This window comes from Janthinobacterium sp. GW823-FHT06H09, assembly GCF_058794735.1.
In genome coordinates this window covers 261038-374210 of sequence record NZ_JBXAHC010000001.1, presented here as the reverse complement: position 1 = coordinate 374210, position 113173 = coordinate 261038, and the positions used below count along the sequence as shown (strand labels likewise).

At 63.3% G+C, this 113173-nt stretch carries 105 protein-coding genes and 5 tRNA genes (2 of these 110 cut by a window edge); 92 read left to right on the top strand and 18 right to left on the bottom strand.

Features of this window, described 5'->3' with window-relative positions; genetic code table 11:
* Positions 1-924, bottom strand: partial view of a malate dehydrogenase gene (locus AC1Q6X_RS01820; RefSeq protein WP_070219190.1) — the 5' portion only. Its footprint begins 66 nt before the window's first position; only the first 924 of its 990 coding nucleotides appear in the window; its start codon is at positions 922-924; its stop codon lies beyond the left edge, outside the window.
* A 305-nt stretch (positions 925-1229) separates the two neighbouring features.
* Here AC1Q6X_RS01820 and AC1Q6X_RS01815 point away from each other — a divergent pair, with 305 nt between their 5' ends.
* The 9 genes from AC1Q6X_RS01815 (at position 1230) to AC1Q6X_RS01775 (ending at position 8772) form a co-directional block, all read left to right on the top strand.
* Positions 1230-2114, top strand: coding sequence for a GntR family transcriptional regulator (locus tag AC1Q6X_RS01815; protein ID WP_492494728.1), 885 nt, complete (start codon positions 1230-1232; stop codon positions 2112-2114).
* A 307-nt stretch (positions 2115-2421) separates the two neighbouring features.
* Positions 2422-2844, top strand: a complete 423-nt coding sequence (gene sdhC / locus AC1Q6X_RS01810; RefSeq protein WP_034752080.1) for a succinate dehydrogenase, cytochrome b556 subunit — start codon at positions 2422-2424, stop codon at positions 2842-2844.
* 2 nt (positions 2845-2846) lie between these two features.
* Positions 2847-3212 carry a succinate dehydrogenase, hydrophobic membrane anchor protein gene (gene sdhD / locus AC1Q6X_RS01805; RefSeq protein WP_034752078.1) on the top strand — a complete coding sequence of 122 codons (366 nt, stop codon included), beginning with the start codon at positions 2847-2849 and terminating at the stop codon, positions 3210-3212.
* 2 nt (positions 3213-3214) lie between these two features.
* Positions 3215-4996 (top strand): succinate dehydrogenase flavoprotein subunit, encoded by a 1782-nt coding sequence (gene sdhA, locus AC1Q6X_RS01800; protein ID WP_070310015.1) that lies wholly within the window; start codon positions 3215-3217, stop codon positions 4994-4996.
* 9 nt (positions 4997-5005) lie between these two features.
* Positions 5006-5716, top strand: a complete 711-nt coding sequence (locus AC1Q6X_RS01795; protein WP_034752075.1) for a succinate dehydrogenase iron-sulfur subunit — start codon at positions 5006-5008, stop codon at positions 5714-5716.
* A 117-nt stretch (positions 5717-5833) separates the two neighbouring features.
* A complete protein-coding gene (locus tag AC1Q6X_RS01790; protein WP_034752073.1) occupies positions 5834-6115 on the top strand; it encodes an FAD assembly factor SdhE in 282 nt (93 codons plus the stop codon).
* Between the two features lie 121 nt (positions 6116-6236).
* Positions 6237-7538, top strand: coding sequence for a citrate synthase (gene gltA / locus AC1Q6X_RS01785; protein WP_034752071.1), 1302 nt, complete (start codon positions 6237-6239; stop codon positions 7536-7538).
* A 124-nt stretch (positions 7539-7662) separates the two neighbouring features.
* Positions 7663-8004, top strand: coding sequence for a winged helix-turn-helix transcriptional regulator (locus AC1Q6X_RS01780; RefSeq protein WP_492494725.1), 342 nt, complete (start codon positions 7663-7665; stop codon positions 8002-8004).
* A 225-nt stretch (positions 8005-8229) separates the two neighbouring features.
* The gene (locus tag AC1Q6X_RS01775; RefSeq protein ID WP_492494723.1) at positions 8230-8772 is read left to right on the top strand and encodes an NAD(P)H-dependent oxidoreductase; all 543 of its coding nucleotides are present in this window, start codon (positions 8230-8232) and stop codon (positions 8770-8772) included.
* A 16-nt stretch (positions 8773-8788) separates the two neighbouring features.
* On the opposite strand, the gene AC1Q6X_RS01770 is transcribed toward AC1Q6X_RS01775, so the two are convergent.
* A complete protein-coding gene (locus AC1Q6X_RS01770) occupies positions 8789-9244 on the bottom strand; it encodes an MBL fold metallo-hydrolase (protein WP_139143551.1) in 456 nt (151 codons plus the stop codon).
* 115 nt (positions 9245-9359) lie between these two features.
* Between AC1Q6X_RS01770 and AC1Q6X_RS01765 the strand changes: the two genes are divergently transcribed.
* The 20 genes from AC1Q6X_RS01765 to AC1Q6X_RS01670 all read left to right on the top strand — a co-directional run bounded on the left by AC1Q6X_RS01765 (position 9360) and on the right by AC1Q6X_RS01670 (position 35408).
* Entirely contained in the window at positions 9360-10334 is a 975-nt protein-coding gene (locus AC1Q6X_RS01765) for a LysR family transcriptional regulator (protein WP_070310019.1), read from the top strand.
* 257 nt (positions 10335-10591) lie between these two features.
* A complete protein-coding gene (locus tag AC1Q6X_RS01760; RefSeq protein WP_046685725.1) occupies positions 10592-13444 on the top strand; it encodes a 2-oxoglutarate dehydrogenase E1 component in 2853 nt (950 codons plus the stop codon).
* Positions 13445-13561: 117 nt separating this feature from the next.
* Positions 13562-14818 carry a 2-oxoglutarate dehydrogenase complex dihydrolipoyllysine-residue succinyltransferase gene (odhB, locus tag AC1Q6X_RS01755; RefSeq protein ID WP_070219196.1) on the top strand — a complete coding sequence of 419 codons (1257 nt, stop codon included), beginning with the start codon at positions 13562-13564 and terminating at the stop codon, positions 14816-14818.
* 94 nt (positions 14819-14912) lie between these two features.
* A complete protein-coding gene (locus AC1Q6X_RS01750; RefSeq protein WP_070219197.1) occupies positions 14913-15296 on the top strand; it encodes a PspC domain-containing protein in 384 nt (127 codons plus the stop codon).
* Positions 15286-16716 (top strand): dihydrolipoyl dehydrogenase, encoded by a 1431-nt coding sequence (lpdA, locus tag AC1Q6X_RS01745; RefSeq protein ID WP_121670126.1) that lies wholly within the window; start codon positions 15286-15288, stop codon positions 16714-16716. The genes AC1Q6X_RS01750 and lpdA overlap by 11 nt, the downstream gene beginning before the upstream one ends.
* A 70-nt stretch (positions 16717-16786) precedes the next feature.
* Positions 16787-17884 carry a cell division protein ZapE gene (zapE, locus tag AC1Q6X_RS01740; RefSeq protein WP_070290592.1) on the top strand — a complete coding sequence of 366 codons (1098 nt, stop codon included), beginning with the start codon at positions 16787-16789 and terminating at the stop codon, positions 17882-17884.
* A 16-nt stretch (positions 17885-17900) separates the two neighbouring features.
* The gene (locus tag AC1Q6X_RS01735; RefSeq protein WP_205602269.1) at positions 17901-18620 is read left to right on the top strand and encodes a hypothetical protein; all 720 of its coding nucleotides are present in this window, start codon (positions 17901-17903) and stop codon (positions 18618-18620) included.
* 133 nt (positions 18621-18753) lie between these two features.
* Positions 18754-18954 carry a YdcH family protein gene (locus AC1Q6X_RS01730; RefSeq protein WP_034752051.1) on the top strand — a complete coding sequence of 67 codons (201 nt, stop codon included), beginning with the start codon at positions 18754-18756 and terminating at the stop codon, positions 18952-18954.
* Positions 18955-18997: 43 nt separating this feature from the next.
* Positions 18998-21052, top strand: coding sequence for a DNA repair helicase YoaA (yoaA, locus tag AC1Q6X_RS01725; protein ID WP_083286947.1), 2055 nt, complete (start codon positions 18998-19000; stop codon positions 21050-21052).
* 269 nt (positions 21053-21321) lie between these two features.
* Positions 21322-21927, top strand: coding sequence for a toll/interleukin-1 receptor domain-containing protein (locus AC1Q6X_RS01720; RefSeq protein WP_070219201.1), 606 nt, complete (start codon positions 21322-21324; stop codon positions 21925-21927).
* Positions 21928-21946: 19 nt separating this feature from the next.
* Positions 21947-24427, top strand: coding sequence for a tetratricopeptide repeat protein (locus tag AC1Q6X_RS01715; RefSeq protein ID WP_071653872.1), 2481 nt, complete (start codon positions 21947-21949; stop codon positions 24425-24427).
* Between the two features lie 94 nt (positions 24428-24521).
* Entirely contained in the window at positions 24522-25259 is a 738-nt protein-coding gene (surE, locus tag AC1Q6X_RS01710) for a 5'/3'-nucleotidase SurE (protein WP_492494717.1), read from the top strand.
* A gap of 9 nt (positions 25260-25268) precedes the next feature.
* Positions 25269-26159 carry a protein-L-isoaspartate(D-aspartate) O-methyltransferase gene (locus AC1Q6X_RS01705; protein ID WP_492494715.1) on the top strand — a complete coding sequence of 297 codons (891 nt, stop codon included), beginning with the start codon at positions 25269-25271 and terminating at the stop codon, positions 26157-26159.
* A 42-nt stretch (positions 26160-26201) separates the two neighbouring features.
* Positions 26202-27119, top strand: a complete 918-nt coding sequence (locus AC1Q6X_RS01700; RefSeq protein ID WP_492494881.1) for a peptidoglycan DD-metalloendopeptidase family protein — start codon at positions 26202-26204, stop codon at positions 27117-27119.
* Positions 27120-27127: 8 nt separating this feature from the next.
* Positions 27128-28159: an RNA polymerase sigma factor RpoS gene (rpoS, locus tag AC1Q6X_RS01695; protein WP_070310025.1), complete on the top strand. Its 1032-nt coding sequence runs from the start codon at positions 27128-27130 to the stop codon at positions 28157-28159.
* 133 nt (positions 28160-28292) lie between these two features.
* A complete protein-coding gene (rlmD, locus tag AC1Q6X_RS01690; protein WP_099380785.1) occupies positions 28293-29636 on the top strand; it encodes a 23S rRNA (uracil(1939)-C(5))-methyltransferase RlmD in 1344 nt (447 codons plus the stop codon).
* A 397-nt stretch (positions 29637-30033) separates the two neighbouring features.
* Positions 30034-31974 carry a glycosyl hydrolase family 18 protein gene (locus AC1Q6X_RS01685; protein WP_492494712.1) on the top strand — a complete coding sequence of 647 codons (1941 nt, stop codon included), beginning with the start codon at positions 30034-30036 and terminating at the stop codon, positions 31972-31974.
* Positions 31975-32054: 80 nt separating this feature from the next.
* Positions 32055-33089 (top strand): cupin-like domain-containing protein, encoded by a 1035-nt coding sequence (locus AC1Q6X_RS01680; RefSeq protein ID WP_492494710.1) that lies wholly within the window; start codon positions 32055-32057, stop codon positions 33087-33089.
* A gap of 284 nt (positions 33090-33373) precedes the next feature.
* Positions 33374-34534 (top strand): cyclopropane fatty acyl phospholipid synthase, encoded by a 1161-nt coding sequence (gene cfa, locus AC1Q6X_RS01675; protein WP_492494879.1) that lies wholly within the window; start codon positions 33374-33376, stop codon positions 34532-34534.
* Between the two features lie 28 nt (positions 34535-34562).
* The gene (locus tag AC1Q6X_RS01670) at positions 34563-35408 is read left to right on the top strand and encodes a LysR family transcriptional regulator (RefSeq protein ID WP_070310026.1); all 846 of its coding nucleotides are present in this window, start codon (positions 34563-34565) and stop codon (positions 35406-35408) included.
* Positions 35409-35524: 116 nt separating this feature from the next.
* Here the strand turns inward: AC1Q6X_RS01670 and AC1Q6X_RS01665 are convergent, their stop codons facing one another.
* On the bottom strand, positions 35525-36211 hold the full coding sequence (locus tag AC1Q6X_RS01665; protein WP_034752039.1) for a Bax inhibitor-1/YccA family protein: 687 nt from the start codon (positions 36209-36211) through the stop codon (positions 35525-35527).
* Positions 36212-36430: 219 nt separating this feature from the next.
* Between AC1Q6X_RS01665 and ndk the strand changes: the two genes are divergently transcribed.
* The 19 genes from ndk to AC1Q6X_RS01570 all read left to right on the top strand — a co-directional run bounded on the left by ndk (position 36431) and on the right by AC1Q6X_RS01570 (position 55115).
* Positions 36431-36847: a nucleoside-diphosphate kinase gene (gene ndk / locus AC1Q6X_RS01660; protein ID WP_070223377.1), complete on the top strand. Its 417-nt coding sequence runs from the start codon at positions 36431-36433 to the stop codon at positions 36845-36847.
* Positions 36848-36971: 124 nt separating this feature from the next.
* Positions 36972-38147, top strand: coding sequence for a dual-specificity RNA methyltransferase RlmN (gene rlmN / locus AC1Q6X_RS01655; RefSeq protein WP_034752035.1), 1176 nt, complete (start codon positions 36972-36974; stop codon positions 38145-38147).
* Positions 38148-38158: 11 nt separating this feature from the next.
* A complete protein-coding gene (pilW, locus tag AC1Q6X_RS01650; RefSeq protein WP_070223384.1) occupies positions 38159-38935 on the top strand; it encodes a type IV pilus biogenesis/stability protein PilW in 777 nt (258 codons plus the stop codon).
* A 67-nt stretch (positions 38936-39002) separates the two neighbouring features.
* A complete protein-coding gene (locus AC1Q6X_RS01645) occupies positions 39003-39929 on the top strand; it encodes a helix-turn-helix domain-containing protein (protein ID WP_306798489.1) in 927 nt (308 codons plus the stop codon).
* Between the two features lie 38 nt (positions 39930-39967).
* Positions 39968-41230, top strand: a complete 1263-nt coding sequence (gene ispG / locus AC1Q6X_RS01640; protein ID WP_070221911.1) for a flavodoxin-dependent (E)-4-hydroxy-3-methylbut-2-enyl-diphosphate synthase — start codon at positions 39968-39970, stop codon at positions 41228-41230.
* Positions 41231-41287: 57 nt separating this feature from the next.
* Positions 41288-42649, top strand: a complete 1362-nt coding sequence (hisS, locus tag AC1Q6X_RS01635) for a histidine--tRNA ligase (protein ID WP_070221912.1) — start codon at positions 41288-41290, stop codon at positions 42647-42649.
* A gap of 54 nt (positions 42650-42703) precedes the next feature.
* Positions 42704-43372, top strand: a complete 669-nt coding sequence (locus tag AC1Q6X_RS01630; protein ID WP_070221913.1) for a YfgM family protein — start codon at positions 42704-42706, stop codon at positions 43370-43372.
* An 88-nt stretch (positions 43373-43460) separates the two neighbouring features.
* On the top strand, positions 43461-44606 hold the full coding sequence (gene bamB, locus AC1Q6X_RS01625; RefSeq protein WP_070221914.1) for an outer membrane protein assembly factor BamB: 1146 nt from the start codon (positions 43461-43463) through the stop codon (positions 44604-44606).
* A gap of 4 nt (positions 44607-44610) precedes the next feature.
* The gene (gene der, locus AC1Q6X_RS01620; protein ID WP_034752028.1) at positions 44611-45957 is read left to right on the top strand and encodes a ribosome biogenesis GTPase Der; all 1347 of its coding nucleotides are present in this window, start codon (positions 44611-44613) and stop codon (positions 45955-45957) included.
* 242 nt (positions 45958-46199) lie between these two features.
* Positions 46200-46436, top strand: coding sequence for an RNA chaperone Hfq (hfq, locus tag AC1Q6X_RS01615; RefSeq protein ID WP_008450615.1), 237 nt, complete (start codon positions 46200-46202; stop codon positions 46434-46436).
* 114 nt (positions 46437-46550) lie between these two features.
* Entirely contained in the window at positions 46551-47774 is a 1224-nt protein-coding gene (gene hflX / locus AC1Q6X_RS01610; RefSeq protein WP_046685708.1) for a GTPase HflX, read from the top strand.
* Between the two features lie 2 nt (positions 47775-47776).
* Positions 47777-49069: an FtsH protease activity modulator HflK gene (gene hflK, locus AC1Q6X_RS01605; protein WP_121670114.1), complete on the top strand. Its 1293-nt coding sequence runs from the start codon at positions 47777-47779 to the stop codon at positions 49067-49069.
* Positions 49069-49956: a protease modulator HflC gene (gene hflC / locus AC1Q6X_RS01600; protein WP_070221917.1), complete on the top strand. Its 888-nt coding sequence runs from the start codon at positions 49069-49071 to the stop codon at positions 49954-49956. The genes hflK and hflC overlap by 1 nt, the downstream gene beginning before the upstream one ends.
* Before the next feature lie 269 nt (positions 49957-50225).
* On the top strand, positions 50226-51386 hold the full coding sequence (locus tag AC1Q6X_RS01595) for an ATP phosphoribosyltransferase regulatory subunit (RefSeq protein WP_070221919.1): 1161 nt from the start codon (positions 50226-50228) through the stop codon (positions 51384-51386).
* Between the two features lie 3 nt (positions 51387-51389).
* A complete protein-coding gene (locus tag AC1Q6X_RS01590; RefSeq protein ID WP_034752021.1) occupies positions 51390-52703 on the top strand; it encodes an adenylosuccinate synthase in 1314 nt (437 codons plus the stop codon).
* Between the two features lie 66 nt (positions 52704-52769).
* Positions 52770-53315: a phosphoribosyltransferase gene (locus tag AC1Q6X_RS01585; protein WP_034752020.1), complete on the top strand. Its 546-nt coding sequence runs from the start codon at positions 52770-52772 to the stop codon at positions 53313-53315.
* Between the two features lie 65 nt (positions 53316-53380).
* Entirely contained in the window at positions 53381-53890 is a 510-nt protein-coding gene (locus AC1Q6X_RS01580; protein ID WP_070221921.1) for a GNAT family N-acetyltransferase, read from the top strand.
* Positions 53887-54813 (top strand): WD40 repeat domain-containing protein, encoded by a 927-nt coding sequence (locus AC1Q6X_RS01575; protein WP_492494703.1) that lies wholly within the window; start codon positions 53887-53889, stop codon positions 54811-54813. Before AC1Q6X_RS01580 ends, AC1Q6X_RS01575 begins: the two co-directional genes overlap by 4 nt.
* Positions 54810-55115, top strand: coding sequence for an NIPSNAP family protein (locus AC1Q6X_RS01570; protein ID WP_034752016.1), 306 nt, complete (start codon positions 54810-54812; stop codon positions 55113-55115). The genes AC1Q6X_RS01575 and AC1Q6X_RS01570 overlap by 4 nt, the downstream gene beginning before the upstream one ends.
* Before the next feature lie 19 nt (positions 55116-55134).
* Here the strand turns inward: AC1Q6X_RS01570 and AC1Q6X_RS01565 are convergent, their stop codons facing one another.
* Both AC1Q6X_RS01565 and AC1Q6X_RS01560 read right to left on the bottom strand, forming a co-directional pair.
* The gene (locus tag AC1Q6X_RS01565; RefSeq protein ID WP_492494701.1) at positions 55135-55794 is read right to left on the bottom strand and encodes a glutathione S-transferase family protein; all 660 of its coding nucleotides are present in this window, start codon (positions 55792-55794) and stop codon (positions 55135-55137) included.
* 131 nt (positions 55795-55925) lie between these two features.
* Positions 55926-56987 (bottom strand): AI-2E family transporter, encoded by a 1062-nt coding sequence (locus AC1Q6X_RS01560; protein ID WP_070292228.1) that lies wholly within the window; start codon positions 56985-56987, stop codon positions 55926-55928.
* Between the two features lie 203 nt (positions 56988-57190).
* Between AC1Q6X_RS01560 and AC1Q6X_RS01555 the strand changes: the two genes are divergently transcribed.
* Positions 57191-57817 (top strand): flavin reductase family protein, encoded by a 627-nt coding sequence (locus AC1Q6X_RS01555; RefSeq protein WP_070221929.1) that lies wholly within the window; start codon positions 57191-57193, stop codon positions 57815-57817.
* A gap of 27 nt (positions 57818-57844) precedes the next feature.
* Here the strand turns inward: AC1Q6X_RS01555 and AC1Q6X_RS01550 are convergent, their stop codons facing one another.
* Complete coding sequence (locus AC1Q6X_RS01550; protein ID WP_492494698.1) at positions 57845-59179, bottom strand: MFS transporter; 1335 nt, start codon at positions 59177-59179, stop codon at positions 57845-57847.
* A 34-nt stretch (positions 59180-59213) separates the two neighbouring features.
* Positions 59214-60017, bottom strand: a complete 804-nt coding sequence (locus tag AC1Q6X_RS01545; protein ID WP_099411639.1) for a substrate-binding domain-containing protein — start codon at positions 60015-60017, stop codon at positions 59214-59216.
* A 252-nt stretch (positions 60018-60269) separates the two neighbouring features.
* On the opposite strand from AC1Q6X_RS01545, the gene AC1Q6X_RS01540 reads away from it, so the two are divergent.
* Positions 60270-61184: a LysR family transcriptional regulator gene (locus tag AC1Q6X_RS01540; RefSeq protein WP_099411638.1), complete on the top strand. Its 915-nt coding sequence runs from the start codon at positions 60270-60272 to the stop codon at positions 61182-61184.
* A gap of 39 nt (positions 61185-61223) precedes the next feature.
* Here the strand turns inward: AC1Q6X_RS01540 and AC1Q6X_RS01535 are convergent, their stop codons facing one another.
* Positions 61224-62036, bottom strand: a complete 813-nt coding sequence (locus tag AC1Q6X_RS01535; protein WP_070310460.1) for a FadR/GntR family transcriptional regulator — start codon at positions 62034-62036, stop codon at positions 61224-61226.
* Positions 62037-62225: 189 nt separating this feature from the next.
* Here AC1Q6X_RS01535 and AC1Q6X_RS01530 point away from each other — a divergent pair, with 189 nt between their 5' ends.
* Genes AC1Q6X_RS01530 through denD form a run of 6 tightly spaced genes read left to right on the top strand, consistent with a single transcriptional unit; the run spans position 62226 to position 68215 of the window.
* Positions 62226-63554: an MFS transporter gene (locus tag AC1Q6X_RS01530; protein WP_409028163.1), complete on the top strand. Its 1329-nt coding sequence runs from the start codon at positions 62226-62228 to the stop codon at positions 63552-63554.
* A gap of 14 nt (positions 63555-63568) precedes the next feature.
* Positions 63569-64468: an L-threonate dehydrogenase gene (gene ltnD / locus AC1Q6X_RS01525; protein ID WP_492494695.1), complete on the top strand. Its 900-nt coding sequence runs from the start codon at positions 63569-63571 to the stop codon at positions 64466-64468.
* 20 nt (positions 64469-64488) lie between these two features.
* Positions 64489-65790, top strand: coding sequence for a 3-oxo-tetronate kinase (otnK, locus tag AC1Q6X_RS01520; RefSeq protein ID WP_492494693.1), 1302 nt, complete (start codon positions 64489-64491; stop codon positions 65788-65790).
* Positions 65787-66431: a 3-oxo-tetronate 4-phosphate decarboxylase gene (gene otnC, locus AC1Q6X_RS01515; RefSeq protein ID WP_492494691.1), complete on the top strand. Its 645-nt coding sequence runs from the start codon at positions 65787-65789 to the stop codon at positions 66429-66431. The genes otnK and otnC overlap by 4 nt, the downstream gene beginning before the upstream one ends.
* 18 nt (positions 66432-66449) lie before the next feature.
* Positions 66450-67241, top strand: coding sequence for a 2-oxo-tetronate isomerase (otnI, locus tag AC1Q6X_RS01510; RefSeq protein WP_492494689.1), 792 nt, complete (start codon positions 66450-66452; stop codon positions 67239-67241).
* Positions 67242-67243: 2 nt separating this feature from the next.
* A complete protein-coding gene (gene denD, locus AC1Q6X_RS01505) occupies positions 67244-68215 on the top strand; it encodes a D-erythronate dehydrogenase (RefSeq protein ID WP_492494687.1) in 972 nt (323 codons plus the stop codon).
* A 135-nt stretch (positions 68216-68350) separates the two neighbouring features.
* Here the strand turns inward: denD and uvrB are convergent, their stop codons facing one another.
* Entirely contained in the window at positions 68351-70438 is a 2088-nt protein-coding gene (gene uvrB / locus AC1Q6X_RS01500; RefSeq protein WP_492494685.1) for an excinuclease ABC subunit UvrB, read from the bottom strand.
* 112 nt (positions 70439-70550) lie between these two features.
* On the opposite strand from uvrB, the gene AC1Q6X_RS01495 reads away from it, so the two are divergent.
* From AC1Q6X_RS01495 to AC1Q6X_RS01475, 5 genes are all read left to right on the top strand, one after another.
* Positions 70551-71765: an amino acid aminotransferase gene (locus AC1Q6X_RS01495; protein WP_492494683.1), complete on the top strand. Its 1215-nt coding sequence runs from the start codon at positions 70551-70553 to the stop codon at positions 71763-71765.
* A 131-nt stretch (positions 71766-71896) separates the two neighbouring features.
* Positions 71897-71972 (top strand) — tRNA-Asn (locus tag AC1Q6X_RS01490).
* Positions 71973-72108: 136 nt separating this feature from the next.
* Positions 72109-72184, top strand: a tRNA-Asn gene (locus AC1Q6X_RS01485).
* A gap of 136 nt (positions 72185-72320) precedes the next feature.
* Positions 72321-72396 (top strand) — tRNA-Asn (locus AC1Q6X_RS01480).
* Positions 72397-72582: 186 nt separating this feature from the next.
* Positions 72583-73329, top strand: coding sequence for an alpha/beta hydrolase (locus AC1Q6X_RS01475; protein ID WP_492494681.1), 747 nt, complete (start codon positions 72583-72585; stop codon positions 73327-73329).
* A gap of 12 nt (positions 73330-73341) precedes the next feature.
* On the opposite strand, the gene AC1Q6X_RS01470 is transcribed toward AC1Q6X_RS01475, so the two are convergent.
* Positions 73342-74286 (bottom strand): alpha/beta fold hydrolase, encoded by a 945-nt coding sequence (locus tag AC1Q6X_RS01470; RefSeq protein WP_492494679.1) that lies wholly within the window; start codon positions 74284-74286, stop codon positions 73342-73344.
* A gap of 197 nt (positions 74287-74483) precedes the next feature.
* Here AC1Q6X_RS01470 and AC1Q6X_RS01465 point away from each other — a divergent pair, with 197 nt between their 5' ends.
* The 8 genes from AC1Q6X_RS01465 to AC1Q6X_RS01430 all read left to right on the top strand — a co-directional run bounded on the left by AC1Q6X_RS01465 (position 74484) and on the right by AC1Q6X_RS01430 (position 81472).
* Positions 74484-74810 (top strand): Dabb family protein, encoded by a 327-nt coding sequence (locus AC1Q6X_RS01465; protein ID WP_070224169.1) that lies wholly within the window; start codon positions 74484-74486, stop codon positions 74808-74810.
* A gap of 73 nt (positions 74811-74883) precedes the next feature.
* Positions 74884-74959: transfer RNA gene (locus AC1Q6X_RS01460), tRNA-Asn, on the top strand.
* A gap of 137 nt (positions 74960-75096) precedes the next feature.
* On the top strand, positions 75097-75399 hold the full coding sequence (locus AC1Q6X_RS01455; protein ID WP_492494677.1) for a hypothetical protein: 303 nt from the start codon (positions 75097-75099) through the stop codon (positions 75397-75399).
* Positions 75400-75747: 348 nt separating this feature from the next.
* Positions 75748-76407 carry a sugar dehydrogenase complex small subunit gene (locus AC1Q6X_RS01450; protein ID WP_099411628.1) on the top strand — a complete coding sequence of 220 codons (660 nt, stop codon included), beginning with the start codon at positions 75748-75750 and terminating at the stop codon, positions 76405-76407.
* Entirely contained in the window at positions 76404-78062 is a 1659-nt protein-coding gene (locus AC1Q6X_RS01445) for a GMC family oxidoreductase (RefSeq protein WP_289910848.1), read from the top strand. The genes AC1Q6X_RS01450 and AC1Q6X_RS01445 overlap by 4 nt, the downstream gene beginning before the upstream one ends.
* The gene (locus AC1Q6X_RS01440) at positions 78059-79537 is read left to right on the top strand and encodes a c-type cytochrome (RefSeq protein WP_492494674.1); all 1479 of its coding nucleotides are present in this window, start codon (positions 78059-78061) and stop codon (positions 79535-79537) included. The genes AC1Q6X_RS01445 and AC1Q6X_RS01440 overlap by 4 nt, the downstream gene beginning before the upstream one ends.
* A gap of 143 nt (positions 79538-79680) precedes the next feature.
* Complete coding sequence (locus AC1Q6X_RS01435; RefSeq protein WP_492494672.1) at positions 79681-80082, top strand: GtrA family protein; 402 nt, start codon at positions 79681-79683, stop codon at positions 80080-80082.
* Positions 80083-80173: 91 nt separating this feature from the next.
* Complete coding sequence (locus AC1Q6X_RS01430) at positions 80174-81472, top strand: NCS2 family permease (RefSeq protein WP_492494670.1); 1299 nt, start codon at positions 80174-80176, stop codon at positions 81470-81472.
* Between the two features lie 70 nt (positions 81473-81542).
* On the opposite strand, the gene AC1Q6X_RS01425 is transcribed toward AC1Q6X_RS01430, so the two are convergent.
* Complete coding sequence (locus AC1Q6X_RS01425) at positions 81543-82250, bottom strand: GntR family transcriptional regulator (RefSeq protein WP_099411626.1); 708 nt, start codon at positions 82248-82250, stop codon at positions 81543-81545.
* Positions 82251-82520: 270 nt separating this feature from the next.
* On the opposite strand from AC1Q6X_RS01425, the gene AC1Q6X_RS01420 reads away from it, so the two are divergent.
* Positions 82521-82596 (top strand) — tRNA-Asn (locus AC1Q6X_RS01420).
* A gap of 151 nt (positions 82597-82747) precedes the next feature.
* Here the strand turns inward: AC1Q6X_RS01420 and AC1Q6X_RS01415 are convergent.
* Positions 82748-83131, bottom strand: coding sequence for a hypothetical protein (locus tag AC1Q6X_RS01415; protein WP_227742012.1), 384 nt, complete (start codon positions 83129-83131; stop codon positions 82748-82750).
* Between the two features lie 340 nt (positions 83132-83471).
* Here AC1Q6X_RS01415 and AC1Q6X_RS01410 point away from each other — a divergent pair, with 340 nt between their 5' ends.
* Positions 83472-84263 carry an alpha/beta fold hydrolase gene (locus AC1Q6X_RS01410; RefSeq protein ID WP_099411624.1) on the top strand — a complete coding sequence of 264 codons (792 nt, stop codon included), beginning with the start codon at positions 83472-83474 and terminating at the stop codon, positions 84261-84263.
* Positions 84260-84637 (top strand): VOC family protein, encoded by a 378-nt coding sequence (locus AC1Q6X_RS01405; protein ID WP_492494667.1) that lies wholly within the window; start codon positions 84260-84262, stop codon positions 84635-84637. The genes AC1Q6X_RS01410 and AC1Q6X_RS01405 overlap by 4 nt, the downstream gene beginning before the upstream one ends.
* A gap of 23 nt (positions 84638-84660) precedes the next feature.
* Here AC1Q6X_RS01405 and AC1Q6X_RS01400 read toward each other — a convergent pair whose 3' ends face one another.
* Complete coding sequence (locus AC1Q6X_RS01400; RefSeq protein WP_492494665.1) at positions 84661-85359, bottom strand: hypothetical protein; 699 nt, start codon at positions 85357-85359, stop codon at positions 84661-84663.
* Positions 85360-85498: 139 nt separating this feature from the next.
* On the opposite strand from AC1Q6X_RS01400, the gene AC1Q6X_RS01395 reads away from it, so the two are divergent.
* The 4 genes from AC1Q6X_RS01395 to AC1Q6X_RS01380 all read left to right on the top strand — a co-directional run bounded on the left by AC1Q6X_RS01395 (position 85499) and on the right by AC1Q6X_RS01380 (position 92149).
* Entirely contained in the window at positions 85499-86338 is an 840-nt protein-coding gene (locus AC1Q6X_RS01395; RefSeq protein WP_492494664.1) for a M15 family metallopeptidase, read from the top strand.
* Between the two features lie 217 nt (positions 86339-86555).
* Entirely contained in the window at positions 86556-90377 is a 3822-nt protein-coding gene (tssM, locus tag AC1Q6X_RS01390) for a type VI secretion system membrane subunit TssM (protein WP_492494663.1), read from the top strand.
* Positions 90374-91354, top strand: coding sequence for a type VI secretion system-associated protein TagF (gene tagF, locus AC1Q6X_RS01385; RefSeq protein WP_492494662.1), 981 nt, complete (start codon positions 90374-90376; stop codon positions 91352-91354). The genes tssM and tagF overlap by 4 nt, the downstream gene beginning before the upstream one ends.
* A 9-nt stretch (positions 91355-91363) precedes the next feature.
* A complete protein-coding gene (locus tag AC1Q6X_RS01380) occupies positions 91364-92149 on the top strand; it encodes an OmpA family protein (protein ID WP_492494661.1) in 786 nt (261 codons plus the stop codon).
* Between the two features lie 14 nt (positions 92150-92163).
* Here the strand turns inward: AC1Q6X_RS01380 and icmH are convergent, their stop codons facing one another.
* The 3 genes from icmH to tssJ are packed head-to-tail and all read right to left on the bottom strand — an operon-like array spanning position 92164 to position 94950.
* The gene (gene icmH / locus AC1Q6X_RS01375) at positions 92164-92949 is read right to left on the bottom strand and encodes a type IVB secretion system protein IcmH/DotU (RefSeq protein ID WP_070224157.1); all 786 of its coding nucleotides are present in this window, start codon (positions 92947-92949) and stop codon (positions 92164-92166) included.
* Positions 92946-94316 (bottom strand): type VI secretion system baseplate subunit TssK, encoded by a 1371-nt coding sequence (tssK, locus tag AC1Q6X_RS01370; protein ID WP_492494660.1) that lies wholly within the window; start codon positions 94314-94316, stop codon positions 92946-92948. The genes icmH and tssK overlap by 4 nt, the downstream gene beginning before the upstream one ends.
* Before the next feature lie 37 nt (positions 94317-94353).
* Positions 94354-94950, bottom strand: coding sequence for a type VI secretion system lipoprotein TssJ (tssJ, locus tag AC1Q6X_RS01365; RefSeq protein ID WP_492494659.1), 597 nt, complete (start codon positions 94948-94950; stop codon positions 94354-94356).
* 272 nt (positions 94951-95222) lie between these two features.
* Between tssJ and AC1Q6X_RS01360 the strand changes: the two genes are divergently transcribed.
* The 12 genes from AC1Q6X_RS01360 (at position 95223) to AC1Q6X_RS01305 (ending at position 108075) form a co-directional block, all read left to right on the top strand.
* Positions 95223-95813 carry a hypothetical protein gene (locus AC1Q6X_RS01360; RefSeq protein WP_492494658.1) on the top strand — a complete coding sequence of 197 codons (591 nt, stop codon included), beginning with the start codon at positions 95223-95225 and terminating at the stop codon, positions 95811-95813.
* A 37-nt stretch (positions 95814-95850) separates the two neighbouring features.
* The gene (gene tssB / locus AC1Q6X_RS01355) at positions 95851-96360 is read left to right on the top strand and encodes a type VI secretion system contractile sheath small subunit (RefSeq protein WP_121670092.1); all 510 of its coding nucleotides are present in this window, start codon (positions 95851-95853) and stop codon (positions 96358-96360) included.
* A gap of 1 nt (position 96361) precedes the next feature.
* Positions 96362-97852 (top strand): type VI secretion system contractile sheath large subunit, encoded by a 1491-nt coding sequence (gene tssC, locus AC1Q6X_RS01350; protein WP_070224152.1) that lies wholly within the window; start codon positions 96362-96364, stop codon positions 97850-97852.
* Between the two features lie 31 nt (positions 97853-97883).
* Positions 97884-98375 carry an Hcp family type VI secretion system effector gene (locus tag AC1Q6X_RS01345; protein WP_034750126.1) on the top strand — a complete coding sequence of 164 codons (492 nt, stop codon included), beginning with the start codon at positions 97884-97886 and terminating at the stop codon, positions 98373-98375.
* A 65-nt stretch (positions 98376-98440) separates the two neighbouring features.
* A complete protein-coding gene (gene tssE / locus AC1Q6X_RS01340) occupies positions 98441-98917 on the top strand; it encodes a type VI secretion system baseplate subunit TssE (RefSeq protein WP_070224151.1) in 477 nt (158 codons plus the stop codon).
* Positions 98914-101556 carry a type VI secretion system ATPase TssH gene (tssH, locus tag AC1Q6X_RS01335; RefSeq protein ID WP_492494656.1) on the top strand — a complete coding sequence of 881 codons (2643 nt, stop codon included), beginning with the start codon at positions 98914-98916 and terminating at the stop codon, positions 101554-101556. The genes tssE and tssH overlap by 4 nt, the downstream gene beginning before the upstream one ends.
* Before the next feature lie 34 nt (positions 101557-101590).
* Positions 101591-102628 (top strand): type VI secretion system protein TssA, encoded by a 1038-nt coding sequence (gene tssA / locus AC1Q6X_RS01330; protein WP_492494654.1) that lies wholly within the window; start codon positions 101591-101593, stop codon positions 102626-102628.
* A gap of 33 nt (positions 102629-102661) precedes the next feature.
* Positions 102662-103462, top strand: a complete 801-nt coding sequence (locus AC1Q6X_RS01325) for a substrate-binding periplasmic protein (RefSeq protein ID WP_492494652.1) — start codon at positions 102662-102664, stop codon at positions 103460-103462.
* 25 nt (positions 103463-103487) lie between these two features.
* Complete coding sequence (locus tag AC1Q6X_RS01320; protein WP_070224147.1) at positions 103488-104000, top strand: lipocalin family protein; 513 nt, start codon at positions 103488-103490, stop codon at positions 103998-104000.
* Between the two features lie 264 nt (positions 104001-104264).
* Positions 104265-106025 (top strand): methyl-accepting chemotaxis protein, encoded by a 1761-nt coding sequence (locus AC1Q6X_RS01315; RefSeq protein ID WP_492494650.1) that lies wholly within the window; start codon positions 104265-104267, stop codon positions 106023-106025.
* A gap of 71 nt (positions 106026-106096) precedes the next feature.
* Entirely contained in the window at positions 106097-106804 is a 708-nt protein-coding gene (locus tag AC1Q6X_RS01310) for a tRNA-uridine aminocarboxypropyltransferase (protein WP_409028182.1), read from the top strand.
* Positions 106805-106884: 80 nt separating this feature from the next.
* Complete coding sequence (locus tag AC1Q6X_RS01305) at positions 106885-108075, top strand: PA0069 family radical SAM protein (RefSeq protein WP_492494647.1); 1191 nt, start codon at positions 106885-106887, stop codon at positions 108073-108075.
* Positions 108076-108238: 163 nt separating this feature from the next.
* Here the strand turns inward: AC1Q6X_RS01305 and AC1Q6X_RS01300 are convergent, their stop codons facing one another.
* Complete coding sequence (locus AC1Q6X_RS01300; protein WP_492494645.1) at positions 108239-108880, bottom strand: gamma-glutamylcyclotransferase; 642 nt, start codon at positions 108878-108880, stop codon at positions 108239-108241.
* A gap of 29 nt (positions 108881-108909) precedes the next feature.
* Positions 108910-109878 (bottom strand): LysR family transcriptional regulator, encoded by a 969-nt coding sequence (locus AC1Q6X_RS01295; protein WP_492494643.1) that lies wholly within the window; start codon positions 109876-109878, stop codon positions 108910-108912.
* Between the two features lie 106 nt (positions 109879-109984).
* On the opposite strand from AC1Q6X_RS01295, the gene AC1Q6X_RS01290 reads away from it, so the two are divergent.
* The 4 genes from AC1Q6X_RS01290 to AC1Q6X_RS01275 all read left to right on the top strand — a co-directional run.
* The gene (locus AC1Q6X_RS01290) at positions 109985-110518 is read left to right on the top strand and encodes a VOC family protein (RefSeq protein WP_070311278.1); all 534 of its coding nucleotides are present in this window, start codon (positions 109985-109987) and stop codon (positions 110516-110518) included.
* A 52-nt stretch (positions 110519-110570) separates the two neighbouring features.
* A complete protein-coding gene (locus AC1Q6X_RS01285) occupies positions 110571-111593 on the top strand; it encodes a fumarylacetoacetate hydrolase family protein (protein ID WP_492494640.1) in 1023 nt (340 codons plus the stop codon).
* A gap of 14 nt (positions 111594-111607) precedes the next feature.
* Positions 111608-112258: a maleylacetoacetate isomerase gene (gene maiA, locus AC1Q6X_RS01280; RefSeq protein WP_492494638.1), complete on the top strand. Its 651-nt coding sequence runs from the start codon at positions 111608-111610 to the stop codon at positions 112256-112258.
* Between the two features lie 140 nt (positions 112259-112398).
* Positions 112399-113173, top strand: the 5' portion of a protein-coding gene (locus AC1Q6X_RS01275; RefSeq protein WP_230505097.1) for a uracil-DNA glycosylase family protein. The gene runs 5 nt beyond the window's last position; 775 of the gene's 780 nt are visible here — the first part of the coding sequence; it begins with the start codon at positions 112399-112401; its stop codon lies off the right edge, out of view.

The following is a 113173-nucleotide window of genomic DNA, read 5'->3' as shown; positions in this document are numbered from 1 at the left end:
CTCTTGCGAGAATGCATCGATTTCCAAACCTTGAACGATCGTGTACTCGCCGTTGTCGGTGGTGACCGGGAAGCCGAACACGGTACCTTCCGGGATGCCATACGAGCCATCCGAAGGAACGCCCATGGTGGTCCACTTGCCGTTCGTGCCCAGCATCCAGTCATGGATGTGGTCGATGGCGGCGTTCGCTGCCGACGCTGCCGACGACAGGCCGCGCGCTTCGATGATGGCCGCGCCGCGCTTGCCGACGGTTGGCAGGAACACGTTGGCGTTCCATTCCTGGTCGTTGATCAGGTCTTTCACAGCCTTGCCGTTGACGGTGGCGAAGCGGTAGTCGGCGTACATCGTTGGCGAGTGGTTGCCCCACACGGTCAGCTTTTCGATGTCTTTCACGGCGGTGCCGGTCTTGGCAGCGACTTGCGACAGCGCGCGGTTGTGGTCCAGGCGCAGCATGGCGGTGAAGTTTTTCGCCGGCAGCGATGGTGCCGATTTCATGGCGATGTAGGCGTTGGTGTTGGCAGGGTTGCCGACCACCAGCACTTTGACATTGCGCGAAGCGACGGCGTCGAGCGCCTTGCCTTGCACCGTGAAGATCTGGGCGTTCGCTTCCAGCAGGTCCTTGCGTTCCATGCCTGGGCCGCGCGGACGCGCGCCAACCAGTACGGCCACGTCGACATCCTTGAAGGCGGTCAGCGGATCGGAGTGGGCGGTCATTTCCGTCAGCAGCGGGAAGGCGCAGTCGTCGATTTCCATCATCACGCCCTTGAGCGCCTTCTGGGCTTTTTCGTCCGGGATTTCAAGCAGTTGCAAGATGACAGGCTGGTCTTTGCCGAGCATGTCGCCATTGGCGATGCGGAACAACAGGGCGTAGCCGATCTGGCCGGCGGCGCCGGTCACTGCAACACGCATTGGGGTTTTAGCCATGATGAATCTCCAAAAATGGGAAAGAAAACGGGCTTGAAGCTGGGCTTACGCTTATCCGGAAAAACTATAATGATACCAAAACCGGCCCGCGCCACCGAATTGCTGGTGTACGCTGCCGTCACGCTCGTGCTGCACGAAGCCAGAGTGGCTGGCCGACAACATAAAACGCGGGCTCACATGTTTTATCGAGGGCAGTTTAGGCCTCCGATCCCTATCTGTCAATCATATCTTATGTCTTATATAAGACAGATAACCGCGTCTGTTTTACTGGACGCGGGCAGTGATTTGTGTTGAAATGTCGGACTATGAATTCCGCCTCGTCCAATCTGACCAACAATGCCACTGCTGCAAGCGGGGCGGTCAGTCCGACCGCGGGCACCCCGGCCACGCCCGTCCCCGCGGTGGCCAGTACGCCAGTCACCGTGACGGCCGCCAGCAATACCAGTGCTTCCGCCGTGCCTGCAGTCACTGCTTCGCCCACCTTCAGTCCCCTGTACCAGCAGATCAAGGCGCTCATCACGCAAAGCCTGCAATCGGGCGAATGGAAACCGGGCGAACTCATTCCCAGCGAGGTCGAGCTGGCCGGCCGCTTCAAGGTCAGCCAGGGCACGGTGCGCAAGGCCATCGATGAACTGGCCGCCGAGAATCTCGTCATGCGCCGCCAGGGCAAGGGCACTTTCGTTTCCACCCACCATGAGGCGCGCGCGCATTTCCGCTTCCTGCGCCTGGTGCCGGACGAAGGCGTGCCGCATTATCCCGAAAGCAAATTCATCGAAGTCAAGCGCGTGCGCGCGCCGGCCGACGTGGCGCGCCTGATGGACTTGAAGTCCGGCGACGCCGTCATCTTCATCAAGCGTGTCCAGTATTTCGACGGCGTGCCGACCATCGTCGAAGAGCTGTGGCTGCCCGGCCTGATCTTCAAGGGCCTGACGGCCGAGCGCCTGGTGGAATACAAGGGGCCCATGTACGGCCTGTTCGAAACGGAATTCGGCACGCGCATGATACGCGCGTCCGAGCAGATCCGTGCCGTGTGCGCCGACGCGGGCGCCGCGCAACTGTTGAATATCGACCTCGGCACGCCCTTGCTCAGTTCCGAGCGCGTGTCGTTTACCTACGGCGACAAGCCGGTCGAGCTGCGCCGGGGCTTGTACCTGACCAGTCGCCACCATTATCAGAATGAACTCAGCTGAAGCTGCGGGGCGCCTGCGGGTGTCCGCACAAGCGGCAAGGCTGAAGTGCATCGCTTGCAAGATGCCTGCCGCAAGGCGGGCAACGGAGACAACGGAAAGCGCAGCGACAACATGGCCCGCCCCCGGCGGGCCGTGTTTTGCCAGCGATTCTGTAATTAAATTACGTGAACTACGGAAAGTAGCGCGGTATTTTGTAGTAAAAAACCATTTTGGTTATATGTAACAATAGATATTGGTATGGGTTGCGAAAATCGGCGAAAATCGCGGCTTCAATATTTAGTTGAAATTCAAAGGGGAGGTTTTTGTTATGTCTGAAGCCGTAAGAGAAGTACCAAAAAAAGAACGGCCGCAATTCCGTAACATTCATGTTACCGAATTGTCGAACTACCGCATGGCTGTCGGCGCCATCGTCTCGATCCTGCATCGCATCAGCGGTTTCATCATTTTCGCCTTGCTGCCATGCATACTGTACATGCTGGAACTGAGCCTGCGTTCCGAAATGTCCTATGCCTACTTCCAGGGCATCGCCTCGCACTGGTTCGTCAAGCTGATCACCCTGGGTCTGGTCTGGGCCTTCCTGCACCACTTCTGCGCCGGTATCCGTCACCTGTTCATGGATGTGCACGTTGCGATCGAAAAAGATTCGGCCCGCAAGACCGCGTCGTCCGTGCTGGTCGTGAGCCTGGTGTTGACGGCTTTGGTCGCTTTGAAACTGTTTGGAGTATTTTAAACATGGCAGACAATAATATCGGACCGAAACGCCTCGTCGTCGGTGCCCATTACGGCTTGCGCGACTGGCTGGCGCAACGCGTCACCGCCATCGTCATGGTGGCTTATGTGGCCATCCTGCTTATTTCTTTCCTGACCGGCAGCAACTTCAGCTATGAAGGCTGGGCCGGTCTGTTCGCACAGCAGTGGTTTAAATTGTTCAGCCTGGTGACCTTCGTCGCCCTGTTCTACCACGCATGGGTCGGCGTACGCGACATCTGGATGGACTACGTGAAAAGCGCTGGCCTCCGTCTGACCCTGCAAATTGCCACCATGCTGTGGTTGATCGCTTGTGCCGGCTGGACGGTACAGATACTCTGGAGTGTGTAATCGTGGCAGCATATAAATCTGCAATCCCTACCCGCCGCTTTGATGCGGTCATCGTTGGCGCCGGCGGTTCCGGCATGCGCGCGTCGTTGCAGCTGGCTGAAGCCGGTCTGAACGTCGCAGTTCTGTCGAAAGTCTTCCCGACCCGCTCGCACACCGTGGCAGCGCAGGGCGGTATCGGCGCGTCGCTCGGCAACATGGCCGAAGACAACTGGTTCTGGCACATGTTCGACACCGTCAAGGGCGGCGACTATCTGGGCGACCAGGATGCCATCGAATTCATGTGCCGCGAAGCACCGAAGGTCGTGTACGAACTGGAACACTTCGGCATGCCATTCGACCGCAACCCTGACGGCACCATCTATCAGCGTCCGTTCGGCGGCCACACGGCCCACTTCGGCGAAAAGCCGGTGCAGCGCGCCTGCGCGGCAGCCGACCGTACCGGCCACGCCCTGTTGCACACGCTGTACCAGCGCAACGTGCGCGCCCGTACGCACTTCTTCGTCGAATGGATGGCGCTCGACCTGATCCGTGACGCCGACGGCGACGTGATCGGTGTTGTTGCGCTGGAAATGGAAACCGGCGAATGCATGATCCTGGAAGCAAAGACGACGGTCATGGCAACGGGCGGCGCAGGCCGCATCTTTGCCGCGTCGACGAATGCGTTCATTAATACCGGTGACGGCATGGGCATGGCGGCACGCGCCGGCCTGCCGCTGCAGGACATGGAATTCTGGCAGTTCCACCCGACCGGCGTGGCCGGCGCGGGCGTATTGATCACCGAAGGCGTGCGCGGCGAAGGCGGCATCCTGATCAATAGCGAAGGCGAACGCTTCATGGAGCGCTATGCGCCGACCCTGAAGGATCTGGCGCCGCGCGACTTCGTCTCGCGTTCGATGGACCAGGAAATCAAGGAAGGCCGCGGCTGCGGTCCGAACAAGGACCACGTGATGCTGGACCTGCGTCATATCGGCGCCGACACCATCGCCAAGCGCCTGCCGTCGATCCTGGAAATCGGCCACAAGTTCGCCAACGTCGACGCCACCAAGGAACCGATTCCTGTCGTGCCGACGATTCACTACCAGATGGGCGGCATCCCGACGAACATCCACGGCCAGGTCGTCACCCCGACCGGCCCGGATAATTCGGCCAAGGTCGTCAACGGCCTGTACGCGATCGGCGAATGCGCCTGCGTCTCCGTGCACGGCGCCAACCGCCTGGGCACGAACTCGCTGCTCGACCTGGTGGTCTTCGGCCGCGCGGCCGGCAACCACATCGTCAACAGCGGCCTGAAAGCCAAGGAAAACAAGCCTTTGCCAGCCGACGCTGCCGATTTTGCCATGGGCCGCCTGGCGCGCCTGGAAAACTCGACCGGCACGGAAACCGTGCAGGGCGTGGCCAACGACATCCGCGCAACGATGCAGAAGTACTGCGGCGTGTTCCGTACCGACGAGATGCTGAACAAGGGCGTCGAAGAAATCATGAAGCTCGACGAGCGCCGCAAGCACGTCTCCTTCAAGGATAAATCGATGGTCTTCAACACGGCCCGCGTGGAAGCGCTGGAGCTGGACAACCTGATCGAAACGGCGAAAGCGACCATCGTTTCGGCAGCGGCCCGCAAGGAATCGCGCGGCGCGCACGCCCAGGACGACCACCCGCAACGCGACGACGAGAACTGGATGAAGCACACTCTGTGGTATTCGGAAGGCAACCGACTGGAATACAAGCCGGTCGTGACCAAGCCGCTGACGGTTGATACCTTCAAACCGAAACCACGTACTTTCTAAGGCTATACCATGGCACGCACTCTTAAATTCAAAATCTACCGCTACGATCCTGACCAGGATGCCAAGCCGTACATGCAAGACCTGACGGTCGAACTGAAAGACACCGACAAGATGCTGCTCGACGCACTGCAGCGCATCAAGGCGGACGTCGATGACTCGCTGGCCCTGCGCCGCTCGTGCCGCGAAGGCGTGTGCGGTTCGGACGCGATGAACATCAACGGCAAGAACGGCCTGGCATGCACCACCAACCTGAACGAACTGTCGGAGCCTATCGTGCTGCGTCCGTTGCCAGGCTTGCCGGTCATCCGCGACCTGATCGTCGACATGACGCAATTTTTCAAGCAGTACGATTCGATCAAGCCTTTCCTGATCAACGATTCGATCCCGCCTGAAAAAGAACGCCTGCAATCGCCGGAACAGCGCGAAGAACTCGATGGCCTGTACGAGTGCATCCTGTGCGCATGCTGCTCCACGTCGTGCCCGTCGTTCTGGTGGAATCCGGACAAGTTCGTCGGTCCTGCCGGCCTGCTGCAAGCCTACCGCTTCATCGCCGATTCGCGCGACGAAGCCACGGGTGCGCGTCTGGACAACCTGGAAGACCCGTACCGCCTGTTCCGCTGCCATTCGATCATGAACTGCGTCGACGTCTGCCCGAAAGGGTTGAACCCGAACAAGGCGATCGGCAAGATCAAGGAATTGATGGTCCGCCGCGCGATCTGATCCTCCTGATCGCGTCCGCCGGGCGCCGTTTGCCGGAAGAGGGTATCCTCTCTTGCCTGCAGGCGGCGCCTGCAAAGCAGCACCGTGCCGCAAGGCACACGTAAAGTGGTAAACCAAATGACAGAATCAATTTTGTCCTCGCATCAGGCCGACCCGGCCAACCGCGCCCGCCTGCGCTGGCGTTCACGCCGTGGCCTGCTGGAAAACGACATTATCCTGACCCGTTTTCTCGATGCGTATGAAACCGAATTGACCGATGAAGAAGTTGACGCGCTGACGCGTTTGCTGGATTTATCGGACAATGCGTTAATGGATCTGGTACTGGCCCGTAAAGAGCCGGAAGGCGAAGTCGATCTGCCGCATGTGCGCGCACTGCTGCAACGACTGCGCATTGCCTAGACGCCTGGGCGATATATTGCAAACGGTGCGAGTGGCGCGCTGTAGCACTGCCGAATGCGGTGCGAATTGCAGCCAGAATTTTTGATTTTAATTTCGACTCACTCCCGAGAAGGAAGAGCCCATGAATATCTCTGACACAAAAGCTACCCTGTCGTTCTCCGATGGCAGCCCATCGCTTGAATTTCCAATCTACAAAGGCACGGTTGGCCCGGACGTCATCGACATCCGCAAACTGTACGCCGGTAGCGGCAAGTTCACCTACGACCCAGGCTTTATGTCGACGGCCGCCTGCAACTCGTCGATCACCTACATCGACGGCGACAAGGGCGAGCTGCTGTACCGTGGTTACCCGATCGAACAGTTGGCCGTCAACGCCGACTTCATGGAATCGTGCTACTTGCTGCTGAACGGCGAACTGCCGAACGCGGCGCAGAAGGCCAAGTTCGTCGACACCGTCACCAAGCACACGATGGTGCACGAACAGATGCAATTCTTCTTCCGCGGCTTCCGCCGCGACGCGCATCCGATGTCGGTCCTGGTGGGCACCGTCGGCGCGCTGGCATCGTTCTACCATGACTCGCTGGACATCAACGACCCGCGTCACCGCGAAGTGTCGGCCATCCGCCTGATCGCCAAGATGCCAACCCTGGTCGCCATGACCTACAAGTACTCGGTCGGCCAGCCGTTCGTGTACCCACGCAACGACCTGTCGTACAGCGCCAACTTCATGCACATGATGTTCGCCAACCCGTGCGAAGAGTACAAGGTCAACGACGTGCTGGTGCGCGCCCTGGACCGCATCCTGATCCTGCATGCGGACCACGAGCAAAACGCATCGACTTCGACCGTCCGTCTGGCCGGTTCGTCGGGCGCCAACCCGTTCGCCTGTATCGCTGCCGGTATCGCCTGCCTGTGGGGCCCTGCCCACGGCGGCGCCAACGAAGCGGCACTGAACATGCTGAAAGAAATCGGCACCGTCGAGAACATCCCTGCCTTCATCGCGCAAGTCAAGGACAAGAACTCGGGCGTCAAGCTGATGGGCTTTGGCCACCGCGTGTACAAGAACTTCGATCCACGCGCCAAGCTGATGCGTGAAACCTGCTACGAAGTGCTGCAAGAACTGGGTCTGCAAGACGATCCGCTGTTCAAGCTGGCGATGGAACTGGAAAAGATTGCGCTGAACGACGAATACTTCGTGTCGCGCAAACTATACCCGAACGTCGACTTCTACTCGGGCATCGTGCAATCGGCGCTGGGCATCCCTGTGTCGCTGTTCACCGGTATCTTCGCTATGGCCCGTACGATCGGCTGGATCGCCCAGTGGAACGAAATGATCGCCGACCCAGAGCAAAAGATCGGCCGTCCGCGCCAGCTGTTCGTCGGTTCGACCACGCGTGAAGTGCTGCCACTGGACAAGCGTTAATCCAGAGCGGTATCGAGCAAACAAAAAAACGGGCTTCGGCCCGTTTTTTTATGCGCGTGTTCGACGCAAGCCGGGGCCGCCGGGCTGTTATGCTCGTACTCTGATCAACAGGAAGCACAACGCGATGAATGAAGAAACCTGCGCCCCCGGCGGCGTGGCCCTCGGCGATACTGCATTTGGCTATACCTTGTCGCTGATCGGCGGGAAATACAAGATGCTGATCCTGTACGCGCTGGCGGAAAACAAGGTGCTGCGGCATAACGAACTCAAGCGCCATCTGGGCGGCATCGCCTTCAAGACCCTCAGCGTCGTGCTGAAGGAGCTGGAAGCGGACGCGCTGATCGTCCGCAAGGAGTATCCGCAAGTGCCGCCCAAGGTGGAATACTCGCTCTCCAGCAAGGGGGGCTCGCTGATCCCTGTGCTGCATACCCTGTGCGAGTGGGGCGAGCGGCGCCAGCCAGTCTGATGCGGATGCACCTGGCAAGGCGCTTTTCCATAGTCTAGTAGCTTACTTTTTGTATGGTATGAGTAGTTAATGTGCGTACTTGTGAAAAGTACCCGGCATGGCTATGCTGTTTCTGCCCTTGGAGGCGTGCGGCCACGTGCTGCACGCCACGGGGCAGGGCATCGGCTTGCCTGCTTTTTTGAAAAGGCGGGGCCGGTGCATCCCTTTCATTTTCAGGAAAGCAGCATGATGAAAACCCTTGTGATCGTCTTCCATCCCTCCATCGCCACGTCGGTGGCCAACAAGCGCTGGCTGCAGGAACTGGCGCGGTATCCGGACCGCTATACCATCCACGACGTGCACCAGGCTTATCCGGATGGAAAGATCGATGTGGCGCGCGAGCAAGCGCTGGTGGAGTCGCACGCCCACGTGGTCTTGCAGTTCCCCGTGTACTGGTTCAACTGTCCGCCCTTGCTCAAGCGGTGGCTCGACGAGGTGCTGGCGTATGGCTGGGCCTATGGCACGGGCGGCGACGCCTTCAGGGGCCGCAAGGTGGCGCTGGCCGTCACGGCAGGCATCCGCGAGGAAGACTTCACGCCGCAAGGCAAGTGGCACGTCACCCTGGCGCAGCTGCTGGCGCCGTTCGATGTCACCCTGGCGTATATCGGCGCCGACAATGGCCGCTTCTTCGCCTTCTATGGCGCGGAAGACGGGCCGAAGGAAACGGGCTATGCCGAGCGGCTGGCGCGCAGCGCGCAAGAGAATGAGCGCTTCCTGGCTGCGTTGTAGAACCGGCCGAGCGGCCTCAGTTCAGCGCTGCTTCGAGCTGGCGCAGCGCGACCTGCCGCCCCTCCAGCTGCAGGCTGCTGCCTTCATAGGGCTGGGGCATGACGATGCAGCGCGGCGCATTGTGCTTGAGGATGCCGCCCCAGTGGGCGACCCTGGCGCCGGCCTGGCGGCGGATCGCCTCGACCGTGGCGCCGCTGGCGAGGATGCGGGCTTGCGGAAAGGCTAGCCGCAGCACGCCCAGACCGAAGTACGCTTGCGGTTCGGCCGCGCTGATATAGATGGTGATCAGGCGCTTGCCGCTGGCGGCGATGGTGTGCGCTAACTGCGCCGCATCGTCGCGCAGGAACTGGGCATTGACGAGGATGGCGTCGGCCACGCCGCTCAGCAGCAGCGAAGTGGACGGTGCGCGGCCCAGTACATCGAGCTGGAAGGTTTCCAAGGTACGGGAGGGAAGGGCGGCGCGTGCAAACATATTATTCTTTCTGCATTAGGTGCTCATGTCGCATATTATCCTTTCGACCAGGCGCGACAAATAGGGTAGATTGCAATACTTAGTTGCATGGATCGGATGAATCAAGGAGTAGCGCATGGACCGTATCACCGCCGCACAAGTATTCGTCGCCATCGCCGAGCGGGGCAGCATGGTGGCCGCCAGCGAGGCGCTCGACATGTCGCGCGCCATGGTGACGCGCTACCTGGCCGAAATGGAAGAGTGGGCGGGGGCGCGCCTGTTGCATCGCACCACGCGCCGCCTGAGCCTGACGGATGCGGGCGACGCCACCCTGGCGCGCTGCCGGCAGATGCTGGAAGTGGCCGGCGCCATGGCCGTCACCTCGCCCGAGGGCATCGACACGCCGCACGGCTTGTTGCGCATCACCTGCTCGCAATCGCTGGCGCAGACGGCGCTCGCTGGCGCAGTGACCGCTTACCTGCGGCGCTACCCGCGCGCCGCCGTCGACCTGCAGATGGAGAACCGCGCCGTCAACCTGGTGGAACAGCGCATCGACCTGGCGATCCGCATCACGAACGCGCTTGAGCCGAACCTGATCGCGCGCCAGCTGGCCAGCTGCGCGTCGGTGGTGTGCGCCGCACCATCGTACCTTGCGGCGCACGGCACGCCGCGCCGGGCGCAAGACCTGGCCTTGCACAACTGCCTGACCTATACGTATTTCGGCAAGAGCCTGTGGCAATTTACGCATGACGGGGAAGCGCTCACTGTCCCCGTCAGCGGCCGTTTGTCGGCGAATGAGTCGCTGGTCCTGCTGGTGGCCACAGTGGCGGGGGCGGGCATCGCCATGCAGCCGCGCTATTCGGCCGCGCCGCTGATCGCCAGCGGACAGCTGGTGGAATTGCTGCCCGCTTACGTGCCGCAGGACATGGGCATCTATGGTGTCTACACTTCGCGCCAGCACATGTCGCCGCTGCTGCGCACCATGCTCGACTTCCTGGTCGAGTGGTTTGCCGGCGATCCCGATTGGCTGGCGGCCATCGCGGCGGGGCCGTTGCCGGGCAGACCAGTCGGGCGCAAGCGGCACGCCGGCAGGTCCGCCGATGTGCCGTAAGCACAACAGTGACAGGCTTGCAAGCCCGGGAAAATCAACAACACAGCTTACATTTGCTTGCCAAATAAAATTCAACTTGCAGTTGTTGCGTTACAATACCGCGTGCTATTCTAAATGACGGTATGCAGAATGCTGGTGCAATAAAAAAGCCCTTCCCCACAACTTGATGTGCAATCCGCTAACCGGTCAGGCCGTGTCGCGGAAGGTTAGATTAACCCGCTAATTCCTCGCGAAACGCGAAGAAAGGTGAGCAATATATGCAGCAATTAACGACCAACTCCTACCTGTTCGGTGGGAATGCTCCGTACGTGGAAGACCTGTACGAGGCGTATCTGAACAATCCAGGCTCGGTACCCGATAACTGGCGTTCCTACTTCGACGCAATGCAGCACGTGCCTGCCGTCGATGGCACCAACAAGCCTGACGTGGCACATGCCTCCGTCGTCGCCTCGTTCGCCGAGCGCGCAAAAGCAGGTCCGATCCGCACAGTGACCGCTTCCTTCGATGCTGAAATGGGCCGCAAGCGCGTCGCCGCCACGCAGTTGATCGCCGCTTACCGCTACCTCGGTTCGCACTGGGCCAATCTGGATCCGCTGCAACGCCAGGAACGTCCGATGATCCCTGAGCTCGAGCCGAGCTTCTACGGTTTCACCGATGCGGACATGGACACCGTGTTCAACATCAGCAATACCTATTTTGGCCCCGAGACCGCCACCCTGCGCGATCTGCTCAACTATCTGCGCGATACCTACACGCGTTCGATCGGCGCCGAATTCATGTACATCTCCGATCCGGCCGAAAAGCGCTGGCTGCAAGAGAAACTGGAATCGATCCGCTCCACCCCGAATTTCACCCCAGAGAAAAAAATCCACATCCTCGACCGCCTGACCGCGGCTGAAGGCCTGGAACGCTATCTGCACACCCGCTACGTGGGCCAGAAGCGCTTCTCCCTGGAAGGCGGCGAAACCTTCATCGCCTCGATGGATGAGACCATCCAGCGCGCCGGCGAAAAAGGCGTGCAGGAAATCGTGATCGGCATGGCCCACCGCGGCCGCCTGAACGTGCTGGTGAACACCCTGGGCAAGGCGCCGCAGGAACTGTTCGAAGAATTCGAAGGCAAGCATGGCGACGACCTGCCAGCCGGCGACGTGAAATACCATCAGGGCTTCTCGTCGGACATCTCCACCGCAGGCGGCCCGGTCCACCTGTCGCTGGCGTTCAATCCGTCGCACCTGGAAATCGTCAACCCTGTGGTCGAAGGTTCCGTCAAGGCCCGCATGGACCGCCGCGGCGACGCGCAGGGCGCGCAAGTGCTGCCTATCCTGGTGCACGGCGATGCCGCTTTCGCCGGCCAGGGCGTGGTCATGGAAACGCTGAATCTGGCGCAAACCCGCGGCTACCATACCGGCGGCACGGTGCATATCGTGATCAACAACCAGATCGGTTTCACCACCTCGGACCCGCGCGATGCCCGCTCGACCCTGTACTGCTCGGACGTCGTCAAGATGATCGAAGCACCGGTCCTGCACATCAACGCCGATGATCCGGAAGCCGTGGTACTGGCGACGCAGATCGCGCTCGACTACCGCATGGAATTCAAGAAGGACATCGTCCTCGACATCATCTGCTACCGCAAGCTTGGCCACAACGAGCAAGATACGCCGGCACTGACGCAGCCGCTTATGTACAAGAAGATCGGCCAGCATCCAGGCACCCGCAAGCTGTACGCGGACAAGCTGGTGGCGCAAGGCGTGATCCCTGCCGATGGCGGCGACAAGATGGTGGCCGCGTTCCGCGACGCCATGGACGCCGGCAAGCACACCGTCGATCCGGTCATCTCGAACTTCAAGAACAAGTACGCCGTCGACTGGCTGCCGTTCCTGAACAAGAAATGGACCGATTCGGCCGACACCGCCGTGCCGATGACGGAACTGAAACGCCTGGCCACCCGCATCACCACCGTGCCGGAAGACTTCAAGGTCCACTCGCTGGTGGAAAAAGTGCTGGGCGACCGCGCCACCATGGGCCGCGGCGAAATGAACCTGGACTGGGGCATGGGCGAACACCTGGCCTACGCATCGCTGGTATCGTCCGGCTACGCCATCCGCCTGACGGGCCAGGATGCCGGCCGCGGCACCTTCGTGCACCGCCACGCCGTGCTGCATGACCAGAACCGCGAACGTTGGGATGCAGGCACCTACATTCCGCTGCAAAACGTGTCGGACAACCAGGCGCCGTTCACCGTCATCGACTCGGTGCTGTCCGAAGAAGCCGTACTGGCCTTCGAATACGGCTACTCGACCGCTGAACCGAACACCCTGACGATCTGGGAAGCCCAGTTCGGCGACTTCGCCAACGGCGCGCAAGTGGTGATCGACCAATTCATCAGCTCCGGCGAAGTGAAGTGGGGCCGCGCTTCGGGCCTGGTCATGATGCTGCCGCACGGTTACGAAGGCCAGGGTCCTGAGCACTCGTCCGCGCGTCCCGAGCGTTTCCTGCAGCTGTGCGCAGACAACAACATGCAAGTGGTGCAGCCGACGACGGCTTCGCAGATCTTCCATTTGCTGCGCCGCCAGATGGTGCGCCAGTTCCGCAAGCCGCTGGTCATCCTGACGCCGAAGTCGCTGCTGCGCAACAAGGATGCCGGTTCGCCGCTGACCGACCTGGCCAAGGGCGGTTTCCAGACCGTCATCGGCGAAGTCGACGACAAAATCGACGCCAAGAAAGTCAAGCGCGTGGTCGCCTGCTCGGGCAAGGTCTACTACGACCTGGTCAACGCACGCAAGACCCGCGGTCAGACCGACACGGCCATCGTGCGCCTGGAACAGCTGTATCCGTTCCCGCACAAGTCGTTCGCTGCTGAACTGAAGAAGTTCCCGAACCTGGTCGAAGTCGTCTGGGCACAGGACGAGCCGCAAAACCAGGGCGCCTGGTTCCAGATCCAGCACAACATCTTCGAAGGCCTGGAATCGGGTCAGCGTCTGGCCTACGCCGGCCGTCCTGCTTCGGCGTCGCCTGCTGTCGGTTACTATGACAAGCACTACGCCCAGCAAAAAGACCTGCTGGAAACGGCATTCTCGAAGCTGAAAGGTTTTATCCTGACCAAGTAAGTGGCTCGATAAGGGGCGCCATGCGAGTGCATGTCGTCTGCTCGCATACATCATGACGGAGCGCCGCCCTTGCTACGCAGGGGCGGCGCCGCAATAACAAAATAAACGGAGTTTTACATGGCACAAATCGAAGTCAAAGTTCCCCAGTTGTCGGAATCGGTTGCGGAAGCGACCCTGCTGGCATGGCACAAGAAAGTCGGCGAAGCAGTTGCGCGCGACGAAAACATGATCGACATCGAAACCGATAAAGTAGTGCTGGAACTGCCGGCGCCGGCCGCTGGCGTGATCGTGCAAATCATCAAGGATAACGGCGCCACCGTCGTTGCCGGCGAAGTCATCGCCATCATCGATACCGACGGCTCGGCCAAGGTCAGCCCGATGGAAGTCTCCGCCGTGCCTGCGCCAGCCCTGGCTGCCGCCGCGCAAGATACCGCCAGCGCTTCGGCGCCAGCTGCTGCGACCAAAGGCGATGTCGCCATGCCTGCCGCCGCCAAGATCCTGTCCGAAAAAGGCCTGTCCGCCGGCGACGTCGCCGGTTCGGGCAAAGACGGCCGCGTGACCAAGGGCGACGCCCTGGCCGCTTCCGCCAAGCCAGCCGTTGCGCCGCTGGCGCCAGCCGCTGCCAAGCCGGCGCTGCAACAAGTTGCCACGCCGTCGGCCGCCAACCTGGGCGACCGCCCTGAAGAGCGCGTGCCGATGAGCCGCCTGCGCGCACGTATCGCCGAGCGCCTGCTGCAATCGCAATCGACGAACGCCATCCTGACCACGTTCAACGAAGTGAACATGCAGCCGGTCATCGACCTGCGCAACAAGTACAAGGACAAGTTCGAGAAAGAGCACGGCGTCAAGCTGGGCTTCATGTCCTTCTTCGTCAAGGCCGCCGTCGCCGCCCTGAAAAAGTACCCGATCATCAACGCTTCCGTTGACGGCAACGATATCGTCTACCACGGCTACTTCGACATCGGTATCGCCGTCGGTTCGCCGCGCGGCCTGGTCGTGCCTATCATCCGCAACGCGGACCAGCTGTCGATCGCCGACATCGAGAAAAAAATCGGTGAATTCGGCGCGAAAGCCAAGGAAGGCAAGCTGACCCTGGACGACCTGACGGGCGGCACGTTCTCGATCTCGAACGGCGGCACCTTCGGCTCCATGCTGTCGACCCCGATCATCAACCCGCCGCAATCGGCCATCCTGGGCGTGCATGCGACCAAGGACCGCGCCGTCGTCGAAAACGGCCAGATCGTGGTGCGTCCGATGAACTACCTGGCCATGTCCTACGACCACCGCATCATCGACGGCCGCGAAGCCGTCCTGGGCCTGGTGGCGATGAAAGAAGCGCTGGAAGATCCTGCACGCCTGCTGCTGGACCTGTAAGCACTGTAGTCCCCCGGCGTAGCCGCCGGGGCAATGTAGCTGATACCCCTTGCCAGAAGACGCAGCTGGCTGATCTCAATGAAAGAGGATTCCTATGAACATCTCTGAAGAAATCAAGCGTCTGCACGAGTTGCACCTGGCGGGCGCCCTGAGCGACGCGGAATTCGCGCAAGCGAAAGCCAAGCTCCTGAGCAATATCAACCTGGACAAGCCGGACAGCACGTCCGGCGCCGGTGCCGCTGCCGGCCCGGCGAACGACCTGGTGCAGGAATTCAACCGCCTGCGCCGTTCGCGCGACGACCGCTGGCTTGGCGGCGTCTGCGGCGGCCTGGGCCGCGCTTCCGGCATGGAAGCGTGGATCTGGCGCCTCGTCTTCGTCCTGTTTACATTGACCTTCGGCTTCGGCGTGGTGATTTACCTTCTATTGTGGATTTTCGTACCAGACGAAGAGATTGGAATAACAAAACATGAGTACTAAACAATTTGACGTAGTTGTCATCGGTGCGGGCCCTGGCGGCTACATCGCCGCCATCCGCGCAGCGCAGCTGGGCTTTTCCGTCGCTTGCGTCGACGAGTGGTCGAACGCCAAGGGCGGCGCCGCTCCTGGCGGTACCTGCACCAACGTCGGCTGCATCCCGTCGAAAGCGCTGCTGCAATCGTCCGAGCATTTCGAACACGCGGGCCACAGCTTCGCCGAGCACGGCATCGACGTCGCCGGCCTGAAGCTGAACCTGGGCCAGATGCTCAAGCGCAAGGACACCGTCGTCAAGCAGAACAACGACGGCATCCTGTACCTGTTCAAGAAGAACAAGATCGCCTTCTTCCACGGCCGCGCCGCTTTCGCTGCCGCCGCCGCTGGCGCGTATGAAATCAGCGTGACGGGCGAAGCCAACGAAACCTTGTCGGCCAAGCACGTGGTCATCGCCACGGGTTCGAACGCGCGCGAACTGCCGGGCGCACCATTCGACGAGAAACTGATCCTGTCGAACACGGGCGCACTGGCCATCGACGCCGTACCCGCCAAGCTGGGCGTCATCGGCGCCGGCGTGATCGGCCTGGAAATGGGCAGCGTCTGGCGCCGCCTGGGTTCCGACGTCACCGTGCTGGAAGGCCTGCCGGTCTTCCTGGGCGCCGTGGACGAGCAGATCGCCAAGGAAGCGTCTAAGCTGTTTACCAAGCAAGGCTTGAAGATCAACCTCGGTTGCAAGATCGGTACGATCACGCCAGGCAAGAAAGACGTCACCGTGGAATTCGTGGACGCCAAGGGCGAAGCGCAAAAAGCCGTGTTCGACAAGCTGATCATCTCGATCGGCCGCACGCCGAACACAAACGGCCTGGGCGCCGACAAGGTCGGCCTGCAGCTGGACGAGCGCGGCTTCATCGCCGTCGACGGCGACTGCAAGACCAACCTGCCGAACGTATGGGCAGTGGGCGACGTCGTGCGCGGCCCGATGCTGGCGCACAAGGCCGAAGAAGAAGGCGTTGCCGTGGCCGAGCGTATCGCCGGCCAGCATGGCCACACCAACTTCAACACGATTCCTTGGGTAATCTACACCTCGCCGGAAATCGCGTGGGTCGGCAAGACCGAGCAAACCCTGAAGGCTGAAGGCATCGCCTACAAGGCCGGCACCTTCCCGTTCATGGCCAACGGCCGTGCGCGTGCGCTGGGCGACACCTCGGGCATGGTGAAATTCCTGGCCGATGCGACCACCGATGAAATCCTCGGCGTGCACATCGTCGGCCCGATGGCGTCCGAACTGATTTCCGAAGCCGTCGTGGCGATGGAATTCAAGGCCTCGGCCGAAGACATCGCGCGCATCTGCCACGCGCACCCATCGCTGTCCGAAGCGACCAAGGAAGCGGCACTGGCGGTTGACAAGCGTACCTTGAACTTCTAATTGTAGTTAGTCCAGCAGGGGCGCTCGCGGATTTTTTCCGCCGGCGCCCTTGTGCGTTAAAGCGAATCCCATGAACGTAGAAGAGTTTTACCAGCACGCGTTGCAGAAGCGTGATTTCAAGGCCGACGCCGCCCAACGGCGCGCGGTCGACCGCCTGCAGCTGTGCTATGACGAGTGGGTGGCCTACAAGGGCCAGCGCTCGAGCACCTTCAAGCGCCTGCTGAATCGTCCCGCCGTGCCGAAGGGCGTGTACATGTGGGGCGGGGTGGGGCGCGGCAAATCGTTCTTGATGGACAGTTTTTACTCGGTCGTGCCCCTGGTGCGCAAGACGCGATTGCACTTCCACGAATTCATGCGCGGCGTGCACCAGCAGCTCGATGAATTGAAAGGCGTGGCCGATCCGCTCGACGAGGTGGCCAAGCGCATCGCCAAGAAATACCGCCTCATCTGTTTCGATGAATTCCACGTCTCGGACATCGCCGACGCGATGATCCTGTACAACCTGCTGTCGGCCCTGTTCGCCAATGGCGTGTCCTTCATCATGACCTCGAATTACGACCCCGACCTGCTGTATCCGGACGGCCTGCACCGCGACCGCATGCTGCCGACCATCGCGCTGCTCAAGGACAAGCTCGACGTGATCAACGTCGACGCCGGCGTCGATTACCGCGGCCGCGCGCTGGAGCAGGTGGAGAGTTACTACACGCCGCTGGGCGCGGACACGGACCGGGCCCTGCGCGACGCCTACACGCGCATCGCCGAGACGGCCGACGAAGATGCGCGCATCCGCATCGAAAGCCGCGAAATCCACTGCCTGCGCCGCGCCGGCGGCATCATCTGGTTCGATTTCGCCACCCTGTGCGGCGGGCCCCGCTCGCAAAATGACTACCTGGAGATCGCCAGCCGCTTCCATACGGTGATATTGTCCGGCATACCGGCCATGTCGGCGGCGCAGTCGTCCGAGGCGCGCCGCTTCACCTGGCTGATCGACGTGTTTTATGACCAGAAGGTCAAGCTGATCATGTCGGCCGAAGTGCCGCCTGATGAGCTGTACACGAACGGCATGCTGGCCAACGAGTTTCACCGCACCGTTTCGCGTATCATCGAGATGCAATCGCGCGAATACATGGAAAAAGAACAGCGCGGCGCGGCCGACGCGATCGTTTGAGGCAGGGATAAGGAACATGATGGCAAATACACTATACAAGCTGGGTGCGGCGCTGGGCCTGGTTCTGGCGTTGTCCGCCTGCGCGCACAAGGGTGCCGCGGCATTGGATGAGGTCGGCGCACCGCAGGTGCCCGCCACCTTGTCCGTGGAAGAGGCGGACGCCAAGCTGAAGCAGTCGGCCAGCGAGCGCGAAGCGGCGGAAAACGAGTTTGCCGCGCGCGAAATCGAGTGCTACAACAAGTTTTTCGTGAATAATTGCCTCGACAAGGCCAAGGAAAAGCGCCGCCTGATCCTCGTGCGCCTGCGCGCCATCGACGCGGAAGCGAATTATTTCAAGCGCGCCGAGTCCGTGCGCCTGCGCGATATCGACCTGGCCAGGACGCAGGAAAGCGCGCGCCTCGATGCCGAGCAGCGGGCCGCGGCCGTGCCCAAGCCCGTGAAAGTGGTCACGCCCGATCCGGCGCCGCCCAAGCCGCAAGGCAAGAGCGTTGCCGAACGCGAGGCTGAGCAAGCGGCGAAAGTGGCGAAACAAGCCGCCGACGATGCGGCCGAGGCGCCGCGCCGCGCCGCCCGCGAAGCAGCCTATGCGAAGAAACAGGCTGACGCCGTGGCGCGTCAGAAACGCGTGGCCCAGCGCCTGGCCGAGCGCCAGGCCGAAGCCGATGCCAAGGCCGCCAAGGCAGCCGCCGCTGCCAGCGCGCCGGCGGCTGCCGTGCCTGTGCCGCCGGTCAAATAACACCGCCGCGCAGGGGCACGCCGGAAATGGCGTGCCCTAACGCGCGCGGCAGGTTAAACTATGCACCATGGCTGCCTGCGCGCGCCGCGCCGGTTTCCCAACACTGTTACCAACACTGCCTGGAACGCAACACATGAGCGATGCACAGCAAATAGAGCGGCGCCTGATTGAACTCAACGTGGAGCACCGCGACCTCGATGCCGTCATCGAGTTGCTGATACTCGATGGCCACCATGATGAGCTGCAGCTGCGCCGCCTGAAAAAGCGCAAATTGCAATTGAAGGATCACATCACCTTGCTGAAAATGCAGTTGGTGCCCGACGTTCCCGCCTGAGGGGCGCCAGTAGCGTCCAGTCCAGCCTTCACCTAAGTATATTTTGACCGATCACAATTTATTGCCAGTAAACCCGGATGGCCAGCCGACCGATCTGCAAGCCAGTCCGCCGGCTGAACCACAGGCGGCGCCTGGCAAGCACGATGCCGACATCGAGCGCCTGTTTGGCGCCGGCGGCCCGCTCGGTCCGGCCGTGGGCAGCTACAAGCCGCGCCGTTCGCAAACGGACATGGCCAAGGCCATCGCCAGCGCCATCGACAGCCAGACGACCCTGATCGCCGAGGCGGGCACGGGTACCGGCAAGACCTTCGCCTACCTGGTACCGGCCCTGATGTGGGGCGGCAAGACTATTGTTTCCACCGGCACCAAGAACTTGCAGGATCAATTGTTCCTGCGCGATATCCCCACCGTGCGCGCCGCGCTGCAGGCGCCCGTCTCCGTCGCCCTGCTGAAGGGCCGCTCGAACTACGTCTGCCATTATCACCTGGAACGCACGCTGCAGAACGGGCGCATGACCTCGCGCGACGACGTGGGCCATCTGCGTGAAATCTCGCGTTTCATCAAGATGACCAGTTCCGGCGACAAGGCCGAGCTGACCAAGGTACCGGAAAACGCCATGATCTGGAACCTGGTGACGTCCACGCGCGACACCTGCATGGGCGCCGAATGCCAGTATTACCAGGATTGCTTCGTCATGAAGGCCCGCAAGGAAGCGCAGCAGGCCGACGTGGTGGTGGTCAACCACCATTTGTTCTTTGCCGACGTGGCCCTGAAGGACACGGGCGTGGCGGAATTGTTGCCATCGGCCAATACCATCATCTTCGATGAGGCGCACCAGCTGCCCGATACGGCAACCTTGTTCTTCGGTAACACGGTATCGACCTCGCAAATCCTGGAACTGTGCCGCGACGTGCTGGCCGAGGGGCTCGCGCACGCGCGCGGCATCGACTGGGCCAAGACCGTCACCGTGGTGGAAAAGGCGGCGCGCGACCTGCGTTTGACGTTTCCGCAGGATATCGTGCGCCTGTCCCTGCCGCAGATCGCCCCGTCGAGCGACTTTTTCCCCGCGCTCGACACCCTCAAAGATGAGCTTGACGGCATGGTGGCCGTGCTGGAAACGCAGGCGGAACGGGCGGAGACGCTGGAGCAGTGCCGTGTGCGCGGCGTCGAACTGGCGCAGCAGCTGAGCGGCTGGAAGTTCGATCCGAAGGCGAAAGTGGCGGCAGGCGAAGAAGCCGTGTTCTGGGTGGAAGCGTTTTCCAGCTCTTTGCAGTTGCACAAAACGCCATTGTCGATCGCGCCGATCTTCAACAACCAGCGCGAAGGCACGCCGCGCAGCTGGATTTTCACGTCGGCCACCCTGGCCGTGAAGAACGATTTCAAGCATTTTTCCGAACAGATGGGCTTGACGGGCGAACCGTCGCATACGTGGCCGAGTCCGTTCGACTATGGCCAGCAAGGCTTGCTGTTCGTGCCGCAAAACCTGCCGCAACCGAACGCGCTGGGCTACACGGACGCCGTCATCGACTGCGCCCTGCCCATCATCGAGGCGGCGGGCGGGCGCACCTTCTTCCTGTGCACTACCTTGCGCGCCGTCAAGCGGGCCGCCGAGCGCCTGGCCGACGAATTCAAGCAGCGGGGCCTGAACTTCCCCCTGTTCGTGCAGGGAGAAAGGGGCCGCACGGAATTGCTCGATCAGTTCCGCGCGGCCGGCAACGGCGTGCTGATCGGTAGCCAGAGCTTCTGGGAAGGCGTCGACGTGCGCGGCGATGCCTTGTCCCTGGTGATCATCGACAAGCTGCCGTTCGCGCCGCCGGACGACCCGGTGCTGGCCGCCCGCATCGAAGTGATGGAAAAGCAGGGCAAGAATGGCTTCATGCACCACTCGCTGCCGGAAGCCATCATCAACCTGAAGCAGGGCGCGGGCCGGCTGATCCGCGACGAGGGCGACCGGGGCGTGCTGATGATTTGCGATCCGCGCCTCATCTCCAAGCCATACGGCAAGCGCATCTGGCAAAGCCTGCCGCCGTTCAAGCGCACGCGCGACACGGCTGAAGTGGTGGAGTTCTTCCGCAACCTGCCCGCCAAGGGCGCCTAGCCTTGCTTGCCGGCGCCATCCGCGCGCCGGCTTATTTCCCTTTGTTATCAAGCGAGTAGCATTTTTCGCGCGCTGCGTGCCTGCGCGCCCGGCATGCCAGAAAGCGGCGCGATCACGCCATTTTCTGGCATTGTGACGCGTGTCCAGGACGCCAGACACATCTTTGTGCCAGCGCAAACAGTCTTGTTGCCGGGCAGTCTACAGTGAGCTCATGCCTTGCAGGATGAGGCGCGGCGATGGCAGGGCCGCACGGGGAACAGGGGGATGCCATGGAGATCCGCTACGGCTGTTTCTTGAGTTATGCACACGGCCAATATGCGTTCATGAACAAGTTCAAGAATGACCTCATCGAGGCGCTGGCGTGCTATCTGGAGCCGCACCTGGACCGCGAGGAAGTCCTGTTCATCGACAGCGAGCAACTGGGCGGCGGCGACGATATCGACCAGCGCGTGGCGCGCGCCATGTGCCAGAGCGTCTGCATGATCGTGCTGTACACGCCGAAATATGAAGCGCATGGCTATACGCGGCGCGAATTTGCCGCCATGCAGCTGATCGAACAGGAGCGCCGCGCCTGGTATGAGCTGCCCAGCCACCTGATCATTCCCATCATCATGACGCGCCATCCGGACGGCTTGCCGCCGCAAATCACGGAGTCGGGTCTGTACGTCGATTTTTCCGGCTATACGCTGGCCAGCGGCGACCTGAAGTCGAATCCGCAATACCTGCCCGATATCGAACGCATCGTGCAGCGCATCGCCACGCATTACCACTTGCTCAAGCGGTCAACACCGCCCGGCCACGATTGCAGCCGTTTCGTGTTGCCCGATATTCCACCGGAATGGCGCGCCATTCCGCCTCCCCACTTTCCACGTTAATCACGTAAAAGGTCCCGTCATGGAATGCCAACGCCTCTCCCTGCCGCCTTTGAGCGCCCCTGGCGAAGTCGTCACCTTCTATTCCTACAAGGGCGGCACCGGCCGCACCATGGCCCTGTCGAACATCGCCGTCCTGCTGGCGCGCCGTGAAAACGCCAGCGTGCCCGTGCTGATGCTGGACTGGGACATGGAAGCGCCGGGCCTGCACCATTATTTCGAGCAGCACGAGGAGCGGCCGGGCGTGCTCGAGTTCTTCGAGGCGTGCCGCCAGCAGATCGAGCGTATCAGCCTGGAAACGGCGGGCGCGCGCGCTGGCGGGCAGGCCGGTGGGCGCGAAGATGGGGGCCGCGAGGATGCGGCGCTGGCCCAGCGCGTGCTCGACGCCATCGACTGGCAGCAGTACGTGGTGCGCGTCGACCAGGGCAGTCCCCTGTACCTGATGCGCGCGGGGCGCTTCGACGCCAGCTACAGCGAGCGCCTGGCGCAGATGCGCTGGGACCAGCTGTTCGACAGCTGCCCGGCCCTGTTCCGCTGCTTTGCCGATACCCTGGCCCAGCATTTCCGCTATGTGCTCGTCGATTCGCGCACGGGGCGCACCGACAGCGCCGGCATCTGCACCACCTTGCTGCCGAAAAAGCTGGTGGTGGTCTTCACGCCGAACCGGCAAAGCCTGGAAGGCGTCGACGCGCTCGTCACGCGGGCCATCGAGTACCGCCGCAGCCATGAAGATGAACAGCGTCCGCTGCTCGTGTACCCCTTGCCGTCGCGCATAGAAATGGGCGACGGGGCGCAGCGTGCCGAGTGGCGCCGCGGCGACGCACACAAGGGCATCGCAGGTTTTCAGCCCATGTTCGAGCGCCTGCTGCGCACGTCCTACGGCTTGCCGCAGATCGCCCTCGACAGCTATTTCGACGAAGTCCAGCTGCAGCAGACGAAAACCTTTGCCTATGGCGAGCAGCTGGCCGTGCGCATTGACCAGGGCGGCGACCGCTTTTCCCTCACGCGCACCTTCGAAGCCTTTTTGCACTGGCTGACGGGCGGCTATTTCCCCTGGCAGTCGAGCCGCGAAATCGCCTTGCTGGGCGCCATCAGCGAAGCGCGCCAGGCCTTGCAGCTGGAACCGGGCCGCGCCGTGGCCCTGCCGCTGGCGCGCGATCTGGCCCGTCTGGGTGAGCTGTACCGCAAGGATGGACGCAGCGCGCAGGCGCTCGACGCCTTTCGCCAGAGCGTCGAGATCCGCGTGCGCCTGCTGGGCGAGGAGCATCCCGACAGCCTGGCGTGCAAGAGCGGCATGGCACGCCTGCTGCGCCAGCTGGGCAAGCTCGATGAAGCTCGCTTCCTGGAAGAAGACGTGCTCGACGTGCGCGAGCGCGTGCTGGGCAGCGAGCATCCCGACACCCTGGCCGCCCGGGCTTGCCTGGCGAAAACCCTGTTGCTGCAGGGCGAGCTGGCGGCGGCGCTGCTGCTGCAGGATACGGTGCTGGCCACCTATGTGCGCCAGCTGGGCGGCGAGCATCCGCTGACCCTGGAAGCGATGGATGGCCGCGCCGCCACCTTGCTGCGCATGGGCAGGCTGGCGCAGGCGCGGCAATTGCTGGGCACGGTGGTGGCGGCGCGCGAGCGCCTGTTTGGCGCCGAGCATGGCGATACCTTGCGCAGCAAGCTGGCCCTGGCGCAGGCGCTGGGACGCGAAGGCGACCTGGAGGGCGCGCGGCGCCTGCTCGCCGCCGTGCTCGGGGTGCAGGAGCGGCGCCTGGGCGGCGACCATGCGGCCACGCTGTCCACGCGCGACTTGCTGGCCGATATCGTGGCCGGGCAGGGCGACTGGGCCGGCGCGCGCCAGCTGCACGAAGACCAGGTGGCCGCGCGCGAGCGCACGCGCGGGCTCGACCATCCGGAGACCCTGATGAGCCAGCGCAAGCTGGCCGAGGCGCTGCTGCGGCGCGGTGAACTCGATGCGGCGCGCAGCGTGCAGGAGCAGGTGCTGGAAGTGCATGCGCGCCTGCTGGGCGAAGACCACCTCGATACCTTGCACAGCAAGAAGCAACTGGCTGGCACCCTCCAGCAGCAGGGCGACAGCGAGGCGGCGCGCCTGCTGGAAGACGCCGTGCTCAGCGGCAGCGACCGGCTCTTGAATGCGCCCGTCACGGGGCATGCGGACAGCGTGCTCGACGGTGCGCGGCATTTGCAGGAAACCATCCTGGCCGGCCGCGCCAACGAACAGGATGCGGCCGAGCCGGATACCCTGGCCAGCATGATCTCGATGTTGCAAGGCATGATCGAACGGGAACAGTATGCGCAGGCGGGCGAACTGGCCGAACATTTGAAGTCCTGCCTGCTGCGCCCGGGCGTGCCGGGCAAGCTGCGCAGGCGCGGCATGGCGCAGCTGAAAAGAATGTACAAGTTGCAAGGCGACCTGAATGCCTTGCTGGCCTTGCAGGAGGATGAGGTGCAGGCGCTGGAAGGGGCGCTGTCGGAAGCGCGCATCGAGCAGCGCTGAGCTTGCGCGCCAGGTTCGCGCGGCGGCACAAAAAATGCTGCCTATCGGCGTGCGGCATGCGCAGTGTGGGCATTGCTTCAGGTAAAATCTCGTTATGAGAATCCTTATCAGTAACGACGACGGTTACCTGGCGCCTGGCTTGGCGGCCCTGGCCGACGCCCTCGCGCCCATTGCCGACATCGTGGTGGTGGCGCCCGACAGCAACCGTTCGGGCGCGTCCAATTCGCTGTCCCTGGACCGGCCTTTGTCCGTGCACAAGGCTGCCAACGGCTTTTATTTTGTCAACGGCACCCCCACCGACTGCGTGCACGTGGCGCTGACGGGCATGCTCATCGAGCGCCCCGACCTGGTGGTCTCGGGCATCAACAACGGCCCCAACATGGGTGACGACACCCTGTATTCGGGCACCGTGGCCGCCGCCACGGAAGGCTATCTGTTCGGCATTCCCGCCATCGCCTTTTCCCAGTCGCAGTTCGGCTGGGCCAACTTGGACGCGGCTGCCCGCGTGGCGCGGGAAATCGTCGAGCGCCAGTTCGGCGCCCTGCAGAAACCGTATTTGCTGAACGTGAATATCCCCGCCATTCCTTACGAGCAATTGCAAGGCATGGCGGCCACGCGCCTGGGCAAGCGCCATTCGGCCGAGCCCGTCATCCGCGCGCTCGACCCGCGTGGCCGTGAAATCTTCTGGATCGGCCCCGCCGGCGCGGCCAAGGAAGGCGGCCCGGGCACGGACTTTTACGCCGTTGAACATGGACAAGTATCGATCACGCCGCTGCAGATCGACCTGACCCATACCACCCAACTCGATGCACTGGCGAAAGGCCTGGCATGACCGCTCACTATGACTGACAAGCCGCGCACCTTCCCCCTTTCCCTCGATTCGCTGGCCGGCAAGCCCGCCAGGCAGGGCGGGGGGCAGTCGCTGGCCCAGTCCAGGATCGCCACGCCGCAGACGGCGACGCAGAATGCGGCGCAAAACGCGGCGCGCGGCGTGGCGCCGCCGTATGGTGCGCACGCGGCCATCGCGCCGTCGCGCGCGCAAGCCATCGCCAATGAGCGGGCGCAGCCGGCCGTGGTGTCGCCGCCGCGGCAAAACCCGCTCGTCTCGGAGGCCGTGCGCCGGGCCATGGTGGCCCGCGTGGCGAAGCAGGGCGTCAAGGACCAGGTGGTGCTCGACGCCCTGCAAGCCGTGCCGCGCCACCTGTTCATGGACGAGGCGCTGGCGTCGCAAGCCTACATCGACGCCTCCTTGCCCATCGGCCACCACCAGACCATCTCGCAGCCGTATATCGTCGCGCGCATGATCGAGGTGATGCGCCAGGGCGGCAGCTTGCAGCGCGTGCTGGAAATCGGCACGGGTTGCGGTTACCAGGCGGCGGTGCTGTCGCTGGTGGCGAAGGAGGTGTATTCGATCGAGCGCATCCGGCCCTTGCACGAGCTGGCGAAGGCCAATCTGCGCCCGCTGCGCGTGTCAAATCTGCGCTTGCAGTACGGAGATGGTATGCTTGGCCTGCCGCAGGCGGCGCCCTTCGACGGGATCATCCTTGCCGCAGCCGGCCTGGAAGTCCCGCAAGCCTTGCTGGAACAGCTGGCGCCCGGCGGGCGTCTGGTTGCGCCGGTGGGGGCTAAATTGCAACACTTACAACTCATTACCCGGGTGGGGAAAATGGAATGGACTAGCCAAACCCTGGAAGATTGCCATTTCGTGCCTTTGCGCCCGGGCACCATATGATCCCCGGATCAGCTAGCAAGCAGGACATATAATTACATGCGAATGATTAAGAAAAGTAACATACTTCTATGTAGCATCACCTTGGCCGCGCTGTTGAGCGGTTGCGGCACGACGGGCGTCCAGGCACCCGTCGTTGAGCGCCATCCATCGAGCAGCAGTGCCGCCGCCAGTGATCCGCGCGACCGCGACCCTGCCTATTACACGGTCAAGCGCGGCGATACCCTGTTGCGCATCGCCCTCGAGCACGGCCAGAATTACCGCGACCTGGTGGCCTGGAACGACTTGAGCAACCCGAACGACATCAAGGTCGACCAGGTGTTGCGCGTGCTGCCGCCGACTGGCGACACAGGCGGCGCGCAGACGTCGGCCGTCGTGATGCCGCCGTCAACGGAAATCAAGCCGGCCGCGCCTGCCGTGCCGAAGAAAACGGGCCCGCGCGGCGAGAAGCGCGCGTATTCCGACGCCACCCTGGCCGAGCTGCGCGCCGATGGCGGCACCGGCGACGCCAAGCCGGCGCCCGCGCCGGCGGCAACTGTCGCCGCCGCACCGGCCGCCGCAGCTGCCGCCCCTGCCGCATCGGCGCCTGGCGACGACAGGATCAGCTGGATGTGGCCTTCCGAAGGCAAGGTCATCGGCACTTTTGACGAAGGCAAGAACAAGGGCGTCGATATCGCCGGCAAGGCGGGCCAGCAAGTGGTGGCCGCCGGCGCGGGAAAAGTCATGTATGCCGGGAGCGGAATCCGTGGTTATGGTAATCTTGTTATCGTGAAGCACAGTAATAGTTTATTGTCGGCATATGCGCATAACCGCAGCATCCTGGTGAAGGAAGGGCAGAACGTCAACAAAGGCCAGGCCATCGCTGAAATGGGCGATTCCGATGCCGACCGCGTGAAGCTGCACTTTGAAATTCGCCAGCAGGGCAAGCCTGTCGACCCTTCGAAATTCCTGCCTAACCGTTAGGTAAAGCAATGACACACGCGCCGCACGATCAGCTGGACGATGACCCGGAACTGCCGGAAGACGGGGCAGACGAAGTCGTGACGGACGATGCCGGCGAGCTCGACGGCATTGACGCCGTCGAGGCGGGCGAGGGCGGCGAGGTGGCCAGCGTCAGCGTGGTGGTCGAAAGTGTCGATGAACTGAAAAAGGTGCTGGCGGCCGAGCTGTCGACCGATACCACGCAGCACTATCTGAACCAGATCGGCACGCGGCCGCTGCTGACGGCGGCGCAAGAAGTGCATTACGCCACCCTGGCCAAGCAGGGCAATTTCGAAGCCCGGCAAACCATGATCGAGCACAACCTGCGCCTCGTTGTGTCGATCGCCAAGCATTACATCAACCGCGGCGTGGTCCTGCTCGACATGATCGAGGAGGGCAACATCGGCCTGATGCGCGCCATCGACAAGTTCGAGCCCGAGCGCGGTTTCCGTTTCTCTACCTACGCCACCTGGTGGATACGCCAGAGCATCGAGCGCGCCATCATGAACCAGGCGCGCACGGTGCGCCTGCCCGTGCACATGGTGCGCGAACTGAATCAAATCTTGCGCGGCAAATATCATCTGGAAGCCCAGCACCACGACGGCAAGGATGCCACCGCGGAAGATATCGCTCACCTCGTGGGCCGTCCCGTGGAAGAGGTGCAGGATATCCTGGCCCTGTCCGAGCACGCCACATCGCTCGACGCGCCGCTCGACAACGATCCGCAGTCGTCCTTGATGGACATGTTGCCCGGCGCCAGCGAAGACAGCCCCGACGCGCGCGCGGAACACCATGAAATGACGGTGCTGGTGCGCGACTGGCTGACCAAGCTGCCCGACAAGCAACGGGTCGTCATCATGCGCCGTTTCGGCCTCGACAACGACGATCCGGCCACACTGGAAACCCTGGCCGAGGAAATGGGCGTGACGCGCGAGCGCGTGCGCCAGATCCAGCAGGAAGCCTTGATTAAGTTGAAGCGCGCCATGGCGGCACGCGGCGTGGTGCGCGACTCGCTGCTCTAGGACGCCCGGTCCCGGTATTTCAGGGGCTGCATCTGCTATCATACGCCCCGCTCGCGGCGCCTGACCTTTCCCCCATTGTTTGCAAGTTCCAGCGCGGCCCTGCGTCCTGGCCCACTCTTACCTATTGATCGCTATGCAAGAAAATATCATCGAAATCAAATCGCTCGACATGGACGCCCGTGGCGTTGGCCATATTGAGAACGAAGACGGCTCGCCGGGCAAGGTCGTGTTTGTCGAAGGCGCGCTGCCGGGCGAGCGCGTCAGCTTTGTGACGTTCAAGAAGAAGAAAAACTGGGAAATGGCCCGCATGACGGCGCTGCACCGCGAATCGTCCATGCGCGTGACGCCCAAGTGCAAGCATTTCGACAATTGCGGCGGCTGCTCGATGCAGCACCTGGAACCGTCGGCGCAGGTGGCGATCAAGCAGCGCGTGCTGGAAGACAACCTGTGGCATATCGGCAAGGTACGTCCGCAAAGCATCATGCGCCCCATGTATGGTCCGACCTGGGGCTACCGCTACCGCGCGCGCCTGTCCGTGCGCCACGTCAAGAAGAAAGATGCCGTGCTGGTGGGCTTCCATGAAAAGAAATCGGCGTTTGTCGCCGACATGGATAGCTGCGAAATCCTGCCGCCGCACATCTCGGCCATGCTGCTGCCGCTGCGCGGCTTGATTGCGTCGCTGTCGATCTTCGACCAGATGCCGCAGATCGAGCTGGCTGTCGGCGAAGACGTGACCGCCATGGTCTTGCGCATCATGGCGCCGCTGACGGCGGACGATGAAACGAAATTGAAGGCCTTTGCCGACGAGTACGGCGTGCAATGGTGGCTGCAGGTGAAGGGCCCGGAAACGGCCGTGCCGTTCTATCCGCTGGACAAGCAATTGCACTACCTGCTGCCGGAATTCGGCGTCAAGATGCCGTTCAAGCCTGTTGATTTTACGCAAGTGAACCACCACATCAACCGCGTGCTGGTGTCGAAAGCCCTGCGTTTGCTGGAAGTGCAGCCGACCGACCGCGTGGCCGACCTGTTCTGCGGCCTGGGCAATTTTACTTTGCCGCTGGCCACGCAAGGCAGCGAAGTGGTCGGTATTGAAGGCAGCACCACCCTGACGGAGCGGGCGCTGGAAAACGCGCTGGCCAACGGCCTGGCGGAAAAAACCTCGTTCTCGACGCGCAACCTGTTCGAAGTGACGACGGACGACCTGATCGCGCTGGGCCGTTTTGATCGCATCCTCGTCGACCCGCCTCGCGACGGCGCCATGGCCCTGTGCCAGGCGCTGGTCGGCCTGTCGCAAGTGCGTCCGGACCTGCTGCCCAAGCGTATCGTGTATGTGTCGTGCAGCCCGTCGACCCTGGCGCGCGACGCCGGCATCCTGGCGCTGGAAGCGGGTTATGTATTGAGCAAGGCGGGCGTGGTGAACATGTTCCCCCACACTTCGCACGTAGAGTCGATGGCGGTATTTGATTTACCTCAATAAGTCTGACTGACGCGGCGGGTGGCCAGGCAGGCACCCGCCGTTGCCCCGTTCAGGGGGCGGCAAGCTGGCGCAATACCACTTGCACGGCATTAAAAAACTGGTCTGTCTTTTCCCGATCCAGCGTCTTTTTTCATCCTCCCTCTGCCGTTTTTTGATTGTCCAGTAGGACAACACGCCGTTCGCATAAGCCGCTGCGCTTTTTGCGCGAAGTGGTATTGCCCACTTCGAGGCCACTTCAAAACCACTTGACCGCCTATTTTTTCAGCAGCATGCTGTTCTTGCAACTGCAGAAAAACAAAATCACAGGGTAGCTTTTTATCGAAGCAGAGTGGTATTTCCGCAAACCTGAACAGGAGACAGCGTGGAAAATTTAATACTCAAAAAAACGATCAGGAACATGATGGTATGTCTGGCCAGCGGTGGCGTGCTGGCGGCTTGCGGCGGTGGCGGCGACGCCAGCGCGCCGGCTGGCTCGCAATTGCTGGCGGCCAGCACGGTGGTCGCCTGCGTGCCGTGGCAAGAGGGCGGCACGTACAACGCGGGCACGGTGGTCACTTACCTGGGCGCCAACTACACGGCCCTGGTGACGCAGACCGACCACGTGGGCTCGGGCTGGAACCCCGTTTCCACGCCTAGCCTGTGGAGCGCCGGCGGCACGTGCGATGGCGGAACTACGCCAACTCCTACGCCGACACCGACTCCCACACCAACCCCGACGCCCACCCCGACGCCGAATCCAACCCCGACACCCACTCCAACGCCGACACCTACGCCAACCGGCGGCACCTGCGCACTGGCGTGGGTGGCCGGCACGGCTTACAGCGCGGGCGCCACCGTCAGCTATGCGGGCACGAATTACCGCGCCAACTACTGGACGCAGGGCGACAACCCGTCGACCAGCAGCGGCGCTGCCGGCACGGGCAAACCATGGACCAGCCTGGAGATCTGCAGCACCACGCCGACTCCAACCCCGACGCCGACACCGACGCCGACTCCAACGCCGACTCCAACGCCAACCCCGACACCTACCCCGACACCTACCCCGACACCGACACCGACGCCAACGCCAACCGGCCGCGAAGTCGGTTCCTATTTCGCCCAATGGGGCGTATATGGCCGCGACTATGAGGTGGCGAACGTGCATACCAGCGGCGTGGCCGACAAGCTGACCTTCATCAACTACGCTTTCGGCAATATCTATCCGAAAAACGGCGGCTACGAATGCGGCATGATCACCAAGACGGAGCCGGGCGCGACGAATCCGAATTCGCCGGACGCGGGCACGGGCGGCGATGCCGAGGCCGACTACATCCGCACGCCGAAGCGCACCGTCGATGGTCAGGCCATTCCGTGGGACGCTCCATTGTCGGGTAACTTCCTGCAGCTGAAAAAGCTGAAGGCGGCGCACCCGAACCTCAAGTTGTTCATTTCCCTGGGCGGCTGGAGCTGGTCGAAGAACTTCTCCGTCGGTTCGGCCACCGATGCGCTGCGCAAGCAGATGGTGCGCTCGTGTATCGATATCTACATCAAGGGCAACCTGCCGGTGCAGGGCGGTCGCGGCGGCGCGGGTGCGGCGGCCAACATCTTTGACGGCATCGACATCGACTGGGAATACCCGGTCGGCGGCGGCCAGCCGTACAACACGGTCAGCCCCAACGACAAGCGCAACTTCACCTTGCTGATGGCGGAATTCCGCAGCCAGCTCGATGCGCTCGGCGCCGCCAACGGCAAGCGCTACCTGTTGACGGCCGCTGTCGGTGCCGGCAAGGACAAGATCGACAACACGGAACCGGCCCTGTACTCGCAGTACATGGACTGGATCAACTTGATGACGTACGACTTCCACGGCGGCTGGGAAAACAGCACCAACTTCAACGCCCAGCTGTTTGCCGACCCTGCCGATCCGTCGACAGGCATGGCGCGCGAATACGTGGGCGACAAGGCGGTGCAGTACATGATTGCCGCCGGCGTGCCGCGCGACAAGCTGCTGCTGGGCATACCGTTCTATGGCCGCGGCTGGACGGGCGTGGCGCCGGGACCGAACGGCGATGGCTTGTACCAGGCGGCCACGGGCACGGCGCCGGGTACGTACGAGTCGGGTATCGAGGACTATAAAATCCTCGTCGCCAAAGCCGGCACGCGCTACTACCATCCCGTGACCAAGCAGCTGTACCTGTACACGGGGGCGGGCGGCCAGTGGTGGAGCTATGATGATCCGACCGTCATCGGCACCAAGGTGAAATACGTGAAGGACCAGGGCTTGCGCGGCGCGTTCTCGTGGGAACTCGATGGCGACGCGAATGGCGTGCTGGCGACCGAGGTGTGGAAGGTACGCTAACCGTGTGCTAGCGTAGCGGGATGCGGCCGGGCGGCATTGCTGCCCGGCCGCTTGTTCATATAAAAAAGAGGAGACGGGTGATGGCGGCAGTATCGGCATTCGGAGTCAAGCAACAGGAACAGGAACTGAGCCGCGAGTGGCGCAGCTGGATTGCGGAAAACCTCATGCTGGGCAGCCATCCGTCGGCGCTGATGCCGGTGCTGCAGCAGGCCGGCATCGCGGAACCGCTGGCGCGCCGCGAAGTGGAGCTGGCGCTGCAGAGTCCCTACCTGGCCGGCGCCGTGCGCCTGTCGAACCGCCTGGCCAAGCGCGACTGGGTGATCGATATCCAGCGCAAGCTGAACCAGCTGCGCCCGCCCGAGATTCCCCGCCGCGAGAGGCTCTCCGCGCAGGAATTCCTCGACGAATACTATTCGACCAACCAGCCCGTCATCATCACGGGCATGATGGATGACTGGCCGGCCATGGCCAAGTGGAGCCCGGCCTACTTCCGCGACCATTTTGCGCAGCGTGAAGTGGAAGTGCAGTTCGGCCGCGAAGCGGATGCCCAGTATGAAATGAACAGCGTGGCGCACAAGCGCAAGATGGCGTTCGGCGAGTACGCGAGCCTGGTCGAGGGCAGCGGCGCGACCAATGATTTCTATATGACGGCGAATAACAATTCGCAGAACCGGCAAGCCTTGCGCGAGCTGTGGGACGATATCGGCCAGCTGCCCGAGTATCTGGAGCAGAGTGGCGGCCCGACGGGTTTTTTATGGTTCGGCCCGGCCGGCACGGTGACGCCGTTCCACCACGACCTGACGAACAACTTCATGGCGCAAGTCAAGGGGCGCAAGCGGCTGCGCATCATGGCCGCCTGCGAGGTCGCGCGCGTGTACAACCAGCGCCACTGTTTTACACCCGTCGACGGACGCGCCATCGACCTGCAGCGCTATCCGCTGATGGCCGACGTGCAGGTGCGCGAATGCGTGCTGGCACCGGGCGAGATCCTGTTTTTGCCCGTCGGCTGCTGGCATTTCGTCGAAGCGCTCGACGTATCGATGACGGTGGCGTTTACCAACTTCAAATGGGATAACGATTTTTACAGCAAGTATCCGCCGAATCACGACTTTTGATCGTCGCGCGGATTGCCGCGAACGCGCAGGGAACAGCCGCCGAACAGGCGGCTTTTTTCATGCTACGGTGTGCTTCTTGTATAAGATATTTCTATAAAATAATTGATTGAAATCATTTTGCAGCAATTATTTTGATATGAATCGCCATGATGTTTCATTATCCAGCTGGTGATGGCGGGCGGATAATTTGATGGCTGGCGCGGCGCCGGGCCTCTGAGCGGGCTTGCCGGTGCGCACCGGCACCGACAACCATCTGGAGGCGGCAGGGCATGAACACGCAGCAAATGACACAGTTACAGCAAGCACCGGCAAGTAGTACTGAACTCCAGCTCGACACGCGGCTGACCCGCGAAGCGGCCGAGCTGCTGGCCCGCGCCGATATCCACTTGAATGGCCGCGCCGCCTGGGACATGCAGCTGCGCAAGCCGGGCGTGCCCGAGCGGGCTTTTGCCAGCGGCAACCTGGGCCTGGGCGAAGCGTACATGGATGGCGACTGGGATGCGCAGCAGCTCGACGAATTCTTTTGCCATCTGCTGCGCGCCAGGGTGGCCGACGATGTGCGCCCCATGCGCCTGGCTTTCCACGCGCTGTATGCGCGCCTGTTCAACCTGCAGACGGAGCGACGCGCGTGGATGGTGGGCAAGGAGCACTATGACCTGGGCAACGCCTTCTATGCGGCCATGCTCGATCCGCGCATGACCTATACCTGCGGCTACTGGAAGGACGCCGGCAACCTGGCCGAGGCGCAGGAAGCCAAGCTCGATCTGGTCTGCCGCAAGCTGCGCCTGGAACCGGGCATGCGCGTGCTCGACATCGGCTGCGGCTGGGGCAGTTTCATGCGTTATGCGGCGGAAAAATACCAGGTGCAGTGTGTGGGCGTGACGATTTCGCAAGAGCAGGTCGCCTACGCGCGCGGCATGCCGGGCGGAGAAAACCTGGACTTCCGCCTGCAGGATTACCGCGACACCGATGAAAAATTCGACCGCATCGTCAGCATCGGCATGTTCGAGCACGTGGGGCACAAGAATCACCGCACCTTCATGGAAGTGGCGCACCGCTGCCTGGAAGACGACGGCCTGTTCCTGCTGCATACGATCGGCAAGAACAAGCGCGATTCCGCGTGCGATCCATGGATCGACAAGTACATCTTCCCGAATGGCGACTTGCCCTCCATCGGCCAGATCGGCGACGCCATCGATGATTTATTTATCGCCGAGGACTTGCACAACTTCGGCGCCGACTATGACAAGACCCTGATGGCCTGGCATGCGAACTTTGAGCAGGCGTGGCCGCAGTTTGCGGCCCAGCTGGGCGAGCGCTTCCACCGCATGTGGTCATATTATTTGCTGTCCTGCGCGGGCGCCTTCCGCGCGCGCGACCTGCAGCTGTGGCAGTGGGTCTTGTCGAAGCAGGGCGTATTGGGTGGCTACGAGCGTGTCAGTTGAGATGCGCGTCAGCTGATATGATGGCTTGATGGATATCAATCAGGCGCGTACCTTCCTCGAAGTGGCTTCCTGCGGCAGCTTCATCATGGCGGCCGAGCGCATGCACGTGACGCAGACGGCCGTCAGCGCCCGCATCCGCACCCTGGAGCAGCAGCTGGGGCGCCAGCTGTTCGTGCGCAACAAGGCGGGCGCGCGCCTGACGCCGGCCGGCGAGCGCTTCATGCGCCATGCGGCCACCATGGTGCAGGTGTGGGAGCGGGCGCGCCACCAGGTGGCCTTGCCGCCGGGGCGCGACGACGCCGTCAGCATCGGCTGCGAACTGAGCCTGTGGCAGCCGCTGCTCGGCGACTGGCTGATACGCATGAGCCGCGATTGTCCCGAAATCGCCCTGCGCGCTGAAGTCGACAGTCCCGCGCGCCTGCTCGACGCCGTGCACGACGGCTCGCTGGACCTCGCCGTGCTGTACAACCCGCCGCAGCGCCCGGGGCTGGCCAGCGAATTGCTGGCCGAGGAAAAGCTGGTGATGGTGACCACGCGCGCCGACGGGCAGATGCAGGCCGATACCTATGTGTACGTCGACTGGGGACCCAGCTTCGCGGCCAACCACCAGGCGGCGTATCCTGAGTTGAGCAGTCCGCCCGTTTCGATCTCCCTGGGCCCGCTGGCCCTCGTGTACCTGCTGGAAGTGGGCGGCGCCAGTTATTTTCGTATCGGCAGCGCGCAGCCGTATCTCGATGGGGGCTTGCTGTACCGCGTGCGCGACGCGCCCGAATTCTCGCATTCCGCCTACGCCGTGTATGCGGCCCAGCGCGACAACCCGACCCTGGACCGCGCCCGCGCCTGCTTGCTCGAGGTGGCGGAGAAGATCAAGTAATTTGAACGGACGTAAAAAAGCCGACCCGCGGGTCGGCTTTTGTTTTCATGTCCTGGCGCATAAAACGTTCAGGGCAAAGCACTGCAACGCCGCCCTGGGCGTTTTTGCGTTAGCGCTTAGTCGCGGCTGCCGCCAGCGAAGCCCAGAAGGGACAACAGGCTGGTGAAGATGTTGTACACGTCCAGGTAGATGCGCAGGGTGGCCGAGATGTAGTTGGTCTCGCCGCCGTTGATGATTTGCTGCACGTCATACAGGATGTAGGCCGAGAAGATGGCGATGGCGACCATGGAGATCACGATCGACAGTGCCGACAGGCCCAGGAAGATGTTCGCCACCGATGCGAGGATCAGCACGATCACGCCGGCGAACAGCCATTTGCCCATGGCCGAGAAATCGCGCTTCGACACCGTGGCAATCGTCGCCATCACGGCCAGGATGGTGGCCGTGCCGCCGAATGCCGTCATGATCAGCATGCCGCCGTTCGAGTAGCCGAGCGTGCGCGTCAGGATAGGCGTGAGCATCAGGCCCATGAAGAAGGTAAAGCCCAGCAGGACGGCGACGCCGAGGCCCGAGTTCTTGGTTTTCTCGATCGCGTACATGAAGCCGAATGCGACGGCCATGAAGATGATGAAGCCCATGCCGCCGGTCAGCATCGGCAAATGCATCTGCACGCCGATGAAGGCGCCCAGCACGGTCGGTATCATGGACAGTGCCAGCAGCCAGTAAGTGTTGCGCAAGACCTGGTGGCGGACTTGCTGCATGCCCCCCGACAGGTCAAAGGTGCGTTGCATGTTCTGATTCATAGTGCCTCCGTGTTGTCAATTCAAATTACTGCTTTACCCAAGGATAGCATGGGGGCCGGAATTTGCCAAAAAAGCAGCTTAAGATTTCATTAAACAGGGACAGGGCGGCAAGATGCCCCTGCCTGTCTGGGTGATATGGGGTGGAGTATGGTAAAATCAAAGGTTGATTGAGTTATCAATTTACCGTTTTAAACCTTACTTTTATTGGAGTTTTCACACATGGCAATCGAACGCACCCTGTCGATCATCAAACCAGACGCAGTTGCAAAAAACGTAATCGGTCAAATCTACACCCGTTTTGAAAACGCTGGCCTGAAAATCGTTGCAGCACGCATGACCCAACTGTCGCGCGAACAAGCTGAAGGCTTCTACGCAGCACACAAAGAGCGCGGCTTCTTCAAGGATCTGGTCGACTTCATGGTTTCCGGTCCAGTCATGATCCAGGCCCTGGAAGGCGAAAACGCCGTTCTGGCCCACCGTGACCTGATGGGCGCGACCGATCCGAAGAAAGCAGAAAAAGGCACGATCCGCGCCGATTTCGCCGATTCGATCGACGCTAACGCCGTACACGGTTCCGACGCTGTCGAAGCTGCTAAAGTGGAAATCGCTTACTTCTTCCCAGAACTGAAGGCTTAATTGCCTTAGATAACGTTATTTCCTGGCGTTATCTGTGAAATAACTTATCACCCCCTGTTCCCGCTGCGCTGTGGTGCTTTGCCCCTGATGCGCGCGGGGACGGATTTTTAGAATAGACAAGATCATGAATACGACGACTCTCACCAACTTGCTGGACCTCGATCCCGCGCAACTCATCGCCTACTGCGCCGAGCTGGGAGAGAAACCGTTTCGTGCGAAACAATTGCAGCGTTGGATACACCAGTTCGGCGCCTCCGACTTCGACGCCATGACGGACCTGGCCAAGTCGCTGCGCGACAAGCTGGCCACGCGCGCCGAAGTGCGCGCCCCGGCCATCATCAGCGACCACACGTCGACGGACGGCACGCGCAAGTGGCTGGTCGACGTGGGCAATGGCAATGCCGTGGAAACCGTGTTCATTCCGGAAGAAAACCGCGGCACCCTGTGCATCTCGACCCAGGCCGGCTGCGCCGTGAACTGCCGTTTCTGCTCGACGGGCAAGCAAGGCTTCAACCGCAACCTGAGCGTCGGCGAAATCATCGGCCAGCTGTGGATGGCGGAATTTGAATTGCGCCGCACCAAGGGCATCGAACCGGGCCCGAAAGGCGAGCGCCAGATCACCAACGTGGTGATGATGGGCATGGGCGAGCCCCTGCTGAACTTTGAGCCGACCGTCACGGCCCTGAAATTGATGCTCGACGATAACGCCTACGGCCTGTCGCGCCGCCGCGTGACCCTGTCGACGTCGGGCGTGGTGCCGATGATGGACAAGCTGTCGCAGGAAGTGCCGGTGGCCCTGGCCGTCTCGCTGCACGCCTCGAACGACGCCTTGCGCGACGGGCTGATTCCACTGAACAAGAAATACCCGCTGAAGGAATTGATGGCGGCGTGCAAGCGCTACCTGGAATTCGCCCCGCGCGATTTCATCACCTTCGAATACTGCATGCTCGACGGCGTCAACGACAGCGACGAGCACGCGCGCGAACTGCTGGCGCTGGTGCAAGACCGCGAGTTCGGCGTGAACTGCAAGTTCAACCTGATTCCCTTCAACCCGTTTCCCGAGTCGGGCCTGTTCCGCTCGAAAAACCCGCGCATCAAGGCGTTTGCCCAGGTGCTGATGGATGGCGGCATCATCACCACCGTGCGCAAGACGCGCGGCGATGATATCGATGCGGCCTGCGGCCAGCTGGCCGGCGAAGTCAAGGACCGCACCCGGGTGCAGGAACGCATGGAAAAGATGACTGAGTATCAACAGAAATTTGGCGCCAATTTCGGCAAGATCGTGGAGATCCGCTCCTGATGAGGGAAGGCATGGCTTACCAACGCTCGCTTGCTGTGGCCGCTGTTTGCCTGGCTGTGCTGCTGGTCGGCTGTGCTTCCACCGCAGACAAGGAGCAAGCTGCATCTGTCGAGCAGCGCGCCGCCTTGCGCTTGCAGCTGGCCAGCGCCTATTATATGCAGGATCAGTTTGTGGTGGCGTTGGCCGAAGCAGAGCAGGCGGTGCAGCTGGTGCCGGACAATGTCCAGGCGCGCGGCATGCGCGCCCTGATTCTTGCTGCCCTGCGCCAACCTGGGGCTGCTGAAAAAGATTTTCTTTACGCATTGCGCCTCGCGCCCCACAATCCCGAGTTGAGCAATAATTATGGCCAGTTTCTGTGCCAGACCGGGCGCGCGGCGCAGTCGCTGGCGTATTTTGATGCCGCATTGCAAGATGCCGCCTATGGCACGCCTGAACTGGCGCTGCATAATGCGGCGGCGTGCAGCCTGGTCATGAAAGATTACCCGCGTGCCGCTGACTACTGGCTCAAGGCGGAGCGCATCGCACCTGGCGCGGCAATCACGTATGCCGGCCTGGTGCGCGTGTATTACCAACAGCAAGACTACCGGCAAGCGGCTCATTACCTTGAGCGGCTCGGTAAAGTAGCGACAATGGAGAGCCAGACGGCCGATGTGCTGTGGCTCGGGATCAAGGTGCAGCATAAGCTCGGGGATGCGGGTGCGGAAGCTGGCCTGGGGGCGCATTTGCGCAACCACCATTCCGGCTCCCCCGAATATGCTGCTTATCAAAATGGGGCGTTTGATGAGTGAGACAGGGATACCAATGAATTCAGAGTGGGCAGAAACGCCTCAGCAGCAGCCCCAGGGCAATCTTGCGTTGGCAGGCGCACAGTTGAAGGCGCAGCGCGAAGCGCTGGGCTGGCCCGTGGAGCAGGTGGCCGACCAGCTCAAGCTGGCGCCGCGCCAGGTGATCGCGCTGGAAGAGGGCGACATGGCGGCCTTGCCTAACGTGGCCGTGGTGCGCGGTTTCGTGCGCGCCTACGCCAAGGTGGTGCGTCTCGACGCGGCGCCGCTGGTGGCCATGATCGAAGTCCATCCGGCGCCGGCGCAAGACCCGGCCGCGCCCGCGCGGCGCGAGATTTCCGCCACGTTCTCGGAATCGCGTTTCCCGTCGATGACGCAGCGTTCGTCGAACCAGACGCCAATCTGGATCGCCGGCGCCGTGGCCGTCGTCGTGGCGGCCGCCTTTGGCGCCTATAAACTCGGCTACGTGCCGGCCAGCCTGCTGTCCGCGCAGGCCGGGAAGGAAACCGCGCATGCGGAAGTGGGCCCGGTGGAAACGACCCTGATCAAGCCGGGCCAGGACTTGACGCCCGTGCAGACGCCGTCCGTGCCCCTGATTTCCGTGCCGCCGCCGCCAGGCAACGATACGCAGACGGGCGCACCTGCCGCTGCCGCCGCTTCGGCGCCGGCCGCCGCCGTGCCGCCAGCCGCCGTGCCAGCTCCGGCGACAGCGGCGACGGCTGCCGTCACGCCGCCCGCCGCTGCCGCTGCCCCTGCCGTGGGCGCGAATGCGCTGGTGCTGAAGGTGGAGCAGGATTCCTGGGTCGAGATCCGCCGTCCCGGCGCTTCTCCGCTGATTTCGCGCATGGTCAAGGCGGGCAGCACGGAAACGTTCGATATCACGGGTCCGGCCACTCTGGTGGTGGGCAAGCCGGGTGTTGTGCAGGCAACCTTGCGCGGCGCCAAGCTGGAGCTGCCGACCGTGGCCGGTGGCACGATCTCGCGTGTCAGCATCAAATAATTGCAGTAATCGTTCAAGCAAACTCAGAAGATAATATTATGGCTACCTCGAAAACAGCGATCGGCTCCGGCCCTTCCGGCCGCCGCGACAGCCGCAAGGTGCTGATCGCGCACGGCCAGCGCCAGATCTGGGTGGGCGGCGACGCCCCCGTGGTGGTGCAGTCGATGACGAACACGGATACGGCCGACGCCATCGGCACGGCGATCCAGATCAAGGAACTGGCGCGTGCCGGGTCGGAACTGGTGCGCCTGACGGTGGACCGTCCCGAAGCGGCCGCGGCCGTGCCCTACATCCGCGAGCAGCTCGACAAGATGGACATCGACGTGCCGCTGGTGGGCGATTTCCACTATAACGGCCATACCCTGCTTAACGACTACCCCGATTGCGCGCGCGCGCTGTCGAAGTACCGCATCAATCCGGGCAATGTGGGCAAGGGCGCCAAGCGCGATACGCAATTCGCGCAAATGATCGAAGCGGCGTGCAAGTACGACAAGCCGGTGCGCATCGGCGTGAACTGGGGCAGCCTGGATCAAGCCTTGCTGGCGCGCATCATGGATGAAAACGCGGGCCGCGCCGAACCGTGGCCGGCGCAAGCCGTCATGTACGAGGCTTTGGTGACGTCGGCGATCGAAAACGCCGTGCGTGCGGAAGAGCTGGGACTGGGCCGCGACAAGATCATTCTGTCGTGCAAAGTCTCGGGCGTGCAGGATTTGATCGCCGTGTACCGCGAACTGGCGCAGCGCTGCGACTATCCGCTGCACCTGGGCTTGACGGAAGCGGGCATGGGCAGCAAGGGCATCGTCGCTTCGACGGCGGCCCTGGCCGTGCTGCTGCAAGAGGGCATCGGCGACACCATCCGCATTTCGCTCACGCCCGAACCGGGCGGCGACCGCACGCGCGAAGTCATCGTCGGCCAGGAAATTTTGCAAACCATGGGCTTGCGCAAGTTCGCGCCCATGGTGATCGCCTGTCCCGGTTGCGGCCGCACGACGTCGACCACCTTCCAGGAGCTGGCCGACAACATCCAGACGTATCTGCGCGAGCAGATGCCGGAGTGGAAGAAATCGTATCCGGGCGTGGAAGCGATGAACGTGGCCGTCATGGGCTGCATCGTCAACGGTCCCGGCGAATCGAAGCATGCGAACATCGGCATCAGCCTGCCCGGCACGGGCGAGTCGCCAGCCGCCCCCGTGTTTGTCGACGGCGAAAAAGTCGTCACCCTGCGCGGCGAACGCATCGTCGAGGAATTCCAGGACATCGTCCTCAATTATGTTAAAAGCCATTACGGCGCAGCAGCGTAGGTCGGATTAGCGCTACGCGCGTAATCCGGCAATCAAGTTAAAGCAAAGAAGAACACTATGTCCGAAAATAAAAAGCTCGATAAAATCACCGCCGTCAAAGGCATGAACGATATCCTGCCCGCCGACGCCCCGCTGTGGGAATTGTTTGAAAACACGGCCCAGTCCGTTCTGCAAAGCTACGGCTTCCAGCAGATCCGCACGCCGATCGTGGAAGAGACGAAATTGTTCGCGCGCGCCATCGGCGCCGTGACCGATATCGTGGAAAAGGAAATGTATTCGTTCACCGATTCGATGAACGGCGACAACCTGACCCTGCGCCCGGAAGGCACGGCCGGCGTGGTGCGCGCCGTCGTCGAGCACAACCTCGTCTACGAAGGTCCGAAACGCCTGTGGTACAAGGGCCAGATGTTCCGTCACGAACGCCCGCAGAAAGGCCGCTACCGCCAGTTCCACCAGTTCGGCGTGGAAGCCATCGGTTTCACGGGCCCGGATATCGACGCCGAGATCATCATGCTGTCGCGCCGCCTGTGGGATGACCTGGGCCTGGAAGGCATCCGCCTGGAACTGAACTCGATCGGCGATGCGGCCGAGCGCCTGCGCCACCGTGCCGACCTGATCGCCTACCTGGAAAGCCACAGCGAGCTGCTCGACGAAGAAGCCAAGCGCCGCCTGCACAGCAATCCGCTGCGCATCCTCGATACCAAGAACCCTGCCATGCAGGACCTGGTCAATGGCGCGCCGAAGCTGCTCGATTACCTGGGCGAAGAATCGCTGGCCCACTTCCACGGCGTGCAGAAGATCTTGAATCACAACAATATTCCGTTCACCATCAACCCACGCCTGGTGCGCGGCCTCGATTACTACAACCGCACGGTGTTCGAGTGGGTCAGCGACAAGCTGGGCGCGCAAGGCACGGTCTGCGCCGGCGGCCGCTATGATGGCATGGTGGAAATGTTTGGCGGCAAATCGACGCCCGCCGTCGGTTTCGGCATGGGCGTCGAACGCCTGGTGCTGCTGATGAAGGATGCGGCCGAGCCGGAAGCGCCGGCCCAGTGCGACGTCTACCTGGTGCACCAGGGCGAGCAGGCAGGCTTGCAAGCGTTCGTGCTGGCCGAGCGGATTCGCGATGCGGGCCTGGACGTTGTGCTACATTGCGCAGCGAGCAACGGCGGCGGCAGCTTCAAGACGCAAATGAAAAAGGCCGATGCCAGCGGCGCGGCGTTTGCCGTGATCCTGGGCGATGATGAAATCGCCAACAATGTCGCGACGGTGAAAGCCATGCGCGAAGCCGATGCGGGCGCGCAGCAGAGCACGGTGCCGTTCGACGATGTCGTCGATTACGTGGTGGACCAGATTATCGGCGACCACGATTGCGGCCACGACCACGGTCCTGGCGGTCACGTGCATCACCACCATTAATTTGCAGCAAGACCGTACTACCCTCGATCAACTACTCATTCAAACTGACGACCCATGGCATACGATCACGAAGAACAAGAACAACTGGCAACCCTCAAGGCCTGGTGGCAGCGCAATGGCAATCTGACCTCCTGGGTCCTGATCGTGGCGCTGGCCGGCTACAGCGGCTGGGCTGGCTGGCAGTACTACCAGCGCACGCAGGCTGCGCAAGCGGGCCAGCTGTACGACGAACTGCAGAACGCCATCGCCGCCAAGGACACGGCCAAGGTGATGCGCGCGACCAGCGACATGCAGTCGCGTTTCAGCGGTACGGCATATGCACAGATGAGCGCCCTGGCCGCGGCCAAGGTGGCGTTCGACGCGAACGACCTGAAAACGGCCAAGACCCAGCTGCAATGGGTGGCCGAGCACGGTACGGAAGAGTACAAGGCCATCGCCAAGCTGCGCCTGGCCGGCGTCCTGCTGGACGAAAAAGCCTATGATGAAGCGCTGAAGGTGCTGGCGACGGCCACCGTGGCGCAATTTGCCGGTGCCGTGGCCGACCGCAAGGGCGACATCCTGGTGGCGCAAAACAAGCTGGCCGATGCCCGCACGGCCTACCTGGCCGCGATAGCCGCGACGGACAAGAACAATCCAGGCCGTCAACTGATCCAGGTCAAACTGGAAGCGATCGGCGGCACGGTACCGGAAGACAAGGCCAAGGCTGACAAGGCCGCCGCCTGACAGGAACACTGATGGTGGTGCGGCCGCGCGGCGTTGTGCGCCGCCTGCCTTGCCCTTACAAGTACAAGAAAAAGGTTGGATAACACTTATGCGTGTCACTGAAAAGCTGGTAGCTGCAAGTCTGTTGGCCCTGATGGCCGGTTGCTCGTCCTGGAACCCGTTCGCCTCGAAAGATCCGAAAGTCGAGCCGGCCAAGCTGGTCGAGTTAAAATCGAGCATTGCCGTGCGCGACGCCTGGAAGTATTCGATCGGCAAGGCCGGCGTGTACGCGTTGACGCCTGCGCTGGCCGGCAGCAGCCTGTACGTGGTCAGCGCCGATGGCGCGCTGGCGCGCCTGGATGCGGCCAGCGGCCGTGAAACGTGGCGCATCAAGGCCGGCAGCGACATCACCTCGGGTGCCGGCAGCGATGGTGCCGTCGTCGCCGTCGGCGCCGCCAAGGGCGCCGTGCTGGCGTTTGACGCCGATGGCAAGCAGCTGTGGAAGGCGCAGGCGTCCAGCGAAGTATTGACGGCGCCCGTTGTGGGGCAGGGCGTGGTCGTGGTGCGCAGCGTGGACAACCGCATCGTCGGCTTCGACGCCAAGACGGGCGAACGCAAATGGACGGTGCAGCGCGCCACGCCGGCATTGACCTTGCGCAATGCGCCGGGCATGGTGCTGGGCGGCGCGAACATCTACGTGGCCCAGCCGGGCGGCAAGCTGCTGGCACTGACGGCAGCGACCGGTGTGGTACGCTGGGAGATCGTCGTCAGCGAACCGCGCGGCGCCACCGAACTGGAGCGCGTCTCCGACATCGCCGGCACGCCGGTGGTGTTCGAAGGCGAAGTGTGCGCCGTCACGTATCAGGGCAAGGCGGGCTGCTTCGACGCCGCCACCGGCGTGCCGCGCTGGACCAAGCCGATCTCGTCCGACGTGGGCGTGGCCGTCGACCAGCGTTTCGTGTTTGTTGCCGATGACCAGGGCGCCGTGGTGGCGTTCAGCCGCGAAGCCGGCCAGAGCGCCTGGAAGAATGAGGCGCTGGCGCGCCGCCGCCTGTCGACGCCGGCCTCCTACGGCCGCAGCGTCGCCGTCGGCGACTATCAAGGTTATATCCACTTCCTGTCACGGGAAGATGGCGCATTAATAGGTCGTGTCAGCACCGACGGTAGCCCGATTGTTTCGGCTCCCGTCGTTGCCGGTTCGAATTTGATTTTTCAAACCCAATCAGGGACAGTGACCGCTCTCGCGGTCGAGTAATACAATGAAGCCGGTAATTGCACTAGTAGGTCGACCCAATGTTGGGAAATCGACTTTATTCAATCGTCTGACCCGCTCGCGCGATGCGCTGGTGGCGGATTTGCCTGGGTTGACGCGCGATCGTCACTATGGCGAAGGCCGTGTCGGCGAACGTCCCTTCCTCGTCATCGATACGGGTGGTTTCGAACCCGTCGCCAAGGAAGGCATCATGCACCAGATGGCACTGCAGACCAAGCAGGCCGTGGCCGAGGCCGACGTGGTGGTGTTCATCGTGGACGGCCGTCAGGGCCTGACCCCGCATGACAAGACCATCGTCGACTTCCTGCGCAAGAGCGGCCGCCCGGTCTTGCTGGTGGTCAACAAAAGCGAAGGCATGCGCTACACGGCCGTCGTGTCCGAATTCTATGAATTGGGCATGGGCGATCCGTATGCGATCTCGTCGGCGCACGGTGACGGCGTCAACGACCTCGTCGAAGTGATGCTGGACCTGGCGTTCGCGCAGCGTCCGGATGAGCCTGAAGAGCTGGAAAAGACCGACCGCGGCATCAAGATCGCCCTCGTCGGCCGTCCGAACGTGGGCAAGTCGACCTTGATCAACACCCTGCTGGGCGAAGAGCGCGTGATCGCCTTCGACATGCCGGGCACGACGCGCGATTCGATCGAAATCCCGTTCGAACGCGATGGCCAGCAATACACCCTGATCGACACGGCCGGTATCCGCCGCCGCGGCAAGGTGTTTGAAGCGATCGAGAAATTCTCGGTGGTGAAAACGCTGCAGTCGATTTCCGAAGCCAACGTGGTCGTGCTGATGCTCGACGCGCAGCAGGATATTTCGGAGCAGGACGCGCATATCGCCGGCTTTATCCTGGAATCGGGCCGCGCGCTGGTCGTGGCCGTGAATAAATGGGATGGCTTGCAATCGCACGAGCGCGATGAAATCAAGATCGATATCGACCGCAAGCTCGATTTCCTGTCGTTCGCGCAGATGCATTTCATTTCGGCGCTGAAGGGCACCAACATCGGCCCACTGATGAAGTCGCTCAACGCCGCGTATGCGGCCGCCATGTGCGACCTGTCGACGCCGAAGCTGACGCGCGCCCTGATCGAGGCCGTGGAGAAGCAGGAGCCGCGCCGCAAGGGTTCGATCCGTCCGAAGCTGCGCTATGCCCACCAGGGCGGCATGAACCCGCCTGTGATCGTTATTCACGGCAATGCGCTCGACGCCGTTGGCGATCCCTACAAGCGTTATCTGGAAAAACATTTCCGCGATACGTTTGCCCTGGTCGGTACGCCGCTGCGCATCGAATTGCGTACGGGTAAAAACCCGTTTGCACGCACGCCAAGCAAGTAATGAGTTAACAGCTGGATTAAGTGCATATTAAGGCGCCGCGGAGATAATGCGGCGCCGACAGCCAATTCAATGGTTATTTGCACGGAAATAATAAAGTGTTAATGCGCCATGCGCGACAGCGATCGCGAAAACAGGTTACAGTAGCTATGACGCATCTTTCTTTCTTTGAAAGGTGTGAGAGCACTTGAAATCAAGCGAGTCGCCTCCAATTCTTACACAACAACATAAACAACGGAGCTGTTATGAGCAACAAAGGGCAACTGTTACAAGACCCATTCCTCAATGCATTACGCAAAGAGCATGTTCCTGTCTCGATCTACCTGGTCAATGGCATTAAATTGCAGGGCCATATCGAATCGTTCGATCAATATGTCGTATTGCTGCGCAATACGGTGACACAGATGGTGTACAAGCATGCCATCTCGACAGTGGTGCCGGCCCGTGCCGTCAATCTCAATATTGAATCTGAAGCGGAGTAAAGCGTTGAGCTTGACGGCCCAGCGCCTTTCACCCTCCATCGCCCCCGTCCGCGCCAGCGGCGCTGATGCGTTTGCATCGGCGTCGGCGTTCGCCGCAACTCATCAGATGCCATCATGCGCGCGGCACTAGTCGGGGTTGACTTCGGTCACAGCGACTTCGCCGCCAGCATGGAGGAACTCATGCTGTTGTCGCGTTCGGCTGGCGCGGACCCGATTTCCACCATCACGGCCAAGCGTTCCAGTCCCGATTCCGCGTATTTCGTCGGCAGCGGCAAGGCCGATGAAATTGGCGACGTCGTCGTCAACGATGGCCTGGAAATCGTCATCTTCAATCACGCCCTCTCGCCCGCCCAGCAGCGCAATCTGGAAAAGCGCCTGAATGTGCGCGTGCTCGACCGTACCAGCCTGATCCTCGACATCTTCGCGCAGCGCGCCAAGAGCCACGAGGGCAAGCTGCAAGTCGAGCTGGCCCAGCTGCAGCATCTGGCCACGCGCCTGATCCGCGGCTGGACCCACCTGGAACGGCAAAAGGGCGGTATCGGCTTGCGCGGTCCCGGCGAGACGCAGCTCGAGACCGACCGCCGGCTGATCGGCGACCGTGTCAAGGCCCTGCGCGCGCGCCTGGAAAAACTGCACAAGCAGCGCGAAACGCAGCGCCGCGCGCGCGGCCGCAATCACACATTCTCGGTGTCCCTCGTCGGCTATACCAATGCCGGCAAGTCGACGCTGTTCAATGCCGTGACCAAGGCCGGCGTGTATGTCGCCGACCAGTTGTTCGCCACCCTCGACACCACCTCGCGCCGGGTTTACCTGGGCCAGGAAGTGGGTAACGTGGTGATCTCCGACACGGTCGGCTTCGTGCGCGAATTGCCGCACCAGCTGGTGGCCGCCTTCCGCGCCACGCTCGAAGAAACCATCCATGCCGATCTGCTGCTGCACGTCGTCGACGCCGCGTCGCCGGTGCGCATGGAGCAGATCGAGCAGGTCAACCTGGTCTTGAAAGAGATCGGCGCCGATCATATTCCGCAAATCCTCGTGTGGAACAAGATCGATGCGGCCGGGCTGGAGCCTTCGGTGGAGCGCGATGAATATGCTACGATCAGTCGCGTGTTCGTCAGTGCGCAGAAGGGCAGCGGGCTCGACCTGCTGCGCGATGCGATCGTCGAAATGGCCAGGAAGGCGCCCCGTTCTGCCCACCTGTATCAGAACGACGAAGCACCGCAGGAAGATCAGTTTGACGGTCAGTACGACCAGCACGATGGCGCCGCCCCGGACCAGGACGAAGAGCCTGGCGAGGACGATAGGATTTCCACCCACTCCCAAGTCGGAACACGATAGTTATGCTTGTCTCCCTACTCAAAAAAACAGGCTTGAAGTTGTCCCTGAACGATCCCCGCTGGGGCAATCGCAAGGACGACGGCAAGAAAGCCCAAGAAGGCAAAAAGCCCGGCGAAGGTCCGCCGGACCTCGATCAGTTGTGGCGCGATTTCAATCAGCGCCTGAACGCCTTTTTCGGACAGAAGAACCGTCCCGACAACGGCGGCAATAACAACGGTGGCGGCAATGGCCCGCGCCCCGACATGAAGGGCGCCGGCATCACCGCCGGCGTCGTTGGCGTGATCGCCGTCTTCATCTGGCTCGCCAGCGGCGCCTTCATCGTGCAAGAGGGCCAGAGCGGCGTGGTGCTGACGTTTGGCCAATACACGCGCACGGCGCCGGCCGGTCTCAACTGGCGCTGGCCGTATCCGTTCCAGACCGATGAAACCGTCAACGTGTCGCAGGTGCGCACGGTGGAAGTGGGTTATCGCACCTCGCTGCGCAACAAGCAGGCCAGCGAGTCGCTGATGCTGACGGATGATGAAAACATCATCGACATCCAGTTCGCGGTGCAGTACACCCTGAAAGATCCCGTGGAATGGCTGTTCAGCCTGCGCGACCAGGAAGACACCTTGCGCCAGGTCGCCGAGACGGCGATCCGCGAAGTGGTCGGCCGCAGCAAGATGGACTTCGTGCTGTATGAAGGCCGCGAAAAAGTGGCTTTTGATACGCAGAAATTGATGCAGCAGATTCTTGAAGATTACAAGGCTGGCGTGTTGATTAACAACGTGACGATGCAGGCCGTGCAGCCGCCGGAGCAGGTGCAAGCCGCCTTCGACGATGCCGTCAAGGCAGGCCAGGACCGTGAACGCCAGAAGAATGAAGGCCAGGCCTACGCCAATGACGTCATTCCTAAAGCCCGCGGCGCAGCATTCCGCCTGGTGCAGGAAGCAGAGGCCTACCGGGCCATGGTGACCGAGAACTCCGAAGGTAACGCGTCGCGCTTCAAGCAGGTGCTGGTCGAGTACCAGAAGGCGCCGGCTGTCACGCGCGACCGCATGTACCTGGAAACGATGCAGCAAGTGTTCAGCAGTGCCAGCAAGGTCATGGTTGACGCCAAGACGGGCAGCAATCTGCTGTATCTGCCGCTCGACAAGTTGATCGCCCAGACGGCTGCCACCGATGCTGCCGCTGCCGCCGCCCGTGCTGCCGCGACACCCGCAGCCAACACCGTTTTGCCACAGGAAGCCATGCCGACAGTAGAAGTCAATCAGCGCCGTGACAGCCGCTCTTCGCGTGAACGGGAGAGCCGCTAATGAACCGTATCGTTGCCGCCCTGATCGCGGGTTTCATCGCGATCATGCTCCTTTCCTCGACCGTGTTCGTGGTCGATCAGCGTAAATACGCCATCGTCTTCGCCCTCGGTGAAGTCAAGGACGAGATCAGCAAGCCAGGCTTGTACTTCAAGCTGCCGCCGCCGTTCCAGAACGTCATCTACCTGGACAAGCGTATCCTGACGCTCGACACGCCGGAACCGGAACGCTTCATCACGGCCGAGAAGAAGAATATCCTCGTCGACGCGTATGTGAAGTGGCGCATCGTCAATCCAAAGACCTATTTCCGCAGCTTCGGCGGCGATGAAAGCCGTGCGCGCAACCGCATGTCGCAAATCGTCAAGGCGGCGCTGAACGATGAAATCACCAAGCGCACGGTGCGCGAAGTGATCTCGGGCGAGCGTGGCAAGGTGATGCAGGCGATCAAGGCCAAGGTGGCGGCCGAGGCCGAGGCCATCGGCGTAGGCATCGTCGACGTGCGCCTGAAGCGCGTCGATTACGTCGAGCAGATCAACAACTCCGTGTACGAGCGCATGAAGTCCGAGCGCGTGCGCGTGGCCAATGAACTGCGTTCGACCGGTTCGGCCGACTCCGAGAAGATCCGCGCCGACGCCGACAAGCAGCGCACGGTGATCCTGGCCGAAGCGTATCGCGAAGCCGAGAAGATCCGCGGCGAGGGCGATGCCAAGGCGTCGCAGGTGTATGCGGAAGCGTTTGGCAAGAATCCGGAGTTCTACAAGTTTTACCGCAGCCTGGAAGCCTACCGCGCCACCTTCAAGGACAAGGGCGACGTGATGGTGGTCGATCCGAGTTCGGAATTCTTCAAGTACTTCAAGGGTAACGGCACGGCCGCTCCGTCCAAGAAGTAAGACAGCATCGCACTGCACCCGGCCGCAAGGACGGGGGCGGCAGCAGCGGGGCCGGCATCGATGCCGGCCCCGTTTTTTTGTGCCCGTCTAGTTGTTGCGGGAAGGCGTAAAATGCGGTGTTTTTAGGGCCGTGCGGCAGCGTTTCGGACAACTTATCCCTAAAGGCCCGTGTTTTCGCGTAAAATATCAGGTTCGGCCTCTTGCCTGGCGCGCCCGCCGCTGCCTCGCATGATGCATTTTTTCAACTTTCTTCCGTATCTCGCTCCCTCATGCCGAATTGGCTTTTGCCCGAAAATATTGCCGATGTTCTGCCGTCGGAAGCGCGCAAGATCGAAGAGCTGCGCCGCCTCATGCTGGATAATTTCCGTCTGTACGGATATGAACTGGTCATGCCGCCGCTGCTCGAGTATCTGGAATCGCTGATGACCGGCGCTGGCAAGGATACCGACCTGCGCACGTTCAAACTGGTCGACCAGCTGTCGGGCCGCATGCTCGGCCTGCGCGCCGACATGACGACGCAAGTGGCGCGCATCGACGCCCACCTGCTCAACCGTGCCACCGTCACCCGCCTGTGCTACGCCGGCAGCGTGCTGCATACCCGTCCGTCGGGCCTGCACGCCACCCGCGAACCGCTGCAGATCGGCGCCGAAATCTATGGCCACGCCGGCCTGGAAGCGGATGCCGAGATCCAGGAACTGGCGCTCGCTTCGCTGGCACTGGCCGGTTTCGACAGCGTGCGCCTGGATCTGTCGCACGTCGGCCTGTTGCGCGCTATCATTGCGCAAGACGCCGCCGCCGGGCGCGACGAAGCTGCGCTGTACGCCTTGCTGCGCGCGAAAGATGCGCCGGGCCTGCGCGCCCTGACTGCCGGTTACGACGCCGTCACGCGCGATGCGCTGCTGGCCTTGCCGAACCTGTACGGCGACATCGACGTGCTGGCGCGTGCGCGCGAAGTGCTGCCGCCGCTGCCGGGCGTGCTCAAGGCGCTGGCCGAACTGGCCGCGCTGGCAGGATCCGCGCTGGGCCGCGCCGAAGTGGCGATCGACCTGGCCGACCTGCGCGGCTACCAATATGAAAGCGGCGCGATGTTTGCGCTGTATGTACCAGGCTTGCCGAACGCGGTTGCGCGCGGCGGCCGTTATGACCACGTCGGCGAAGCGTTCGGCCGGGCACGTCCCGCGACCGGCTTCTCGCTCGATTTGCGCGAACTGGCGCGCCTGTTGCCGACCGCGGAACGGAAGCATTCGATCCGCGCGCCGTGGGGCAGCGCGCCAGAATTGAAGGAAAAAATCGCCGAGTTGCGCAAGGCGGGCGAGGTCGTGATCCAGAGTATGCCGGGTCACAGTAATGAACAAGACGAGTTCGAGTGCGATCGCGTGCTGGTACTTGCCGATAATGGTAGTAGCTGGATTCTTAAAAACTTAGGTTGAGTGATGTCAAAGAAAATTATGGCAAAGAACGTTGTTGTCATCGGCACCCAATGGGGCGATGAAGGTAAAGGCAAGATCGTCGATTGGTTGACCGATCACGCCCAAGGCGTGGTGCGCTTCCAGGGCGGCCACAATGCAGGCCACACGCTGGTCATCGGCGGCGTCAAAACCGCACTGCAGCTGATCCCGTCGGGCATCATGCGTCCAGGCGTCGCCTGCTACATCGGTAACGGCGTGGTCGTTTCCGTGCCGGACGTGCTGCGCGAAATCGACAAGCTCGAAGCGGTCGGCGTCGAAGTTGCCTCGCGCCTGAAAGTGTCGGACGCGGCACCCGTGATCCTGCCTTACCACACCGCGATCGACCTGGCGCGTGAAGCCAAGCGTGGCGATGCGAAGATCGGCACCACCGGCAAGGGCATCGGCCCGGCCTACGAAGACAAAGTGGCGCGCCGCGCGATCCGTATCGCCGACCTGCTCAACGAGAAGCGCTTTGCCGAAAAGCTGGCCGAAAACCTCGATTACCACAACTTCGTGCTGGAAAACTACCTGAAGGCGCCGAAAGTCGATTATCAGAAGACCCTCGACGACGCGCTGGCCTATGTGCCGCGTCTGCGTCCGATGGTCACCGACGTGTCGAGCGCGCTGTACAAGGCGCACAAGGCCGGCGCGAACCTGCTGTTCGAAGGCGCGCAGGGTTCCCTGCTCGACGTTGACCACGGCACCTATCCGTTCGTCACCTCGTCGAACTGCGTGGCCGGCAATGCCGCCGCTGGTTCGGGCGTCGGTCCTGGCATGCTGCACTACATCATGGGCATCACCAAGGCTTACACGACGCGCGTCGGCTCCGGCCCGTTCCCGTCGGAACTGCCAACGGATGCAGGCGTTGGCCACCATCTGGCGCAAGTCGGCCATGAATTCGGCACCGTCACGGGCCGTGCCCGCCGCTGTGGCTGGTTCGACGCCGCCTTGCTGCGCCGCTCCGTGCAGATCAACGGCGTGACGGGCATGTGCCTGACCAAGCTGGACGTGCTCGACGGTATCGAAACGCTGAAACTGTGCACCGGCTACACCATCGACGGCGTGGCCACGGACATCTTCCCATCGGGCGCTGAAGAAGCCGCCCGTTGCGTGCCCGTGTACGAAGAGATGCCGGGCTGGACGGAAAGCACGGTCGGCGCGAAATCGCTGGCGGCCCTGCCTGCAACGGCGCGCGCCTACATCAAGCGCATCGAAGAACTGGTCGGCGTACCGGTGGACATGGTTTCGACCGGTCCGGATCGTGAAGAAACGATCGTGCTGCGCCACCCATTCGAGTAAGCTGCTGGACACAATCCGCCGCAAGGCGGATTTTTTTAATCACGCTAATAATAAGATTTCACTATCATGACTACCCCACAATCGAACGATCAACATCTCTGGGTCAACTGGGAAGAGTACCACCGCCTGATCGAGCGCCTGGCGCTCAAGGTCTACGAATCGGGCTGGAAATTCGACCAGGTATTGTGCCTGGCGCGCGGCGGCGTGCGTCCTGGCGACGTGTTCTCGCGCATTTTTGATTTGCCGCTGGCCATCCTGTCGACCAGCTCCTACCGCGAAGACGCGGGCACGGTGCGCGGCGACCTCGATATTGCCAAGTACATGACCATGACCAAGGGCCCGCTGGCCGGCCGCATCCTGCTGGTCGACGACCTGGCCGATTCGGGCGTCACGCTGGACAAGGTCACGCGTCACCTGAAGGAAAACTTCCCAGACGTGACCGAAGTCAAATCGGCCGTGATCTGGCTCAAGGGCTGCTCCGTCGTGCGTCCCGATTACTTCCTCGACGAACTGCCGCACAATCCGTGGATCCATCAGCCGTTCGAAGACTACGACGGCCTGCGTCCGCACCAGCTGGCGGCGTGGATCAAGAAGGGCGAGGCAGGCAAGTAATTGCGTGCGCGCTTGCAAAAAAAAGACGATCGTGTATCGTCTTTTTTTTCGTCCAAGGAAATGCGATGACCATACTGACGACGGCGCGCCTGCGCCTGGAACCGATCAACGAGAGCCACTACGAGCGCATGCGCACGCTCAACACCGATCCCGAGGTGATGACCTACCTGAACGCGGGCCAGCCCGAGACCGAAGAGGTGACGCGCGCGGCCATCGCGCGCACCATGGGCCGCTGGGTCGAATGGGGCTATTCGTGGTGGGCGCTGATACGCCTCGATGACGGTGAACTGGTGGGCATGGCCTGCCTGCAGCACCTCTCCGGCGACAGGGCCAATCCCCTTGAAATCGGCTGGCGCCTGGCGCGCACGGGCTGGGGGCAGGGCTATGCCAGCGAGGCGGCGGCCGCTATCGTCGCGCATGCGTTCGACGTCGTCGGCGCACCGGAAGTGGTGGCCGTGGCCCATCCCGACAACGCCGCCTCGATCAAGGTCATGACGCGCCTGGGCATGCAATATGTGGGCATGGAACGCCATTACGATATCGACAGCGTCGTCTACCGCCTGGCGCGCCCATGACGGCAGCGCGCAAGCCCCTGAAGCTGGGCTGCAGCTACGGCGTGCGGTTTTCGCCCGATGGCACGCGCCTGGCCGTGCTGGGGCGCGACCTGGTCCTGTGGGACGTGGCGGCACGCCAGAAACTGTGGCGCGGCAAATTCATCGCGCACATGTCGGACCTTGCCTTTTCGCCCGATGGCAGCCGGCTGGCCATCAAGAGCACGACGGGCCAGCTGGCCGTGGTGGAAGCGGCATCGGGGCAACTGCTGCTCAATTTCCAGAACAAGAAGGATGGCGAAGGCGGCGGCCCCGCGTGGTCGCCGTGCGGGCAGTATCTTGCCGACGGCGGCTGGGATGGCCGCCTGCGGGTACGCGACGCGCAGACGGGCGAGCTGCGCTTCACGCAGGAGCATGCGGGCGAGATGCTGCGCGCCATGCACGCCATCGATGGCGGGCGGCGCTTGCTGGTCCTGCACGGCGTCAAATCGGTGGACGAGGGGCAGGTGCAGCCGCCCGACTACTGCAGCGTATGGGACTGGCCCCTGCAGGCGGGCGGCGGGCGCAAGGTGCTGTCGCTGCCAGGACTGAAGTCGTGCGCGCCATCGCCCGACGGAGCGTCCCTGGCTGTGCTGCATCACGCGGGCGGCGAGGAGTTCCTGTCGGTCTATGCGCTGGCCGATGGCCGCCGGCTGGCCACGGTGCCCGTGGAGGCGGGCGGCGGCACGGGAGACGCCTTGCGCTGGCTGCCCGATGGCAGCGCGCTGGGACGCATCGGCAAGGGCAAGCTGCTGTTGTATGGCTGGCCCGGGCTCTGCGTCCTGGCGCAGGAAGAATTTACGTATCCCTGCGCGCTGGACTTTTTGCCCGGCTCGCCATTGTCCGCCATCGGCTCCTGGGAATCCGGCATGCTGATGGAGTTGAACATTCACAAGGAAACCGCATGATCACCTGTTATTTGCGCTACATCATCGACCCGTACAAATTGCGGGAATTCGAAGCCTACGGCAAGCTGTGGATACCGCTGGTCGAGCGCTTCGGCGGCCAGCATCACGGCTACTTCTTGCCGTCGGAAGGGGCCAGCAACGTGGCCCTGGCCATGTTCTCGTTCCCCAGCCTGGCCTTGTACGAGCAGTACCGCAGCGATTCGATGCAGGATGCCGAATGCCAGGCCGCCTTCCGCTATGCCGAGGAGACGCGCTGCATCGTCAGCTACGAGCGCAGTTTTTTCCGCCCCGTGTTTGCCTGAACAGGTTTACTGAACAAGGTCAGTCGCGCTGCGGCGCACCCAGGGGGAAGAGGTGGCGGTACGGACGTGCCTCGTCCACCGCGCGGGCGAACGATGGACGGGCTAGCAAGCGGGTGCGATAGGCGCGCAGCAGGGGCAGCGTGGCGGGAATCGGCTGCGTCCAGTCCGCATAGAACAGCGACGGAGCGGCGGCGCAGTCGGCCAGGGTAAAGTCTTCGCCCGTCGCCCACGTCTTGCCGGCCAGGCGGGTTTCCAGCCAGGCGTAGGCGAGGTCCAGCTTGTTGCCGGCAAACACGCGGCCTTCCTCGGTCTTCGCCGGGTCGCCCGTCAGGGCGGCGCCGACGGCATGCTGCACGGGCGTCATGACGTGCAGGTCGAAATAGCGGTCGAGAAAGCGCACGTCCAGGGCCTGCATGGCGTCGTCCGGCAGCAGGCGCAGCGGGCCGGGATGGGCCAGCTGCAGGTATTCGATGGTGATGCTGGTCTCGGCGACGTTGCGCTCCCCATCCACCAGCAGCGGAAACTTGCGCAGCGGCCAGCGCGCCAGCCACTGCTGCAGGTGCTGCGGCATGTCCGGCGCCAGGCAGCGGAAATCGAACGGTATGGCGTTTTCGTACAGGGCGATGAGCACCTTTTGCGTGTACGAGGAAAAGGGATGGCCGTAGAGGATCAGCGACACGGTGGGATCTCCTGTCAAGGTTGGCAACACGCGCGTGCAGCAACGATAGTGCAATCACCGGATCAATGCAAGCGGTCCGGGCCATGCTGATGTCGGCGCCGTGGCATTGCCCGCTCCCCCAGTGCCAGGCTTTAATCCTCAGCCTGGAATTCGCTGGCCGAGACGAACAGGTCCCACGAGGCGATGAACAGGGCCGCCACCACGGGGCCGATGACGAAGCCGTTCAGGCCAAACAGGGCCATGCCGCCCACGGTCGACAGCAGCACCACGTAGTCGGGCATCTTCGTGTCCTTGCCCACCAGGATAGGGCGCAGCACGTTGTCGACCAGGCCGATGACGAAGACGCCGAAGGCGGCCAGGCCGGCGCCTTGCCAGATGGCGCCCGTGGCCAGGAAGTAGGCTGCCACGGGTGCCCACACGAGGGCGGCGCCGACGGCCGGCAGCAGCGACAGGAAGGCCATCAGCACGGCCCACAGCAGGGGTGCCGGCACGTCGAGGAACCAGAACGCCAGGCCGCCGAGGGCACCCTGGGCGATCGCCACGAGGATGTTGCCTTTCACCGTGGCGCGGATCACCGTGGTGAAATTGGTGAACAGGCGCTGCTTGTACTTGCGGCTCAGCGGCACGGCGTTCTTGATGCGGGCTGACAGGGTCGAGCCATCGCGCATGAGGAAAAACAGCAGGTACAGCATGATGCACAGGCTGGTGAGGAATTCGAAGGTGTACAGGCCCACATTGATGGCTTTGACGGCCACCACCTGGCTTACCTGCGTGGCGCCCTCGGCCAGCTTGTCCTGCAGGCTGGCCAGGCTGGTCAGGTTGAAGCGCTCGAGCAGGTTGATCAGCCATTGCGGCAGCACGGCCATGATTTTATTGAAGAACATGGCGACCGTGATTTCGCCCGAACGCACCATTTCCACGACGCTGGCCGCCTGGTTCACGAGCGATACGGAAATGAGCGACAGCGGCAGGATCACGATGACGATGATCAACAGCAAGGTCAGCAGCGACGCCAGGCCCGCGCGGCCCCGGGTTTTGGCCAGCAGCCAGCGGTACACGGGCGCGAACAGGATCGCCAGGATGACGCCCCAGAAGATGGCGCCCGCATACGGCGCCAATATCCAGCCGAAGCCGATGGTGACGATGCTCAAGAGGAGCAGGAACACTTTCTGGTGCAGCGTGAGGGTAGGCATGGGCGATAGCGCAATGATAAGGGTTGAGTTGCCCCATCATAAGCGAGGCCAAGGGCCGTGCGCCATACAATTGTCGTGCTGCGTGCGCGAGCGCACCCGGCGCGCCGGCGGGCTGGCAACGCGGTGGCGGCAATTCCAGTAAGCTGTCGTTCCAGGCGTTCCATCCCGGGCGCCGTTGACTTCCTTTGACTTCAGGAATCCGCGTGCTTGACCCCATCCATTTTTATGAACCTGCGCAGGGCCACGGCCTGCCGCACGATCCCTTTAACGCCATCGTGGGGCCGCGTCCGATCGGCTGGATCGCCTCGCGCAGCAGTGCGGGCGTGCTCAATCTGGCGCCGTACAGCTTTTTCAACGCCTTCAATTACCATCCGCCGCTGATCGGCTTTTCCAGCATCGGCCGCAAGGATACCTTGCGCAATATCGAACAGACGGGCGAATTCGTGTGGAACCTGGCGACCCGCCCGCTGGCCGAGGCCATGAACGCCAGTTGCGCGCCGGCGCCGCCCGAAGTCGACGAATTCGCGCTGGCCGGCCTGACGCCGGCCGCCTCGCGCATCGTGGACGTGCCGCGCGTGGCCGAAAGCCCCGTGTCCTTCGAATGCCGGCGCACGCAGATCATCGAGCTGCAGGGCGTCAATGGCGACGGTGTCGGCAGCTGGCTGGTGCTGGGGGAAGTGGTGGGCGTGCACATCGCGCGCCATCTGCTGGCCGACGGCGTGTACGACACGGCCGCCGCCGCGCCGATCTTGCGCGGCGGCGGCCCGGCCGATTATTTCGAGATCGGACCGGCCAGCCTGTTCCACATGCGCCGGCCAGCCTGGCCGTAATGCGCCGTCTGGCCAGGCCGTACTGGTTCAATCGGGAACGGGATGGCGCTCCTTGACGATGCCGCGATAGATCAGCCACGTCGCCAGCAGGCTGATGGCGCCGGCGCCCGCCATCCAGTAGCCTGGCGCCGCCTTGTCGCCGGTGCTCTCGATCAGCAGGGTCGACACCAGCGGCGTCAGGCCGCCGAACAGCGCGGTGGCCAGGCTGTAGGCCAGCGAAAAGCCCGTGGTCCGCACGCTGGCCGGGATGATTTCCGTCAGCGCGACGATGGTGGCGCCGTTGTAGCTGCCGTACAGGAAGGACAGCCATAGCTCGACCATCAGCATGTGGTTGAAACTGGGATGGGCGACCAGCCAGGACAGGGACGGGTACGCGGTCAGCACCGTCAGCGCCGCGCACGCGGCCATGATGGGCCAGCGCCCGATGCGGTCGGACAGCGCGCCCATGACGGGCAGCCAGAGGAAGTTCGACAGGCCGATGCACAAGGTGACGAGCAGGCTGTCCTCGGTGCTCAGTTTGAGCACGCTCTTGCCGAAGGTCGGCGTGTAGACGGTGATCAGATAGAACGCCACCGTCGTCAGCACGATCAGCATCGCGCCGCTGACGACCAGCGGCCAGTTGAGGCTGATGGTTTTGAGCATTTGCCGGAACGTCGGATGCGATTTGCGCGTCAGATAGGCCTCGGTCTCCTGCAGCGAACGGCGGATGTAGAACACCACCGGGATGATGGAGCAGCCGATGAAGAACGGGATGCGCCAGCCCCAGTCCGCGATGAATTCCTTGCTCAAGGTTGCGTTGAGATAGTAGCCGAGCGCCGCGGAAAAGATGATGGCGACCTGCTGGCTGGCCGATTGCCAGCTGACGTAATAGCCCTTGTTGCCGGGTGTCGCCATCTCGGACAGGTAGACCGACACGCCGCCCAGCTCCACGCCGGCGGAGAAACCTTGCAGCAAGCGCCCGATCAGCACGAGGAACGGCGCCAGCAAGCCGATGGTGGCATAGCCGGGCACGAAGGCGATCAGCGCCGTGCCGGAAGCCATGATGGCCAGGGTCAGCACCAGTCCCTTGCGCCGGCCGATGCGGTCGATATAGCTGCCGAGGATGATGGCACCCAGCGGCCGCATGAAAAACCCCGCACCGAAGGTGGCGAAGGTCATCATCAGGGCCGCGTATTCGCTGGTGGCGGGGAAGAAGGCCTTGGCAATATACGTCGCATAAAAGCCGAACAGGAAAAAATCGTACATTTCGATGAAGTTCCCGCTCGTCACCCGGATGACGGTGGCGATGCGCGAAGGAGGGCGTGCCTGTGCGCGCGGCGCTGTCGGCTCGGCGAGGGGTGCGGCGGTCGATGGAATGGCCATGGTTTACCTATTGAGGAAAGATGAGTGACGTCGACTAGTGCGTTGCTGTTGCTGGTACCGATGCCGGCTGCAGCCCGGTCGCTTCGATCGCGCCGGCGTTGGCCGGGGCGGCGAGGAAGCGCAGCAAGGCGCGGCCGGCTTCCGGTTCTTTGCCGCCCGGGACCAGCGCCGCCGAAAATTGCGTCATCAACTGCACTTCCGGCGGCAGCAGGCCGACAATGTCGATGCCTTGGACCGGCAGCAGCTCGCTGCGCTGCTGGCAGCCGAAATCGGCCTCGCCATGCGCGATGATTTCGCCGACGGGGGTGGCGGGAATTTTCGCGGCCTTGCCCTGCATCTGCTCCGCGATGTGCAGTGTCTTCATCAGCTGCTTCTCGATGTATTCGCCGCTGGCGCTGTCCGAATAGGCCACCTTGTGCGCCTGCAGGAAAGCGCTGCGCAAGCCCTCGGTGGTGCTGATGTCGGGCTTTGCCGCGCCGTGGCGCACGGCGCAGGCGATCGGCGAATTGGCCAGGACCACCTTGCTGCCGGGGACCAGGCGGCCTTCCTGCATCAGTTTGTCGAGCGCGTCGCCCACCATGATGACGACGTCGATCGGCTCGCCGCGCGCCAGGCGCGCCGGGATCGCATTCCTGGTGGTGCCCATCGACGGACCCCATTCGGACAGCAACTGGTCGCCGCTGGCGCGCTCGTAGGCGGGCGCCAGGTTTTTGTAGGCCTGGGCGAAGCCGCCCGAGCTGACCACGCGGATGTCGGCGGCATGCGCCGCGCCGGCGGCCAGCAGCACCAGCGCCGCGAGCAGCGGGCGCGAGGTTTGCAGCAGAGTATGCCGAGGCATGATGGTTCTCCTGATGTTAAAATTTTTTCATGAGGCCGGGTGTCAAGCCCGTGCCGTGGCGGTTGTTGAGGTGTGTTTCCGTGACGCCGGCAGCGTCGCGCCGCCGGCCGCCGGTAAAAGCGCGAACGTGGAATGGTGTCGCATCATGTCTCCTTTTTCAGTTCAGGCCTTCTTGGCGAGGCTCAGCATTCAGCCCCCATCATCGTTGAAATGGCATAATTTGATAATTGCAATTTTTCCGAGGATTAATGCATGCAGCGCATCAATTACGAGCTTCATGATTTGCAGGCTTTTGTGGCCGTGGCGGAGCGCAACAGCTTTCGCCAGGCTGCGGCGGACCTGTTCCTGTCGCAGCCGGCGCTCAGCCGCCGCATCGAAAAACTCGAGGATGCGCTGGGGGTCAAGCTGTTCGAGCGCACCACACGGCGCGTGCAGCTGACCAATGTGGGGCAGGTGTTCCTGGTAAACGTGCGCGATGCGCTCAACGGCCTGGAAGATGCCGTGCTGGGAGTGGCCGACCTGGCCGCGCACCGCACGGGGACGGTGACATTCGCCTGCGTGCCCTCGGCCGTTTGGCATTTCCTGCCGGACGTGCTCAAGCGCTTCAGCGCGCAGTTTCCGAAAATTCGTGTGCGCGTGCATGACGAAAGCGCGCAGGACGTGCTCAACCTCGTGCTGTCTGGCGAGGCGGATTTCGGCATCAGCTTTACGGGCGCGGAAAATCCGGAGATCCATTTCCAGCCCATCTACGTCGAGACCTACGTGCTGGCGATGCGGGCCGATCACCGGCTGGCCAAGCGCAAGAAGCTGAGCTGGAAGGATACAGTCGACGAACGCTATATCTCGGTGGCCAAGTCGAGCGGCAACCGCAGCGTGCTCGACGCGGCGCTGGCCGGCGTGGAAAAGCATCCGTGGATCTCGTGCGAGATCAACCACGTGTCAGGCATCCTGGCGCTGGTGGAGTCGGGCCTGGGCGTGGCGGCGGTGCCGGGCCTGTCGATTCTGCCGGAGCGGCAAGGCGCGGTGGTCGGCGTGCCGCTCGTCAATCCCGCCGTCAAGCGCACGCTGGGCTTGATCAGCCGGCATCAGCACGCGATGCCGCCCGCGTCTCGCACTCTGTTCGAGATGATGAGCGCGAGCATAGGAAAGCAGGGGCGGCGGGCATGAGCGCTGCAGTGCGGCGCAGGAGAATCGAGGACCCGGACCTTATTTTTGCATGATGGGATCGCGCCCCAGCGTGCGCGCCAGCGCGCCGCCGTCGCCGCGCCAGAATTCGCGGTCGGCCAGGCGCACGCGCTCGGCCGCGTGCTGCATGTGCTCCATGGCCGCCTGGCGCGCCCGCTGCGGGTCGCCGTCGGCGATCGCCTGCACGATCTTTTCATGTTCGCGCCGCACTTCGATGGAAAAGTCCGTGCGCCGCGCTTCATTCGCGCGCGTGACCTTCACGGCCGAGCGGATCGGGTCGGCGAACATGGCGACGAATTTCGGCCAGTAGGGGTTGCCCGTCGCCTCGGCGATGCACAGGTGCAGGCGCACGTCTTCTTCCACGCCGTCGACGCCGGCCGCCACGGCTTCCTCGATGCGGCGCAGCGCGTGTTCGATGTCGGCCAGCTGGCCCGGCGTGCGCCGCACGGCCGCCAGCGCGGCGATTTCCGCTTCCAGTCCCTGGCGCACCTCGATCAGATTCAGCAGCGACTGCACGGACTGCTCCGTCAGCTCGTCGCCCCGTTCGCCCGTCTTCGCGCCATCCTGCGCGCAAACGAACGTGCCGCTGCCCTTGCGCGTGGCGACGATGCCGTCCGCCTGCAGCAGGGCGATGGCTTCGCGCAGCACCGTGCGGCTGACGCCGAAGTGCGTTGCCATCGCTTGCTCGGACGGCAGACGCGTGCCGCCGGCCAGGCCGTCGTTGTGGATTTGCTGGCGCAGCCGTGCCGCCACCCGCGCACCCAGCGTGCCGGTGGTGAAACTGCCCGCGGCGGGCTCCGGCGGGGGAAGGGTAAAGCGGAACGTGCGGTCCATCGGGTGCATCCTTGTGCTAGCGGTTTTTATGCGGGCTTGCCTGCTTGCCATTATATGGAATATACAGCTTGACACACACAAAACACACACATAATATACATCCATACAAATTTTAGACAAGTTGCCAGCCACCTCCGGTGGACCATAAAAACCCGGCACGGTCGATCCCCCAGCGATCAGGAGACAAGCATGGACGTATCACAAGCATTGCCCGGGCAGGCGGCCGGCGTGGCCGCCAGCCAGAAAACCATCGACGACGCCGTCTATCGCAAGGTGACCTGGCGCATCATCCCTTTCCTCATGCTGTGCTACATCGTCGCTTACCTCGACCGTGTGAACGTGGGCTTCGCCAAGCTGCAAATGCTGGCCGACCTGCAGTTTTCCGAAACCGTGTACGGCCTGGGCGCCGGCGTGTTCTTCCTTGGCTACTTCCTGTTCGAAGTGCCCAGCAACGTGATGCTGCACAAGATCGGCGCGCGCGTGTGGATCGCCCGCATCATGATCACCTGGGCCATCATCTCGGGCGCCTTCATGTTCGTCACCACGCCGACCCAGTTCTACGTGATGCGCTTCCTGCTCGGCATCGCCGAGGCGGGCTTCTTCCCCGGCATCATTCTCTATTTGACCTACTGGTATCCGTCCGAGCGCCGCGCGCGCATGGTGTGCACCTTCATGGCCGCCATTCCCGTGGCGGGCCTGATCGGCGGCCCCCTGTCGGGCTGGATCATGGAAACCTTCGCCGGCTGGCACGGCTACGCGGGCTGGCAGTGGATGTTCGTGCTCGAAGCGATACCCGCCGCGCTGATGGGCGTGGCCGTGCTGCTGTACCTCGATAACAGCATCCGCGCCGCGAAGTGGCTGACGGAAGACGAAAAAGTCATCCTCGAGCAGCGCATCGCCACGGAAGCGCAGGGCAAGGTCTCGCATCCGTCGATCCGCGCCATGTTCGCCGACCCGCGCATCTGGGTCATGGCCCTGATTTATTTCTGCTGCGTGATGGGCCAGTATTCGCTGACCTTCTGGCTGCCCAGTCTGATCAAGGCGGCGGGCGTGACGGGCGTGCTCAATATCGGCCTGTTCACGGCGATTCCGTACTCCGTGGCCGTGGCGTCGATGATCCTGCTGGGCCGCAGCTCGGACAAATACCGCGAACGCCGCTGGCACATGGCGATCCCGCTGGTGGTCGGCGCCGCCGCCATCGTCTGCAGCGCGCTGGCCGGCGCCCACAACACGGGCTGGGCCATCTTCTTCCTGACGATCGCCGCCGGCGGTATCCTGGCCGCCTCGCCCATGTTCTGGAGCCTGCCGACGGCTTTCCTCGGCGGCGTCTCGGCCGCCGCGGGCATCGCCGCCATCAATTCGGTGGGCAACCTGGCCGGCTTCGCGGCGCCGTACATGATCGGTTCGATCAAGGATCTGACGCAATCGACCGATATCGCCATCTACCTGCTGGCCGGCATCCTGGTGATCGGCGCGTTCATCATCATGCGCGTGCCGGCCAAGCTGGTGAACAAATAAGACTGGAGTAGCAGATGAACGTAGAAATGAAAAAAGTGGGCGTGATCGGCCTGGGCGCCATGGGCATGGGCATCGCGCAATCGTTGCTGCGCGCGGGCTTTGAAGTGCATGCCTGCGACGTGCGCCCGGAAACCGTGCAAACGCTGGTCGACAAGGGCGCCCATGCGGCGCAATCGCCGGCCGCGCTGGCGGCGCAGGTGCAGGCCTTGCTGATCGTCGTCGTCAATGCGCAGCAGACGGAAGCCGTGCTGTTTGGAGAACACGGTGCGGCCAGCGCCCTGGCGCCGGGCAGCGTCGTCATCGCCTGCGCCACCGCGGCGCCCGAATTTGCCGAAGCGCTCGGTGCTCGCCTGGCGGCCATGGGACTGCGCTTCATCGACGCGCCCATTTCCGGCGGCGCGGCCAAGGCGCAAGCCGGCGAGATGTCGGTGATGGCGGCCGGCGCGCCCGAGGCGTTCGACGCTTGCGCCGGTATTTTCGACGCCATCTGTGCAAAGCTGTACCGCCTGGGCGAGCAGCCGGGGCAGGGCTCGAAAGTCAAGATGATCAACCAGCTGCTGGCCGGCGTGCACATCGCCGCCGCCGCCGAAGCGATGGCGCTGGGTTTGCGCGCCGGCTGCGACGCCGATGCCTTGTACGAAGTCATTTCAAACAGCGCCGGCAGTTCCTGGATGTTCCAGAACCGGGTGCCGCACATTTTGAAGGGCGACTATACGCCGTTATCAAGCGTGAACATTTTCGTGAAAGACCTCGGCATAGTGCTCGATTACGCGAAAAAGAGCGTCTTTCCACTGCCCCTGTCGGCCACGGCGCACCAGATGTTCATGCAGGCGTCGGCCGCTGGCTTTGGCGGCGAGGACGACTCGGCCGTGATTAAAACTTTCCCCGGTATCGATCTGCCGGCGAAAGCGTAACTGAATCAAAAGGAACCATCATGACTGTATTACTGGGATGTATCGCCGACGATTTCACGGGTGGCACCGACCTGGCCGGCATGCTGGTCAAGGCCGGCATGCGCACGGTGCAGCTGATCGGCGTGCCGCAAGGTCCGCCGCCAGCCGACGTCGATGCCGTCGTCATCGCGCTCAAGTCGCGCACGAATGCGCCGGAAGAGGCGGTGGCCGAATCGCTGGTCGCGCTGGCCTGGCTGCAGCAAGCCGGATGCCGCCAGTTCTACTTCAAGTACTGCTCCACGTTCGACTCCACGCCGCGCGGCAATATCGGTCCCGTGGCCGAAGCGCTGATGCGGGCGCTCGACACGGACTTCACGATCGCCTGCCCCGCGTTTCCCGCGAATGGCCGCACCATCTACAAGGGCAACCTCTTCGTCGGTGACGTGCCGCTGGCCGAGTCGGGCATGCGCGACCATCCCCTGACGCCGATGACGGATTCGAATCTGGTGCGCGTGCTGCAGCAGCAGGTGCAGGCCAAGGTGGGCCTGGCCGATTACAGTGTGGTGGAGAAGGGCGCGACCGCCATCTCCCAGCGCTTCACGGACTTGCGCGGCCAGGGCTGCCATTTCGCCGTCGTCGATGCCGTGTCGAACCGCGACCTGGAAGCCATCGGTGCCGCTTGCGCCGACTTGAAACTGATCACGGGCGGTTCCGGCATCGCGTTGGGATTACCGCAGAATTTTCGACAGCGGGGCCAGTTGTCGCCATCGCCTGCGGGCCTGGCGGGGCGCTTGCCGCCGGCCTCCGGATTGCGCGCCGTGATCTCGGGCAGCTGTTCCGTGGCCACGCAGCAGCAGGTGGCGCACCTGCGCGAACTGGCGCCGTCCTTCCACGTCGACCCTTTGTCGCTGGCTGCGGGCGGCGAGGTGGTGGACGTCGTGGTGGCGCAGGCGCTGGCCTGGGCGAATCAACACCTGGCGCAAGGCCCCATTTTGATCTATGCCACGGCCACGCCGGATACGGTACGCGCCGTGCAGGCGCAGCTGGGCGTGGAGCGTGCCGGCGCCCTCGTCGAGGAAGCCCTGGCCGCCATCGCGCAGGGACTGGTGCGCCTCGGCGTGGGCCAGTTGATCGTCGCCGGCGGCGAAACCTCGGGCGCCGTGGTGAAAGCGCTGGGCATTGCCGGCTTGCGCATCGGCCCCGAAATCGACCCCGGCGTGCCCTGGACGCTAGCCTTGCCAGCGCCGGGCGACGAAGGCAGGGCACCGTTGGCGCTGGCCCTCAAGTCCGGCAATTTCGGCACCGTGGATTTCTTCAGCAAGGCCTGGCAGGTGCTGGCATGAGCGCCACGGAATCGCGCCAGCGCGAGCTGATCGTCGACTTCGGCAAGTCGCTGTTCGAAAGGGGCTTGACGGCCGGCAGCAGCGGCAACCTGAGCGTGCGCCTGTCCGACGGCTGGCTGCTCACGCCGACGAATGCCAGCCTGGGCCGGCTCGATCCCGCGCAGCTGTCCAAGCTCGATTGGGATGGCAAGCTGATCAGCGGAGCGCCGCCGTCCAAGGAGGCGTTCCTGCACCGCGCCATGTACGCAGAGCGGAGCAGCGCGGGCGCCATCGTGCACCTGCACTCGACGCATTCGGCTGCCGTGTCGTGCATGTGCGGCTTGAACCATGACGACTGCATCCCGCCGCTCACGCCATACTTTGTGATGAAGGTGGGGCGCTTGCCCCTGGTACCGTATCACCGTCCGGGCGACCCGGCGCTGGCGGGCGCGATCGGCGCCATGGCGCGCAAGCACTCGGCCGTGCTGCTGGCCAATCACGGTCCCGTCGTATCGGGCACCAGCCTGGAAGCGGCCGTGTATGCGGCCGAGGAACTGGAAGAGACGGCCAAGCTGTTCCTGCTGCTGCGCGACGTGCCCACGCGCCCGCTCGACGCGGCGCAGATCGCGGACCTGAAGCACACATTCAAACTCGACATATAAGATTCAAGGAGATACCGCATGCCCCGTTTTGCCGCCAACCTGACCATGATGTTCAATGAAGTGCCTTTCCCGCAGCGCTTTGCCGCCGCGGCGCAAGCGGGTTTCACGGGCGTCGAATTTTTGTTCCCCTACGATCACGCGCCGCAGGAAGTGGCCGGCTGGCTGCGCGAAAACAAGCTGCAGAACGTGCTGTTCAACCTGCCGCCGGGCGACTGGGCGGCCGGTGAGCGGGGCATCGCCTCGCTGCCGGGCCGCGAAGCGGAATTCCGTGCCGGCGTGGCGCGCGCCATCGAATATGCGCTGGCGCTGGGCACGCCGCGCGTGCACATGATGGCGGGCCTGCTGCCCGTGGGCGCCGACGTCAATCTGCACCGCGCCACCTACCTGGCCAACCTGCGGTACGTCGCGAAAGCCGTGGGCGAGCATGGCATCGAGCTCTTGATCGAACCGATCAACGGGCGCGACATGCCCGGCTATTTCCTCGTCACGCAGGCGCAGGGCCATGCGCTGCGCCTGGAGTCGGGCGCGCCCAACGTCAAGGTGCAGATGGATTTTTATCACACGCAGATCGTCGAGGGCGATATCGCCATGACGTTCCAAAACAACTTCGACGGCATCGGCCACGTGCAGATCGCCAGCGTCCCGGCCCGCAATGAACCGGACGATGGCGAAGTCAATTACCCGTATTTATTCAGGCTGCTCGACGAGCTCGACTACGAGGGCTGGATCGGCTGCGAATACCGTCCGCGCGGGCGTACCGAGGATGGCCTGGGCTGGCTCGCTGCATACAACAACAAACAAGGAGCATGAAGATGAAAGTATTGATTACCGGCGGCGCCGGTTTCCTGGGACAGCGCCTGGCGCGCCAGTTGCTGGCGCAAGGCCAGCTGACGGACAGCCACGGCCAGCTGCAAGCGATCAGCGAGCTGGTTTTGGTCGACGTGGTGGCCGCGCATGACTTCCACGATGCGCGCGTCAAGGTCGTCATGGGCGACATCGCCGACGGCGCCTTGATGCGCGCCACCATCGATGCGCAGACCGCGTCGATCTTCCACCTGGCCGCCATCGTCAGCGGCCAGGCGGAAGCCGATTTCGAGCTGGGCATGCGCATCAACCTCGATGCCTCGCGTTTGCTGCTCGATATCTGCCGCGAACTGGGGCACAAGCCTAAAGTGGTCTTCACCAGCTCCGTGGCCGTCTATGGCGGCAAGTTGCCGGACGTGGTGCAGGACACCACCGCGCTGAACCCGCAATCGTCGTACGGCGCGCAAAAGGCCATCGGCGAATTGCTGCTCAATGACTACAGCCGCCGCGGCTTTGTCGATGGCCGCGTGCTGCGTCTGCCCACCATCAGCGTGCGTCCCGGCAAACCGAACAAGGCGGCGTCGTCTTTCGCCAGCGGCATCATCCGCGAACCGTTGAATGGCGAGGCGGCCGTCTGCCCCGTGTCCACCGATTTGCGATTGTGGCTGCTGTCGCCACGCGGCGCCATCGCCTCGCTGATCGCCGGCCACGAACTGGCGGGCGAGATGTTTGGCTCCAGCCGCACGGTGAACTTGCCGGGCTTGAGCGTGAGCGTGGGCGAGATGATCGCCGCGCTGGAACAAGTCGCCGGCGCGGACGTCGTTGCCCGCATCAGCTATGCCCCTGATCCGGTCGTCGAGCGCATCGTCAAGAGCTGGCCCGGCGCCTGGGACACGGCCCGCGCCGAGGCGCTGGGCTTGACGGCCGATGCGGATTTCGCCAGCATCATCCGTGCGTATATCGAGGATGCGAAAGCATGAAGCCGCGTAGGTCGGATTAGCGGCGGCACGCCGCGTAATCCGACAATATTGCTGGCGTTGGTTTAAGTGCTGATGTCGGATTGCGCTGGCCTGTCAGCCAGCTAATCCGACCTGCGCCATGCCAGCGCGTGGGGCTTATTTGCCCATGATCGACGCCACATTGTCGGTGCCGGGCGCGCCGAACAGCTGTTGCTTGAGGATGTGCAGCTGGTCGCGCACTTGCGCCGCCTTTTCGAACTCGAGGTTCTTGGCGTGGTCGACCATCAGTTTTTCCAGGCGCTTGATTTCCTTGCTGACCTGTTTCTCGCTCATGGCCTCGAACTTCGCCGCTTCCTGCGCCACCTGCAGGGTCTCGCGCGCTTCCTGCGGGCTGTAGACGCCGTCGATCATTTCGCGGATCGATTTCTTCACGCCGATCGGGATGATGTTGTTGGCCGTATTGAAGGCGATCTGCTTGGCGCGGCGGCGTTCCGTCTCGTCGATGGCGCGGCGCATGGAGTCCGTGATGCGGTCGCCGTACAAAATCGCCGTGCCGTTCAGGTTACGCGCGGCGCGGCCGATGGTCTGGATCAGGCTGCGTTCAGAGCGCAAAAAGCCTTCCTTGTCCGCGTCGAGGATGGCGACCAGCGATACTTCCGGCAAGTCCAGGCCCTCGCGCAGCAGATTGATCCCCACCAGCACGTCGAAGGTGCCCAGGCGCAGGTCGCGCAGGATCTCCACGCGCTCCACCGTTTCGATATCGCTGTGCAGGTAGCGCACCTTGATGCCATGGTCGCCCAGGTATTCCGTCAATTGCTCGGACATGCGCTTGGTGAGGGTGGTCACCAGCACGCGCTCGTCCTTCTTGATGCGCTCGACGATTTCCGACATCAGGTCGTCCACCTGGCTGCTGGCGGGGCGCACGATGATCTGCGGGTCGACCAGGCCGGTCGGGCGCACGACCTGTTCGACCACCTGGTCAGAATGGGTCTTTTCGTATTCGGCCGGCGTGGCCGAGACGAACACGGTCTGGCGCATCTTCTGTTCGAATTCCTCGAATTTCAAGGGCCGGTTGTCGAGCGCCGACGGCAGGCGGAAACCGTAGTCGACCAGGTTGGTCTTGCGCGAGCGGTCGCCGTTGTACATGGCGCTCAGCTGGCCCGTCAGCACGTGCGACTCGTCGAGGAACATCAATGCGTCGGCCGGCAGGTAGTCGACCAGGGTCGGCGGCGGTTCGCCGGGCAGCGCGCCGCTCAGATGGCGCGAGTAGTTCTCGATGCCCTTGGTGAAACCGATCTCCGCCATCATTTCCAGGTCGAAGCGCGTGCGCTGTTCCAGCCGCTGCTCCTCGATCAGTTTATTTTCCTTGCGGAAGAACTCGAGGCGCTCGCGCAGCTCGTCCTTGATGGTCTCGACGGCGCGCAGCACGGTGGAGCGGGGCGTCACGTAGTGCGAGCCCGGATACACGGTGAAGCGGGGGATCTTTTGCCGTACGCGGCCCGTCAGCGGGTCGAACAGCTGGATCGATTCGATCTCGTCGTCGAACATTTCCAGGCGCACGGCCAGCTCCGCATGCTCGGCGGGGAAGATGTCGATGGTGTCGCCGCGCACGCGGAAGGTGCCGCGGCCGAAATCGACCTCGTTGCGCGTGTACTGCATCTGGATCAGGCGCGCGATGACGTCGCGCTGGGCGACCCTGTCCTTCACGCGCAGGGTCAATATCATCTGGTGGTATTCGTTCGGATTGCCGATACCGTAGATGGCCGAGACGGTGGCGACGATGATGACGTCGCGCCGCTCCATCAGCGACTTGGTGCACGACAGGCGCATCTGTTCGATATGCTCGTTGATCGACGAGTCCTTTTCGATGAACAGGTCGCGCTGCGGCACGTAGGCTTCGGGCTGGTAGTAATCGTAGTAGCTGACGAAGTATTCGACGGCGTTCTGCGGGAAAAAGTCGCGGAACTCGCTGTACAGCTGCGCCGCCAAGGTCTTGTTCGGCGCGAAGACGATGGCGGGCCGGCCCATGCGCGCGATGACGTTGGCCATGGTGTAGGTCTTGCCCGAACCGGTCACGCCCAGCAGGGTCTGGAAGGCCAGTCCGTCGGCAATCCCCTCGGACAGCTGGTCGATTGCCGTGGGCTGATCGCCGGCCGGAGGGAAGGGCTGGTGCAGCTTGAAGGGGGAGTCCGGGAAAGAGATAATTGCGCTTTCCGCCTCGCTGGCGGTAGATAATTCGGGCATGTGAATCAGACCTTTGTTAGAATAGTGCTCTGCTGGCGGCCCTGGCGTTGTATTTCGGGGCGCTGTCTACAACTCCGCTGTGAACCTGCTTCCAATCGAATCCAATCTTATCATGACGAACCCAACTGTTTCTGCCAGTCTGTTTAGCGCCATCGAGATGGCCCCACGCGACCCGATCCTGGGCATCACCGAAGCATTTAACGCGGACCAGAATCCCGCCAAAATCAATCTGGGCGTTGGCGTCTATTATGACGACAACGGTAAAGTGCCTCTGTTAGCTTGCGTACGCAAGGCGGAAGCCATCCTGATCGAACAGGCCGCTCCACGCACCTATCTGCCGATCGAAGGCCTCGCTGCCTACGACAAGGCGGTGCAAGAACTCGTATTTGGCGCCGATAGCGCCGTAATTCAAGAGCGCCGCGCCATCACCGTGCAAGCGATCGGCGGCACGGGCGCACTGAAAATCGGTGCCGACTTCCTGCAGCGCTTCGCGCCGGGTGCCCAGGTCTACATCAGCGACCCGAGCTGGGAAAACCACCGCGCGCTGTTCGAAAACGCCGGTTTTGTCGTGAATAACTACACCTACTACGATGCCGCCACCCATGGCGTGAACTTCGACGGCATGCTGGCCAGCCTGAACGCCATGCCAGCCGGCTCCATCGTCGTGCTGCACGCCTGCTGCCACAACCCGACCGGCGCCGACCTGAGCGTGGCACAGTGGGACCAGATCATCGCCGTCGTCACGTCGCGCGGCCTGGTGCCGTTCCTGGACATGGCCTACCAGGGCTTCGCCAACGGCATCGCCGAAGACGGCGCCGTGGTGCGCCGCTTTGCCGACGCGGGCGGCCCGCTGCTGGTGTCGAACTCGTTCTCGAAATCGTTCTCGCTGTACGGCGAGCGCGTGGGCGCCCTGAGCGTCGTCGCTTCGAGCGCCGATGAAGCGGCCCGTCTGCTGTCGCAGCTGAAGCGTGTCGTGCGCACCAACTACTCGAACCCGCCAGTCCACGGCGGCAAGGTGGTCGCCACCGTCCTGGCCACGCCGGAACTGCGCCAGCTGTGGGAAGAGGAACTGGCCGGCATGCGCGTGCGCATCCGCGAAATGCGCAATGCCTTCGTGGAAAAGCTGAAAGCCAAGGCGCCAGGCCACGACTTCGAATTCGTGCGCCAGCAAATCGGCATGTTCTCGTACTCGGGCCTGAGCAAGGAACAAGTGGCTTCCCTGCGCGAGCAATCGATCTACGCCGTCGACACGGGCCGTATCTGCGTGGCAGCATTGAATTCGCGCAACATCGACATCGTTATTGACGCGATCGCCAAAGTGCTTTAAGATCTTGCTTCTTCGGCGCTGCATGCAAGTGCGGCGCGGATGGCAATAGAAAGTCGGCGATGGCCGTGTTTGTGAAGATGCAGTATCCATCTTGCAAATATGGAACAAGCGACATATAATATTGCCTCTTTTCCCTGATAGCTCAGTTGGTAGAGCGACGGACTGTTAATCCGCAGGTCCCTGGTTCGAGTCCAGGTCGGGGAGCCAGAATTCGGAAGGCCACGTTGAAAAACGTGGCCTTTTTTGTTTTTGCGCTGTCGGCGGGCAGCTGCTGTCCGGAATAGAAATTTCCCTGGGGGAATCTGGACATGTGCTTGCTTGCCCTATATAATACGGCCTCTTTTCCCTGATAGCTCAGTTGGTAGAGCGACGGACTGTTAATCCGCAGGTCCCTGGTTCGAGTCCAGGTCGGGGAGCCAGAATTCGGAAGGCCACGTTGAAAAACGTGGCCTTTTTTGTTTTTGCGCTGTCGGCGGGCAGCTGCTGTCCGGAATAGAAATTTCCCTGGGGGAATCTGGACATGTGCTTGCTTGCCCTATATAATACGGCCTCTTTTCCCTGATAGCTCAGTTGGTAGAGCGACGGACTGTTAATCCGCAGGTCCCTGGTTCGAGTCCAGGTCGGGGAGCCAGAACATCAGCAGTATCGAAAAGCCCAGCCTTCACCGGTTGGGCTTTTCGCGTTTCAGAGCCTGCATGAGGCATCCGTGTCATCACTCTTGATCCCGCGCATAGGCCGCCAGGCACCCGGCGCTATGCTGGAGGCGACAAGGCGCCGGCAGGCCTGTCATCGCCTTCAACTTCCTGGAGGGGCTGAAATGGATGAGGTCACAAGTGTTGGGTCGGCAACGATCGTGCTCGTGCATGGCGGTTTTGTCGATGGGTCGGGTTGGGAAGCCGTTTACCGGGCGCTGCGTGACGAGGGTTGTCACGTTGCCATTGTGCAAAACCCAACGCTATCGCTGGCGGACGATGTGGCCGCGACCGGACGGGTCATCGCCGCGTCGCCGGGTCCCGTGGTCCTCGTTGGTCATTCGTATGGCGGTGCCGTGGTCACGCAAGCGGGGAACGATCCCAAGGTCAAGGCATTGGTCTACATCGCGGCGTTTGTGCCGGATCAAGGCGAGTCCGTCGATTCCTTGCTGAAGAATGCCCCGCCTGGCGCACCGGTGCCGCCGATCTTGCCGCCGCACGATGGCTTCCTGTTGCTCGACCAGAAAAAGTTTGCGGCCGCCTTCGCGGCCGATGTGCCCAGGGACAAGGCCCGCTTCATGGCGGCATCGCAAGTGCCCTGGGGAGTGGCCGCGCTGACCGGCGTGGTCAGCGCGCCAGCGTGGAGGAGCAAGCCCAGCTGGTACCTGGTGGCGACGGAGGACAAGATGATTGCGCCGGCGATGCAACGCAAGATGTCCGAACGCGCGGGCTCGAAGGTGGTCGAAGTCGCCGGCAGCCATGCCATTTACATTTCGCAAGCCCATGCGGTGGCGACGCTGATCCGCAAGGCCGCCGCCGGCATTGCCGGCGGCCAGGCCAGCCTGTCGGCTTCCGGGAGTGGCTTCCCGTGACGGGGCGTTGTATCAGGACTTCGGCGCCGCATTCAATGTCTTGATGATGGCTTCCTGGAACTGCACCGGTTCATCCTGGTGAATTTGATGCCCGGAATGGTCAAAGAAAAACAGCCCCTTCTTTGGCGCCTTCAATGTTTCAAAATACGCTTGCGTGATCCTGGTCGAGGTCTGGATATCGTTTTTGCCGACGAAGAAATACACGGGGCAGTCAACGCTCTTCAAGGTCCTGGGCAGATCGATGTTCATGACCTCGTTCCAGACTGGCGACCAGGTTTTCGACCATTGAAGAAAGCCCGTCTTGAAGCCCTCGCTCGTGGCAAATTCCTTGCCATCCTTATAAAAAAGCCATTTCCTTAAATAAAACATGCTTTCGTCACTTGCAAACGGGAAACTGACGCTGTCCAGTTCCTGGCTGGCGACGGCATTGTCCTTGAAATGCACTTTCAAGGTTTTCAGCAATTCTTTCTCGCTTTCCAGCTGGCTCACGACAGGATTGGACGCGAAATAGGCATGCAGCAGTTCCGGATGATGCTTGACGATATAAAAGCCCAGGACGTTGCCCCAGGAACTGCCCAGCAAGTATATTTTTTCCTGCTTGAGCTCTTTTTGTAGAAACGTGATGACCTGGTACGTGTCCTGCTCCATCTGCGCGACGGAAGGCTGGCTTGGCGAAGGATTCAGTTTCAGGGTTTTTCCTGCATCGCGCTGGTCCCATTGCACAAGCGTAAATCTCTTTTTCAGGATGGCGGTAAACGCATCCGCATTCTTCATCATCGAACTTCCCGGCCCGCCCGATAGAAAGAGAAGAGCAGGCTTGTTGGAGTCATCTGTTTTGATTTCCACAAACTGCTTTATCCCGCCAATGTCGGGAGTCAGCAGCACGTCGATGGCAAGCGGAACGGGTTGTGCTTTACATGCATAAAATGGAATCAAGGCGATGAATAACACGGCCATTATGCTGTTTTTTGTCATGGGCTGGTATGGATGGTTGCTGGCAGGTATGGGGTGTCCATTTAGGATGTTATCCGAATAACATGTTGCATATGAAAAATATCTGCAGCGCGTCCGCAGTGGCGCCATGGCGGGCTGCGGCCTGTGTCTTTTCCCGTTTTGCGCTATCCTGAATGCAACCCCATAGGAGAGTTGCCACCATGACCTGTTCTATCCCGTTGCGCCATATCGTTCTCTGTGATTTTCTTGAGGACATCACACCGGCCAAGCATGCCGAGCTGGTCTATGAATTTTCCCAGCTTAAACATCGCATCCCCGGCGTGCTGCAATTCGAATGGGGGCCGAACGTCAGCCCGGAAGGCCTCGATGACGGCTTTACCGATTGCTTCAGCTTGAGTTTTGCCGATACGGGCGCGCGCGATGCGTATCTGACCCATGCCGCGCACCAGGCTTTTGTCGAACTGCTTAAGCCATGGCTGGGCCGCGTACTCGTGTTCGACTATCATCCGCAGGAAAATCCGGGCTGAGGTATGCCGCGCATAATTTTTTTCGCGTAAATCTGGACAACTGAAAATTTGCGCTATAGAATGCGGCCTCTTTTCCCTGATAGCTCAGTTGGTAGAGCGACGGACTGTTAATCCGCAGGTCCCTGGTTCGAGTCCAGGTCGGGGAGCCAGAACATCAGCAGTATCGAAAAGCCCAGCCATCACGGTTGGGCTTTTTGCATTGTGACATTGCACGCAGATGTGTCGAAAAGCATCTGTCATACTTGCAGGGCATATTTGCCGCCTCTCGAGGAACACAAGCCTTCCCATGAAGAATATCTGCGCCCTGATGCTGATGCTGGCCGCCGGCATCGTCTATGCGCCCCTTGCCGGCGGCCAGGGACGCCAGCCCTTGTCCGAAGCGAAGGTCAAGCAGCAGATCATCGCCGAATCGATTGCCGCCTATCCGGGGCGCTGCCCCTGTCCCTACCATGCCGCCAAGAATGGCAGCGCTTGCGGAGGACGCAGCGCATGGAGCAGGAAGGGCGGTTATGCCCCCCTTTGCTACGAACGCGAAATCAGCAGCGAGATGGTGCGCAAGTGGCGCGAGGAAAATGCTGCGGCGCCGTGACCATTGCCCCCTGCGCAGCGTCTGCAGCTGTGCCGGCGTGGGGGCGATGCCCAAGCGGCCCCATAAATCGTGGTACAGCCTGACCGGCACGGGGCCCGTATGGCCATCGATATCGCCGGGCGCCACCCTCGTGCGATGCCGCTATCTCGCCCCTGGCCAGCACATGTTCTTGCTGGGCAGCCAGCCGGCATCCATGCCGGCATCGCGTAGGGCAAATTCTCAATAGTAATACTACATTGGCAGACAATTTACTTCTGTAGGATAATGTGGAACCGGTTCCATTTATGCGCAAATGCAATGTGGCGCAATCATCGAAGTCAATAAAACAACAAGTCTTGCGGGAGTCTCATGAACTATCCAGGCAGCGAACCATCTGCAACATCCGTTTCATCCCTTCCCCGCATCAGCCGCCGCCACGCCCTGATCGGCCTGGCCGCCTTGCTGGCGCAGGCCGGTTTCTGGAGCAATCCGCTCTCGGCCGCCATGCCGGCGCCAGCCAGCGCTCCGGCGCCCGGCCTGGCGCCTGCCACGATGCTGTTCTACACCTTGTCGCAAACCATCACGGGCCACCGCGACCTGTCCGCCGCGACGGCGGCGCGCATCGAGCAAGCCATGCGCACGAACGTGCCCGGCTTCGCCGAGCGCTTGCCGCAACTGGGCGCGCTGCTCGTCACGGGCCAGGAAGCCAAGGCGCTGCTGGCCGCCGCCAGCGCCGCCGATGCGGCTTTGCGTGAGCTGGCGCTGGCCATCGTTGCCGCCTGGTACACGGGCACCGTCGCCGGCCATCCTGAGCAGGGCACGAAGTCCATCGTCGTCGCGTATGCGGAAGCCTTGATGTACCGCACGGTGGCCGATGGCCAGGTCGTGCCGACCTATTGCAATTACGGCCCTCTCTGGTGGCTGAAGGCGCCGCCGGCCGTGCGCGTCTCCGCGCCCGTGGCGCCCAAACCCGTACCGGCCCCGGCCACTACCGGCACTCCCGAACCGAAAGGCAAGCAAGCAAAATGAAATCACCGCAATTCAAGAGTAATGGCGACGTCGTCGCCGATGTCGTCATCGTCGGCACGGGTGTCGTCGGCGCCATGATGGCCGACCAGCTGGCCGCGCAAGGCCATTCCGTGATCATGCTGGAAGCGGGCCTGCGCATCGAGCGGGGACAAGCCGTGGAAAACTGGCGCAACATGCCGTTCGAGAACCGCGTCGGTTCCGACTTCCAGGGCCTGTATCCGCAGGCGGACAATGCGCCCGCGCCCCTGTATTTTCCGAAGAATAACTATGTGGAATTGTCCGGCCCCAGCGGCAGCAGTTTCCAGCAGGGCTATCTGCGCACGGTGGGCGGCACGACCTGGCATTGGGCCGCGTCGTGCTGGCGCCATTTGCCGTCGGACATGCGCATGAAGAGCGATTACGGCGTCGGGCGCGACTGGGCCATTTCCTATGATGAACTGGAACCCTACTATTGCCGCGCCGAGCAGGAAATGGGCGTGGCCGGCCCCAACGATCCCGCCTTGCAGTCGCCCAGCGAGCGCAGCGCGCCGTACCCGATGGACATGGTGCCCTGGGGCTATGGCGACAAGCGCTTCGCCGAAGTGGTCAACCCGCACGGCTACCGTTCCGTGCCGATCCCGCAAGGGCGCTCGACGCGTCCGTGGCAGGGCCGTCCCACGTGCTGCGGCAATAACAATTGCCAGCCGATCTGCCCGATCGGCGCCATGTACAACGGCATCCACCACGTGGAGCGGGCCGAGCTGAAAGGCGCGGGCGTGCTGGCCGAGGCCGTCGTCTACCGCATCGACACGGACCAGAACAACCGCGTGACGGCCGTGCACTGGTATGACGCCAAGAAACAGTCGCACATGGCGACGGGCAAGGCCTTCGTCATCGCCTGCAACGGCATCGAAACGCCCCGTTTGCTGCTGCTGGCGGCGAACCAGAATAATCCGAACGGCATCGCCAACAGTTCGGATCAAGTCGGCCGCAACATGATGGACCACTCGGGTTTCCACTGTACTTTCCTGGCCAATGAACCGATCTGGACGGGCCGTGGCCCCGCGCAAAGCAGCTGCCTGGTGGGCCCGCGCGACGGCGCCTTCCGCGCGCAGTATTCGGCCAACAAGATGATCTTGAACAATATCACCAGGGTGGGACCCGCAACGCAGCAATCGTTGAAGCTGGGCCTGGTGGGCAAGGACCTCGACGACGAGATCCGCCGCCGCGCCGCGTTCGGCGTCGACCTGTCGATCAGCCTGGAACCGCTGCCCGAAGCGCACAACCGCCTGACCTTGAGCAAGACGCGCAAGGACCCGCTGGGCCTGGCCTGTCCCGACATCTACTATGACGTAGGCGATTACGTACGCGATGGCGCGAAGGCCGCGCATGCGCAGCTCGAACACATCGGCAAGCTGTTCGGCGCCGTGGAATTCCATATCACCGACAGCCTGAATGCGAATAACCACATCATGGGCGGCGTCATCATGGGCAGCAATCGCGCCGATTCGGTTGTCGACGGCAATTGCCGCGCCCACGACCACGCCAACCTGTGGCTGCCGGGCGGCGGCGCCATGCCGTCGGCCAGCGTCGTCAACACGACCCTCAGCATGGCCGCGCTCGGCTTGCGCGCGGCCGACGACATCGCCCGCACCCTGGCAAGGGAGGCAGCATGATGCGCCGTTTCTTGCTGGGCCTGACCCTGGCGGCCGGCTTGCCGCTGGCCGCGCGTGCTTTACCACCTGTGCCGCCGCCGCCGCCCGTTACCCTGACGCCGGACCGTCCGGCCGCGCCGGCCGCAAGCACAGCCGCCAAGCCCGATGCACGGTTGGAGCGGGGCCGCTACCTGGCCATCGCGGCCGATTGCATGGCCTGCCATACGGCAGCCGGCGGCAAACCGTATGCGGGCGGTTACGCCATCGATTCGCCGCTGGGCACGATTTATGCCACGAATATCACGCCCTCCAAAAAAGGCGGCATCGGCCACTACACAGAAGCCGACTTTGCGCGCGCCCTGCGCGCAGGCGTGCGCGCCGATGGCAGTCATCTGTATCCGGCCATGCCCTACACCAGCTATGCGCAGCTGACGGATGCGGACGTGGGCGACCTGTATTATTACTTCATGCAGGCAGTCAAACCCGTCGACGAGCCGGCGCGCCAGACGGCCTTGCCATTCCCGTTCAATGTGCGCCTGTCCATGCTGGGCTGGAACACCTTGTTCCTTGACAATAAACGCTTCGTGCCCGATCCGGCGAAGAGCGCGCAGATCAACCGCGGCGCCTACCTGGCCGAAGGGCTGGCGCACTGCAGCGCCTGCCATACGCCGCGCAATATGCTGATGGGGGAAATCGGCAGCCAGACCCTGGCGGGTGCCGCGCTCGGTTCCTGGCATGCGCCGAACATCACATCCGACAAGGTCAGCGGCATCGGCGCGTGGACGGATGCGGAACTCACGGCTTACCTGAAGACGGGTCATGTGGAAGGCAAGGGGCAGGCGGCGGGCGGCATGGCCGAAGCCATCCAGAACAGCCTGCAATTCTTGCGCGACGACGACGTGGCCGCCATCGTCTCCTGGCTGCGTACCGTGCCGCCCGTGCGCGCGCCGGGGCAGACCAAGGCTGCCTTCAGCCATGGCAGCGCCGCCAGCGAGGAAGCGGCTTTGCGCGGCATGGCCGGCGCCACCGAGCGCCATTCCTTGAATAGCGGCGCCGTGCTGTTTTCCGGCTATTGCGCCAGCTGCCATTCGGTCAGCGGCGCCGGCAGCACGGGGCAAAGTTATCCGGCCCTGTTCAACAACACGGCCACGGGCGGCAACACGCCGGCCAACCTGGTCTCGGCCATCCTGTTTGGCGTCGAGCGCAAGATCGAAGGGGAAGAGCACGAAGCGTTCATGCCCCGCTTTGACCAGCGCTCGTACGTGCAGCCCTTGACGGATGAGCAGATCGCTTCGATCGCCAATTACGTGCTGAAACAGTATGGCAACCCGGAGGTGTCGGTGACGCCTGCCTACGTGGCGCAGGCGCGCAGCGGCGGCGAGAAACCCGTGCTGGCGCGGGCGCAACCGTTCATGCTGCCGGGCGGCATCGCGGCCATCTTGTTGCTGATCGCGCTGTTTGTGTGGCTGCGCCGGCGCCGTCAAGTCAAGAAATAGGCATCGGAGCCGTGGAGTATCGGCGGCGAATATGAACGTTGGGCGCAACTTGCAGTAAAATGCAGGCTGAAAAATGGTTACGAGCAATCGTAGCCATTTTTTATTCTGGCCCGACCCTGCTATCGTTCATTTGAAAATTGACAATGTCCCATTCCCTGCATCACCAATTCTTGCGTTTCGCCGCCGTCGGCGCTTCCGGCACGGCCGTGCAATACAGCGTGCTGTGGGGCGGCGTGGAATGGGCGGGCATCAGCGCCGCCGCCGCGTCCGGCATCGGCTACATCCTCGGTTCCGTCGTCAACTACCTCCTGAATTACTTTTTCACGTTTAAAAGCGACAAGCGCCATGGCGAGGCGGCCAGCAAGTATTTCACCCTGCTGGGCATCGGCTGGTGCATCAATACGGGGCTGATGTGGCTGCTGGTACACCAGCTGGGCTGGTATTACTGGTTGGCCCAGGTGCTGGCGACGGGCATCGGGCTGGTCTGGAATTTTGCGGGCAGCCGCTGGTGGGCCTTCAAGCCGGCCGGCGCGCCAGGCAAGTAATCAAGTAAGCAAGTAAGTAGTTGTTGCAAGAAAAAAAGATGCGCATAGTCCAAGACCAGGCGCGCGGTTTTACCAAAACAAGGGGTTAATCATGCAGTTCCTGGAACGCTATTTCAAACTGAAGGACAACGGGACCAATGTGCGCACGGAGCTGCTGGCCGGCCTGACCACGTTCCTGACGATGGCCTACATCATCTTCGTCAATCCGACCATCCTCGGCGACGCGGGCATGCCGAAAGACGCCGTGTTTGTCGCCACCTGCCTGGCGGCCGCCATCGGCACCCTGATCATGGGCCTGTACGCGAACTACCCGATCGCGCTGGCGCCGGGCATGGGCTTGAACGCGTATTTTTCGTATGCGGTGGTCAAGGGCATGGGCATGAGCTGGGAAGTAGCGCTGGGCGCCGTCTTCATTTCCGGCTGCCTGTTCATCCTGGTCAGCCTGTTCAAGATACGCGAGATGATCATCAACAGCATCCCGCCCGCGCTGCGCACGGCGATCACGGTGGGTATCGGCCTGTTCCTGGCCATCATTTCGCTGAAAAGCGCCGGCGTGGTGGTGTCGAACCCGGCCACCATCATCGCGCTGGGCGACTTGCACCAGGCGGCGCCCATCCTGGCCATCCTCGGTTTCTTCATCATCGTCGCGCTGGACCGCCTGAAAGTGCCGGGCGCCATCCTGATCGGCATCCTCATCATCACCATCGCCAGCTTCTTCTTTGGCGGCAACCAGTTCAACGGCATCGTCTCGGCGCCGCCCGCCATCGAACCGACCCTGTTCAAGCTCGACATCATGGGCGCGCTGTCGATCGGCATCGTCAACGTGGTGCTGGTATTTTTCCTGGTTGAATTGTTCGATGCGACGGGCACCCTGATGGGCGTGGCCAACCGTGCCGGCTTGTTGAAAGACGGCAAGATGGAACGCATGAACAAGGCCTTGCTGGCCGACAGCACGGCGATCGCCGCCGGCGCCTGCCTGGGCACGTCGAGCACCACCGCCTTCGTCGAAAGCGCTGCCGGTGTGCAAGCGGGCGGACGTACGGGCTTGACGGCCGTCGCCGTCGCGCTGCTGTTCCTGGGCAGCCTGTTTTTTGCTCCGCTGGCGCACACGGTGCCGCCGTACGCGACGGCGCCCGCGCTGCTGTACGTGGCCTGCCTGATGCTGCGCGAACTGACGTATATCGACTGGGATGACAGCACGGAAAGCATCCCGGCCGCCATCACGGCGCTGATGATGCCGTTTACGTATTCGGTGGCCAGCGGCGTGGCCTTTGGTTTCATCACCTATGCGGTATTGAAACTGTTGACGGGCAAGGGCAAGCAGGTATCGGTAGTGGCCTACATCATCGCCGCCATCTTCCTGTTCAAGTTTATCTACCTGGGCGAATAGCAAGTTTGCCTGCAAGCAGTGACAAGGCCGCCCGTGCATCAGCAGGGCGGCCTTTTGCTTTTGGCGCCGCTTACATGAGCAGCGCGGCGACCAGGTCTTTTTTGGCGTCGCCGGCGCTGCCGTCGAAGCGCAAGGCCGCTTCCACATGCGCCAGGTGCTCGACCATCAGGCGCGCCGCCAGATCGGCGTCGCCGCTGCGTGCCGCATCGAGAAAGCGGCCGTGTTCGTCGCACGAGCAGGCGGCCGCGTGACCCGACTGGTACAGCATGGTGATGAGCGAGCTGCGGCCCACCAGTTCGCGCACGATGTCGCGCAGAACGGCGTTGCCGGCGATATCGGCCAGCAAGACGTGGAAGTCGCCCAGCAGTTGCGAGCGCAGCGGCGTCGCTTGCGCCAGCGCCAGGCGTTCCGCTTTCAGGTGCCGATCGAGCATCCTGTAGTCGGCAGGTTTGGCCTGCGCGACGAATTCGCGCGCCAGGGCCGCTTCGATGATGCGCCGCGCGGCAAAGATGTCGCGCGCTTCCGCTTCGGTGGGCTGGCTGACGAAGGCGCCCTTGTCGGGCACCATGCGGATGAGTTTGTCTTTCGAGAGAATCAGCAGGGCGGCGCGGATCTTGGTGCGGCTGACGCCATACAGCCGGCACAGCGCCTCTTCGCGCAGCCGCGTGCCGGGCGGCAATTGGCGCGCCACGATGGCGGCCGCCATATGTTCGGCAATTTCTGCCGAGCTGTCGCCGCTGCCGGCCTTGTCTACCAGGGTTGCGCTTGATTCTGTCATGTCGGGTAAGAGCAGTCAGCCAGGGGCAAGGCGAACCTTGCAAGCGCATGTCCGCGCGGCGGCGTGGTTGACGCCCCGCTGCCGGCATGCCGTTGTGCGCCTTGCGTATCGGCAAGGCATGGCTATTCTACTATCTTGCCTGGCGGCGCGCAGACGGGGCCCGCCGCGTGGCGAGGCATGCTCCCTGGCTGCCTGTTTTGCTGGCCATGCAGCAACCATGTAGTAACGACTGGACATGGGAAATTTTGACGTATATAATTCGGCCTCCTTTCCCTGATAGCTCAGTTGGTAGAGCGACGGACTGTTAATCCGCAGGTCCCTGGTTCGAGTCCAGGTCGGGGAGCCAGAACAAGCAGCAGCAAAGGGCCACGTGGCAACACGTGGCCCTTTTGTCATGTGCGCATGGTTTTCATCCATGCTTGCCATCCCGTCAGTGTATCAACGGCCTGCGCGATGCCATCCCGCTGGTGGCAGGTGCACGCGCAATGATGCCCGGATCAGGGATCGACAAACACGTCGAAGCGCACCTTGAGCGGGCTGCCCCAGGAGATTTCTACCCAGGCGCGGAAGCCGCCGTTGTATGGCGCGATGTTATACACGGCCATGCGGGCGGCGCCGATGAAACGGTCCTGGGGATTCGCGCCATATTCGCTGATATTGAGAAATACGCGCGAATTGGCGTGCACATTGGCATTGGCGAAGTTGACCGAAGGATGCACGCCATTGGCCGTCCACGTATAGTAGGTGGTGAAGGCGGCGGGACTCAGGTTCAAGTCCTGTGCGGCCGCGCCTTGGGCGCTTTGGCCTTCCTGCTCCATCGGCGTATCGGTTTCATCCAGTGCCAGGTTGCTGCCGGTGCGATGTTCTACTTTCATTTCCATGATGTACTCCTGATCGATAGTTTGGACGCCGCGCCTGTCGTCGTGCGGCAAGACGCCCTATCTGTGCTGCCGTGACGGCCAGTGTCACGTCCTGGCTGATAAGGTAGCCGCCTGCTCCATCCTGTTGGAGTAATTCATTCTAGGCATACGCGGGGGCGGAAAGCGCGCTGGGCCGCCGGAAAAGCGGCGTGCGATTGTGCTGGCGCAAACACCTTGCAGGCAGGCGGCAAGATATTTTCCCCCAGGCTATTTTTACGGGGCCGCCACGCATGCGGCGCAGGACAATGGCACAATAGGCCCAGCCGACCTGCCGATACGCAACCCGTTGCGAGCCTAGCCCATGCCGATACTGAACCTGAGTGCCGAAACCGATATCTATTACGAACTGATCGAAGGCGACCCCGTCAAGCCCTGCCTGGTATTCCTGCACGAAGGACTCGGTTGCTGTGCGATGTGGAAAGATTTTCCCGCGCAGCTATGTCAGGCGACGGGGTGCCGCGGCTTGCTGTATGACCGTCATGGCTATGGGCGGTCGTCGCCGCTGGCGGCGCGGCGCCAACTCCATTATTTGCACGACTATGCGCTGTGCGAACTGCCGCAAGTGCTGGCGGCACTGCTGCCGGGGCAGGACCATTTTCTCGTCGGCCACTCCGATGGCGGCAGCATCGCCCTGATCTATGCGGCGCAGCAGCCGCCGCGCTTGCGTGGCATCATTACCGAGGCGGCGCACGTGTTTGTCGAAGGCATCACGCTCGATGGTATCCGCGTGGCGGACGCGGCGTTTGGCGCGGGCAAGCTGCGGGCGCTGGCGAAATACCATGGCGACAAGACGGAAACCATCTTCAAGGCCTGGTCGGACACCTGGCTCAGCTACGGTTTCCAGTTCTGGAACATCGAATACCTGCTGCCTTCCGTCGAATGCCCGGCGCTGGTAGTGCAGGGCAGCGAGGACCAGTATGGCAGCGCGGCCCAGGTCGACACGATCGTGGCGCAGGCCCTCAACGCCATGCCCGCCATGGTCGAGCAGTGCGGGCATACGCCGCACCAGGAGCAGCCGCAGGCATTGCTGGCGCTGATGGAAGGTTTCTTGCAAGGCCGCATGGACGCGGCCGCTCACCCGAAAACTATATGATAGACCACCTCGATCATCTGGTATTGACCACCCGCGACAAACCGGCCTGCATCGATTTCTATACGCGCGTGCTGGGCATGCAGCTGGAAACGTTCGGCACCGGCCGCCATGCTTTCAAGTTTGGCGCGCAAAAGATCAATCTGCATGAAGCCGGCAAGGAATTCCTGCCCAAGGCGGACCTGCCCACGCCCGGCGCGCTGGACCTGTGCTTCATCGCCGCCGTGCCGCTGGACGTGTTCATCGCCCATCTGGCGGCGCTGGGCATTGCCATCGAGGAAGGACCATTGTCCCGCACGGGCGCCAATTGGCCCATCCGCTCCGTGTATCTGCGCGACCCGGACCGTAACCTGATCGAAGTGTCCGAGCGCGCCTGAGGTTTCATGCGGCGCCCAGGCGTTCAATGGCAGGCGGGATCGCTGTCCCAGCGGCCCGAGCAGATGCGCGAACGGCACAGCATGCCTTCGATCAGGCCCAGCTGCTGACAGCGCCGCAACAGTTCCGCCGTGTCCTGTTCCTGTTCCTGTCCCTGTCGCTGTTCCTGCCTGCGCAGCACCACGTCGCGCACGGGCGGCGTCGTGCCTTCCTGCCGGTGCGCATGCGCGACCATCGCCGTGAGCAAGGCGACATCGCTGTCGCTGGATGCGGCGGCCGGTTTCGCTCCCTGTGGGCGGGCGGCCGCTTGGCGCGCGGGCGGCGGCGTCTTGGGCGGGGTGCTTGCTGTGGCGGCGACCGCAGCAGGCAAGGGCGGCGCCGCCGTATTGACGATGGTGGCCGCCTGTGCCGCGTGCGGCAGCGCCGTTGCTGCTGGCGCGGGCGGAATCTCGGTCATGGCTGTGACGGGCGCCGGCGGCAGGGGCGGCACCTCCGTGTCGTAGGCAAGCACGGCCATGATCAGCACCGCCAGGCACAGTGCGCCGGCGGCGCCGTACCGCCAGCCGGGGCGCCAGCGCGGGGCCGGCATGGCTGCGGGCGCGGCGGCGCCGTGCTCGAGCTGCGACAGGATGCCCTTGCCTTCGATGCGCGCGCCAGCCGCGCCGGCCGTGCTCAGCAGGTCAGGACCGCGCGCCTGGCCATCTCCGGTTTTCAGTAAAGACAAAATATCACCTCCGCAATGGATCAAATTCGACTGACCTTGATGTAAACCGCGCTCATGCGGGCCGCGGACGCCTACGATCTAACGATACCGCCGAGCAATGGATTGCCCGGCCCCGCCGATTCCCGTCACGGAGCGCCCCATGTTTGTCGCCCTGGTCCTGATGTATTTCCTGCTCGCCTGTCTCGCTTGCTGGCTGCTGCTGTTTCCCGGCGGCCGCGCCATCGTGCTGCACACGCTCGTCAACCTGGGCTGGCGCATGCAGCGGCGCGCACAAGGGTTGCAGCGGGGCGGCGGCGCGCAGTGGCAGCGCGTGCAGCAGCACACGGGCTCGGGCATGGCACGCGCCTGGCAATTGCTGTGGCGGCATCGCTGGCTGAGCCTGGCAGGCAGCGTGCTGGTCATCGTGCCCCCGCTGCTGGCCTGGCTGTCCAGCGACCGCATCGCCCTGCGCGGCTATGCCGACCAGCAACACGTCATCAATGACCAGGTCAGCGACTTGCTGAAGGGCGAACAGCTGGTACCGCCACCGACCTTGCCGCCGCTGCTGTTTTCCACTGCCGAAGTCACGCAGCTGCGTCCGCTGCTGGGCGGCGCCAGCCGCAACTGGCAATTGCTCGACCACGATTTCGCGCAGCGCCTGCTGCTGGTCTTCAAGATCATGAAGGAGGTGCATGGCTACGACATGGTCTTGCTGGAAGGCTACCGCAGTCCCGCGCGCCAGGACCAGCTGGCGGCGGCCGGGCCGAACGTGACCAACGCGAGGGCGTTTCAAAGCTATCACCAGTACGGCCTGGCCGCCGATTGCGCATTCATGCATGAAGGAAAACTCATCATTTCTGAAAAAAATGCCTGGGCCATGCGCGGCTACCGTTTGTATGGCGTGATGGCCGAATCGGTGGGCCTGCGCTGGGGCGGGCGCTGGACCATGATGGATTTCGGCCACACGGAATTGCCGCAACCGCGCGGGCCGGGCAAGTAAGCCGCGCCAGCCATTCTAGCGCCGCGTGCCGGCTTGAATTTCACCGCTGCAAGCTTACTTGCGCAGCGTCAATTGCACACCGACGCGTGCCGTGCGCTGGCGCCTGGAACTTGTCATATGTCAACAAAGGCGCGCCGCATTGCTGTCAGCATGGGCCGAATCCGCCTCGCTGCGCGGCGGCGTTCCTCCTGCTTTGCGACCTCACCCTGGGCTCATCATGCTGCGACGACTCTGGCATTTCCTCACCGACAGCCGCAATCTGACCATCTTCGGCTTCGTGGCGCTGGCCGTGTCCCTGTACCTGGGCGCCGAGGTGCTGGAAGTGGCGCTGGTCTGGGCGCTGGCCTTGCTGCTGCTGGCTTTTCTCACGTGGCTGGGCCTGTGGCTGTGGCGCAGGCGACGCGCGCGCCGCGATGCGCAGGCGCTGGGCCAGGTCATCCTCAACGAGGCCGAGATCGCCGCCGCGCAAGCGGCCTCGGCATCGACGGCCAACAACACCCAGCATGGCGAACTCGACGCGGTGCGCACGGGCATGCTGGCCGCCATCGATACCATCAAGACGTCCAAGCTGGGCCTCAAGTCGGGCGCCGCCGCCCTGTACGAATTGCCGTGGTACATGATCATCGGCAATCCGGCCGCCGGCAAGAGCAGCGCCATCCTGCATTCGGGCCTGCAATTTCCTTTCGCCGACGGCAAGATCGTGCAAGGCGTGGGGGGCACGCGCAACTGCGACTGGTTTTTCACCACGGACGGCATCGTGCTCGACACGGCAGGGCGCTACTCCGTCGTCGACGAGCACCGGGGCGAGTGGTTCGGCTTTCTCGACCTGCTGAAAAAATACCGGCGCAAGGCGCCCATCAACGGCATCCTCATCGCCGTCAGCATCGCCGAATTGAAGGGCGACCCCGACGTCGGCATGCAGCTGGCGCGCAGCCTGCGCAAGCGCGTGCAGGACGTCATCGAGCGCCTTGAAGTGTTCGCGCCCCTGTACATCGTGTTTACCAAGGCGGACCTGATCGCCGGCTTCACGGAGTTTTTTGCCGATGCCGAACGCAGCGAGCGCGAGCGCGTATGGGGCGCCACCATGCCCTACCAGCGCAAGCTGCCCACGGCCGACCTGCTGAGTTTTTTCGACCAGAGCTTCGATGAATTGCACGATGGCTTGACGGAGCTGAGCCTGGCCAACATGGCGCACCGGCAACGCAAGACGATGGCGCCCGGCGTGTTCACCTTCCCGCTGGAATTTGCCGCCATCAAGCCGGCCCTGCGCGCCTTCATCGCCACCCTGTTCGAGGAAAACCCGTTCCAGTTCCAGCCCGTGTTCCGCGGTTTTTACTTGACCAGCGCGCTGCAGGAGGGCGAGCCCGTCAGTGCCTCCTCGCAGCAGGTGGCGCGCCGCTTCGACCTGGCCTTCGCGCCGGCCCCGGCCGCCGTGCCATCGGGGGCGCGCCAGCATGGCTATTTCCTGCTGGAGCTGTTCCGCAAGGTCATTTTTGCCGACAAGCACCTGGTGGCCACCTATGCCAACCGCGCCAGGCTGCGCTTCAAATATGCCGTGTTCTTTGCCGCCACCGTGTCGCTGGGCGCCTGCCTGGGCGGCTGGAGCTGGTCCTACCTGGGCAACCGCCAACTGGTGGCCAACGTCGAAGCCGATCTGAATAAAGTCGTGAAGCTGCAGGAGAAGCGCCTGGACTTGCAATCGCGCCTGGAAGCGCTCGAAATACTGCAGGACCGCATCGAGCAGCTGGAAGCGTACCGGGAGCAAAGGCCATGGTCCTTGCGGCTGGGCCTGTACCAGGGCGACTTACTGGAGCGCAAGCTGCGCGAGGAATATTTCGCCGGCGCGCGCCAGATCATGCTGACCCCCGTGGCGGGCGCGCTGGAAGCCTTGCTGTTCGAGATGAACGCCAGCGCCGACCAGCTGCAGCCCACGGCGCGCACGCCGCAGACGCCGGGCGCCGTATCGCCCGCTGCGGCGCCCGCCGCGCCGCGCAGCGTCCAGTACCAGGCGGCCAGCGCGACGAATGTGGAAGACGCCTACAACGCGCTGAAAACCTATCTGATGCTGGCCGACAAGACGCATGCGGAGAGCAGTCACCTGAACGACCAGATGACGCGCTTCTGGCGCGGCTGGCTGGAGGGCAACCGGGGCGCCATGCCGCGCGAGCAGATGATACGCAGCGCCGAACGGCTGCTGACGTTTTACCTGGCGCAGATCGGCGACCCGTCCTGGCCGCGCATCGAGCAGAAGCTGGCGCTGGTCGACCAGGCGCGCGAAAACCTGCGCCGCGTGGTGCGCGGCATGCCGGCGCGCGAGCGCGTGTATGCCGACATCAAGGCGCGCGCCTCGACGCGCTTTCCCGGCATGACGGTGGCGCGTATCGTCGGCGAACAGGATCAGGCCCTGCTGGCGGGCAGCTATGCCGTCTCCGGCGCCTTTACGCGCCAGGCCTGGGAAAAGTTCGTCGAGGGGGCGTTTCGCGACGCCGCCAACCGCGAACTGCAAAGCGCCGACTGGGTGCTGAAAAGCGCCTCCACCGACGACCTGACCCTGGAAGGCAGTCCGGAGCAGATCGAGAAAAACCTCGTGGCCATGTACAAGGCCGACTATGCGCGCGAATGGCAAAAATTCGTGCAGGGCGTGGCCGTCGCCGACCTGAAGGGTTTTGACGGCGCCGTGCAGGCAATGAACCGCCTGGGCGACCCGCAGTCGTCGCCGATCGCCAAACTGCTGACGACGATTTACGAAGAAACTTCGTGGGACAACCCGGCGCTGCAAAATGCCCAATTGCGCAAGGCTGAGCGGGGCATCATCGCGTGGTTCAAGGAAACGGTGCTGCGCCGCGCGCCGTCGCAGCTGACGGCCAGTCCCGGCGTCAATGCGCAGCTCGATCCGGCCCGCCTGGACAAACCGATGGGCCCCGTGGGACGCGAATTTGCCGGCGTGGGCAAGCTGGTGGCGGCCAGGGACAACAATGCCTCGCTGATGCGCGCCTACCTGGAAGCGCTGTCGAAACTGCGCAGCCGCTTGAACCTGCTGAAGAACCAGGGTGACGCGGGGCCGGGCGCGCGCCAGTTCATGCAGCAGACCTTGGAGGGCAGCGGCTCCGAGCTGGCCGACGCCCTGAAACTGGTCGACGAGCAGCTGCTCACGGGGATGAGCGACGCGCAAAAGCAGGCGATACGCCCCATCCTCGTGCGCCCGCTGATGCAGACCTTTGCCGTCATCGTCGCGCCGGCCGAACTCGATATCAACAAGACCTGGGCGGCGCAGGTGTACGAACCCTTCCAGAAATCGCTGGCCAACAAATATCCGTTTGCCCCAAGCGCACGCATCGAGGCGAGCAACCTGGAGATCGGGCAGTTCTTCGGCCCGGAAGGCCTGGTGGCGAAATTCGTCACGACGTCCATGGGGCCGCTGGTGGTGCGGCGCGGCGACGTGCTGGCGCCGCGCACCTGGGCCGACATGGGCATCAGCCTGTCGCCGCAGGTGGTGGCGCGCTTCCCCGGCTGGATCGCGCCGCTGGGTGCGGGCGGCGTGGCGGCCACGTCGACGGCGGCGCAAACCGTGTTCCAGATCCAGCCGTCGCCCGCACCGGGCACGCTGGAATACACGGTGGAGATCGACGGTCAGCAGCTGCGCTACCGCAACACGCCGGCGCAGTGGACGAACATGGTCCATCCGGGGCCGCAGGGCACGGCGGGCATGCAGGGGGCGCGCATCACGGCCGTCACCTTCGACGGACGCACGGTGGAACTGTTCAACGAGCCGGGACAGTTCGGCTTGAAGCGCATGATCGATGCGGCGGCCAAGAAGCGCAAGGACGGCGGCGTGTTCGAACTGCGCTGGACGCGCGGCGAGGTGGCCGTGGCGGTCGACCTGAAAATCACCAGCAGCGCGGAAACGACGGCGACGGGTGCGGGCGGGACTGCGGCGGTGCAGGAGCAGGGCTTTCGCGGCATGCAGCTGCCCGAGACCATCGTGGGTGCTCCGGCTTCTGTGCCGGTCATCGCTGCGGCTGCGGGAGTGTCGCCATGATGCGCGCGCAGCAGCCGGTGCGCCTCGGCTACTTCGGCAAGATCCCCGCGCGCGGCGATTTCATCAAGGCTTGCGACAATCACGCGCTGGTGCAGCTGCTCGACGACTGGCTGGCGCAGGTCATGACTGCGCTGACGGTGGAACCGCGCTGGAAGCTCAATTACGACGCCTTGCCGCCGCTGCGCTTTGCCTTCGTCGGCATGCGCAGCCGGCGCGCCATCGCCGGGCGCCTGGAAGCGAGCAATGACCAGTCGCTGCGGCGCTTTCCCTTCATGGCCATGGGCGCGCTGGAAATCGACGACGCCGAAGCCTTTGTCGGCTGCAGCCCGCTGGCGCTGGCGCCGCTGTGGCAGCGCGTGGAGCAGCTGTCGCAGGGTATCGTGGCCAGCCCGGAGCCGGGTCCTGCCTTGCTGGCGCTGGCTGGCAACGTGGTGGAGGTCGAACCGGCCGCGCCTGAGCACGCGGCACGGCTGGCCGCCTTTTTGCAGGCGCAGACGGTGCATGGCTTGCAAACGATGCTCGCTTCGCCCGCGTTCCCCGTGACGGTGCGCGAATTGCTGCTGGGCCTGGGCCTGCTGCTGCAGCCGGTGCGCCGGAGCGGCTTGCCGCGCCTGGAAAAAAGCCTGGTGCTGCCGCTGCCGCAAGACGCGCAGCTGCGCGACCTGGTGGCCAGCTTCTGGCTGCATCTGATCGCGCCTTTTCTGCGCCAGGCCGATTTCGAACTGGCGCTGTTCTTTTCCCACCTCGACGAGGCGCCCGTGCTGGTGATCGGTTTTTGCGGCGCCGACCCGCATGGCTTGCGCGCGCTGATCGATCCGCAGGCCGGCAGCGAACGGCTGATCATCTTCGACCAGCTCGACTGGGTCGAGGAGCAGCTGGGACGCGATGCGGCGCTGCGCCGTTTTTCCGCCTGCCTGCAGCAGGAGCAGCTGTCGCTGCGCTCGGCCTGCGCCATGTTCACGGATACCTTTACCTGAGGGATTGCGATGAAATCAACCGTTTTCTTCCTGCTGCTTGCCGCCGCCGTTCCCTGCATCGCCCAGACGCAGGCGCAAGCGCCGCAGACGCCAATGCCGGGCCAGATCCTCGTCACGGGCACCCTGGCCGACGAGGCGGGCAAGGCGGCCGTGCTGGCCCGCCTGCGCGAACTGTATGGCGCCGAGCGCGTGGTCGACCAGATCAGCATCGGCAATGTGGCCGTGCCGGCCAACTGGAACGGCTACGTGCAAAAGCTGATCGCGCCGAACCTGAAGCTCATTTCGCGGGGGCAGATCAGCATAGCCGGCAACAACGTCAGCGTGCGCGGCGAAGTGGCGAACGAGGCGCAGCGCCAGCAGATCGCCAGCGATATCGCCACCAGCCTCAATCCCACCTACACCGTCAACAATGGCTTGCGTGTCAAGGCGGCCGAGGCCGAGCAGGGCTTGCTCGATGCGGCGCTCGATAAACGCATCATTGAATTCGACAGCGGCAAGGCCACCATCACGCCGGCCGGCCAGGCCATCCTCGACGAGATGGCGGCCGCCATGCTCAGGCTGCGGGGCCGCAAGGTGGAGGTGATCGGCCATACGGACGACACGGGCCTGCGCGCCAGCAACGTGGCCCTGAGCCAGGCACGGGCCGAAGCCGTGCGCGCCTACCTGGCCAGCAAGGGCGTCGCGGCCGATACCGTGCTGGTGTCGGGCCAGGGGCCGGACCGTCCCGTGGCCAGCAACGCCACGGCCGATGGCCGGGCGAGGAACCGGCGCATCGAGTTCCGCATTGCTCAATGATCCGCGCCCACTGATCAGGGCAGAGTAATGGTCAGGTGCGCGGGCCGCGGCGCCAGCTTGACCAGGTCCGCATACGCGGCCAGGGTCGTTTGCGTGCCGCGCGTCAGATGCGTTTTCAAACCGAGGTAGGCGCAGATGGCCAGCAGGGCGAAAAAGCTCGACAGCGCCCACAGCGGCACGTCGCTGCCGCGTTTGTTGACCACCTGGTCGGGGCGTTCCGCGCGCGGCGCGAAGCCGCGGCTCTTGCCCTTGATGTGGGCGATCTCGTCGCCCAGGCGCGCCGTCAGATAGCTGAGTTTTTCGCCGCCGTCGATCGCATACTTGCCCTGGAATCCCAGCAATAAACACATGTGGAACACCTGCAGCGCCTGCACGCGCATGGCGCCCTTGCCGCGCAAGGCGTCGAGGCGGTCGAAGAAGTGTTCGCCGGCCAGCTGGTCGCCGAAGATCAGGAGCTGCAGCGGGCGCCGCTCCCACTGCTTGCGCAGGGCGAACGGCGAGGCGAGGATGATTTCATCGACGGCCGCGCAGAACGCATACTTGGCCGCCTCGATATCGTCGCCATCGGCGCGGATCTTCTTCGCTTCGCGTTCGAAGTCGTCGAGGAAGGCCGTGATGCGGTCCATGAAGCTTTGCTCGTCGCCGGGCGCCGAACCGTGCTTCAGCATGAACAGCATGTAAAAGCCTTCGTGCATCAGATCCAGCAGGGCGCTGCCCGCATGCCGGCTGCTGCCTGCCGGGGCGGCGCCGCGTGGTCCCAGCAGGGAGGGCGCCGCGCGCCGTTCGATGAGCTGGCTCATGCCGTCACCGCGATCAGTTCCAGCTGCAGGTCGCGTATGCCGGCCGGCACGTAGACGGAAATCGACTGCGCCTTGAGCATCTGCTCGTACAGCGCGCCGCGGTTTTCAATCGCAAAATAATAGGTGTCGGGCCGCACGGGAATGGCCGCCGGCACTTGCGGCGCATGCGACAGTTTCAGGCCGGGCATGGCCGTGAGCACGCATTTTTCCACGTCGTCGGGCGCGCCCACCTTGACGCGCACGGGCACCACGTCCACCAGCTCGATGGCGGGCATGGCGGCGCGTATCGCCAGGTACAGGGTGGTGTGCTGATCGATCTTGCCCGAATCGAGCTTGCCCAGGTAGTACGAGGGCTTGTCTTCCAGCAGGGCGATGGAAAAATACTTCGACGAGATGACGGTGTCGAGCAGTTCGCGGATGATGGCGTCGATGGCATCGAAGCAGGCGCCCGGCTGCGCGTGGTCGTAGGCGGGCAGGCTGGCCAGGGTGTAGTGCTTGGAGTAGCTGAGCAGGCCGCCCGCCAGGCCCAGCAGCGCCTCGTACAGGCGCTCCGGATGCAGGGCCGGGTGGCGCACATAGTGCATCAGCGCGGCGGCGGCCGTGCTGACCGTGTGCAGCAGCCAGAACGAGGACACGTCGCCCGAGCGGAATTCGATCACGTTGCGGCTCGGTTCGCGGTGGTGGCCGTGCAGCGCGCTCACTTTCGCCTGCAAGGCGTCGAGCAGGTGTTCCAGCACGCCTTGCAGGCGCGGCGCGCCGGCGATCGCCAGGCTGGGCGCCATGAACGAGGGCAGGGGTTCGAAGCCGCCCGATACCGTGCGCCGCAGGGCGATCAGCGGCAGGCAGTCGTAGGAGCCGCGCGCCTCGCTGTCGGGAATCAGGCGCACGGTCTTTTTCAGATAGGCCACGTCGGCCACGGCGGACTCCGTAAACAGGTCGGGCGTGGCGTGCATGGCGTGCGCGAAGCGCGTGGCCGCCGGCGTACCGGCGTTTGACGCCTGCGCCGTGTAATTCACGCCTTCGCGGTTGAGGATGGGCAGGGCCGCGTAATACGTCACTTCCTGCACCGCCGGCGGCAGCGCTTCCAGGTCCACCGGCGGGGGCAGGATATCGCTGCCGGGCGCGCCGTCGCCCAGCGCCTCGAACACTTCGCCGTCGCGGAAGATGGCCGACAGGGCCTGCAGGCGCAGGGTGCCTGTCTTCAGCGCCGCCAGGTCCCACTGCATGTGCGCCACGCCCCACAAGTAGGGATGCAGCGCGCTGGCCGTGTGATGCAGGCGCGCTTCGTGATACTGGTCCTGGCGCTGGAAATGCTGCGGCCGCAGGAACAGGCCTTCTCCCCACAAGACTTTCGCTGCCATGCCCATCTCGTTTCTCCTTGAATGTGTGGCGTGTCTGCTGGTGCTATTGGCAGCGCGGGGCCGACAGCGTGGACGTGCCGCTGATGCTGAGCGCGCAGGCATGCAGGCCGACGGTGATGCCGCTGCGTTCCGCGTCGGCGGCGGCAAAGGTGGCGCGCCAGCGCTGTGTCGCAGGCGCGCGGAACAGGGCCACGACGCCGATGAAATACGCTTCCTTGCTGACTTTTTCCTGCACTTCATAGCGCTGGCCCGGCACCAGCAGCACCTCTTTGACTTCCATCAGGTCGGCGCCCAGCGCCGCTTTTTCGCGCTGCGCGTCGAGGAAGCTGTCGTAAGGCGCCTGCTCGAAGGCGGCGCTCTGGCGCAGCTTGTAGATGCGCGCCACCAGCGCCAGCGGCCGGCCGTCGGCATCGGTGTTCAGGCGCTGCGCCGCGTGCAGGCGGATGCTGACGTTGCGCGGCGGCTGCTGCGCGTCGGGCAGTTCCGGCGGCGGCTTGGCCACGCCGGCCATTTGCAGTGCCGCGTTGGCCAGGGTGCCGATGGCGCCGCCCGCGCAGCCGGTCAGCAGCAACGCTTGCAGCAATGCCAGCAGCGGTAGCGCGGTGGCGCGGGCCGGGCGGACCAGGGCGTCAGGTGGCATGGGCGACCTTTGCAAGATGAAGTGTGGAAACAAAAGTGTTGCAGTCATTTAAACGCATGCACGGGCGACCTGCTTGCGTTGGCGCAAGATCGGTCTGCGATCAAGACAATTGCTGCGCCAGATCAGGATTCATGTCGTCCTGCGCGGCTGTAGCATGGAACTTCTTCTTTGCTGATTAATCTCAATTTGGTAAAAAATTGCCGATCAATAATAGTCTTCACGCCGCCCATCTTTCCCAGCGGTAGCGTCCTCCACGTGAAGGAGTACCCCCGATGAAGCCAGCCACGATATCGCTCCGTATTGTCTGCCTCGCCAGCGCCTTGTTGCTGGCCGCCTGCGCCACGCCGGACCAGTCGGCGTCCCCCAAACCTGCCGCACCGAGCCTGGCGCAAGTGATGAGCGACGCCGATGCGGCGGCGCGCGCCGGCCAGTACGAGCGTGCCATGACCCTGCTTCAGCGCGGCGGCGCGAGCTATCCCGCCGACAAGGCGCCGTGGCTGCAAATGGCGCAGATGAAGTTCGACCGCGGCCAGTACGGCGACGCCATCGGCCATGCGCTTGAAGCGCTGGAGCGCGACCCGGACGACAAGGTGGCCAACAGCATCGTCGCCGTCAGCGGCTTGCGCCTTTCCGGCAAGGCGCTGGCCGATCTGTCGCGGCAAAATAATCTGAATGGTTCGTTGCGCTCGGAAGCGCAGGACCTGGCCAAGCTGCTGCGCGCAAGCATAGGCGAAGACGTCCTGGTGCCGCCGGCCAGGCGCCCGCCGGCGGCCGGCAAGCGCGCGGCCGGTTCCGGTACGCCGGCGGCGAAGGGCGCGGCGCAGCAAGGCAGCGCGGCCGACCCGTTCAGCGGCCTGAAATAAGCGAGCATCCCCACCATCTCCTTGCAAAGGAAGCGACATGTCCAAGTCCGACAGCGTGCAAAAACGCCTGAAGCAGGTACGCGCGCCGCGCGTGCAAATGACCTATGACGTCGAGATCGGCGACGCGATTGAAAACAAGGAGCTGCCCTTCGTGGTCGGCGTGCTGGGCGACTTTGGCGGCAACCCTGACAGCGAGAAAAAACGCCTGAAGGACCGCAAGTTCGTTTCCATCGACAGCGCCAATTTCGATGAAGTGCTGTCCGGCGTGGAGCCGGTAGCCCGTTTCGCCGTGCCGAACCGTATCAGCGAGGCGGGCGGCACGTTCGCCGTCGATCTGCACTTCCGCTCGATGGACGACTTCCGCCCGGAATCGGTGGTGCGCCAGGTCGATCCCTTGCGCAAGCTGCTCGAGGCGCGCACCAAGCTGGCCGACCTGCGCAACAAGCTGGCCGGCAACGACAAGCTGGAAGACTTGCTGACGGAAGTGCTGAACAACACGGACAGCCTGGCTACCCTGAAACCGCAGTTCCCAGCGCAGGAGGATTGAGATGAGTACCCAGGCAGAGGCCCTAGCAGTATCCACGCCCGGCGCGCCGGCCGCGACCGATTTGCTCGACCAGATCGTCGAGCAAAGCCGCGTCGCCAAGTCCGGTGCCGAACATGCGCGCGCGCGTGACCTGATCTCGGAACTGGTGGCCCAGGTGCTCGACGGCACGGTGCTGATGTCGAGCAGCCTGTCGGCCACCTTGGACGCGCGCGTGGCGGAGATCGACCGCCTGATCTCGGCCCAGCTCAGCGAAATCATGCACGCGGCGCCGTTCCAGCAGCTCGAACAAAGCTGGACGGGGCTGCGCTACCTGGTCGGCAATTCCGACACGGGCACGCGCCTGCAGATCCGCATGTTCAACGCCACCAAGCGCGAACTGGTGAAGGATTTCCAGGCCGCGCTGGAGTTCGACCAGAGCAGCATGTTCAAGAAGGTGTATGAAGAGGAATTCGGCACCTTCGGCGGTGCGCCATTTGCCGCGTTGCTGGGCGACTTCGCCATCTCGCGCCAGCCGGAAGACATGTATTTCGTCGAGCAGATGTCGCACGTCGCCGCCGCCGCGCACGCGCCCTTCATCGCCTCGGCTGCGCCGGAACTGTTTGGCCTGGAAAGCTACGGTGACCTGGGCAAGCCGCGCGACCTGGCCAAGGTGTTCGATACCGTCGAGTACGCGAAATGGAAAGCCTTCCGCGAATCCGAGGACGCGCGCTACGTCGGCCTGACCTTGCCCCGCTTCCTGGGCCGGCTGCCGTTCAATCCCGTCGACGGCACCACGGTCGACGGTTTTAACTTTGTCGAGGAAGTCGACGGCAGCGACCATCACAAATACCTGTGGTGTAACGCCGCGTATGCGTTTGGCAGCAAGCTGACGCGCGCCTTTGCCGACTACGGCTGGTGCGCCGCCATCCGCGGCGTGGAGGGCGGCGGCCTGGTGGACGACCTGCCGACCCACACCTTCAAGACGGACGAGGGAGACGTGGCCCTGAAATGCCCGGCCGAAGTGGCGATCACCGACCGGCGCGAAAAGGAGTTGTCGGACCTGGGCTTCATCTCGCTGGTGCATTGCAAGAACACGGCGTATGCGGCGTTTTTCGGCGCGCAGTCGGCGCAGAAAAGCCGCAAGTACAACAGCGACGCGGCCAACGCCAACGCGGTGCTGTCGTCGCAGCTGCAGTACATCTTCGCCGTCTCGCGCATCGCGCACTACATGAAGGCCATGATGCGCGACAAGATCGGCAGCTTTGCCGCCGCCTCCAGCGTGGAAGATTTTCTGAACCGCTGGCTGATGCAGTACGTGCTGCTCGACGATAACGCCAGCCAGGAACAGAAGGCGCAGTTCCCGCTGCGCGAGGCGTCCGTGCAGGTGCATGAAGTACCGGGCCGGCCCGGCGTGTACCGCGCCGTGTCGTTCCTGCGGCCGCACTTCCAGCTCGATGAATTATCCGTTTCGCTCCGACTGGTCGCGGAGTTGCCGAAGTCGACCAATTCCTGAATCACCCATCTTTCAACCAGAGGAGCACACCATGGCAATCGATGTATATCTGCAGATAGACGGCATCAAGGGCGAGTCCACCGATGACAAGCACAAGGACTGGATCGAGTGCAAATCGGTCAGCTGGAGCGTCGAGCAGCCGAAGTCCGCCACCGCCTCGACGGGCGGCGGCCACACGGCCGAACGCTGCGAACACAAAGACATCGTCATCTCCAAGCTGGCCGACCTGGCCTCGCCGGTGCTGCTGCAGACCTGCTCGGCCGGCAAGACCATCCCCAAGGCGCGCTTCGAATTCATGCGCGCCGACGGCCAGGGGGAGCGCGTCAAGTATTTTGAGATCGAAATCGAGAACGTATTGATCGGCGCCGTGACGCCGAACGTGGAAGAAGGCGACATCCTCGGTGAACACGTCGGCTTCAAATTCTCGAAAGTGAAGTGGAAATACACGCAGCAAAAAGTGACGGGCGGCGCCGGCGGCAATACCTCGGGCGGCTGGGACCTGGCCGCGAACCGCGTGGCTTGATCCATGGTGCGCGGCGCGCGGCGGCCACCTTCGCCGCGCGCCGCGCCTTTTTTTCAGGAGAGCGCATGGACAGTTATGTACCTGGCCTGTTTGACCGCCTGATGGATGACGGCGGCGGTGCGGCGGGCGGCGTGGCGGTGCGCCTGTCGCTGGAACAATTGAAGGATGCGGTGGCGCGCGACCTGGAGGAACTGCTCAACACGCGCGTGGCCCTGCCGCCCGGCGCGCTCGACGCCTATCCGGAATGCGCGGCCTCCATCGTCAACTATGGCCTCATCGATTTCGCAGGCATGTGCCTGTCCAGCAGCGATGACCGCGCCCGCATCTGCGCCGCGCTGAAGGCGGCCATCGAACGCCATGAACCGCGCCTGCGCAATGTGCGCGCCCGCCTGGAGCGCGAAGCGGGCAGCATCAACCGCGTCGGCTTCGTCATCAGCGGCACCCTGGCCGTGATGGCCGGCGGCGAGGCGGTCAATTTCGACGCCGTGCTGCAGCCGTCGTCGCTGCGCTATTCGATCAACCGCAAGGGAGCCGCCGCATGAGCAATCATTTGAAAACCTTGATCGCCAAACTCAATGACACGGCGCGCACGGCCGCCACCCGCGCCGCCGCCATCTGCGTGGGACTGGGCCAGTACGAAGTCGATGTCGAGCACCTGTTCCTGGCGCTGCTGGAGCAGGAGCGCAGCGATTTCGTCACCATCGCGCGGCGCAGCGAAATCAGCCTGACGGCGCTGGAGGCGGATTTGCGCCGCGAGATCGGCGGCTTCAGGACGGGCAGCGCGCGCACGCCCGTGTTTTCGCGCCACTTGCCGCTGCTGTTCGAACACGCCTGGCTGATCGCTTCGCTCGACACGACGCGGCCAGGGCCCATCCGCAGCCGCCATCTGTTGTTGGCGCTGCTGACGGAGCCGGAACTGTCGCAGCTCGCGTACCGCGGCTCGAAGCTGTTCGCCCGCTTCAGCGTAGAGCAGTTGAAACACCATCCGGACAAGCTGACGGCAGGTTCTGATGAAGAGGAAAGCGCGGCAGTGCCGCAGCTTGCCGACCTGTCCGCAGATCCTGTTGCCGCCCTGGCCAGCAAAACTCCGGCGCTGGACCAGTTCACCACCGACCTGACGCAGCTGGCGCGCGACGGCACGCTCGATCCCGTGATCGGCCGCGAGGCCGAGATACGCCAGGCCGTCGACATCCTGCTGCGCCGGCGCCAGAACAATCCGATACTCACGGGCGAGGCGGGCGTGGGCAAGACGGCCGTGGTGGAAGGCCTGGCCCTGCGCATCGCCGCCGGCGACGTGCCCGAGGTGCTGCAGGGCGCGCACATCCACGCGCTCGACATGGGCTTGCTGCAGGCCGGCGCCAGCGTGAAGGGCGAGTTCGAAAGCCGGCTGAAAAATGTCATCGACGAGGTGGCGAAAAGCCCGCACCCCGTGATTCTCTTCATCGACGAGGCGCACACGATGATCGGCGCCGGCGGCCAGGCGGGACAGAACGACGCGGCCAATCTGCTGAAACCGGCGCTGGCGCGCGGCGCCCTGCGCACCATCGCCGCCACCACCTGGAGCGAGTACAAAAAGTACTTTGAAAAGGATGCGGCGCTGGCGCGGCGCTTCCAGGTGGTGAAGGTGGAAGAGCCGAGCGAAGACATCGCCTGCGCCATGCTGCGCGCCATGGCGCCGCTGATGGAGCGCCACTTCGGCATCCGCGTGCGCGACGCCGCCATCGTCGAGGCGGTACGCCTGTCGCACCGCTACATCAGCGGGCGCCAGCTGCCCGACAAGGCCATCAGCGTGCTCGATACGGCGTGTGCCAAGGTGGCGCTGGGCCAGCGCGCCACGCCGGCACAGCTGGAAAACGCGCACCGGCGGCAGGAACGCATCGGTGCGGAAATCGCCGCCCTGAGCCGCGAGGCGGCCGATGGCGAAGCGTCCGACAAGGCCGGCGCCGCGCGCCTGGCGCAGCTGCGGCGCGAGCATGACGAAGGACAGGCGCAGATCACGGCGCTGGCGCAGCGCTGGGAGCGCGAAAAAACGCTGGTGGCGCAGATCGGTGACTTGCGCGCGCAGCTGCGCGGCGAGCGGCCGGGCGAGATCGGCGCGGCGCGCCTGCTGGCGCTGAAGGAAGAGCTGGCGGCCCTGCAGGGAGAAGCGCCGCTGTCGCCGCTGGAAGTCGATGCGCAGGTGGTGGCCGGCATCGTCGCCGGCTGGACCGGCATCCCGCTGGGAAAAATGCTCAAGGACGAGATCCGCACGGTGCTGACTCTGGAGGGCGCGCTGCGTGAACGGGTGCTGGGACAGGACCACGTCATCGACGCGGTGGCGCAGCGCGTGCGCACGGCGCGCGCCAGCCTGGACGACCCGAACAAGCCGCAAGCCGTGTTCCTGTTCACGGGGCCGTCGGGCACGGGCAAGACGGAAACGGCGCTGGCGCTGGCCGATCTGCTGTACGGCGGCGAGCGCAAGCTCATTACCATCAACATGAGCGAGTACCAGGAAGCGCACAGCGTGGCCGGCCTGAAAGGCTCGCCGCCCGGCTATGTCGGCTATGGCGAAGGCGGCGTGCTGACGGAAGCCGTGCGGCGCCAGCCCTACAGCGTGGTGCTGCTCGACGAGGCGGAAAAGGCCCATCCCGACGTGCTCGAATTGTTCTTCCAGGTGTTCGACAAGGGCGTGCTCGATGATGCGGAAGGGCGCGAAGTCGATTTTCGCAACACCATCATCATCGCCACGTCGAACCTGGGGGCCGGCGCCATGATGGCCGCCTGCCTGAACCGGGTCGCGCAAGACTTGCCCACGCCGGCCGCGCTGGAAGAACTGGTGCGCCCGCAACTGGTGGCGCACTTCAAGCCGGCCCTGCTGGGGCGCCTGAGAGTGCTGCCATTTTATCCCCTGAACGACGCGGTGCTGGCCGAAATCATCGCCCTGAAGCTGGCGAGGATAGGCGCCCGCATCGCGCGCAACCACCGGGCGCAGTTCAGTCACGATGCTGGCCTGGTTGACGCCGTGCTGGCGCGCTGCACCGAGGTCGATTCGGGTGCGCGCAATGTCGATCAAATTCTGAACGGCAGCCTGCTGCCTTCGATCGCCGAAGCGGTGCTGGCGCGCATGGCCGCAGGCGAGCCGCTCGCGTCGATACGCGTCACTGCAAATAAGCAGGGGCAGTTCAAATACACCATCAAATAACGTCAGCAAGTAACGTCACCCCGCGGAGGGCACCATGTTCAATCTGGAGCAGTTGCTGCACCCCGTCAGCGCCGTCAGTCCCTGCGGCGAAGACATCACCTTCAGCCAGGAGCTCGATGCCATCGCGCGCGCGCGCCAGCACGACGACCCGAGCCTGGACCAGGGCGAGTGGGTGACGGCGCTGAAGGAAGCCGACTGGCCTTTCGTGGCGACGCGCTGCGAACAGCTGATCGCCACGCACAGCAAGGATTTGCGCGTGGCCGTGTGGCTGGCCGAAGCGCACGCGAAAACGCGCCATTTCCGCGGCTTGGGCGACGGCTACGCGCTGCTGGCCGGCCTGTGCGAGCGCTATTGGGATGGCCTGTATCCGCCGGCGGAAGAGGGCGACCAGGAACAGCGCATCGGCAATGTCTTCTGGCTGCTCTCGCGCACGCCGCAGTTGCTGCGCGAGATTCCGCTGACGGAAGGCGCCGACGGCCTGTTTTCACTGCAGGATTTCGATGCGGCGCGCCAGCGTGCGGCCGCCAGCCTGGCGCCGGGCGCGGCGGAGCAGGGCTGGGGCGATGCGCGCCACGACGAAGGCGTGCCCCTGGCGCAGATGGAGGCGGCGCGGCAAAGGAACTCGCGCGCCTTTTCCGACGGCCTGCTGGCCGATGCGCAGTACTGCATGCAGTCGCTGCTGGCGTTCGAGCGCAGCGTCGACGCGCGTTTCGGCGTCGACGGTCCGAGTTTTCGCGCCGCGCGCGAAGCGCTGGAAAACGCCATTCATTTCATCGCGCCGCTGTCACCGGATGCGGACTTTGCCGGCGCGCCGAGGGTCGCTGGCCAGGGCGCTGACGCAGGCGCAGGCGGGAGCGCCGTCGTGCAGCGCCAGCAGGCGCTGGCCCAGCTGCGCCAGGTGGCCGATTTTTTCCGCAGCACGGAGCCGCACAGCCCCGTCGCCTACCTGGCCGACAAGGCTGCCAGCTGGGGCGAGCTGCCGCTGCACCTGTGGCTGCGCGCCGTCGTGAAGGATTCAAGCACCCTGGCGCAACTCGACGAAATGCTGGGCACGAACAGCGCGAACGGATGATCGGTTTGCGCGCTTCCATGCTAATCTTCCGGCATGTCCAGAATGTTCATCCTGCCTGCCGCGCTATGCCTGTTCCTCGCTGCCAGTGTGCGGGCGGAAGGGGCGACGCCGCTGGTGATCTATGGCGACGACGATTATCCGCCGTACTCCTACGTCGACAACGGCCAGCTGAAAGGCATCTACACGGAGATCGTGCGCGAAGCCGTGCAATCGATGCCGCAATATGCGGTGCAACTGCGTCCCGTGCCGTGGAAACGGGGCGTGCTGATGCTGCAGACAGGCGAGGCGTTTGCCCTGTATCCGCCGTATTCGTGGCGCAGCGAGCGGCCGTACGTGCGCTATTCCGTGCCGCTGCTGATGGAGCAGCTGGTGGTGCTGTGCAACCAGGACGTGCTGGCGAAGCGCGCGCTGCGGCAGTGGCCTGCCGATTACGGCGGCCTGCACATCGGCGTGAACGCGGGTTTTTTGCTGGGCGATGCGCAACAGACGGCAGCCCTGCAAGCGGCCAGCATCGTGTTCGATACGGCCAAGGGCACGCGCACGAATCTGCTCAAGCTGATGCGCGGGCGTATCGATTGCTATGTCAGCGACCGCCTGTCGGCGCAGTGGGAATTGCAGCGCATCCGGCGCGAGGGTGCGCCGGGCACGCCGATGCAGGCGATACAGGAAACCGCGCAGCTGGCCAGCCAGCAGGGCCACCTGGGTTTTACGGAGCGCCGGCCTGCCGCCTACCCTTATCGCGATGACTTTATCGAACAATTCAATGCGGCCATCGTGCGCATGCAAGCCAATGGCGCAATCCGCCGCATCGTCGACCGCGCGCTGCTGCCCTGACTGATTCAACCCGATGGAGAAAAACATGAAAAGAATATTATTGCTATGTGTGCTCGTGCTGGCCGGCTGCGTAGGCCGGCCCGAGAATATTGTGCCAGTTAGCAACTTCGACACGACCCGTTATCTGGGCAAATGGTATGAGATCGCGCGCCTCGACCATTCGTTCGAGCGGGGCCTGAGCCACGTGACGGCCGACTACAGCCTGCGCCAGGATGGCGGCCTGAAAGTGCTCAACCGCGGCTACCAGGATGCGGACGCGAAGTGGAAGGAAGCGGAAGGCAAGGCGTACTTCGTCGACAAGAAAGACGTGGGCTACCTGAAAGTGTCTTTTTTCGGTCCCTTCTATGGTTCCTACATCGTGTTTGATTTGGACCAGCAAGATTACAGCTATTCCATGATCAGCGGCCCCGACAAATCCTACTTCTGGTTGCTGTCGCGCACGCCCACCATGGATCCTGCCTTGCAGCGGCGCCTGATCGAGAAAGCCGGTGGCTTGGGTTTCGATACATCAAAATTGATCTATGTGAAGCAAAACTGACCTTGCTTGCCTGCCGCCCGTTCGTGGCGGCAAACCGTCTTCTGGTTGTTGCTTTTCTGCATGTTATTTCTTGCAATACCACTCTGATTCACTCACAATCTGCTCCAAAGTGGTGCGCTGCGGCGTGCTGCCATTCTGGTGACGCGCCTGCCATTGCGTCGCCGCTCGTGATTGCCGCACGGCAGATGCCTGCTATATTGATACGTAGCAGCACGTCGGTTTCGTGGCGTCTGTGCATTGTTTTTTTCAGATAGGAATCACGCAATGAAAAACCTCAAAATCGGCGTACGTCTCGGTGGCGGTTTTGCCGCCGTCCTGCTCCTGTTGACGACCCTGACCGTGGTGGGCATCGTGCAGATGCAAAGCGCCAGCAAGGAAACCGATGCGCTGGTCAACGTCAAGGTGCGCAACGAGCGCCTGATCGGTGAATGGACCAAGGTCATCGAGGTGAACGCGGCGCGCACGGCGGCCGCCTGGAAAGTCGGCGATCCCGAACACCAGAAGCAGTTTGAACAGGAAATGGCCGTCTCGTCGGCACGCGCCACGGAAATTCAGAACGCTATCGGCAAAAGCGAGCTGAATGCCGAAGAGCAATCGCTGTACCAGGAGGTGCTGAGCACGCGCAAGGCTTACACGGAAGTACGCAAGAATGTGTTCAAGGCCAAGAATGCGGGCGATCTGGAACTGGGCAAGCGCCTGTACGAAGGCGACATGGTCGCCAAGCGCGACATCTACCTGGCATCGTTGAAGAAGCTGGAACTGCTGGAAGCCAAATTGCTCGACGAAACGGCTGCGCAAATTCGTTCGCGCTACGAAAACGGCCGTCTGCTGCTGATCTCGCTGGGCGTGGTGGCCATCTTGCTGGGCATTGCCTGCGCCTACTGGATCACGCGCTCGATCACGCGTCCCATCACGCGTGCAGTCGAGGTGGCGCAAGCCGTTTCCGCCGGCGACCTGACCAGCCATATCGTCGTGGAAAGCCGCGATGAGACGGGACAGCTGATGCACGCGCTGAAAAACATGAACGATAAACTGGTCAGTATCGTGGGCCAGGTGCGCGCCGGCACCGAATCGATCAGCACGGCGTCGAGCGAAATCGCGGCCGGCAACCTGGACTTGTCGTCGCGCACGGAAGAGCAGGCCAGTTCGCTGGAAGAGACGGCATCGTCCATGGAAGAGCTGACCTCCACCGTGAAACTCAACGCCGACAATGCGCGCAGCGCCAACCAGCTGGCCATCGACGCCTCGCAGATCGCCAGCAAGGGCGGCGTGGTGGTCTCGGAAGTGGTCAGCACCATGGGCTCGATCAACGATTCCTCGCGCAAGATCGTCGACATCATCAGCGTCATCGACGCCATCGCCTTCCAGACGAATATCCTGGCCCTGAACGCGGCCGTCGAAGCGGCCCGCGCCGGCGAGCAGGGCCGTGGTTTTGCCGTCGTGGCCTCCGAAGTGCGCAACCTGGCGCAGCGCTCCAGCGCGGCGGCCAAGGAAATCAAGGGCTTGATCGACGATTCCGTGCAAAAGGTCGAGGCCGGTTCGCAACTGGTGGACAAGGCGGGCCGCACCATGGACGAGATCGTGCAAAGCATCAGCCACGTGACGCAGATCATGAACCAGATCACCGACGCCAGCGATGAGCAGCGCACCGGCATCGAACAAGTCAACCGGGCCATCGGCCAGATGGACCAGGTGACGCAGCAAAACGCGGCCCTCGTGGAAGAAGCGGCGGCGGCGGCCGAATCCATGCAGGAACAGGCAGCCAAGCTGGCCGATGTGGTGGGCGTGTTCAAGCTCGATGCCACACAGCGCTATGTTTCGGCCAGTGCTGGCCCGTCCGTGACGGCGTCGGCACAAGGAGGGAAAACTGCCACGCGACCGGCCGTGCAGCCAGCCAAGCACCGTGCGCCGGCACCCGCCGTGGCCGCGCCTGCGCCGGGCAAGGCGGCGCCAGCGGACGCTGTGCGTGCACGCACACCGAAGACGCCGGTGGCATCCGGTGCCGACGACTGGGAAGAGTTTTAAGCGCAGGTTCCCCTTGGCATGGCGTGGGCGCTACAATCGCGGCTTGAAGACAGCCGCGAACGCGCTCCGCCATGACCACCCGCCGTACCTCCCGCTCTATTTCCAGCGCGATCGCCAGCCCTGGCGCCGCATCCTCCTTCAAGGCTGAACCCGCCAAACGCGCACGCTGCCCGGTCTGCCTGCGCGCTGCGTCCAGCTGCATTTGCCGCTGGACTGCCCCCGTCGCCCACGCCGTGGACGTGCTGATCCTCCAGCATCCGCTGGAAGTCCACAACGCCAAGGGCAGCGCCCGCTTGCTGCATCTGAGCCTGCCCAACAGCCGCCTGCTGATGGGCGAACAGTTCGCCCCGGACGCGCTCGCCGAACTGCTGGCCGACAAGCACAACGTCCTGCTGTACCCGGATACGCCAGGCGACCGTTCGCTGGGCATCGCGCCGCCGCCAGCGCTCGACCCGTCCATCTTGCTCGATCCGGCCCGATTTTCGAGCCAATTGCGGCTGGTGGTACTGGACGCCACCTGGCGCAAGAGCCGCAAGATGCTGTATCTGAATCCCCTGTTGCAACAGTTGCCGCGCCTGCCGCTGCGCGATACACCCGCTTCCCATTATTTGATCCGCAAGGCGCATGCGCCAGACCAGTTATCGACGCTGGAAGCGACGTGCTATGCCCTGATGCAGTTGGAGCAGGACGCTTCCCGCTTCGTTCCCTTGATCACGGCATTTGACGGGTTTGTCGCGCAGCAGTTGAGTTATGTCATGCCGCATGGCGAAAAAGCTTGAAACGACAGCACGGTAGCCCTTGATCTTGGCCGCACAGCGGCATAGTATACTGTACGTATATACAGTTGATGGGGCCGTTCATGAAAGCAATCATTCCAGAGCACGATGACAGCTTCGCCGGGCAAGCCATGTTGCCGCCGCAATCGCTGAAAGCGCAAAAGGGGCGCGGGGCCGTCTCGAATCTGCAGGGGCGTCACGAGACGCATGCGCGCGCCGGTTTCGATGACGGCTGGAGCGTGGGCGGCCTGGACGAGGCAGCTGTGGAGGCGGCGGCGCCGGGATGGAAGACGCAGGTCAGCGACGAACAGGCGCGTACCATTCTCACGCGCAACGCTTCGCCCGATTTGCCCTTCAACGTGTCGCTGAACCCGTACCGGGGGTGTGAACATGGCTGTATTTATTGCTTTGCCCGCCCCACGCACAGCTACCTGGGCCTGTCGCCGGGCCTGGATTTCGAAAGCCGCATCTACGCCAAGGTGAACGCCCCCGAACTGTTGCGGCGCGAACTGGCCAAGCCGTCGTATGTGCCCGAACCGATCGCCCTGGGCGTCAATACCGATGCGTATCAGCCGTGCGAACGCGAACGGCAGCTGACGCGGCGCGTGCTGGAAGTGCTGCACGAATGCGACCACCCCGTGGCGCTGATCACGAAATCATCGCTGATCGAGCGCGATATCGACATCCTGGCGCCCATGGCGGCCAGGCGCCTGGCGGCCGTGGCCGTCACTGTCACGACGCTGGACCCGGCCATCGCGCGCACCCTGGAGCCGCGCGCGGCCGCCCCGGCGCGGCGCCTGCGCACCATCCGCACCCTGACGGAGGCGGGTATTCCCGTGGGTGTGAGCATCGCGCCCATCATCCCGTTCGTGACGGAGCCGGAAATCGAGCAGTTGCTCGAAGCCGTGCGCGACGCGGGCGCCATCCACGCCCATTACGTGGTGCTGCGCCTGCCGTGGGAAGTGAGCCCCTTGTTCCAGCAATGGCTGGAAGCGCACTTTCCGGAGCGTGCCCAGCGCGTGATGAACCGGGTGCGCGAAATGCGTGGCGGCAAGGATTACGACAGCGCGTTCGGCGCGCGCATGCGCGGCGAGGGTGTGTGGGCTGACCTCATCCGCCAGCGCTTTGAAAAGGCCGTGCACCGGCTGGGGCTGCACGGCAAGGGCGGCCGCTTCAAGCAGCTCGATTGCACGCAATTCCGCCGGCCGCTGGTGGTGCCGCCGCTGGGTGCAAAAGTAAAAAAAGGCAATGCGGGGCAGCTGGATTTGTTTTAAGTTAAACCGGCGTCACCGCTGATGCCGCAGGGCTGCGCTCATGGGCAGCAATGCGGGCGAGGCTGGTCTGCGGCTGGGAGGAGTGCCGTCGCTTGCCGGAAGTGGCGCGCCGCCGTCCGGAAACGCGGAGGCAGAGGCTAGACTCAGGCTACCTCAGGCTACCTCAGGCGCCGGAGGGCGTTGCGGTGCTATCGTGGGCATTATCCTGTGCTTGCATCTGCGCCAGATGTTGCTCGATGGCAAAAACGTGCGGATCGCTCTTGCCCAGTTCGCGCAGGGCGCTGGCCAAGTGCAGCAGGTACTCGCTGTTCGGACCGCTGGGGCCGTTTGATCGGGCGATCTGGCGCGCGATATCGAGTTCCGATGCGGCACCGAGGAAGGCGGCGTTTTCCTCGTTGGCGATGTACACCAGGCCTTCGACCTTGCTGCCATCGTCGAAGGTGATGTCGGTGGCCAGGCGCAGGTAGCCGTTTTTTTCGCGGTGGTCGAGGTGGGCGAAGACTTCGGGTGTGATCAGATACGCCATGCCGTCGCACACGGCGCCCGCCTGCGGCACGATGGTGGCGACCCGGCCCGGCGCCATCGGCGTGCCCCGGTGATCGTGCGAACCTTGCCAGAAGCGCCGCGTCCAGCCTTCGATGCTGGCGGGGCGACGTTCGATATAGGGGAAGTCCGCCTTGTAGATCAGCGAGCCATAGCCGAACAGCCAGACCTGCTCATGGCCGTCGAATTTGTTCATGCGCTGGTTGATGGCGATGGTGGCGGCGTCGGTGGGCGACAGGGCGTGCTGGTCAGGCTGGGTCATGGTGCAAGCGGATAAGGGGCGATGCGCCATTATAAAGGGGCGCCGGCGAGGCCGCCGGCCGGCGGGGTGTCGCGGGCGGCCGGGCCGCCCGCTCCCACGTTCCACTCGTGCGTCTCGACAAAGCGGAACAGGAAGGCCATGAAGCTTTCGGCGGCCGGCGACAGCGAACGCCCCGTCTTCGTGTAGACGAAAAAGCGCCGCGTCAGTTCCGGCTCGTGCAGGGTGCGCATGTGCAATTTGTAGAGTTTGACCATCGGTTCCGCGTACGGCAGGCAGACCGTGATGCCGAGGTTGGCGCTGACCATGGCCAGCGCCGTCGTCATGAAGGTCACTTCGTTATAGGGATTGAGCGACAGTTCGCGGAACGCGCCGTGCATGTCGCGCAGCAAACGCTCTGTGAACTGGCCCTGCAGCGAAATGAACGGGTAGTCGCCCACGTCGGCCCAGGTCACGCGCTCTTTCTGCTGCAGCGGATGCTGCTCGGGGAAGACCAGTACGAAGGGCATCTCGAACAGCACTTGCGCGGCGATTTCCGCCGTCGGATCGCGCTCGGGGCCGATGCCGAAATCGACTTCGCCGCTGAAGACGCGCGCCGACACGTTTTCCACGGGGCAGTCGACCAGGCGCAGCTGCACATCCGGGTGCGCCTGGCGGTAGGCGGCGATCACTTCCGGCAGCAGGGTGCAGGCCATCATCTGCGGCGCGGCGATGCGCACCAGGCCCGTCTTCAGGGCCTTGCGCTGGGCGATGCCGGCCATGGCGCCGTCGAGGTCCTCGATCATCTTTTCAAACAGCGGATACAGTTCGCGGCCGATTTCCGACAGCTGCGTCTTGCGCGTGCTGCGCTCGACCACGCGCACGCCCAGCACGCTTTCCAGTTCCTTGATCAAGCCGCTCAAGGCGGACTGCGTCACGTGCAGGTATTCGGCGGCCAGGGTAAAACTGCCGGTCTTGGCCAGCGCCACGAAGGCGCGCATCTGTCGCAGGCTGGGACTCATAAGATAATCCGATAAATCGATGGTTAAAAATTGTTTGTATGATAGCTGTAACTCGATTCTAATGGTGAAAAGCTGAAAAACCCGCCATCCATCGGAGACAGACATTATGAAGATCAAGCAAATCCACCACGTCGCCTACCGCTGCATCGACGCGAAGAAAACCGTCGAGTGGTACGTCAAGCATTTGAACATGAATTTCGTCCTCGCCATCGCCGAGGACCTGGTGCCGTCGACCAAGGCGCCGGACCCGTACATGCACGTCTTCCTCGACGCGGGCCAGGGCAATGTGCTGGCCTTCTTCGAACTGCCGACGCAGCCGCCGATGGACCGCGACCGCAATACCCCGGCCTGGGTGCAGCACCTGGCGCTGGAAGTGGGCAGCATGGAAGAACTGCTGGCCGCCAAGGAGCGCCTGGTGGCCGCCGGCATCGAGGTGCTGGGCCCGGTGAACCACGCCATCTTCCAGTCGATCTATTTCTTCGACCCCAACGGCCACCGCCTGGAACTGGCGGCCAACGTGGGCACGCCCGAGATGATGGCCAAACTGGACGCCGTCAAATGGGAAATGCTGGAAGAATGGTCGCAGACGCGCCGCGCGCCGAAGCACGCCGCCTGGATGCACGCGCCAGCCGACGCCTGAGCGCCGCCCACGGCATCCATCTGAACACTACGCCTAACAAGGAACACACTCCATGAAACTCGCAACCCTGAAAAACGGCAGCCGCGACGGCGCCCTGATCCTCGTCAGCCGCGACCTGCGCCAGTACCAGCGCGTGGCCGCCATCGCTCCCACCCTGCAGGCGGCGCTCGACAACTGGGATGCCGTGGCGCCGAAACTGGAACAGGCCTACGCGGCCCTGAACGCGGGCCAGGCGCCGGACGCGCAGCCGTTTGACGCCAGTCTGTGCCACTCGCCGCTGCCGCGCGCCTACCAGTGGGCCGACGGCTCCGCCTACATCAACCACGTGGAACTGGTGCGCAAGGCGCGCAACGCGGAAGTGCCGGCCTCGTTCTACACGGACCCGCTGATGTACCAGGGCGGCTCCGACAGCTTTATCGGCCCGCGCGACCCCATCTTCGCCCTGTCGGAAGAGTGGGGCATCGACCTGGAAGCGGAAGTGGCCGTTGTCACGGGCGACGTGGCCATGGGCGCCGGCGCGGACGACGCGGCGAAAGCGATCCGCCTGGTGATGCTGGTCAACGATGTCTCCTTGCGCAACCTGATCCCGGGTGAACTGGCCAAGGGCTTCGGTTTCTTCCAGTCGAAGGCGGCCAGCGCGTTTTCGCCCGTCGCCGTCACGCCCGATGAACTGGGTGCCGACTGGGCGGACAGCAAGCTGCACCTGCCGCTGCTCGTGGATCTGAACGACAAACCGTTCGGCAAACCAAATGCGGGCGAAGACATGACCTTCAATTTTGCGCAGCTCGTCGCCCATGCGGCGAAGACGCGCGAACTGGGCGCCGGCAGCATCGTCGGCTCCGGCACCGTGTCGAACAAGCAGGGCAACCTGTTCGGCTCCAGCATCGAAAACGGCGGCGTCGGTTACTGCTGCCTGGCCGAAGTGCGCATGTATGAAACCATCGAACACGGCGCGCCCAAGACGGCGTACCTGAAGTTCGGCGACACGGTGCGCATCGAGATGCGCGACGCGGCGGGCGCCAGCATCTTCGGCAGCATCGAGCAAACCGTGGCCCTGTACGCCGGCCGCGCCTGAGGGGAGGGCGCCCCATGAAGCTGTACACCTATTTCCGCAGTTCGGCCGCCTACCGTGTGCGCATTGCCTTGAATTTGAAGGGTATCGCCTACGACAGCATCCCCGTGCACCTGCTACAGGACGGCGGCCAGCAGCTGCTGCCGGCCTACCGCGCCGTTAACCCGTCGGCTCTGGTGCCGGCGCTCGACGACGAGGGCGCCATCCTGACGCAGTCGCTGGCCATGCTCGAATACCTCGACGAGACGCGGCCAGCGGTGCCGCTGCTGCCGGCGGGTGCGCTGGGACGCGCCCGCGTGCGCGCGCTGGCGCTGGCGATCGCCTGCGACGCCCATCCGTTGACGAATCTGCGCGTCCTGAAATACCTGAAAAACACCCTGGGGCTGTCGGACGAGGCCAAGCAGGAATGGTACCGCCACTGGATGGCCGAGGGATTGGCAGCCGTGGAAGCGCTGCTGGCGCAGGGCGACCCGGCCGGAGCTGGCCTGTTCTGTCATGGCGATAGCCCGACGATGGCCGATTGCTGCCTGGTGCCGCAAGTATTCAATGCGCAGCGCTTTGCCATCGACCTGGCGCCGTACCCGCGCGTGGCGCGCATCCATGCGCATTGCGCCGGCTTGCCGGCGTTTGCCGCCGCCCATCCGTCGCAGCAGCCCGACGCCGAGTAAGTTTGAGCCGCATCAAACGTAAGCCGCCCCGGCCAGCATGCAGGCCGGGGCTTTTTTATGCGGAATTGATTTTGCGCAGTCAATGCCTGCTTGCCGGTAGGCTACAATTTGCGTTTGCCCAAATATTTTACTGACGCGCCATGACCGCAACAACCGTTCCTGCCAGCATCGCCGATGCCCTGTCCCTGGCGCATGCTTCCTGGCGTCCCGTCCTGCTGCGCGGCTTGCACGCCGTGATGGCGGCCGATCCCGCCTACCTGCCGGCGCTGGCCGCCGACGATTACCTGCCCACGCAGGGCCGGCTGTTCGCCGCCTTTGCCCTGCCGCTGGCGCAGGTGCGCTACGTGCTGGTGGGCGAGGGGCCGTATCCGCGTGCCGACAGCGCCACGGGCGTGTGCTTCATGGATGGCGCCGTCGGCAGCCTGTGGTCGGCGACGGGCCTGTCGAAACCCGTCAACCGCGCCACCTCCTTGCGCAATTTCATGAAGATGCTGCTGGTGGCCGATGGCCAGCTGCAGGCTGGCGACACCTCGGGCGTCGCCATGGCGCCCGTGGCGGCCGCCGCGCTGCAAACCGGCAGCGGCGTGATCCAGACCCTGCCCGACTTGCAGCGCAAGATGACGGAGCAGGGTTTCTTGCTGCTCAACGCGGCGCTGGTATTCCGTGCCCACGTGCCGCCCGTGCAGGATGCGCGCGGCTGGCTGCCTTTCCTGCAGGTGGTGCTGGAAGCGCTGGCGCAACAGGGCGGGGCGGCCTTGCCGCAACTGGTGCTGTGGGGCAAGATTGCCGAGCTCATCAAACGCTTGCCGGTGGCCGCAGCCTTGCCGCAGGTGACGGCGGAACATCCGTATAATCTGTCCTTTATCGGCAACAGCGACATGCAGGCCCTGTTTGGCCCGATGCAGCTGTTGCGTG

Excerpts from the sequence above, each read along its gene's own strand:
- AC1Q6X_RS01815 (WP_492494728.1), top strand. The coding sequence starts at position 1,230 with ATGAATTCCGCCTCGTCCAATCTGACCAACAATGCCACTGCTGCAAGC.
- sdhC (WP_034752080.1), top strand. The coding sequence starts at position 2,422 with ATGTCTGAAGCCGTAAGAGAAGTACCAAAAAAAGAACGGCCGCAATTC.
- sdhD (WP_034752078.1), top strand. The coding sequence starts at position 2,847 with ATGGCAGACAATAATATCGGACCGAAACGCCTCGTCGTCGGTGCCCAT.
- AC1Q6X_RS01795 (WP_034752075.1), top strand. The coding sequence starts at position 5,006 with ATGGCACGCACTCTTAAATTCAAAATCTACCGCTACGATCCTGACCAG.
- AC1Q6X_RS01790 (WP_034752073.1), top strand. The coding sequence starts at position 5,834 with ATGACAGAATCAATTTTGTCCTCGCATCAGGCCGACCCGGCCAACCGC.
- gltA (WP_034752071.1), top strand. The coding sequence starts at position 6,237 with ATGAATATCTCTGACACAAAAGCTACCCTGTCGTTCTCCGATGGCAGC.
- AC1Q6X_RS01780 (WP_492494725.1), top strand. The coding sequence starts at position 7,663 with ATGAATGAAGAAACCTGCGCCCCCGGCGGCGTGGCCCTCGGCGATACT.
- AC1Q6X_RS01775 (WP_492494723.1), top strand. The coding sequence starts at position 8,230 with ATGATGAAAACCCTTGTGATCGTCTTCCATCCCTCCATCGCCACGTCG.
- AC1Q6X_RS01770 (WP_139143551.1), bottom strand. The coding sequence starts at position 9,244 with ATGTTTGCACGCGCCGCCCTTCCCTCCCGTACCTTGGAAACCTTCCAG.
- AC1Q6X_RS01765 (WP_070310019.1), top strand. The coding sequence starts at position 9,360 with ATGGACCGTATCACCGCCGCACAAGTATTCGTCGCCATCGCCGAGCGG.
- AC1Q6X_RS01760 (WP_046685725.1), top strand. The coding sequence starts at position 10,592 with ATGCAGCAATTAACGACCAACTCCTACCTGTTCGGTGGGAATGCTCCG.
- odhB (WP_070219196.1), top strand. The coding sequence starts at position 13,562 with ATGGCACAAATCGAAGTCAAAGTTCCCCAGTTGTCGGAATCGGTTGCG.
- AC1Q6X_RS01750 (WP_070219197.1), top strand. The coding sequence starts at position 14,913 with ATGAACATCTCTGAAGAAATCAAGCGTCTGCACGAGTTGCACCTGGCG.
- lpdA (WP_121670126.1), top strand. The coding sequence starts at position 15,286 with ATGAGTACTAAACAATTTGACGTAGTTGTCATCGGTGCGGGCCCTGGC.
- zapE (WP_070290592.1), top strand. The coding sequence starts at position 16,787 with ATGAACGTAGAAGAGTTTTACCAGCACGCGTTGCAGAAGCGTGATTTC.
- AC1Q6X_RS01735 (WP_205602269.1), top strand. The coding sequence starts at position 17,901 with ATGATGGCAAATACACTATACAAGCTGGGTGCGGCGCTGGGCCTGGTT.
- AC1Q6X_RS01730 (WP_034752051.1), top strand. The coding sequence starts at position 18,754 with ATGAGCGATGCACAGCAAATAGAGCGGCGCCTGATTGAACTCAACGTG.
- AC1Q6X_RS01720 (WP_070219201.1), top strand. The coding sequence starts at position 21,322 with ATGGAGATCCGCTACGGCTGTTTCTTGAGTTATGCACACGGCCAATAT.
- AC1Q6X_RS01715 (WP_071653872.1), top strand. The coding sequence starts at position 21,947 with ATGGAATGCCAACGCCTCTCCCTGCCGCCTTTGAGCGCCCCTGGCGAA.
- surE (WP_492494717.1), top strand. The coding sequence starts at position 24,522 with ATGAGAATCCTTATCAGTAACGACGACGGTTACCTGGCGCCTGGCTTG.
- AC1Q6X_RS01705 (WP_492494715.1), top strand. The coding sequence starts at position 25,269 with ATGACTGACAAGCCGCGCACCTTCCCCCTTTCCCTCGATTCGCTGGCC.
- AC1Q6X_RS01700 (WP_492494881.1), top strand. The coding sequence starts at position 26,202 with ATGATTAAGAAAAGTAACATACTTCTATGTAGCATCACCTTGGCCGCG.
- rpoS (WP_070310025.1), top strand. The coding sequence starts at position 27,128 with ATGACACACGCGCCGCACGATCAGCTGGACGATGACCCGGAACTGCCG.
- rlmD (WP_099380785.1), top strand. The coding sequence starts at position 28,293 with ATGCAAGAAAATATCATCGAAATCAAATCGCTCGACATGGACGCCCGT.
- AC1Q6X_RS01685 (WP_492494712.1), top strand. The coding sequence starts at position 30,034 with ATGATGGTATGTCTGGCCAGCGGTGGCGTGCTGGCGGCTTGCGGCGGT.
- AC1Q6X_RS01680 (WP_492494710.1), top strand. The coding sequence starts at position 32,055 with ATGGCGGCAGTATCGGCATTCGGAGTCAAGCAACAGGAACAGGAACTG.
- cfa (WP_492494879.1), top strand. The coding sequence starts at position 33,374 with ATGACACAGTTACAGCAAGCACCGGCAAGTAGTACTGAACTCCAGCTC.
- AC1Q6X_RS01670 (WP_070310026.1), top strand. The coding sequence starts at position 34,563 with ATGGATATCAATCAGGCGCGTACCTTCCTCGAAGTGGCTTCCTGCGGC.
- AC1Q6X_RS01665 (WP_034752039.1), bottom strand. The coding sequence starts at position 36,211 with ATGAATCAGAACATGCAACGCACCTTTGACCTGTCGGGGGGCATGCAG.
- ndk (WP_070223377.1), top strand. The coding sequence starts at position 36,431 with ATGGCAATCGAACGCACCCTGTCGATCATCAAACCAGACGCAGTTGCA.
- rlmN (WP_034752035.1), top strand. The coding sequence starts at position 36,972 with ATGAATACGACGACTCTCACCAACTTGCTGGACCTCGATCCCGCGCAA.
- pilW (WP_070223384.1), top strand. The coding sequence starts at position 38,159 with ATGGCTTACCAACGCTCGCTTGCTGTGGCCGCTGTTTGCCTGGCTGTG.
- ispG (WP_070221911.1), top strand. The coding sequence starts at position 39,968 with ATGGCTACCTCGAAAACAGCGATCGGCTCCGGCCCTTCCGGCCGCCGC.
- hisS (WP_070221912.1), top strand. The coding sequence starts at position 41,288 with ATGTCCGAAAATAAAAAGCTCGATAAAATCACCGCCGTCAAAGGCATG.
- AC1Q6X_RS01630 (WP_070221913.1), top strand. The coding sequence starts at position 42,704 with ATGGCATACGATCACGAAGAACAAGAACAACTGGCAACCCTCAAGGCC.
- bamB (WP_070221914.1), top strand. The coding sequence starts at position 43,461 with ATGCGTGTCACTGAAAAGCTGGTAGCTGCAAGTCTGTTGGCCCTGATG.
- der (WP_034752028.1), top strand. The coding sequence starts at position 44,611 with ATGAAGCCGGTAATTGCACTAGTAGGTCGACCCAATGTTGGGAAATCG.
- hfq (WP_008450615.1), top strand. The coding sequence starts at position 46,200 with ATGAGCAACAAAGGGCAACTGTTACAAGACCCATTCCTCAATGCATTA.
- hflX (WP_046685708.1), top strand. The coding sequence starts at position 46,551 with ATGCGCGCGGCACTAGTCGGGGTTGACTTCGGTCACAGCGACTTCGCC.
- hflK (WP_121670114.1), top strand. The coding sequence starts at position 47,777 with ATGCTTGTCTCCCTACTCAAAAAAACAGGCTTGAAGTTGTCCCTGAAC.
- hflC (WP_070221917.1), top strand. The coding sequence starts at position 49,069 with ATGAACCGTATCGTTGCCGCCCTGATCGCGGGTTTCATCGCGATCATG.
- AC1Q6X_RS01595 (WP_070221919.1), top strand. The coding sequence starts at position 50,226 with ATGCCGAATTGGCTTTTGCCCGAAAATATTGCCGATGTTCTGCCGTCG.
- AC1Q6X_RS01590 (WP_034752021.1), top strand. The coding sequence starts at position 51,390 with ATGTCAAAGAAAATTATGGCAAAGAACGTTGTTGTCATCGGCACCCAA.
- AC1Q6X_RS01585 (WP_034752020.1), top strand. The coding sequence starts at position 52,770 with ATGACTACCCCACAATCGAACGATCAACATCTCTGGGTCAACTGGGAA.
- AC1Q6X_RS01580 (WP_070221921.1), top strand. The coding sequence starts at position 53,381 with ATGACCATACTGACGACGGCGCGCCTGCGCCTGGAACCGATCAACGAG.
- AC1Q6X_RS01575 (WP_492494703.1), top strand. The coding sequence starts at position 53,887 with ATGACGGCAGCGCGCAAGCCCCTGAAGCTGGGCTGCAGCTACGGCGTG.
- AC1Q6X_RS01570 (WP_034752016.1), top strand. The coding sequence starts at position 54,810 with ATGATCACCTGTTATTTGCGCTACATCATCGACCCGTACAAATTGCGG.
- AC1Q6X_RS01560 (WP_070292228.1), bottom strand. The coding sequence starts at position 56,987 with ATGCCTACCCTCACGCTGCACCAGAAAGTGTTCCTGCTCCTCTTGAGC.
- AC1Q6X_RS01550 (WP_492494698.1), bottom strand. The coding sequence starts at position 59,179 with ATGGCCATTCCATCGACCGCCGCACCCCTCGCCGAGCCGACAGCGCCG.
- AC1Q6X_RS01545 (WP_099411639.1), bottom strand. The coding sequence starts at position 60,017 with ATGCCTCGGCATACTCTGCTGCAAACCTCGCGCCCGCTGCTCGCGGCG.
- AC1Q6X_RS01540 (WP_099411638.1), top strand. The coding sequence starts at position 60,270 with ATGCAGCGCATCAATTACGAGCTTCATGATTTGCAGGCTTTTGTGGCC.
- AC1Q6X_RS01535 (WP_070310460.1), bottom strand. The coding sequence starts at position 62,036 with ATGGACCGCACGTTCCGCTTTACCCTTCCCCCGCCGGAGCCCGCCGCG.
- AC1Q6X_RS01530 (WP_409028163.1), top strand. The coding sequence starts at position 62,226 with ATGGACGTATCACAAGCATTGCCCGGGCAGGCGGCCGGCGTGGCCGCC.
- ltnD (WP_492494695.1), top strand. The coding sequence starts at position 63,569 with ATGAACGTAGAAATGAAAAAAGTGGGCGTGATCGGCCTGGGCGCCATG.
- otnK (WP_492494693.1), top strand. The coding sequence starts at position 64,489 with ATGACTGTATTACTGGGATGTATCGCCGACGATTTCACGGGTGGCACC.
- otnC (WP_492494691.1), top strand. The coding sequence starts at position 65,787 with ATGAGCGCCACGGAATCGCGCCAGCGCGAGCTGATCGTCGACTTCGGC.
- otnI (WP_492494689.1), top strand. The coding sequence starts at position 66,450 with ATGCCCCGTTTTGCCGCCAACCTGACCATGATGTTCAATGAAGTGCCT.
- denD (WP_492494687.1), top strand. The coding sequence starts at position 67,244 with ATGAAAGTATTGATTACCGGCGGCGCCGGTTTCCTGGGACAGCGCCTG.
- uvrB (WP_492494685.1), bottom strand. The coding sequence starts at position 70,438 with ATGCCCGAATTATCTACCGCCAGCGAGGCGGAAAGCGCAATTATCTCT.
- AC1Q6X_RS01495 (WP_492494683.1), top strand. The coding sequence starts at position 70,551 with ATGACGAACCCAACTGTTTCTGCCAGTCTGTTTAGCGCCATCGAGATG.
- AC1Q6X_RS01475 (WP_492494681.1), top strand. The coding sequence starts at position 72,583 with ATGGATGAGGTCACAAGTGTTGGGTCGGCAACGATCGTGCTCGTGCAT.
- AC1Q6X_RS01470 (WP_492494679.1), bottom strand. The coding sequence starts at position 74,286 with ATGGCCGTGTTATTCATCGCCTTGATTCCATTTTATGCATGTAAAGCA.
- AC1Q6X_RS01465 (WP_070224169.1), top strand. The coding sequence starts at position 74,484 with ATGACCTGTTCTATCCCGTTGCGCCATATCGTTCTCTGTGATTTTCTT.
- AC1Q6X_RS01455 (WP_492494677.1), top strand. The coding sequence starts at position 75,097 with ATGAAGAATATCTGCGCCCTGATGCTGATGCTGGCCGCCGGCATCGTC.
- AC1Q6X_RS01450 (WP_099411628.1), top strand. The coding sequence starts at position 75,748 with ATGAACTATCCAGGCAGCGAACCATCTGCAACATCCGTTTCATCCCTT.
- AC1Q6X_RS01445 (WP_289910848.1), top strand. The coding sequence starts at position 76,404 with ATGAAATCACCGCAATTCAAGAGTAATGGCGACGTCGTCGCCGATGTC.
- AC1Q6X_RS01440 (WP_492494674.1), top strand. The coding sequence starts at position 78,059 with ATGATGCGCCGTTTCTTGCTGGGCCTGACCCTGGCGGCCGGCTTGCCG.
- AC1Q6X_RS01435 (WP_492494672.1), top strand. The coding sequence starts at position 79,681 with ATGTCCCATTCCCTGCATCACCAATTCTTGCGTTTCGCCGCCGTCGGC.
- AC1Q6X_RS01430 (WP_492494670.1), top strand. The coding sequence starts at position 80,174 with ATGCAGTTCCTGGAACGCTATTTCAAACTGAAGGACAACGGGACCAAT.
- AC1Q6X_RS01425 (WP_099411626.1), bottom strand. The coding sequence starts at position 82,250 with ATGACAGAATCAAGCGCAACCCTGGTAGACAAGGCCGGCAGCGGCGAC.
- AC1Q6X_RS01415 (WP_227742012.1), bottom strand. The coding sequence starts at position 83,131 with ATGGAAATGAAAGTAGAACATCGCACCGGCAGCAACCTGGCACTGGAT.
- AC1Q6X_RS01410 (WP_099411624.1), top strand. The coding sequence starts at position 83,472 with ATGCCGATACTGAACCTGAGTGCCGAAACCGATATCTATTACGAACTG.
- AC1Q6X_RS01405 (WP_492494667.1), top strand. The coding sequence starts at position 84,260 with ATGATAGACCACCTCGATCATCTGGTATTGACCACCCGCGACAAACCG.
- AC1Q6X_RS01395 (WP_492494664.1), top strand. The coding sequence starts at position 85,499 with ATGTTTGTCGCCCTGGTCCTGATGTATTTCCTGCTCGCCTGTCTCGCT.
- tssM (WP_492494663.1), top strand. The coding sequence starts at position 86,556 with ATGCTGCGACGACTCTGGCATTTCCTCACCGACAGCCGCAATCTGACC.
- tagF (WP_492494662.1), top strand. The coding sequence starts at position 90,374 with ATGATGCGCGCGCAGCAGCCGGTGCGCCTCGGCTACTTCGGCAAGATC.
- AC1Q6X_RS01380 (WP_492494661.1), top strand. The coding sequence starts at position 91,364 with ATGAAATCAACCGTTTTCTTCCTGCTGCTTGCCGCCGCCGTTCCCTGC.
- icmH (WP_070224157.1), bottom strand. The coding sequence starts at position 92,949 with ATGAGCCAGCTCATCGAACGGCGCGCGGCGCCCTCCCTGCTGGGACCA.
- tssK (WP_492494660.1), bottom strand. The coding sequence starts at position 94,316 with ATGGGCATGGCAGCGAAAGTCTTGTGGGGAGAAGGCCTGTTCCTGCGG.
- tssJ (WP_492494659.1), bottom strand. The coding sequence starts at position 94,950 with ATGCCACCTGACGCCCTGGTCCGCCCGGCCCGCGCCACCGCGCTACCG.
- AC1Q6X_RS01360 (WP_492494658.1), top strand. The coding sequence starts at position 95,223 with ATGAAGCCAGCCACGATATCGCTCCGTATTGTCTGCCTCGCCAGCGCC.
- tssB (WP_121670092.1), top strand. The coding sequence starts at position 95,851 with ATGTCCAAGTCCGACAGCGTGCAAAAACGCCTGAAGCAGGTACGCGCG.
- tssC (WP_070224152.1), top strand. The coding sequence starts at position 96,362 with ATGAGTACCCAGGCAGAGGCCCTAGCAGTATCCACGCCCGGCGCGCCG.
- AC1Q6X_RS01345 (WP_034750126.1), top strand. The coding sequence starts at position 97,884 with ATGGCAATCGATGTATATCTGCAGATAGACGGCATCAAGGGCGAGTCC.
- tssE (WP_070224151.1), top strand. The coding sequence starts at position 98,441 with ATGGACAGTTATGTACCTGGCCTGTTTGACCGCCTGATGGATGACGGC.
- tssH (WP_492494656.1), top strand. The coding sequence starts at position 98,914 with ATGAGCAATCATTTGAAAACCTTGATCGCCAAACTCAATGACACGGCG.
- tssA (WP_492494654.1), top strand. The coding sequence starts at position 101,591 with ATGTTCAATCTGGAGCAGTTGCTGCACCCCGTCAGCGCCGTCAGTCCC.
- AC1Q6X_RS01325 (WP_492494652.1), top strand. The coding sequence starts at position 102,662 with ATGTCCAGAATGTTCATCCTGCCTGCCGCGCTATGCCTGTTCCTCGCT.
- AC1Q6X_RS01320 (WP_070224147.1), top strand. The coding sequence starts at position 103,488 with ATGAAAAGAATATTATTGCTATGTGTGCTCGTGCTGGCCGGCTGCGTA.
- AC1Q6X_RS01315 (WP_492494650.1), top strand. The coding sequence starts at position 104,265 with ATGAAAAACCTCAAAATCGGCGTACGTCTCGGTGGCGGTTTTGCCGCC.
- AC1Q6X_RS01310 (WP_409028182.1), top strand. The coding sequence starts at position 106,097 with ATGACCACCCGCCGTACCTCCCGCTCTATTTCCAGCGCGATCGCCAGC.
- AC1Q6X_RS01305 (WP_492494647.1), top strand. The coding sequence starts at position 106,885 with ATGAAAGCAATCATTCCAGAGCACGATGACAGCTTCGCCGGGCAAGCC.
- AC1Q6X_RS01300 (WP_492494645.1), bottom strand. The coding sequence starts at position 108,880 with ATGACCCAGCCTGACCAGCACGCCCTGTCGCCCACCGACGCCGCCACC.
- AC1Q6X_RS01295 (WP_492494643.1), bottom strand. The coding sequence starts at position 109,878 with ATGAGTCCCAGCCTGCGACAGATGCGCGCCTTCGTGGCGCTGGCCAAG.
- AC1Q6X_RS01290 (WP_070311278.1), top strand. The coding sequence starts at position 109,985 with ATGAAGATCAAGCAAATCCACCACGTCGCCTACCGCTGCATCGACGCG.
- AC1Q6X_RS01285 (WP_492494640.1), top strand. The coding sequence starts at position 110,571 with ATGAAACTCGCAACCCTGAAAAACGGCAGCCGCGACGGCGCCCTGATC.
- maiA (WP_492494638.1), top strand. The coding sequence starts at position 111,608 with ATGAAGCTGTACACCTATTTCCGCAGTTCGGCCGCCTACCGTGTGCGC.